The sequence below is a fragment of the Paenibacillus sp. EPM92 genome, assembly GCF_016586185.1.
GTDB classification, from domain to species: Bacteria; Bacillota; Bacilli; order Paenibacillales; family NBRC-103111; genus Paenibacillus_G; species Paenibacillus_G validus.
Window position 1 is genome coordinate 1 of sequence record NZ_BCPS01000080.1, and the last position, 92,223, is coordinate 92,223.

Below are 92,223 nucleotides of genomic sequence, written 5' to 3' on the forward strand. Positions count from 1 at the left end.
GGCCTCGGCCTGCGCGAGCTGCTCCAGCTCGCGCACGGCCGCCAGCCGCGTGTCAAGCTCGCGCATCCGCGCCTGCAGCGCCTCGCGCTGCGGAGCGAGCGCCGCCGCGAGCTCGGCCGTCAGCCGCTCGGCCGCGGCCAGCGCCAGCTTGCGGTAGGCCGCCTTTGCTTCAGCGGCAATCTGCTTCGAATACGTCAGCGTGTATTCGCCCCCGAACACCGCCGCTTCGTTCACCTGTGCGGCCAGCCAATCCGGCGTCAGGTCGAACGTCACCTCGTCCGCGACAAGCTGGACGCGCTCCTTCGGCAGCCCTTGCCCGTCCAGGTGCCGCTTCAACGTCAGCTGCACATGGCGTTCGATCTGCGTCTGCACCTGCGAGACGAAGTCCTGATGCAAGGCGGCCAGCCGTTGCTCCCGTTCGGCAGCCGTCTTCGCCGCCGAACCGAGCCAGCCGACCTTGAAGCCGGGCCGGCGGCTCTCCAAATACGCGTGAGCGAGGTCGCGCGTCGCCGCCGGGATGACGTTGGCGTTGTCAAGCAGCGCCGTCACATCCTTGCGGAGTAGAGTGAGCAGCGCATGGGGCAGCCCTTCCAACCGCTGCAGCTCGGCGGTGGCCTCACCGTATTCACGCTGCGCCGATTCCGCTTCTTCGTCTTCAGCCAAACGCGCATGCAGCGCTTCCTTGACCGGCTCGTTCGCCTCGGCCTGCTTGGCCGCATGAGCGAGCGCAAGCGCGCGGGCGGACTTCTCCAAGCTTTGCGCCACGAGTCCCTCACGCCGGCCGATCAATTCGCCGATAAGCCAGTCAAGCTTGCTCCATTCGCTGGCCGGATGATCGGGGACCTTGACGGACGTGTAAACGATCCCGTCCGGCCGTACGCCCCAGCTCGCGAACGCTTCCTGTACGCCGGCTTTATAGGTCTCAAGCTTCACTTCGTGCTCGCGATGTTTATCGATCATATTCACGATCAAATAGAGCGGCTTGCCCCATTCGGTCATTTTTTTCGTAAAAGCCAAATTGACTTCCGATTGCACATGATTGTAGTCCATCACATAGAAGACGACGTCGGCCAGATGAAGCGCCGATTCCGTCGACATTTGATGCGCGTCATCCGTCGAGTCGATCCCCGGCGTGTCGAGCAGCGCGGCATGATCCTTCAGGAACGGGATCGGGTACGTGATTTCTACCGTTTCAATCTGTTCCCCGTTGCGGCAATGAGCAGCCAGATCTTCCAGCGGCACCCGCTCGGACCGGGACGCATCGGCAGCTCCAGGCTCCGAATCCGTTCCCCCCCGGTACACGACTCGCGCTCCCGCCTCCCCGCTTGCGATGCTGACGATGTTTGCGCTCGTCGGGATGGGACTTGAAGGCAGCAGCGGATGCCCGCACAGCCTGTTGATCAAACTTGATTTTCCTGCGGAAAAATGCCCGCAGAACGCCAAATTCAGCCGTCCGCTCTCGGCTTTCGCCAGCAGCTGCTTCAGCTTGTTCGCGTGCTCGTAGTCGCCCGCTTGTTCCATAATAGCCTGTAACGCGTTAACCGCTTCAACGGGCGAAGCCATGACTGCCGGCTTATCGCCTCCCTGAATCGCGGCCAGGTCCGATGATGTTGTCAGTACGCTTTTCATCCGATTGTCTACCCTGCCCTCTCTCTGATCGAAACGATCCGTACGAAGAAAAAACGAAAAGAAAAAACGAAAAGAAAAAACCGAATCGCTTCGGTTTTAGTGTATCACATTTTCCGTCTCGGGAATAAATATTTCGAACACGTCGCGGTGTTGTAAAATCGTGATGTCCTTATCCTTCACTTTCATCACTACGACTTCCGGGCGCTGTTTCATACGGGTCAAGTAGTTTTCCGGCACGCTGCCGGATTCGGACACGATAATGCCGTCTACCTGCAGCTCTTCATTTTCTTGAAGCGGTGTCTGGAGCACCTTTTCGTAAATATCTGAAAATACCTCAAAGTCGTTCGTATACACCGAAATGCATTTCATTGTAATCCTATCCTTTCTTCGCTTGAATCTCGCGTTTGGTTTCTCGTTTAGTTTCTCGTTTGGGTCCCTTTGGTATAGGTTTCCTGTTTGTGCCCGTTTTCATACGTTTCTTTCCTTCACGGCATACTTCGACGAGCGGACAAATCTCGCATTTCGGCGTCTGAGCCTTACAGTGGTAACGACCGAAAAAAATGAGCCGGTGGTGCGTCTGCGTCCATTCCTCGCGCGGAACGATCTTCATCAGCTTCTTCTCGACTTCTAGCACTGAGTCGTTCGCGCCCGCCAGTCCAAGCCGCTTCGAGACTCGTTCGACATGCGTGTCCACCGCGATGGCGGGAACGCCGAAAGCGTTCGAAACGACGACGTTAGCCGTCTTGCGTCCAACCCCGGGCAGCTCCACCAGCTGCTCGTGCTCATGCGGCACTTCCCCGCCGTGCTTGTCCAACAATATGGCGCACAACGCTTGAATGTTCTTCGCTTTGTTGCGGAACAACCCGATCCGGCGAATGTCCTGTTCCAATTCCTCCAGCGGCACGGCCAAATAATCTTCCGGTTTCTTATACTTCTGAAATAACGTCGCGGTCACTTTGTTAACCGTCTCGTCGGTGCACTGCGCTGAAAGCAGGACGGCAATCGTCAACTCGAACGGATTGGAATGAGTAAGCTCGCAGTGGGCGTCGGGAAACATTTCTGCCATCGTGTCCAGGATCGCTCGCACTTGTGTTCGATTCAATGGCATCCCGCCCCCTCCTTCGAAGCTGCTGTCTATTTAGTTTACCGAATCATGGAACCCGAATCAATGAAATCTGATAAGAAAATAAGAATTTTTTACGAAATTCGTGTTAATCAGCGAAAAACCGCCTAACCAGCAGGAAATCCTACTAGCTAGACGGTTCCAATGCGTAAAAAGTTTCAATAAAGTGCGGTTAAGGCTTCTCAATTTCAACAATTTTATCGTCGATCACGAATACGTTCACTTCTTCGCTGTCGGCGAATGCGCCTGGCGTTACGGTTTGGGCGCCTTTATGCAGATAAGCGCGGGCAAACAAGTTATAACGATCTTTGCTGCCGTTTCCGATCGGTTTGAATACGACCTGATTCAAGACGCTGTCGAAGGAGGCGAAGGTTCGTTTCGCTGCGGCTGCAACGCGCAGGATCGTCTTCTCGCTTGCATCTTTCACGATCTCGACACGATCGTTTGCTTTCAACGAGGTCAAGGTCGCCGTGACGGTGCCGTCCGCTTGTTTGACCGTAAAGTTTTGTCCGAGCGGCAGCACGTGTACGCCGCCCTGGAAGTCTTGAACCGTTACCGTGCCGATGGACGCATCAACCGCGTTCACTTTCCCGCGAATCGTATTCAATATCGTAAGCTGATCCAGCTTGGCGCCGGTGAAGCTCACCTTCACATACTCATCGGTCAGAATATCTTCGAACGCGGCCGCAGGTTTATACGGGTTGACGATTTTATCGAGACTGTCCACCGTGAACGTCACCAGACCGCCGCCGTTCTCATCTTTTACGCTAACCTGTTTCGTGTTCGCATTCGTCACTTGCGTTTTGTACAGACTCGATTTCTTCACGGCGAATGAACCGATCATATCCTGCGTGAACAGAAGCGTTGCGCGTACGGGATCGCCTACCTTCAGATCGGCCAGCGTGCCGTTTGCTTTATCCTGCATTTCGACGGTAGCCCCCGGCGCTTTAAAGACCAGACTCTTGCCGCCCGCCGTACGGATCGTCACTTCGAAGGTCGCCGTATTCACTTGCGTGACCGTCGCATCCAGCGTTTGAGTCATTTCGAGGGCTACGATACGTTTTTTCGATACCTTCAAGTTGACTTTCTTGTTACGGTCCGTGTTCGTTGCGCCCGACTGGGTTCCAATAAACGTCGTTTGGAACTGCGAGACCGGCAGCGTCGAACCGGCATACTTGATCGTCGTTTCATCGGTGATCTGGAATGCATCGACCTCATCGTTGCCTTTGGTCACCGTCAGCACTTTAGACGTCGGTTCGTAATTGATAATGCCGGCGAACTCAATCGTTTCAACTTCGCGGCTTGTCACCGACACCTTCACGACCTTGTCGTTCAGCAAATCAAGCGTAAGCTCGTCGCCTTTCTCCAAATCGAACAAGCTTGCGGCCGATAACCCGTTGATGGACACGATCGCGTTGTCGTTGACGAAATAAGAAGCGAGCGAGCTTCCTCCCGATTTCGTGATCGTAATGATTCGCGAATCTTTGCTGACATCGGCCGTGAGCGTCCCTTGTACCGTCGTCACCACGTCCGCCTGTTTCTTCACGGAAACGGACACAAGCTTATTCGCTTTCACCTCATACCCGACCGAATCGCCCACATGAAGCCTCGATAAGTCGGCCGGCGTTCCGTCCTGCAGCGTCACGAGAACGGGATCGACCAGGGAATACGTTTCGCTTTGGCCGCTCGTTTTCTCCAGCAGACTGATCACGTTCTGCGTCTTGTCGACGCTGAGCACCGTGCCTTCCGCCGTCTTGCTCAGCGGCACCTGCTTCACGACAATATGCGTAATTTTCGTTTCCTTCAGCAGCGTATTGCGCTTCAACTCGATGACACTGCCGAACGGAATGGAGCCAATGCTTTGGCCGCGACCGTCCTTATCCGTAACGGATACATTGGACGAAAGCTCGAACAGCTTCTTCTGATTGCCCTGCTGAACCGATACGATCATCTGATCCAGGAATACGTCGTTCAGGGTCGCTTCGACGATTTCCATTTTTTCCGATTCGTCCGTCAGTTCCACATACAAGGCGTTATTCAAGTTTTGCACCAGATACACTTGATTCGTCAGCTTGATTTGCGAAAGCGGTATGCGGCTGTCGTCTTTCGCATTGTAAATCACCGTATCGGCCGAAAGGTTGTATGTAATCGTTTCGTTTTTATCGTTCAGGACACTGATTTTCTTATCCGTCAGCTCCATCACGTATCCGATCGTAACACGCTCGGAACGCGTCGTCAGCTCTTTGTCCGCCCGGCTCAAGAACGTGGCCATCTGCGCCCGCGTTACTTTCCCGCCCGGTTTAAAGCCCCCGTCCTCGAAGCCTTGCACGATGCCGAGCAGCACAGCCGCATTCACGTAACCTTTAGCCCATGCCGAGAAATCGGCTGCGTCCGTGAACGGCACGGTCGAACTCGCGTGCTGCTTCGCCAAATCCGTTTTGCCGATTGCGCGGATAACCAGCTTGGCCACCCATTCGCGGGACGCATCGCGGGAACCCCAGACCGACTTGGCAGGCGTGCTCTCAAGTTCTTCCGCCGGCAAAATCAAGCCTTTATCGAAAGCGTACGCGACGTAAGGTTTGGCGTAGTCGCTGACGAGCACCGGAAGCACGGTTTCCGCTTTGTTCGCCAGCGCTTCGTCCTCAAGCCCCATCATGCGGATGGCCATGATGATGACGTCCTGCTGGGAAACCGTATTCTCAGGCCGGTATTCCGCTTTCTCGTACCCTTGTATGATACCGAGCGACGCCAGCTTGGTCACGTGTTTGATCGCCCAGTGACTGGCTTCGACGTCGGAGAAGCGCAGCACGAGGCCGCTGCTGCTCGACGTCGTTGTCGGAACCGGATCCGCCGCGAAAGCGGATCCGCTGAAAGCCAGCGTCAGCGCCAGTACGGCAGCCGTCAGCTTGCGGGTTTGTTTCTTTTTCTTTCTGTTCATGTAAGGGCGAACTCCTCTCGGTCTCTTCGGATGTCAGTTATCGGATGACTCTTACGGCTATCGTTTGATAGGATGCGGAAGCTCCATATGCCCCATCAAGCTTTCGACTTGTTTGCCGTCGAGCAAAATTTCAATCGTCTTCACTTCGCTGAATTGAAATAACGTTTTCTTCAAAGCGTCCAGCAGCATTTCTTCGCCCGGCGAGCCAAGACGCGCCGCGTCCGGCAGGGAGAGGTCGACGGTGACTTGACCGTCTTTCAGCACGGCCGACTTGAACGAGATCTCTTTGCACAAGGAGATCGTTGTATCGTCCGGCGTTTTTTTCAACTGATTCAACGCGGCCAAATATTGATCGGCCTCGTTCTTGAACTCGATCTTGGCTTGCTGCTCTACGAGCTTCGTGAACTCGGCGTCGCTGTAATACGTTTTAATGACCTTCGATATCTTGGACTGCTCGGACGCTGCGGCAGGCGCTTGTGAGTTCGAACCGCCGCCGGACGTTTGGCCTTGTTCCGTTTGGTGGGCGGGCTGCTTAGCCGTTTGGTTCGATTGTGTTCCGTTTAACGGTTTGGCTTGTCCGCACCCCGACAGCACGACCGCGAGAATGGCTGCGGCAGCTAAGGTATGACGCCAATGGTTTTGCATGGAAAACACTCCTTATTCCAGGTGAAGCTGCTTCTTGATGCCTCGTACGATGGCTGCAGCTACCTGGTTTTGAAAAGCATCTTGAAACATCAGTTCTTCTTCGGTCTTGTTGCTCATAAATCCGATTTCCAGCAGCACCGACGGCATGGTCGTTTCGCGGACGACGTGCAAATCCCCGAACTTCACCTTGCGGTCCGGGAAGCCTGTGGCGTTCAGCAGTTCCTGATGCATAATCTTTGCAAAAGGCAGGCTTTGCTCCGTGTTATAGAACGTTTCCGTTCCGCCGATTGATTCTTTGCTGCCGGAGTTGGCATGGATCGATACGAACAGGTCGGCGTCCGCATTGTTCGCCATCGCGACACGGTCCTGCAATTTCACGAACGTATCGTCCGAGCGCGTCATGGCGACCTGAATGTTCGGCTCCTTCTCGAGCAGCGCGGCCACCTTCTTGCCGACCGCAAGGACGAACGTCTTCTCTTGACGTCCCGTCGCTTTAGAGCTCGTGCCCGGATCTCCGTCTCCATGACCCGGATCTACATAGACGAGAAACTTCGAACGCCGCTCCGGGAATTGAATTGAGAACTGACCCGGCTTATCGGAAGGCGTATAGCTGAATGGAACCTTCTTAGCCAAATCTACTACTATTCTAACGATAGAATCTTCTTTTGAAAATAGAGAGTAACGAATTTTTGATACCTTATCGTTCGCAAGCGCCAAGATTCCTTCGGATTGGCCGTTCATTACAGCCGTTAATGCGGTATCGAGCTCTACGCCGGGCACGTCGATCACAAGACGGTCCGGATTTGATAAACGGAAAATTTTCGGGTTTAACACGCTCTCGCTTGACGTGTGTACGACAAGCTCGTCGTTGTTCAGGGCAATCGCATAAACCGCATTCGGCAAAGTCGCGGCGTTACCCGCCCCGACCGGCAGCTCGCCTGCCTTCACCGGCTGTCCGTCCGGTACGGGCAGCACCGCCGTTTGATCTTTGCCTGCTCCGCCGCTCGCCGGGAGCTCTTGCTGCGATCCGCTTCCCCCGCCGTTCGGTTTCGGGTCGTCTTTCGCCGCTGGCGGCTGTCCCGAATTCGGGCTGCCCGGCTTTGAGGCAACGCCTCCGGCGTTAACGTCCGGTTGACCGGCTTCAACAGGCTTGGCGCCGCTGTCTTCTTGCTTGTACATAAAGACCGAGCGCGTCAGCTCGTCCCACGTCACTTTCGTATTCAATTGTTCGACCACAAAACGAAGCGGCAGCATCGTATTCCCGCCAATAATGACCGGCGGCGCTTCCAACTGATGCGTTTTTCCGTTCACCACGGCGGATGTTTTGTCGATAAACAGCTGGATACTCGTTTGTCCTTGATCGACGCTGACCTTCCGCTGCTTGGCATCCCAAGACACCTTGGAACCTAGAGATTCTGCGATAATCCGGACCGGCACGATCGTATTGCCGTTGACGATGCGGGGGGATACTTCGGGGACCAACTGCTTTCCGTTCATAAACAATTGAATCGACGGCGATTCGGCAAAAACGGCCGGAATCAGCAATAACGACAGCAGCAGCAGCGTAAACCAAGACGTTAGAAACTTCATCGTACACCTCGAACCTCAAAAATTTGACAATTTCTATTACTCTATTAGACTATGATTCGCCAAAAAAGTTGCAGGTTCGGTCATTTTTTTTGATTTCGCCGGAAATCATGCGAAAAAGGGGCAATCTCATCGGATTGCCCCTTGTTATTGTCTAAAATCTATGCGGTTTGCTGTGCAGCTTCAATCTTCTTGAGCAGTTCGCGGAACTGATCCCCGGACAACACTTCCTCAGCGGTCAAAATGTCCAGCGATTCCATGAACACCTGGCGATGACGCTCCAGCAATTCGCGCGTCGACTGCGTCAGCTCGTCCAAAATCGCCGCATTCTCCCTCATCAGCTCCTGCTTCGTCACCATATTGCGGTCGATGATCCCGAGCTTCGTCAAACCGGAATCCATCATCGTGCGAACCATCTGCAGCGCCTGCTCGAAATCGTTGCGCGAGCCGGTGCTGCGGCTACCGTAGAACATCTCTTCGGCCACGGAACCGCCAAGCGCGATCATGATCTGCTCTTCAATTTGCTGTTTCGTGTACAAATACTGGTCGGCCTGCGGATTGTGCCGTACGAATCCGAGCGCCTTGCCGCGCGGACTAAGAGACACTTGAGATACCGATCCCGGGCGAACGCATTCGGCCACGATGGCGTGTCCAAGCTCGTGCAGCGCGACCCGGTCCCGTTCCTCCTTCGTCGATTCGCGGTCCGTCTTCTCGCCCAGCATGACTTTATCGACGGCGAGCGACAAATGCCGGGCTTTGATCGTCTCGGATTGTTCGCGCATCGCATAAATCGCGGCTTCGTTCATGACACTCTCAAGCTGCGCGCCGGAGAACTGGAACGTCTCTTTCGCGACCGCCTCCAAATCGACATCCTCGGCGATCGGTTTATTTTTCGCGTGAATCTTCAGTATATGCAGACGCCCCTTCTTATCGGGCAAATCGACCTCAATATGCCGGTCAAATCGGCCGGGACGCAGCAAAGCGCTGTCGAGCATTTCCTTGCGGTTCGTCGCGGCCATAATCAGCACGCGCGGACTTTCAGTCGTATGAATACCGTCCATTTCGGTAAGAAGCTGGTTCAAGGTCTGGTCATATTCGCGTTGTTGACCGCCTTCCCGCTTCCCCCCGATGACGTCAATCTCATCGATAAAGACAATCGCGCTTTCTTTATTTTCCTTTACGGCGCGAGCGCGGGCTTCTTTAAATAAATCGCGAATTCGGCTTGCCCCGACACCGACATACATTTCAACAAACTCACTGCCGGAAGCCGCCATAAACACAGAATTCGTATAGTGCGCGGCCGCTTTCGCCATCAACGTCTTCCCCGTTCCCGGAGGTCCTGTCAGTAATATGCCCTTCAACGGCCGTATGCCGAGCTTCTTAATATCTTCATGCCGAATAATAAAATCAAGCGCTTCTTTCAGTTCCCGCTTCGCCCGCTCTTGTCCGCCAATGTCGTCGAACGTCATAAATACCGGAGATTTCGCTCTTGCCTTCCGGTCCGAGCTGAGCCCCATGCCGCTGCGGGCACGGCTCATATACAGGAAGGTACCCAAAATGACAGACATAAATACAATCGGGATGATGTTCACACCCAGGAAATATAAGAAAAAGATCACGACCGGCACGGCGCCGATCAAAATTTCTTTACCGTACTTACTCACTTGGCCACACCCCCATTTTCGCAGGCGTTCTAGGCAGCATGATATATTTGCTCGATTCACCGTCCGTTAACGTAATATAAACATACCGATCGTCCATTTCAGTCGTCGCGCGGATCCCGTTCGGGTCAGCTTCCGTATGCGCCTGCAGCGTCTTCGGAATTTGCGCGTATTGCTTCGTTTCCATCGCTTGCGCGACCTCGAACAACACCGAAGACCACCAGGCATCAAGCCGCGGCGAAGAACCGTTTTGCACCTTGATCTGAAGCTCGCGGTCGCCGATGACCGGCTTTCCTTCCGTTTGAATGGTGCTGTACACTTCCCGCAAGCTCTTGCCCGCGGCCAGTTTCACGTCAATGGCAGCCTTGTCCGCAGTCAAATGTGTAGATACGAGCTCAACGCCCTCAATCCCGTTGACGATCTTCTGCAGCGGATTTTCCATCGCATAGCTTTGATAGGCGAAATACCCTCCAAACAATAACGTAGAGGAGATTACAACGCTCAATATGACAGGTAAGAGACGTAACTTCATAAGCTGACGTCCCCCTTTCTTTGAATATATTTAATTGGGTGCCGCACAATTCGTATATCAACATTTCTGTATTGAAAGTATATCATATAATATATACGAGTTGTGTATACAAAGTGTGGCAATTCCAAAGCAACGCAAAACCGCCTCGGCTCGTGCATATGCACGAACCGAGGCGGCTGAGACCGGACTTTATTGGATGGACAAACGCCATGTATCGATCCAGGCGCCATCCTGAAACTGATAATAATCGTAAAAATGCTGTTCGCGATCTTGCCCTTCCGGTGTCAGCTTGTAGAACACTTCCCATACCGGCTTGTCGTTCATGATGCCGGGTGTCGCCCTGAGAATAGTCGCCGAAGGGTGCTTGGCCGTTACTTTAGCCGCAGCCTCGGACATCGGGATGCCGCTGGCAGCCATCTCCGTACGTATCTCGTTCTCGCCCACCCATACGTATACCGGCTGACCGAGCTTATTTTCCCCTGTAATGACCGTATACGACTTATCGCTTATAAACCTCTCGACCTTAACTGCTTTCGTCAGTACGGTCTTCTCATAAGCGCTGATTACAGCTGCGCGCTGTACGGTCCACTCATCGGCCGACACCGCGCGGTACAGCCAATTGAAACCGACCGCGGCGACAATCAATATAGCGGCCGCGGATAGCGACCATTTCCATCGTTTACGCACGGACGGCGCTCCTTTCTGGCGTTCGTTACACGCTCGTCAAACGTTCGAAACTGCGCTGCGCCTCAGCTTTGATTTTCTCTTCGTCCAACGTAAGACATTCCCCCTTGCGCACGACCCAGCGACCGTTAATGCAAACATCGGTCACATCGCGCGAGCTTGCAGCGTACACCACATGAGAGATGACGTTCGTGCGCGGATAATAGTGCGCTTGGTCCAGATCCAGCGCGATAAAGTCAGCCTTCATCCCCGCGCTTAACGCGCCCACGTCGTTCAGCCAAATCGATCTCGCCCCGTCCAGCGTCCCCATTCTTAACGCTTCCGCAGCGGAAACCGCAACCGGATCACCGGATACCCCTTTATGAATTAACGCTGCAAGACGCACTTCTTCGAGCATGTCCAGATTGTTGTTGCTCGCCGCGCCGTCCGTTCCGAGCGATACCAGTACGCCCGCTTTCATTAAATCCGGCACACGCGCTACCCCGCTCGCCAGCTTAAGATTGCTGCCGGGGTTGTGAGAGACCCGGACGTCGTATCGCTTCAGAACGGCGATCTCCTCATCGGTCAAATGAACGCCGTGCGCAACGAGCGTCGGCCGCGAGAACACGCCAAGCTTCTCCAAGTGAGCAACCGGCCTAGCTCCGTACTGGTCCACATTGTCCTGCACTTCCCGGGCCGTTTCGGACATATGCGTATGAATCGGCAAATCAAGATCGTGCGCCGCCTGCACAATTCGCTCAATATAGTCGGGCGGGCATGTATACGGACCGTGAGGCGACATCATCGCCGTAATGCGTCCTTCGGCTTGTCCGTGCCAATCTTTGGCGAATTGGACGGCTTCAGCTAATTTAGCGTCCTGCACATCGCGCGGACATAAACCGATCACCCCGCGCGTCAGGCAAGCGCGAATTCCGCTTTCCGCGGACGCCTGAGCCACTTCGTTCATATGATCGTACATGTCGACGAAGGTCGTCGTCCCGCCTTTAAGCATCTCCAGTATCGAAAGCAGCGTCCCCGCGCGAACGTCCGCCGCAGTGAACCTGGCTTCCATCGGCCACATTTTTTCCTGAAGCCATACCTGCAGCGCCATATCGTCACCATAGCCGCGAAGCAGGGACATCGCCGCATGACCGTGCGTGTTGACGAATCCGGGCATAAACAGCTTGCGGCTGCCGTCGACCGTTTCGTCGAACGAATCGCTTGGATCCGGCGTGCCTTCCCCAATATGTACAATTCGCTCTCCTTCTACAATCATAAATCCGCGAACGAGCGGCTGCCGTTCATCCATTGTAATAAAAAGTCCGTTCGTAATTACCGTTCTCTTCATCGTTTCCGTTCCTTTCCTCTTCGCTACATTCCCGTTACCAATGTACAATTTCAACGACGCAAAATCAAGCAGCAAGCGGTGCGAGAGCCTTTCGCACCTTCACATGGAAGGATGCACATCATCATAGACGATTCTGGAGAAACTAGGATTGCATTCCGACATTCGAGTGTGTTATTTTTAATTTTGTGTTAATTTACCCCTTATTTCTACATAAACCGTAGTTACAGTATTTATATATTGTAAATTTACGATAAATTTAGGAGGCGAAAGCCATGTTGTTTACAAAAAAGAACGATACCGATTTTTTACTGCTGCTCATTAAGGCTTCTGAAAACACGCTGCAGGCCGCTCAAGTTTTCCGAACCGCCATGATGGGATCGGAGCCGCCGGCGAACTTCTACCCCCAGCTGCGGGATTTGGAGCATGCCGGAGATCAAATCACGCATCAAATTTTCAAGGGCTTGAATAAAGTGTTCATTACGCCTTTGGACCGGGAAGACATTATGGAGCTCGCTTCCAAGGTCGACGACGTGCTCGACGGAATTGAAGCATCGATCGCACGTTTTGACTATATGAACATTACGTTTACCGATAAATATATGAAGGAATTTTCTGCGGTGCTCGTAGCCAGCTGTCAGCATATCCTCGATGCCTTCAAGCTGCTGTCCAAGAAAAAGTATATGCAGCTGACGGAGCATACCGTGCAAATCAACAGCTTGGAAAATGAAGGAGACCGTTTAATGCGCGAGGGCATCCGTGAAATTTTCACCAATCCGAAAGATCCTTACCACGATTTTAAATTGAAAGAAATGTACGAACGCCTTGAGCAAACGACCGATGCCTGTGAAGATGTCGCCAACATCTTGGAGAGCGTTGTGCTGAGATACTCTTAACCTTGCCGGCCAGTCCGGACCGGTTAGTGGTAATATGCACAATGACTTAGGAGGAAATTATGTTAACCATATTGATTGTAGTCGTTGCTTTGGCGCTTCTGTTCGATTTTATCAACGGATTTCACGATACGGCCAATGCTATCGCTACTTCTATTTCAACCAAAGCGCTGTCACCGAGATTCGCCATCATCTACGCGGCCGTTTTGAACTTTCTCGGCGCAATCTACTCGTCAGAAGTCGCTAAAACGGTGGGCGGTAAAGTCGCGAATCCGGCTACCATTGAGAACGGTATTTATATCGTCATCGCCGCCTTGATTACGGCTATACTTTGGAACTTGCTCACCTGGTATTACGGCATTCCGTCCTCTTCTTCCCACACACTTATCGGCTCGCTTGCCGGCGCGGTCATTGCAGGCGCAGGGATGGACGCTTTAAACTGGTCCGGGTTTCGTGAAATCATTCTGATTCTTGTCTTATCGCCAATTGTCGCGTTCGCTACCGGTATCGTGATTATGTGGATTATCCGGTTCTTTATTATGTCGACCGGTAACCAATCGCGTTCCAAGCTCAATCGCACGTTCCGCATTTTCCAAATTTTCTCGGCCGGACTGCTTTCCTTTTCCCACGGCGGGAACGACGCTCAGAAAGCGATGGGGATCATCGTATTCGCCTTGGTTGCGATGAACCAGCAAGACACGCTGGACGTTCCGCTCTGGGTTAAATTAGCCGCTGCAACCGCTATGGGCCTCGGAACCTCAATCGGCGGATGGCGCATTATCAAGACGATGAGCCGTAAGCTGCTGAAGATCGAGCCGATCAACGGCTTCGCTTCCGACTTGAACTCATCGATCGTCATTCAAACGTCGACCCATCTCGGGATGCCGTTATCGACAACCCACGTCATTTCCTCCTCGATCATCGGAACAGGTTCCGTGATGAGATTCCATGATGTCAAATGGGCAACGGTAACACGAATGATCTTAACCTGGATCATCACAATTCCGATCAGTATGGTGATTGCGTTCCTCATCTACAAAATCATTTACGCGTTCGTATAATAATAGGACAAGCCCGTGCCGGTTCGGCACGGGCTTGTTGTTATTCATTTATCGGATAAATTAATCCAAATAATAAGCGAGGCTTTGCAGGTCCGTCGTGAAATCCGCATGGTGTACCCGTACATCGCTCGGTACTTTAATAATGAGCGGCGCAAAGTTCAAGATCGCTTCGACGCCCGCTTCGGTGAACTGGTTGGCGACCTGCTGCGCTTCCGGCGCAGGAACGGTAATAATCCCGATCCTGATCTGCAGCTCGCGAATCGTCGTCCCGAGCTCTTCCATCGGCTTTACTTTTAAGTTATTGATCGATTCGCCGATTTTGTTCGGTTGCGCGTCAAAGACAGCGACAATTTTCATGTTGTCTTTTAAATAAGCGTTGTAATTGCATAACGCGCGGCCCAAATTGCCCGCTCCGACCAGCGCGACGGGAATCACTTTATCAAGCTTCAAAATTTGTCTGATTTTCTCGATTAAATAATCGACATCATACCCGATGCCCTTCTTGCCGAATTCACCAAAATAAGCGAGATCTTTACGGATTTGGGCCGGATTCAGATCAAGTTTTTGTCCAAGATCCTGTGAAGATACGGTTGAAATATTTTTCTTGCTCAGCTCATTCAAGAATCGCAAGTAAATCGGCAGCCGTCGGACGACCGCCTCGGAAATTTTCATCGTTTTCATGCTTCGTTCTCCTCCATCCACCGCTTAATACGTGGAACCAACTGATTCGCAGTCATATGCTCGATCTTAGGTCCCGGCAGCGAATACAAGAAGTATTTCCCATAGTTCGTATCGATGACCCGGGTATCGTAAATAATGACGATCCCTTTGTCCGATGCGGTACGAACCAATCTTCCGAATCCCTGCTTGAAGCGAATAACCGCCTGTGGTACCGACAGCTTCATGAACGGATTCATATTCTTGGCCTTAAGCTTTTCCGTCTTCGCTTCCACAAGCGGATGCGTCGGCGGCTGGAACGGCAGCCGGACGATGGCCAGACAGGTGAGCGCGTCGCCCGGAATGTCGACGCCTTCCCAGAAGCTGCTCGTGCCCAGAAGCACGCAAGCAGGACTGCTCTGGAACATGCGCGTCAGCTTGCTTCGATTGCCGCTGTCCACGCCTTGTCCGAGCACGTTCACGCCGAACGGCGCCAGCATTTCCTTCAAACCGGCATGAACCGTCTTCAGCATGCGATTGGAAGTGAAAAGAACCAGCATGCGCCCTTTCGTTTCCAGCGCGACTTCGGCCAGCGACGGAATCAGGCGGTCGATAAACTCTTTGTCGCCCCCGCTTCCGCCGCGCAGCCCTGGAAAGTCCCGGGGGATAGCGACAAGCGCCTGCTCCCGGTAATTGAACGGCGAGGGAAGCTGCACCGTTCTCAATTGTCCGGATGGCTGCGATTCGTTCAGCCCCAGCTGTTCGCAGGTGTAAGCGAACGATTTGCCTACCGAGAGTGTGGCCGAGGTCAGTATTACGCTATCTTTCGGCTCGAAGAAATGCTGCTGCAGCAGCGAGCTGACATCGACCGGCACGCAGTGCAGCTGAAGCGAGCGATTTTTGTTGTACAACCCGCCCTCTAACCAATACACATAGTTGTCGTCCGGCATCGTCATAAAGAAATGGAGCGCATCTTTATAACGATGAAGTTCTTTCACGGTGCCGCTTAAGTCGGTTACGACGCTCTGCACTTCGAATTCGTCCTGCACCTCTTTCAGCTCGCTGACGACCTTATCCAGCTTCTTAAGCGCTTCAAGCGCGTGCAGCTGAAAATTCTCTTCAAGCACCGCGAGCTTATCCCACCCGAGGGGCAGCGCGTCCTTCCTCACCCGAAGCACGAGGCCGCCGCCTTCCTGCTGAGCCGCCGACTCCCCGCTGCGCGATGTCAGCAACTGATACAGCAGTTCCGTCAGCTGCTCCCACTCTTCTTTCATCTCCATCACTTTCTCGACCGCGCGGTCGATCTCAGCGCTCCAGCCAGCCACGCGCGGATCTTCGTCCGCCTTCTGCAAACGGAAGCGGAGGCTTGACAATTGCCCGGAACGGCCGTCCTTATACAGCCAATGAAGCGTGTTCATTAACCCGTGATAGTGAAGCTCGATCCCCAGATGCTTGCTCGCCACTTCTTCAAAATGATGAGCCTCATCGATAACAAGATGCTTATAAGCAGGCAGCAGGCGGTTGTCCGCTTTCATATCCGTAAATAAGAGCGAATGATTCGTGATGATGACGTCGGCCGTGTTCGCCTCGTGGCGGGCTCGATGGTAAAAGCATTTTTTAAACCAGGGGCAGGCGCGATTCAGGCAAGAATCGGTGTCGCTTTCCACCGTATGCCAAAACGGCTTTCCTTTGTTGGCAAAGAAAAGCTCCTCGTCGTCGCCGTGTTTCGTTTCCCCGAGCCACACGAGCATCTGCCCGGCGGTAATCCGGTCTTCCTTGCCGTTCTCGAAATCGAGCGTGTTGATTTTGTGCTCGAACTTGCGCAGGCATAAATAGTGGCTTCGCCCTTTCAACAGCGCGGCCCGGAACCCGATCGGGAACAGCTCGTGCAGCAGCGGAATGTCGCGTTCCCGCAGCTGCTCCTGCAAATTGATCGTATGCGTGCTGACGAGCACCTTCTTATCGTGCTTGAGTCCGTAGTACAGCGAAGGAATCAAATAAGCCAGCGATTTGCCGGTACCCGTGCCCGCCTCCACCATCAGATGATGTCCCGCTTCAAAAGCGCTCTCCACCTCGCTGAGCATCGTCACCTGGGCTTCCCGCTCTTCATAAGCGTCAAACCGCCGTTTAAGCACATCCTTCAGCTGCTCGTAAAAGGCGGAGAAAGGCTCCTTCAACGTCTTCGCCTCATCCTCTTCGCGAATCGATTCCTCTTCGCCCCAATCGCCGACGCCCAAAGCGAATTGGCGGAAATACCGGTCCGCATCCGGATCGAGCGGCTGGTGCAGCTCCCGGTATTGCAGCATCTCATGCACGATCCAGCCGAAGTCGTTGGTGGATTCGGCAAAGATCATATCCAGCCGTTGCAGCGTCAACAAAGGAAGCCCCTGCAGCCGCTCCATGCAGCGAATCCAGATAAGCGCCGTTACTTCGGCGTCGCTGTCCGCTTGATGCGGCCGCTCGTGTTCGATGCCGAAAGCGTGAGCCACCATCGACAGCTGCAGGGTCGACAGCCCCGGGTACAGGACGCGCAGCGCATCGAGCGTGTCGAGCACGCGTCCGTCGAACGAGAAATAACCCGTTTCATCGAGCGCCCTCTGCAAGAACCCCAAATCAAACCCGATATTATGGCCGACAAGCGCCGTATCTTGCAGCAGCGGCACCATCTCGGCCATAACCGTGTCGATTGACGGCGCATCCTTCACCATAGCGTCATCAATGCCCGTAAGCGTTGTAATAGAAGAAGGTATACTCATACCCGGATTGACGAGGGAAGTATACCTATCCGTTATTTGCATATCCTCTATAATCATGAGTCCGACTTGGATAATCCGATCGGTTGCCAGACTCCCCGTCGTTTCAAAATCCAAAACCGCAAATTTCATCGGTGCCTTTCTCAATCCCTTCCTCCACTGTTCTCAATAAGCATACCACACAACGTGGAAAAAGGAATAGCAAACTTATTTCCGCAGCACAATCGGATGTGCGTTCTAAAGCGGCTGGCCCGACCTGCGGGACTGCGAGAACGTGAAGTGAAGCCCGCCCTGTTTCTCCCGGCACACGCCCAGGTCGATCAATGGCTCGACACTGGAAGGGTCAGTGCGGTAAGCTAAATTGAACAGCTCGCAAGCTTTTTCCAGATTGTTCTGCTTCACCTGAATACACCCCATCGCGTTTAACGAGATGGCTTTCAGCTTCAGGTTTTCCGTTAACTGCGACAAAAATTGGAAATGGGAATAGCTGTCTTCCGTATGTCCTTGATGAAAATACGACATGGCGAGGTAGATCCGGGCTAGCGTGAAGTCAGGCTGATTGTGCAGCAGCTCGGCAAACTGATCGATCGCTTCGCTATACATGTGCAGCTTGTAAAAGCCTTGCCCGCGCACGAATAGATCTGATCGTTTCGCCGCAAATTCCGGATCGAGCGGATCGGCGCTGTCCAGCAGGGAAACCATGCCGGTCGCCTGCATCATTTGACCCAGCTTCTCTTCGAACAACAGCCATTCTTCAATACAGCTGTCACTCATTGCCTTCAAAGCCCGCAGCTTTTCCTTCAAATGCTTCCGCTTCACAGCGGTTGAGGACGGGTATTCCGACATCACTTCATCCAGCATTTCATTCATCGATGCAAACAGATGCTTGAACATACGCACATCCCACCTTTACGCCGCTTGGTAACATGGTATCTTCATTGTGCGTCTCCCCGTCCCGTTTCATTCGGCTTAGAGCACGGTGGAATGAATTTCTTCCTTCAATACGCTGACGACCTCGTTGCCTTCGCCCATAATGGCGATGCTCGGGGTATGCTTGCGCGCTTCTTCGTCCGTCATCATGGCATAAGATAAAATAATGACTTTATCCCCCGGCTGCACCAAGCGAGCCGCGGCGCCGTTCAGACAAATAACGCCCGAACCTCTCGAGCCTGGAATAATGTACGTTTCAAACCGGGCGCCGTTATTATTATTCACGATTTGCACTTTCTCGTTCGGGAGCATATCGAGCAAATCCAGCAGGTCTTGATCGATCGTAATGCTCCCGACATAGTTCAGATTCGCTTCCGTCACGGTAGCGCGGTGTATTTTCGCTTTGAGCATCGTGCGAAACACGGCGTTCGCCTCCTTATAGTTGGGTGTCCGCCGGCCTCTCGGGCCGGGACATGGGATAGGTGTAGGTTAAGGAATTCGGACGATACAATTATCGATCAAACGTGTCTTACCGAATTTGACCGCCAGCGCCACAATGATGCGTTCACCTTGTGTGAACGATTCGAGCGGTTCAAGCGAAGGGAACGCGAGAACCTCGGCATAATCGATTTCGGCTAACGGTGACCGGCGGATATGCGTTCGCACGTTCTCGATAAGCTGCTGCGGCGTTAAGCCGACGCCGCTCTCGGCAAGCGCCGTCTCCGCTTCGCGCAGCGCGGCCGACAATACGGTCGCCTGCTTCCGCTCCTCTTCGTTCAAGTAAACGTTCCGCGAGCTCTTGGCCAAGCCGTCCGCTTCGCGAATCGTCGGACACGGGACGATCTCCACCGGCAGGTTGAGGTCGAGCACCATTTGCTCGATGACGGCGACCTGCTGCGCATCCTTCATCCCGAAAAATGCGGCATCCGGCTGTACGATATGGAAGAGCTTGGCGACAACCGTCGCCACCCCGTCAAAGTGACCCGGCCGCGAAGCTCCGCAAAGCCGTGTGGTGACCTCGCGCACCGACACCATCGTCTTGATCGGCTGCGGGTACATTTCGGCGACTTGAGGCAGGAAAACGATATCCGTTCCAGCCTGCTCGGCAACGGCCAAGTCCCGCTCTTCGTCGCGGGGATAACGTTCGAAATCTTCGTTCGGACCGAACTGCAGCGGGTTCACGAAGATGCTCAGCACCACGATATCGCAGGAGCGCCGCGCCGCTTCGAGAAGCGAAGCATGTCCTTCGTGCAAAAAGCCCATCGTCGGCACGAAGCCGACGCGAAGGGACGGCTGCTCCGCTCTCCGCGAGCGGATGCTCTGCCGTAAGTCTGTTATATGCTGGATGACTTGCATCGTTATCGGATTCTCCCTCCGCCGTACAGATGGCTCGCTTCCTCTTCCGTCATGCGGAACGAGTGTCCTTCAGCAGGAAACTGTCTGGCCTTCACTTCATGCACGTACTGCTGCAACGCACCTCGTATTGTCTCACCGACGTTCGCGTAAGCCTTGACAAACCGCTTCGGCTGAACGTCCGCTCCGTAACCGAGCACATCGTGAAAGACCAGCACTTGCCCGTCACAGGACGCGCCCGCCCCGATCCCGATCGTCGGTATGGTCAACCGCTCGGTGAGCTGCTCCGCCAACTGGTCGGTCACCAGCTCCAGCACAATGGAGAACGCGCCCGCTTCTTCCAGTGCCCGGGCATCCTCCAGCAGCTTCTGAGCCTGCTCGCTCGTCTTTCCCTGCACCTTGTAACCGCCGATTTGATGAATCGATTGCGGCGTTAAGCCGACATGTGCCATGACCGGAATGCCCGCCTGCACAAGCGCCTTCACGACAGGCGCAATTTCCGCCCCGCCCTCCACCTTGACGGCTTTCGCAAGCCCTTCCTGCATGATGCGGGCGGCGTTGCGCAGCGTCTGGTCCATACTGCCGTGATACGTCATGAACGGCATATCCGTGACGACGAAACTGGATTGAACGGCTCTCGTCACGGCCTTCGTATGATAAATCATGTCATCCAGCGTGACCGGAACGGTCGATTCGTAACCGAGCACAACATTGCCGAGCGAATCGCCAACCAGAATGACATCGACGCCGGCTTGGTCGGCCAGCATCGCGGATGGGTAATCATACGCGGTAATCACACTAATCGGCGTTTTCTCTTGTTTCATTTTCCGCAGCTTGGCGGTAGTAATCGGTTTGCGCGTTTCCATGGGCAGCACCTGCTTTCTTCCGATTTTCGTCCGATGAACATAGTATTGCGATTCTTTGCCGGATTGTTGCGGAAGAACAAAAAAACCTTCCAGCTTGCCCGGGAAACGGGAGCTCAAAGGTTCACATGTCTAATTTCATATGATCCTTCTGTCTCGGTCCAATAGGCTCAGAGCAGAATCCGACATATTGCAAAAAAGTATGAAATTTTCGGTACATCATTCCATCATACCGTGAACACGGAACAAAGTGCAGTTCCTGCGAGGATACCGCCTTCGTTACTGCTCATTATACCAAACTTAACATGAAAAGTCATCTAAATTCAACGTCGCCCGAAAACATTTTGCGCACGCTGCCATCGTTTAGCCGGACGAGCAACGCCCCTTGCTCGTCGATCGCCTCGGCAAACCCTTCAACCGTCTCCTGCGGCATTCGGCACACGATCTCCCGGCCGAGCGAAACCGTCAACGCTTCCCACAGCAGCTTAATGGGCGCGAAGCCTTCCGAACGATACAGCGCGTACAAGCGCTCCCATTCCGCCAGGAGCTCCACGAACAGCAGCGAACGGTCGATTCGACGACCGGCCGCGATCGCGAGCGATGTGGCAATTGCACGAATGTCGGGAGGATAGTCGTCCTCCGTCAAGTTGACGCTAATGCCGATGCCGGCGACAACGTGCTGCAGGGTGCCGTTCTCCACGTTCGCTTCCAGCAAAATCCCTGCGACCTTGCGGCCGTCGATCAACAAATCGTTCGGCCACTTAATCCCCGCATCGAGTCCGGTCACCTGCCGGACGGCACGGCATAACGACACGGCGGTCAACAGGGTAAGCTGCGGCGTTTGGGAAAGCGGCAACCAGTCCGGACGTAAAATAAGGCTGAACCACAGCCCCTTCCCTTTCGGAGAATGCCAGCGTCTGCCCATGCGGCCGCGGCCGGCCGTTTGCAATTCGGCAAGCACGACGGCTCCCTCCGGCGCTCCGGCTGCCGTAAGCTGCTGGGCGACGATTTGGGTCGAGTCGACTTCATCGCGAAGATGAAGCTGCCTGCCGAACCGCTCCGTACGCAGGCCGGCCAGCAAGGAAGGCAAATCAAACTTCTCCGGCGCCGACAGAAGCCTGTAGCCTTTGCGCGGAATCGCTTCGAATTGAAACCCCTGCTGCTTCAGCCGCTCAATCTGCTTCCAGACGGCCGTGCGGCTAATGTTCAGCTTACCGCTAAGCTCCTCGCCCGAGATATAATCGCGGTCCGACTGCTTGAACAGCTCCAATAACCGATCTGTCATCGTATTCCCTTCTCCTGCATTTCGCCGTATAGTTCCCTTGCCGCTTGGATTAACGCTTCCTTCCGATTCGGCAGCGAGCCTAAAGCCGCCTGCCGGAGCAGCGCTTGCAGCAGCTTGCCCGTCCAGGGACCGGCTTTGCCCTGCAGCGCCTCCAGCACCTCTTGCCCAGTTACCGCCAAATCCCGCAGCCGCGCAACGGGCATTTCTGCAAGCCACGCTTCGCCATGCCGAATCCACTCCGTGAATATGGGGTGCGTCACCGTATCCGTACCGGCAGCGTGGCGTATATTCCGGTCCAACTTATAAATAGTTCTTAACGTTTGCAATCCGTCGATCCCATATCGAAGCGCCGCTTCCACCCATAGCTCTCTGGCCTCATGACTCGGTTCTCCAGCATCCCTCACCGTGTATGCAGCCAGTTCATGCATAAGCCAGGCATTCGCCTCCACGATACGGCCGACCTCTTCGATTTGTTTCTTGGCGAACGTCAGCTTCCGCATATCCGTGTCATAGTCGCCTTGACCGGCGCCCAGTTTCAAGTACAGGTAAGCCAGACGATCCTCAAGCCGCGTAAGCTTCCTCAGATCGAGTTCTCCGACGCTATCGATCTCATCCAGTCTTGCCCAGCAAAGCTTTTCTTTGGTATGCGCAAGCAAACGGCAATCCTTCAGCAAGAGCATGGCTCCGCTCGGGTCGCTTCCGGTCAGCATCCGTTCCAATTCGGCTCGAATGCGTTCCATGGCGATATGCCTAAGCAGCGGCGCAGCCCCCAGCAAAGCCAACCAGGTGCCGGACTCCGGCTTCAGGCCGAACTCCGCGGCGAACCGAATACAGCGAAGCATCCGCAGCGCGTCCTCGGAGAACCTTTCTTGCGCCGAACCGACGCAGCGCAGGATGCCTCGCTCCAAATCCGCTTGTCCGCCGAACGGGTCGATCAGACGCCCGTTCAAATCCATCGCCATGGCGTTCATCGTAAAATCGCGCCGCTGCAAATCTTCGTGCAGGCTGTCGATATATTCGACCGAATGCGGGCGACGATAATCGGAATAATCCCCTTCTTTACGGAACGTCGTGACCTCGAACGGCTGCCGATGGACGACAACCGTAACCGTTCCGTGCTGAAGTCCGGTCGGCACGGTGCGCTGGAAAAGCGCCTCCACCTGCTCCGGCCGCGCCGATGTAGCGATGTCGTAATCTTTAACCGGTCGGCCGAGCAGCTCGTCCCGCACACAGCCGCCGACGAAGTAAGCTTCGAAGCCGGCTTCATTCAGCCGGGCCACGATTCCGAGCGCATGTTGTTTTAACGCCTGCCCCTCCGTCTCTTTCATGCCGCACTCATCCCTCTTAGCATTGTAGCGGCTTCTCCTGAAGCTCGCTCGGTACCGGTTTGCCCAGAACCCGGTAATACAGCGCTTCATACTGTCTCGAAATCACATCATTACAGAACGTATAACGCGCCCGGTGCAAGCAAGCCTCCCTCATCGTACGGTAAGCCGACTCATTCTTCAGCAGGTTGATTGCAAGCTGTGACATCTGCTCTACATCGCCGATTTCGGCGAGATACCCCGTTTCCCCATGCGTAATAAGCTCTGGGATGCCGCCTGCATTGGAAGCAATCGTCGGCACGCCGCACGCCATCGCTTCGAGCGCCACCAGGCCGAAGCTCTCCTTCTCCGAAGGCAGAAGCATCAAATCGGCCAATGACAGCAGCTGCGCGACATCATCCTGTTTGCCGCAAAACGTTACGCGATCCAGCAAGCCGAGCTCCTTCACTTTGCATAACACCTTGGACAGCTCCGGACCTTCTCCGACGAACAACAGCCGCGCAGGCATTTCCTGGCGAACCCGGTCGAAAATTTCAACCACATCGGTCACCCGTTTAACCGGGCGGAAGTTGGAAATATGTATCAATATTTTTTCGTCCGGATGCGCAAACTCCTTGCGTAAGCTCGTCACCTCGCGCGGATAATACACCCGTTTGTCGACAAAGTTGTAAGCGAGCTCAATCGGCTTCTCGATCCCAAGCAGCTGTCTCGTCTCTTGAATCAAATCTTGGGAAACGGCCGTCACCGCATCGCTTTCATTGATCGCATACCGGATCAGGTCGCTGAGCGATTCATCTTGGGCGAGCACGGTAATATCCGTGCCGTGGAGCGTGGTCACGACCTTCAGCTCCGGCCCTACCATTTGCTTCGCCAATAAAGCGCAAACCGCATGCGGAATCGCATAATGGACATGCAGCAGGTCCAAATCCTCCAGCTTCACGACTTGCGCCAGCTTACTGGCGAGCGATAAGTCGTAAGGCGGGTATTTAAACACGTAGTAATCATTAACCTCGACTTCATGATAAAAAATGTTCTTATCGAATTTACCAAGCCTAAACGGCATGCTGTGGGTAATAAAGTGCACTTCATGCCCTTTTTCCGCAAGCAGCTTGCCGAGCTCTGTCGCGACCACCCCGGAACCTCCGAGCGTAGGGTAACAGGTAATCCCGATCTTCAACCGCTCCATGGGCGCTGCCTCCTTCTGCTAACGCTGCGATTCGCTTGACGTCGTTGGTTATAGTAGCTCCGTCATATAAGGCAGTTTGCTCATAAAGCCTTCGGCATACAACACCGAGCGTTTCTGTCCCAGCAGCAAATCGCGCGCTTCCACGCGTTCCATATAACCTTGATTCAACGGAGTGCTTACATAATCGCCGCCCGGCGCCGCCGTGAACTGCGTGCGGTAAGCTTGTAAAGCCAATCGTTTCGTATCGTAATAAGCGGTTACATCGACCATTACGTCAGGATCGATCGTATCGTTAATGAAATAGAAATAAGTCTCTGCAACTTGATGCGCCGGGAGCTCCGGCATGTAACGGCGAAGCTTGGCATTGAATACCGCCTCCTGCACCAGCTTGCTACAGGCGATATGATCCGGATGCCTGTCCTCCCAGTAAGGCGCAAATACGACGCGCGGCTTGCGCAGCCGTATTTCGGCCACGATCCGATCGATGAAGTCCGAACTTAAAGTAAGACCCCGATCCGGAAGCTTCAGATTGCTGCGGGCGGATAGACCCATAATGCGCGACGCCTCCTCGGCTTCGGCCTGCCGCGTATCGACTGTGCCGTTCGACGACATTTCGGCGAGCGTCAAGTCGCATATTCCGATCCGGTAACCGGCTGCCGCATGCTTGGCGATCGTGCCGCCCATGCCGATTTCCGCATCGTCGGGATGCGCCCCGAATATTAAGAAATCGAGCGTATCCGTCATTCTTCAATACCCGGCTTATATTTATGTACGAGCTCACGCCAGGCGAAATCGCCGCGGTCAAGCGCTTTAACCAATATTTCGCCCGTGGCGATATTGGTTGCGCACGGAATGCCCTGCACGTCGCACAAACGGAGCAGCGCGATAATATCCGGCTCGTGCGGCTGAGCCATTAACGGATCTCGCAGAAAGATGATCAAGTCCATTTCGTTGGTGGCAACCATGGCGCCGATCTGCTGATCTCCCCCAAGCGGACCGGACATGAAACGGTTGATTTGCAGCTTCGTCTTCTCCATAATGCGCGTGCCGGTCGTGCCGGTCGCAAACAGCTTATGATGCTGAAATACATGTTCATAGGCGGTCACGAAATTGACCATTTCGTCTTTTTTGCGGTCATGCGCAATAAGCGCGATATTCATTGTCATACGGATTTAGCTCCCCCTTAGGCTGTTGCAAACGGTGTTTTCGCGGTTCAAAAACGATTGGCATCGGGGCGAAACCGCAAAGATCGGCCTTGTCCCCGACTTCCGTCAATCAATGAAATGCTCGAAGCCGTAAACCATGCCTGCATATGTCATCACTTTCTTCACCGCAACGTTCACACCGGGCATATAACCCGCCCGGTCGTACGAATCGTGCCGGATTTTCAGGGTTTGGCCGAAAGCGCCGAATACCACTTCCTGCTGCGCAAAAATCCCTGGAAGCCTCACGCTATGTATCCGAAATCCGTCGTAGTAGCCGCCTCTCGCCCCTTCGATCGTTTCTTCCTCTTTCGGGTTGCCTTGTCTCAACTCGCCCCGCACTTGCGCAATCATCTCCGCGGTCTTGACGGACGTGCCTGAAGGAGCGTCAAGCTTCTGATCCCCATGGTATTCGATAATTTCTACATGTGGCATATATTTGGCCGCTTGCGCCGCGAATTTCATCATCAGAATCGCGCCAATCGAGAAGTTCGGCGCAATCAGCCCTCCGATCCCGGCAGCTTTACACTGCTTGTCCAGCGCTTCGATGTCTTCCGGGGTGAAGCCTGTCGTGCCCATGACCGGACGAACCTTGTGTTTAATGGCAAGCGCCGTATTAACGACGGCCGATTGCGGCGTCGTGAAGTCGACCATGACATCCGGGTTCGTTTCCACAAGCGTTAATTCCAAGTCGTTCGTCACCATGATGCCGCACGGATCGAGCCCGACAAGCCGGCCCGCATCCGTGTTCTTCGTCGATCGGTCCATCGCCGCTACGAGCTCGAGTTCCGGATCGGCAAGAACCATTTTTACAACCTCTCGTCCCATACGGCCGCTTGCGCCGGCAACCGCTACTTTAATCTTCGTTTGTCCCATAATCTCTTGAGTCCTCTCCTTCTGCACTCCCTAGGATGAAGTACGCCTCATATATTGTTTCCATTTGTGTTCATATTCCGAGAGCAGCCGGTTCCCGATCGAGTGCCCGGGATCAAGCTTCAGCAGCTCTTTCACGGCCCCGATCGCCAAGCTGTATTCGTCAAGCCGCGCATAAGCGATCCCTAGCAGCAGGTAAGCTTCTAACGACAGCGGGTCATTCTCTACCGCTTGTTTCACTAAAGCAACGGCCAGCCAGAGCCGCTCATCCGATTCTTCGAACAATTTTTCCGCCTCAACCAACAACGCTTTTGCGCGCAGATGCTGCAAATGAAACGTATAGTGCTCATCCGTCGGCTCGAGCTTCACCGCTTGTTCCGCATGCCGGATCGCCTTCGACAATTTATTGCTGCGCGCGTAGGTAATCGACAGCTTGTAATGGTAAGAAGCGTTATTGGGATTCAAGGCGATGGCCCGTTCGAACCAACCGATAGCCTGTTCGAAATCGTGATTTAAGATCGATTCGTACGCTTTTTAATCGCAAGTTCGCCATCCATTCCCCCATCTCCTTCCTACGTGCATACGGAGCCGGCGCATGGTACGACCGTACGGAAAAAAGGGTGATGGTACAGCATATGTAAGACGTTACGAATCGGTGTCCACTTTAGTCCAACGGTCGGCGTCCCTCGTACGGAATTTATGCATGACTTGATCATGCGCCTTCGTTAGATCGATGCCAAGCGAATTGGCAAAGCAAATCGTTATGAAAAGAATGTCGCCGAGCTCCAGCTCGATTGAATTGTCCGCTTCCGTCGGCTTTTTCGGTTTCTCGCCGAACCGGTGGTTCACTTCCCGCGCCAGCTCGCCGACTTCTTCCGACATCCTTGCCAGCATCGTCATCGGACGGAAGTAACCTTCCTTAAATTGAGATATGTATGCATCCACCTCGTCCTGGAGGTCTTTAAGCGAGCGTTCCTTGTCCATGGTTCGATCCGTCACCAGCCTTACTCAGGGTTCTGATGCTTGCATCACCGCAGAACATCAATACCATGTTAACGCAAATGGAGGTTCCGTGACAAATTTTTTTTGTCGCGAAGCATACCGTCATGAACGGCGAGCCATATTAGGGAGGAACAGGAGGTGTTTCCGCCATACTCTCCCCCCTATGGACGCCGCTTCGAAACCTTTTGCCTATCGCCATGGGGACTGCCGTTTATGCATTCGGTCTCCACTATTTCGTCATTTCCAACGAGTTCATGGAAGGCGGCATCACCGGTATCGCCCTATTGCTGAACTATATATTCGGCTTCCCCCCTTCCCTGACAACCCTTGTTATCAATATCCCGTTATTTGTTCTGGGCTGGCGTGTCCTGGGCAAATCATCGATGTTCTATACGATTGCCGGTACGCTGCTGCTTTCATTTTTTCTTTGGTTAATGGAGCATTTCATTCGCGTGGGATGGATTGAACCGTTCCGGACGGAACATGATTTTTTTCTCGTATCCGCCTATGCCGGACTTACGTTAGGCATCGGACTCGGACTAGTGTTTCGGTACGGGGGAACGACCGGCGGCTCCGATATTGTGGCGCGCATCGCTCATAAGCTGAAAGGGTGGAGCGTCGGACGCATTATTTTATTCTCCGACGCGATCGTGCTTGCGCTTTCGTTGTTTTTTTTGCCGAAGGAAAAAATTATGTATACGCTTGTAGCCGTGTTCATTACGACCAAAATGATCGATATCTTCATCGAAGGTGCCTACGCGGCCAGGGCATTCACGATAATCAGCGAGCGCGCCGACCGGTTGGCTGACGAAATTACGAACAGCTTGGACCGCGGGGTTACGCTGTTTCCGGCGATCGGCGCCTTCTCCAAGCAAAGCAAGAACGTCGTCTACTGCGTCGTTGCCCGCAGTGAAATGAGAAGGCTTAAAGACCTCGTCCGAGCCGTCGATCCCCGTGCGTTTATTATCATCACAGAGGTGCACGACGTCGTCGGCGAAGGCTTTAAGCCTCTTTCCTAGCATCACAAGCTTATATGTAGCCGTCTTCGTTGCGGCGTACCGTAACAATCCCGTCGTCCTTCTTCGATAAACGCCAACCGGCGAAGCCCAGGGCGGCCAAGATGACCGAACCGAAGGCAAGCGTCCATAGAATCGGATTTTGTGGTTCCGGATACGGCAAGTAAGCAGTCGCTTCGCGCTTCATAAACAATTTGTCCAACATTTGCCGCATTGGCGGGACCGCGTTTAACACGTTACGGAACGGCATGCCTTGACTCATCGATTGCGATTTCACAAAAGCGACAAGCGAATCCATTCGCTCGACATCTTCGGCGGGCCGGCTGATCAGCAAGCTCGGGTGAATGATGCTGTAATGCTGCTCGAAGTGTGCGCTGGCATGCTGCAGGGACGTTTTATCGCTAGCTTTGGCCGTCTGTTCGATCACATTCACGTCATCCTGCAGCTGCTTGTAATATTGCAGCCAAAGCGGTTGGCTCGCGTGCGTAAGGGAATCGGTCGCCAAGCGAACTTTGGCCGCGGATATTTTCCCTGCATCCGGGTTAAATTTAACCGCTTGAAAGACGCGTTTAGCTTCGGTGATCGTATCAGTCAGCGCGTTCAGACCTTCCACCGACGTGATGCCCTCGAACCGTATTTGCGTGACCTGGTCGCTAATCTGCTGCAGCACCGCGCGGCTTCCCGGAATATCGCCCTGCTGGACCTTCTGGTACATCGTTTCCGCCGTTTCATTCAACAGCTTCACCTTCTGGAGCTGCTCTGGCGTCGGCTTAACGGCTGCCGCAGCATCCTGCTTGGCGGATAATGCGCAGCCCGCCAATAGCGGCAAAAACAATATGAGCGCCATACTTACCCCGATCCACTTCATTTTCCCGAATCCGATCATCGGACATCCCCTCCTAAGTACAATTTATGGAGGGGTTGTCTCATTTAGACCGATTTGTGCTGTAAAATCCGTCCGTGCTTCCTATAGCGGATCAGCCAGATGATGATCGCGATTGCAATGCCGATGAAGCTAAGTCCCATTGTAAACAGTCGAATGGCGCCAAGATCATCCAGCAAGGTTTCCGGCAGCCACGGAAATACCCCGGCGCCGTAATCCATCGCATCGTTCCAAAGCGTCCAGGCGGCGACGATCAACACCGCCCCAGGCGTATACCGGTAAAATCTCGCATAGAGTAACGCTTCGGCGGCCATCCCCAGATGAGAAATCGTCAGCATCCAATCCTGCCAAACGATGCCGTCCCCTTGATAAGCGCCCGCCCAAATCATCGCTACGGCCCATACGCCGTATTTGAACGAAGTAATGAGCGCGAACGCTTCTATACATCCGCGCAGCCATCCGACCCGTTCGGGCGGCACCGCTATACCGGTCTGCTTATCGACATTCCACAGCAGGAACCCAATAAAACAAGTAAAGAACAGGCTGGCCGTAGGACTATCCGGCACGAAGGGCAAGTACGCGTTGCCGAAATTTTCGGATGTAAAGAGGAGCTGCTTCCAATACCATTCATACCCGTAGACCGTGCCGAGGAGATTGATCACAAACAAGCTCCAAAGCATCAGCCTACTGCCCAAGAACGGCGTTGAAACATAGTACGACAAACGCCAATTGGTCAACGATAACCCTCCCAGCTTACTAAAAAACCTGACCGCTGCAAGCGATCAGGTTTTGTTCATGGTTATTTCTTCTGTTTGGCCAACCAATCGGCCAATTTGTCCATATCGTCTGCGGAAAGGCCTTTGGCGATGTTGGCGTCGTATTGCGCCGTCATATTGCCCTGGCCATTCTTGATGATACCGATGATTTCATCTTTACTATGCTTGTCGCCGATGCCGCGAAGGGCAGGAATTCCAGCGGAAGGCATTCCTTTCAACTCGCCGCCATGGCATTGCAAGCAAGTTGACTTCTGATAAATCGCTGCTGCCGGGTCATCCGGAGCGACGATTGCCGCAGCCTGCGCAGCGGGCTTCTTCGCCCCTCCGCCGCCAGCACCGCCGGCACCCTTGGACGCATGCATCTCTTCCTCGCGCTTAATGTGCTCCGGAACGAGATTTTTCTCTTTCAGCTCATGCTGATAGTGCTGCCAGGAATAAACCGTCAAGTAGGTGCATGCAATCAAGCTTACGAACATCAACGTCGAGGCGATTGGACGTTTGTAGAAACGTCTTTCTTTACCGGTATCGAGGAATGGTGCGAGCAACAAAGCACCGAACAAGATACCCGGAACGCCGACCGTACCGAGTACGACGTAATCGCCGGACGTGTATGGATATTTCAACAATTGGTACATAAACAGGAAGTACCAGTCCGGCATCGGAATGATTTGCGTGTTGGTCGGATCCGCCGGATAACCAAGCGGCGCCGCTTCGGACATAACCAATACCAGAATGCCGAGCAAGACGACAACCCCTACCATCCACTCTTTCAACAGGAAGTTAGGAATGAACACTTCCGATTTACCGGGATAAGCGGAGAAGTCTTGCGGAATCAAGCGCGTATCTTTCGCCCGTACGCGAGAGTCTCCCACGTAAACGATTTTTTCGTCAGATTTAGGTCCGTGAGCCACGTATCGCCCCTCCTTCTATTTTTTTCATGAACCGTAAACGGTGATCGTTCCTCCCCATCTTAGAGCGGCCCGGAAATCCCTTGCTTACGGATCATCAAGAAGTGTCCGGCGAGCAGACCAAGCAGGGCAGCCGGCAGGAAGAACACGTGTAAGGCGAAGAATCTCGTCAACGTTTGAGCTCCTACGATCTCGCCGCCTTGCAAGAACGACTTGGCGTAAGGTCCAATATACGGAGCGGATTCCACAATCTTCAACGTAACGCTTGTCGCGAAATAGGCTTTGTTATCCCAAGGAAGGAGATAGCCTGTCAACCCGAGACCCAACATAACGAAGAAAATCAACATACCTACAACCCAGTTCATCTCGCGAGGAGCTTTATACGAACCAGTGAAAAAGACGCGGAGCGTATGTAAGAACATCATCACGATAACCAAGCTCGCACCCCAGTGGTGCATCCCGCGAACGATAACGCCGAACGCCACTTTATGCTGCAGATAGTCAACGCTTGCATAGGCGTTGATAATATCCGGCACGTAATACATCGTTAAGAACATACCGGACAAAATTTGTATAACTGTGATAAAGAACGTCAATCCGCCGAAACAATAAACGAAAGCAGAGAAGTGATGAGCCGGGTTAACGTGCTCAGGCACCTCGTGATCCGCTACGTCCCGCCACAGCGGCGTGATATCCAGGCGTTCATCGATCCAGTTATAGACACTTTTAAACATCTGATGTTACGCCTCCTTATTACACCCGTTTGTTCGGACCAAGCTGACCGAGGTACACAAAGCCTTGCTCCACTTTCACTTCATACTCATCCAGCGGCGCCGATGCGACAGCCAGCTGTTTGCCGTCCGGCGTGTAGTGCGCACCGTGACAAGGACAATAATATTGATCCTTGTATTCCGGATTCGCATTCCAGTTTACGGTGCAACCTAAATGTTTACAGGTCGGATTCAACGCAAAAACTTTGCCGTCCTTGCCTTTCGATATCCACGCTTCCAGCTCGGGGTCGCTTTCAAACCAACCGTCGACCTGATGCACCGCGAATTTGAAAGATTTCGGCTCGTTCGTAATCTTGGATTCTTCCACAACCTTCACCCAATCGGCTTTCTTCTTAGGTTGAAGGACCGGATCCACCGCAAACCGAACCATCGGTACCAGCATCCCGGCACCCATGAAAGCTCCTGCGCCGCCAAGGGTGTAGGAAAGAAACTGGCGTCTGGACATTTCCCGACGTTTCACCGGTTTCTCGCCATGATGCTGCGAATCGTGATTCGTGTGATCGTTCATTCTCGTTCTACCCCCTTTTGCAACATATATCAGTCGTTCGACATAACTTTACACCATATACTAGGACATAACTAATAATAGCTTACGTCACTGGGTGCGTCAAGAATGGAGACATGACTATGCGCCTTGGAAAACGAGGCGGATCAAGCAGTTTTAACATAATTGTCACAACTGCTGCCGGCCGCCTCCAGCGTGCTCTTACATAGAATTTACACCCTTGGCGCAGAACATACATCGTTTACACCGATTGCCTGTCCCGCCAAAGCTCCGTCAGCTTGTCAGCGACCGAACGCCTCGCTTCTGCGCCTAACGCCGTCAGTTCTTCCTTCGTCATGGCTATGATCAGATCCGCCCCTTCCGCACCCACCGGCAGTCCGGCTTCCGCATGCCGCGATGCGGACACAAGCACGACATATCGGAACCCCGCGTCCTTTAGCCTTGCGCAGACGTCCTCAATCAGCTTTCGTGCCGAAGCAGCCGCTTGTCCCGTACCGATATAATGCATCGCCGGAAACGTCACGATCCGTCCTTTGAAAGGAATTTCGATCAGGTCCAGCACATCGCGCAAATCTTCCAGCGCCGCCGCGGCTTCCCAGGGAGATTCGGAACCGTCAAGTCCCGTAACAGGCAGCACGCACGTGTCCAGATAGGGCTGAAGCTCCGACCAGTTTCCCGATTCGATTTCACTGAATTTCATCCGTTTCACCTTCTTTCCCGTTCCTTACTTTAACACAAAAAAAAGACATATGAAGGGGTTTCATATGCCTTTCGATAAAATGTCACGATTTGCCTTCTCTAGCAAGCCTGTATGAAGAGATCATATGCCCTGGGAGCGCAGCGTGTTTAGTTCGGTCGTTAGGGCAATAAAGGATTGTTCGTCACCCGCAGCCAAGGCCTGATCGATTTCGTTGTACAGCTTCTTTTCTCGATAGTCGCGTATAGCTTCATCAAGCATCATTTCAGCAAACAAACTTAGCATCATGTCGTTTGTCACGTTCATTTTGCCCATGAGTACCTACCTCCAAACCGGGTCATAATGAAATTTCATCTTTTTCCGAAAGCGGACGGGCCGCCTGCATTCCATTCAGGCGGACAACGGATTACGCCTGCAGGTTGCGATATTCCTCGCGCTTGAGGCAGTAGCTTTCCATCGTTCGTTTCATCCTGGCCAAGTCCGGTTCTGCAAGCTCGCGGACAACTTTGGCCGGCGAACCGAGGGATAGCGTGTACGAGGGGATCGATTTGTTTTCCGTAATTAGCGCCCCCGCTCCTATTAAAGCATATTCACCGATCGAGGCACCGTTAAGTACAATAGCCCCCATCCCGATTAATGTGCCTTTGCCTATCCGGCAGCCGTGGATAATGGCGCCGTGTCCGACGGACACCTCCTCCTCGACAATAAGCGGTTCATCCTTGTTCACATGGCCGATACAGCCGTCCTGAATATTGCTCCGCTTGCCGATCCGTATGGGGGCCAAATCGCCCCGGAGCACCGTGTTGTACCAGATGCTCGCCCCTTCTTCAATCACCACATCGCCGATTACCTGAACGCCTGCGGCCAAAAACACGCTCTCGTGCACTTGCGGAAAAATCCCGTTGTAACTATGCAGCATTCCAACCACTCCATTTCATATATAAATTGGAGTGATTGTAGCAAGCCGATACCCGCTTGTCAAACATCCAGCACGAGGGGGTTCTCATCCGGCACATACGTGCCTTCAATGATACGGGATCCGACTTTGGATATTTGGATCACCGTGCCCTTATGCTCGTCTTCCCCGATCCGTAGAAGCCCGAGATGCATCATCATCTGCAAGATACGCTGTTCCAGAATAGCGTCCGCTGAATCGTAGTAAAACGGCCGGATCAACGGACCCAGCGTCTCTTTCAGCGACGACAGCGTCACCCACGAGCCTCCTAGCCGGTTCAGCCACTGGACGATGGACTGCAGCTGGGGAATAGGCCCTTTATAGAGCCTTAACCAGAATCGGTACACGTGAACCGGATCTTCCTTCCGATTCTCGATTACGGCCGCTTTCCCGCGCTCGGTCAACGCCAGCACCTGATGATGCTCGGTGATGAGATCGCTGAAATAGCAGTAATCGTAAATAAACGAGAAGCGGTTCGGATAATCCCGAAACATGCGTCCGTACCCGAAACGCCATGCCGTTTTGCCGACAGGCTCCTCCCGCACGGCCAAACGCTCGAGAATCTGCTGCAAATTGCGCTTGTACATAACCAGCTCCGAGGTTAACATCACCTCTTGACCTTGCAAATAATGCAGGAAATGCCAAATGTCGTCCAAAATCAGCTTCTGTTCGTCACGATAGACGGACGGCTCATCCGTCAGCAGCATCCTCTCCTCGAACCGCTTCGAGAGCGCGGTAATAAATCTTCTCTTCAAATCCGCAGGAATCTGAAACAAATAGCGGGTTTGCTGCGAGTGCCCGTTGAACAACCAGCCGCGATGCTTAAACCTTGTAATCATCTCTCGCGGATTCCAATCGGTGTCGGCCTCATCTTTAACAAATTTGCTTTGCTGCACCCTCGCGAGCAATTCTTCCAAGCTGAATGAGCCTCGTTGATCGAACAGCAGCGAGTTCAGGAACCGGATGTCCTCGATGGTCAATTCATCAACGTACCGCTCGAACACGTCGCTTCGTCCCACTCGGGATAAAATCGACTGGATCAGCTCATGTTTGGAATGGTCGTTACATTCGCAATCATACGTGCCGGCTATGCGGCTCAGATCATGAATGTCCGCGTAACTCAACATGTCGGCTAAATTCATGCTTGAATTCCCCCTAAACCCTCCTCCTGCACCTGCTGGAGTCGTTTCAACCTTACTATCCATTATGGGAATTTGTGCCGTTTTTAAACGTAGAAAAACAAACAAAGCTTTCACCTGCTTCATAAAGAAGCTGGTGAAAGCTTGAGTAGTCGTTATTTACGCGGGTTTACGGGCTAGTTTTAAGCGATGCGAGGTGTGCCGTACAATTAAGAAGACGGAGCCGCCATCCGTCGTCAATCCGTTCCATGACCGTCAACGACGTATTCATGAGATGGCTTTCAAGCGTCAGTCGCCCGATCGATTCGATCACCGGTACGATATAACCGCCATGGCTGACGATTAAGATCCGTTTCCCGCCATGATCGCGTTCCAAATCGCTCAAGAACGACTGCCACCGCATCAGTAAAAGCTCGTCGCTTTCCAATCCAAGATCAAGCTGACGCCATTGTTCGCCCCAACGCGCCATTCGCTCATCCAGCGTCGTTCCTTCGAGCTGCCCGAAAGCCCGCTCTCGCAGCCGCACATCGACGCCCAGCACCGGAGTACCTGTCGCTTGCGCAATTCGTTCCGCCGTTTCTCTTGCTCTCATTAAATCGCTGGTTACGATGCCATCCCAGGGCTCGCCTCTCAGCCGTTCGCCCAGCAGCCCGGCTTGAACCCGTCCGACCTCCGCCAGCGGCGTGTCCATCTGCCCCTGCATCCGTCCCGCCAAGTTCCATTCCGTCGTTCCGTGACGAATAAATCCGATGGTCGTCATGAATTACACTCCTTCTTTCAGTAACGGGTCCGGGATAACCAGTTCATAATGAGCAGCGTGCACGTCAACCCGAGCAACGACAGAAAGAGCATATAATCCTGAAACGTATGAATCGGTCCGACCTGGTACATGAACGGTTTGTTGAACCCCTTCAGGCTGGCTACCGCCGTCGGCATCGCGTGGACATTCAACGACTCCGCTTGGCTGGATGCGACTACGACCGGATCGCCGATGCGTCCGAACACGGACGACTCCGGAGCGGCTGCTGTATCGTAGTGATGCTGCTCGTTGTTCAGGGATATCCAGAACGTAAACATAAACACGGTCACGCAAACGATAATGGCTGCCGTCAAATTCCGGCGAAGCTTCGCGGAAAAGTGATACAACCGTTCATTAACCGGAGTGCGCCAGCCTTCCTCTTCGAAAATCCGGCTCATAACGGCTGACGAGACGGTGCGTTCGCTCGCTCCGGCGGATTCCTCCACCGCAACGGATCGGATCAGCATCGTGCTTTCCTTCCATATGATATACTCTTCAGAGCAGCATTCGCAGTGCCTCATATGCGCATCCGCCGCCAGCCGTTTCGGATCGTCCTCGTGCAAATCCCAATACACGCCGAACAGCTCTTGAATGTCTTCGCATTTCATCGTCGATTCATCCCCTCATACTCCTCAAAGAGCGGTTCAAGAAAGTATGGCTCCAACTGGAGCTTGACGCTAGCTCTCGCCCTAAACAACAAAGACTTGACCGAACTGACCGTCTGCCCCAAAATATTCGCGATCTCCTGATAATCGAGCTGATCGTATTCCCGCAATATAAGGGCCGATCTTTGCTTCTCAGGTAAATTGTTGATCGCATCTCGAACCATCGTTACTTTTTCGTTCCGCAGCACCGTTTGCTCGGGCAGCGCTTCAGCCGCCGTCTGGGGAACGTAGCCGCTTTGCTCGAGCGAAACCTTGATGTTTTTATGTTTACGCAGCTCGCTTAGAACCGTATTGCGTGCAATGGTATACAACCAGGTGGAGAAGGTCGCCTCGACTTCCCGAAACGAATGCAGGCTGCGATAAGCCTTGTAGAACGTTTCGTTGCAAAGATCCTCTGCCAATGATTCCAATTGCGCGCTTTTCAGCATGTGAAAGATGAATGCCAATATTTTACGTTCATAGCGGCGCATCAATTCGTTATATAGTTCGACGTTTCCGTCTTTAATTTCTCGGATCAACTGGGAATCGGTCATGCCCTCGGCGACCCTCCTTGTGATTCCCCGCCTGCTCCCTTCGTCGCCACATGTTTGTACCGTCCGGGGAGCCAAAAAGTTGCGGTGATTCTTAAAAAAATTTAGAATTTGTACTTCTATTCCGTATTCATTCGAGATCGGCAGTTAAAAATCCTGCTTTATCGACAGAAACAAGTATTTCTCATAAAAAAAGACCGCCTGAATATCAGGCGGTTGCACACAGTGCCATTATTCGGATAGGAGTGGAGAGAAACCATACTGTACTTTTATTATATGTATCCGTTTTCATTTTGTCAACGTTTTTTTGAAAACGTTTCCTTCCCAGGTGTAACGGGTTGTTCCGGCCAGCCGGACCTCCGGGTTCCATGGCAAAAGCCAAGAAAAAAGACTACACGTGAACCGCGTAGTCTTTCTTCAACAGCTCGAGCGCCTTGTCCATATCGGCTTCCTCGCGGAAGGATAATCGCAGTACGCCCGGCACGTCTTCCCGGCTTTCAATGATTTGAATATTGCTCAGGTTTACCCGATGACTGCCGAGCTGCGTTGTGATTTGACCGATCACGCCCGGATGGTCGGGGACGTCGACATAAATCTCGTAGAAGGAATGAATAACGCCTTTACGCCGCTCCGGAAGCCCGTTACGGAATGCCCCCGCACGCTGGAACTCCCGTTCGATTCCCGGCCCGTCCTCCTGCTCGATGAGCCGTATGAACCCAGCGATCTCCTTGTTCCAATCCTTCAGCAGCTGCAGCACGACTCCTTTATTATTGAGCAAAATGTCGCGCCAAATGATCGGATCGCTCGAAGCGATCCGCGTAATGTCGCGAAATCCGCCTGCCGCCAAAATTTGGTACAGCTCGTTCGATTCATTGTAACGCGCAATCTGATTGACCAGCGCCACCGCTATAATATGCGGCAGATGGCTGATCGCGCCGACGATCTCGTCATGCAGCACCGGATCCACCTTAACCAAATGCGCGCGCGTATGCTGCAGCAGCTCGGCCAGCCGATCGTAGGCGGCTTCCGGTGTAGAAGGATCCGGCGTCAGCACGTAGAATGCGTTCTCGAACAAGCGGGAGCTCGCCGCCTCTACGCCGGACTTTTCTTTACCTGCCATCGGGTGGCCGCCGATAAAGTGGGCGCCGCTGAATTGCAGCGCGGCCGCGCATGACGCAACCGACGCTTTGGTGCTGCCGACGTCGGTGATGATGCAGCCCGGCTTCAGCGGAAGCTTCGCAAGCCGGTGCAAATATTCTTCCAGCTTGCCGACGGGGACGCACAAAAAGATGAAATCGGCGTCCAACGCCGCCTCTTCCAGCGAGGTCGTCGCATAATCGACAACCTCGCGTTTTAAATATTTCTCGATAGAGCCAGGGTTGTTGGAATGACCCACGACTTGCAGTCCGGGCTTCCCTTTGAAGGAAAGCGCCAAAGAGCCGCCGATCAAGCCTACCCCGAATATGGCGATTCTCGTCATGAAACCGCCACTTCACGGAGCGCCAGCTTAAGCGCGTCTACAAACTTGTCGTTCTGTTCTTCGCTGCCTACCGTTACCCGGATCATGGTCGGATAACCCCAGCTCGGGTCATGGCGGACAATGATACCTTGGCGCAGAAGGCTTTGGAATACGTCATTCCCCGGACGCTTGACATCAACCATAATGAAGTTGCCGTTCGCGTCGAAATACGGCAGGCCCATTTCATCGAAGGCAGCGGTCAGCTGCGCAATGCCCTTGGCGTTTGCGTCACGGCAAAATTCGATGAACGCTTTATCTTTCACCGCAGCCAGCGCCGCTTTCTGCGCGTAACTCGTCGTATTGAACGGCTCGCGCACTTGATTGACGGAACGGATGACGTCCGGGTGACCGACGCCATATCCGATCCGCAGCGAAGCCAGGCCGAATATTTTGGAGAACGTGCGCAGCACGACGATGTTTTTATACTTATTCAGCAGCGCGATGCTGTCCGGAAATTGTCCGTTTACCGTGTATTCGACGTATGCTTCATCGAGCACAACCATCACATGATCCGGAACGGCATCCAAGAACGAAACGATTTCTTGCTCGTTCAGTATCGTCCCTGTCGGATTGTTCGGATTACAAATCCAGACGATCTTCGTACGCTCGTTCACCTTCGCCAGCATCGCTCCGAGGTCGTGCTTCCCGTCCGCATCGACGGAAACCTCGATCACGGTCGCCCCCTCCACCTCGGCATTATGCTTGTACTGCGGGAATGTAGGGAAAGCGGCAATGGTCTCGTCCTGCGGCGTCAGGAACGCACGGGCGATCATCAGAATAACTTCGTCCGAGCCTGCGCCGAAAATAATTTGGTTCGGCTGCACGCCGAGCTCGGCCGCTACCGCTTGAGTCAACTCGACGGCTCCGCCGTCGGGATAAATGCTCGTTTGTTCGACGGCGGCAATAATCGCTTCCTTCGCTTTCGGCGAGCAGCCGAACGGATTTTCGTTGGACGCGAGCTTAATGACCTCGGTCAGACCGAGCTCCCGCTTCACTTCGTCAATCGGTTTGCCCGGTTGATAGACGGGAAGATGCATAATATTTTGTTTAGGCTTCACTTCGTAAGTCACCTCATCGATCATAATCCGAACTGGGACCAGTTCCCTATCAATTCTCTCATAACTGCGGCTAAATGTTAAGCATTATATAAAGGCTCACCGGCATTGCCGTTTACGAAGCAGGCCCATCGGGTTTCGTTTATTCGATCAAGGCTTTGACGAAATTGCGAATTTGCAAGAGTCCTTCCGATTTGGCGTTCGGATCGGTAAGCTGAGGCAGCGCCTCTTCGATCTGCCGGACCAACGCGCTGCCGACGACGATACCGTCGCAAACCCCTGAGAAACGCTTAAACTGCTCGTTGTTCGAAATGCCGAAGCCGATGGCGACCGGCAAATCGGTCGAAGCCTTCACCGTGCTCAGGAACTCGTCGATCCCCGTATGGAACTCCGTGCGCGTGCCCGTCACCCCAAGCGACGATACGCAGTAGACGAAGCCGCTTGCGCGGGAAACGATTCGCTGTACGCGTTCTTTGGACGTCGGGGCGACAAGCGGTATCAAGTGGATGCCATACTGCGCGGCCATCGCACGCACCTCCTCGTCCTCCTCCATCGGCAGGTCGGGGATGATCAAACCGCTGATATCGCTCTCCTGCAGCAGCGGGAATATGCGTTCGAGCCCGGTTTGCAATACCGGATTAAAATAGGTGAACAAGATGAACGGCAGCTCGCAGCCTTCGCTGCGCGCCTGTTTCGCCACCTGAATGCAGTCGAGAATGGAGATGCGGCCGCCTTGCAGCGCGCGCAGCGAGGAGCGTTGAATGACAGGTCCGTCCGCTAGCGGATCGGAATACGGAACGCCCAGCTCCACCATGGCCGCTCCCGCTTCCTCCAATGTTTTGACGATATCGACGGACGTCCGCAAATCCGGATCGCCGACCGAGATGAACGGAATAAACCCGGACTGCTTCTTCTCACGCAATTCGGCAAACTTCTGGTCAATGCGATTCATGCGCGTTCCCTCCCAAATAGGACATGATCGCCTCAACGTCCTTGTCACCGCGTCCGGACAAGCTTACGACAATGATCTGATCTTTGCCGAGCTGCAGTGCGCGTTTGATCGTCTCGGCAATGGCGTGCGCGCTCTCAAGCGCCGGGATGATGCCTTCCGTACGGCTGAGCAGCTGCAAGGCGTCCAGCGCTTCCTGATCGGAAATCGGTACGTACTCGGCGCGCCCGGTATCCTTCAAGTGCGAATGCTCCGGACCGATGCCCGGATAATCGAGACCCGCGGAGATCGAATGCGCTTCCTGCACCTGACCATACTCGTCCTGCAGCAAATAACTGTACGAGCCTTGGAAGACCCCCTTCGTCCCGCGCGTCATCGTTGCGGCATGCTTCTCCGTCTCCACCCCGTGCCCGGCGGCTTCCACGCCGACCAAACGCACGTTCTCATCTCCGATGAACGGATAGAACATACCGATTGCGTTGCTGCCTCCGCCTACCGCGGCAATGACCATATCTGGCAGACGTCCTTCCAGCTCAAGAATTTGTTTGCGCGATTCGTCTCCGATGATCCGTTGGAAATCGCGCACCATAAGCGGATAAGGATGAGGTCCAGTGGCCGAGCCCAAAATGTAGTACGTATCGTCAACGTGGCTTACCCAGTAACGCAGTGTTTCGTTGCAAGCGTCCTTCAGGGTGCGCGTCCCCGAAGTGACGGGCACGACTTCAGTGCCCAGCAGGTTCATCCGGAACACGTTGAGCTGCTGACGCTTAATGTCCTCTTCGCCCATGAACACCTTGCATTCGAAGCCGAATAAGGCGGCAACCGTTGCCGTCGCGACGCCGTGCTGGCCTGCGCCCGTCTCGGCGATAATTTTCGTTTTGCCCATCCATTTGGCGAGCAGCCCTTGTCCTAGGGCGTTGTTGATTTTGTGCGCGCCCGTATGGTTCAAATCTTCGCGCTTCAAATAAATTTTGGCGCCGCCAAGCTGCTCGGACAAGCGTCCGGCATAATAAAGCGACGTCGGACGGCCGGAATAACGATGCAGCCAGTAGTGAAGCTCTTCTTTGAACTTGTCTTCCTTCGTATACGTTTTGAAGGCTTGCTCCAGCTCGATCAACGCATTCATCAGCGTTTCCGGGACGTAGCGTCCCCCGAATTTACCGAAGCGGCCATGCTCATCAGGACCGTTAAACAATCGATTTCACCCTTTCGACGAACGTCTTTATTTTCATCAGATCTTTGGCCCCGTCGGTTTCCACCCCGCTGGAAACGTCAACCCCGTCGGGATGGTAAGCGTCCAGCAGGCTGCCCACGTTATCCGGCCGCAAGCCTCCGGCCACGAGCAGCGGAATTCCCGCTTCGCGGCTCCACGCCAGATAGGACGGAATGACATGCCAGGCGAACGTCTTGCCCGAACCGCCGCCGTATAAGGGATCGAGCGTATCGAGCAAAATCCCGTCTATCGTCCCGAGATAAGGGTTAAAGCGATCGGCTATCGCCGAAACATCTGGCCCTGCCCCGGACGGTCCGTCCCCCGCTGCCGCGGCTTCATGCGGCAAAGAGAAGGCCTTTATCACTTCCACGCCGGGGTAGCGCTCCTTCACCGTGCGGCAGTAGTCGGGCGTTTCTTGCCCGTGCAGCTGCAGCACGTCAAGCGGCGCCTCCCGGAGTACGGCATCCAATTCCTCCAGCGCCGGATTGACGAACACGCCGGCCGCTTTCACGCGCCTCTCCGGGCTGGCTTCCCGCATCGCGGCGATCATCGCGCCCGCCTGCGCCGCGCTCACCTGCCGTTTGCTTCGGGCAAACACGAAGCCGACGTAGTCGACGGGGAGCCTGGCCACCTCGGCAGCCAAATCCGGCGTTTGCAGCCCGCATATTTTCACCAAGGCCATCTTCCGCTCACTCCTTGGACAACGCAGCGCCGCTCAGCGGGCCCATCAAGCCGTGCACCGCTTCCGTTACGTCGGGCTGACGCATGAAATATTCACCGACCAGCACCGCATGGGCGCCTGCCGATTGCAGCCGGCCGATTTCGGCCGCCTGCATAATGCCGCTTTCGCTGACGACCGTCACACCGCTCGGAATATAGCGAACGAGCTCTTCAGTCGTCACAAGGTCGGTGACGAACGTTTGCAAGTTCCGGTTGTTGATGCCGACCATCGATGGCCCAAGCGTCAGCACGCGATCCAGCTCCTCGCGGTCGTGCACCTCAATCAAGACATCCAGTCCGATCGAACGGGCAATCGCCTGGAAGTCGCGCAATTGCTCCGTCGTCAGAATGGCCGCAATCAATAAGATCGCGTCCGCTCCGATGCAGCGGGCTTCGTAAATTTGCAGCGGATCGATCGTAAAATCCTTGCGCAGCAGCGGTACGTTCACCGCCTGCCGAACGCGGCTCAAATAATCGTTTGCGCCTTGAAAGTACGGCGCGTCGGTCAATACGGAGATGCAATCCGCTCCCGCCGCTTCATAGGCTTGCGCCAAACCGACAGGATCGAAGTCCTCGCGGATCAACCCCTTGGAAGGCGAGGCCTTCTTCACTTCCGCGATAAGCCCCATCGGGCGTCTCCGGCCCGTACTTAACGCGCGCTCGAACCCGGCGCACGGCGCCAGACCGGCGATCTGCTTCTCCATTTCGGCGATCGTTACCGATTCCTTTAATAAAGCGACCTCTTCGCGTTTCGTCGCAACGATTCGATCAAGAAACATGGCTCACGTCTCCCGTAAATTGAACTAGTTGGTCCAGCTTCAGCTTGGCCGCGCCGCTGTCTATCGCCGCTGCAGCCAGCTCTACCCCATGGCGGAGCGAGTCGGCTTTGCCGGTTACATAGAAGCAAGCTCCGGCATTAGCCAGCACGATATCCCGGCATGCGCCCCGGCTGCCGGATACGATATCGCGGATAATGCCCGCATTCGTCTTCGCGTCTCCGCCGACAACATCTTTCATCTTATAACGAGACAGCCCCAGCTCTTCAGGCGTCACTTCAAACGTGCGAATGTCGCCGTCTTTCAACTCGGTCACCTGTGTCGCGTCGGAGACGCTGATTTCATCGAGACCGTCCAGGCTGGCGACGACCAAAGCGCGCTTCACGCCAAGCGCCTGCATGACGTGGGCAATCGTTTCCGTCTTGCCGCGGTCGAATATCCCAAGCACCTGCCGGTCCGCCCCGGCCGGGTTCGTCAGGGGCCCGAGCAGATTGAAGACGGTACGGAAGCCCAGCTCCCGGCGCGGTCCGGCAACATGCTTCATCGATTGGTGATAAAGCTGCGCGAACATAAAGCAAATACCGACGCGCTCCAGGCACAAAGCCGCCTGCTCCTGATTCAATTGAATGTTGACGCCGAGCGCCTCCAGCACGTCCGCGCTGCCGCTCTTGCTGGACATCGCACGATTGCCGTGTTTCGCTACGCGGATGCCGCCGGCCGCCGCTACGATCGCCGCTGTCGTCGAGATGTTGAACGTATCGGCACCGTCCCCGCCTGTCCCGCACGTATCGAGCAGATTCGTCTGCCCGGTTTGCACGCGGTTCGATTTGGCGCGCATCGTCTCGGCAAAGCCGGCAATTTCCTCGATCGTTTCGCCTTTTATCCGCAGTGCGGTCAGCAGCGCCCCGATCTGTGTCGCCGTGGCTTCGCCTTCCATGATGACGTCCATCACATCGCGCGCTTCCGCTCTCGTCAAATGCTGCAAGCCGATCATCTTTTGGATCGCTTGCTGCACCGTCAATGTCGCCGTTTCCATCCTCGTATCCGCTCCTCTCAGCTTCGCTCGCCTTACTCGTAATAATCGTGATTGATCCATGCAAACTCGCGCGCTTCCGGCGCAAATACCGCTTCCGCCACACGAATCGATTTCAGCATGCCCATCGCTTTATTGACCGTCTCCTGGTATTCGCTCTCCGGTACGGAATCCCACACGATTCCCGCACCCGTCTGTACGTAAGCTTTGCCGTTCTTGAAAATAATCGTGCGAATCGTAATGCACGTATCCAAATTGCCGGAAAAGCCAAGATACCCGATCGCTCCGGCGTAAGCTCCGCGGGCTTCATTCTCCAGCTCGGCGATGATTTCCATCGCGCGCAGCTTCGGCGCGCCGGAGACGGTACCGGCCGGCAGGCAGGAGATGAACGCGTCGTAGAAATCTTTATCCTTGGCCATTTTCCCGGTAACGTTCGAAACGATATGCATAACGTGCGAGTAACGCTCAATTTGCATGAAGGTATCGCATGTGACCGAACCGAACTCGGACACGCGTCCGATGTCGTTCCGACCGAGATCGACCAGCATCAAGTGCTCCGCGCGTTCCTTCTCGTCGGCAAGCAGCTCTTGTTCGAGCGCCAGGTCCTGCTCCGGCGTCTTGCCGCGCGGCCGCGTGCCGGCAATCGGCCGCGTCTCCACCTTGTCATCTTCGACGCGGACGAGAAGCTCGGGGGAGGTGCCGACGATCACCTCGTCGTCCATTTTCAACACGTACATGTAGGGCGACGGATTCATCGTCCGCAGAATGCGATACACTTGAAGAGGCGATACTTTCGTTTCGATTTCGAACCGCTGGGACAGCACCACCTGGAAAATGTCGCCGGCGCGAATGTATTCTTTCGCCTGGTTCACGTTCGAGATGAACTGTTCCTTCGTCAAGTTCGACTTGATTTCGCCAAGCTCGACTTCGTCGGGAATCGCCCGGTGCGACATCGAGAGCGCCGGCAGCGGCCGGCGAAGCCGCTCGATCGTTGCTTCGATTTTCGCGCAGGTCGCTTCATACGCGGCCATAATATCGGCATCGGTGCCATGCTGCGGCACGTGAACGTTGGCGATAACCTTCAGCTGTTGTTTGAAGTGATCGAATACGATAACCTGATCGCAGAACATGAATTCGATGTCGTTCATCTGCATATCGTCGTGACGATGCTTCGGCAGCTTCTCATAATACTGCAGCAGATCGTAACCGAAGAAGCCGACTGCACCGCCGGTGAAGCGCGGCAAATCCGGCAGCGAAGGGCTGCGGAAGCCGCGAAGATAGCCTTTCAGCACTTCGAGCGGCTTCTCCTGCACGGTTTTCGTCCCTTCCGGCCCTTCGATCACCGTTTCGCCGTGCTTCGCACGAATCATCATGAACGGATCCGTTCCGATGAACGAATAACGCGCCCACTTCACACCGCCCTCCACGCTTTCCAGAAGGAACGAACGCCGTTCTTCGTAAAAGTGCTGGAACACGCGGATCGGCGTCTCCGTGTCGGCCATTAACGTGCGGGCCACAGGGATCAAGTTATACTCTTTCGCGAGACGGATGACCTCTTTGGCTTCCGGTGTGTACATCGCTTCATCTCTCCTCTACTCGTCTTCCACTCATCTTGGACAAAACTTGTGCCGTTAGATGCAAAATAAAAAGCCTCTACGCGAACGTAGAGGCGGTATTCAGCAGGTTTCGATGCATAAAAAGCGAACCACGGTACGCGAACGAAAACAAGCAAGGAAAGAGCCTAATGAAAACTCATCAGGTCTGTCTGCAACTGGGCGCTCCGCTTCGGTCGCATGATTCATTACGCTAGGACTCGACTCATCTCTGCTAAACTCGGCTATACTCTACTCGGCTCGTCTGCACCCGGCGACTCTCGCCGGCTGATTACTTTCAACTATACTACCTCAATTATGATTTTGTCAATTTGGATAAGTCCGGACGCAAACGCATCGCATTTTTCAAATAAACGTGTTTCACTTCATCCTGTTTCTTGTCCGTGTTGATCATCACCATCAAGCGGATACATTTGGGCAGGGCGCCCTCCACCGGAATTTCCACCGAGCACATCAACGGAACAAGCTCCCAGCCTTCCATTTGACGTATCGTGCGCGCCGGGAACGTAGCTGTCAAGTCTTGCGTAACGGTGACGAACACGCTGGCAATCTCATCCGGAACGATGCCGTTCTCGAGGATGATTTGATTCAGCAACTCGTTCGTTGCCGACAAAATTTCTTTCTCATCGTTATGCTCCACCGTAATCGCACCGCGAACTCCCCGTACAAACATGCCGTCAAGCCTCCTGTTTTAGGCGATCCACGATGTCTCGAACGAGATCCGCAGATACGTTTTTGTTAATTTCCACTTTGCCGATTTCGGTTGGGACAATATAGACCATCTTGCCTTCGTTAAACTTTTTATCGTGCATCATTGCGCGCATAATGGCATCCGTATCGAAATGCGCCGGAATCCGCGTCGGCAAGCCGAATTTGCGGAAAATGCGCTCGGTCGTCGTATACACGGACTCGGGGTTGCCGAGCCGCACGGATAACATGGCCGCGCCGACCATCCCGATCGAGATCGCCTCCCCGTGTAGCAGCTCATTGTATCCGGCTACCGCTTCCAGCGCATGTCCGATCGTATGGCCAAGGTTCAAAATCGCCCGCAGGTCGTTCTCCCGCTCGTCCTGGGACACGACCGCGGCTTTGACGCTGCATCCCTTGTACAAGCCGTATTGCAGCGCTTCCGGGTCTAAGCCGACGAGACGATCGGCATTGTCCTCGCACCATGCGGTAAACTCGGCATCCCAGATCAAGCCGTGCTTGATCATCTCGGACAAACCCGAACGAACGTCGCGATCCGGAAGCGTTCCCAACGTTGTCGTATCGTATAATACGAGCTCCGGCTGGTGGAACGCACCGATAATATTTTTGGCGAGCGGATGGTTGACCGCCACTTTACCGCCGACGCTGCTGTCATGGGCCAGAATAGTCGTCGGGATTTGCACGAAGCGAATGCCGCGCATATAACTGGCCGCCACAAATCCGGCCAAATCGCCGACGACGCCTCCGCCCAGCGCGATGATCGTCGACTTGCGGTCCAAACCCGCCTGCAGACAAGTCGTCACAACGTCTTCGAGCACTCGCAGCGACTTCGACTTCTCGCCGGAAGCGACGGTATGAACAGCCGTTCGAAAGCCGTCCTGCTCCAGACGTTGTTGAACCGCAGCCAAATGATGCTTGGCTACATGAGAGTCCGTAACGACTAACAGCGGAGACGCTTTGGAAATCCCGTGTTTCGTTAAATAAACGGCAATATCTTGGAGCAGCCCTTGCCCGATATAGATCGGATACGATCTGTCTCCGAGGTCCACTGTAAGCTCTCTGATCATTCTCCGACTCACCTGCTTAGTAGCTCTTGATCTGCGCCAAGTAGCTGTTATAGTTGTTGCGGATTTCCTCCAGCGAATCACCGCCGAATTTCTCCATGAACGCGCTCGCCACTTCCCAGGCGACGACGTTCTCCAGAATCACGCCGGCCGCCGGCACCGCGCACGTATCCGAGCGCTCGACCTGCGCCGTGAACGCTTCTTTCGAATCGATGTCGACACTCTGCAGCGCCTTGTACAACGTGGAGATCGGCTTCATCACGGCGCGTACGACGATCGGTTCGCCGGTTGTCATCCCGCCTTCGAAACCTCCGGCGCGGTTGGTTGCGCGGTAAAAGCCGCGGCCTTCCTCGAACATGATTTCGTCATGCACCGTGGAACCCCGACGTTCGGCCGCTTTAAAGCCGATGCCGAATTCGACGCCTTTGAACGCTTGTATCGATAGCACAGCCTGCGCAATCCGGCCGTCCAGCTTGCGGTCCCATTGCACGTGGCTGCCGAGACCGGCAGGTACTCCCTCGATGATGCACTCGATCACACCGCCGAGCGTGTCCCCATCATTCTTGGCCGCATCGATCGCGGCGATCATCCGCGCTTCCGCTTCCTTGTCGGTGACGCGAACCGGCGACTCCTCGGTGATGCGGATCAGCTCGTCAATCGGCAGTTCCTGGCGTTTCACTTCGACTTCGCCGATGCGGATCACTTGTCCGGCTACCTTAATGCCGAACTCCTTCAGCAGCTCGCGGGCCATCCCGCCTACCGCCACGCGCATCGTCGTTTCGCGCGCGCTGGAGCGCTCCAGGATGTTGCGCAAATCGCGCTGGTTGTATTTCAGGCCGCCGTTCAAATCGGCGTGACCCGGGCGCGGGCGGTTCACGCGGCGTTTCGTTTCATCGTTGCCTTCGATCGGCTCTATGTTCATCACGGACGTCCAATGCTTCCAATCGTTGTTCTCGACGACAAGGGCAATCGGCGCTCCGGTCGTTTTGCCGTGGCGTACGCCGCCGACGATGTTCGCCGTATCCTTCTCGATTTGCATTCGGCGACCGCGGCCGTACCCCTTCTGCCTGCGGGCCAATTGGAAGTTGACCGCTTCAAAATCGATATTGATGTTGCTCGGAAATCCTTCAATGATAGCCGTCAGCTGCGGCCCATGCGTTTCTCCTGCTGTTAAATATCTCACGTGCTTTTCCCCTTTCGTTCCACGAAAAAGCGCTAAAGTGCGCATATCGGACGCTTTAGCGCTTTTATGTACTCCATTCCTTTGCCTAATTATAGTATAGGCTTGTCCCTTTGACAAGGAAATGCGGATACAAAAAATGCGCCGCCTGCGAGGAATCTCCCCCGGGCTAGCGCATGTTGCCGCCTGCTTGTCCTGCCTTCTCAGCCGTTAACCGATTTCTTGCGAAGCGGCCGGTCGCCTTCCTTGCTTTTCGGATCGTCGACCATACCCATAATTTGCGGCGAATCGATTCCGAGAATTTGCGCGCATTCCTGCATGGTAATAATCCCCCGCCTATAGGCGGTGATCACTTTTCGCTTGTCCATTCGAGCCCTCCTGCTGCCGCCAGGCAATCCGCCTCAGACGCATTATATTCCTAGTATGGGATCGAATGGAAAGCTTTATTCACGTACGGGTTACACTTTGCGATAAAAGAACGTTTCCGCCGACTCCATCCCGTATTGACCCGGGTTGAAAATTTGCTCCGTACTGCCGACGAACAAGATGCCCCCCGGTTTCAGCGCGTTCGCAAATTTCTGATACAACAAATGCTTCGCTTCTTCCGTGAAATAAATCATGACGTTGCGGCAGATGATCAAATCGAAATTCGTCTCGAACGGATCGGTCAGCAAATTCCCCTTTTGAAACCTAATGCCTCGTTTCAAGGAATCGACGATATGGAACGTCAGGTTGTCCTGTTTGTAATATTGCTGCAAATATTTCGCCGGCACGTCGCGAACCGAGCGGTCGGAATAAACCGCCTGCTTCGCTTTGTCCAGCGCGCCTTCGTCGATATCGGTGGCGATGACGGTGCTGTCCGACAAAGCGTTCTGCATATCCAGAATCATCGCCAGCGTATAAGGCTCCTCGCCGGTCGAGCAGGCGGCGCTCCAGCATTTCAGCCTGCGCGTTTTCTTCAGCATCTCCGGCAAGAAGCGCTGCTCGAGCACTTCCCAGCGGTTCGGATTGCGCCAAAACTCCGACACGTTGATCGTCATCCGATCCAAAAACTCGTAAAACAACGCCTTGTCCTTCGTCATAGCATCGAAGAAAGCCGCGAACGTAGGGTAGCCCTTTTTCATCCGCAGGGTAGTGAGACGGCGCTTCATCTGGGCTTCCTTATACTGCGCCAAGTCGATGGATGTATAATCCTTCACTTTTTTGATGAATAAAAGGAAATCTTGGTCTTCCATCCCGTCAACTCCACCTCGTGTTTAAATCCACTTCTGAACGGCTTTCGTATAAGCTACGATTTCATCCGGGCGGAAGAAGTTGCCGATCTCGCGCTCCGCGCTTTCCGGAGAGTCCGAGCCATGAATTAAGTTTAATCGCGTATGTACGGAATAATCGGCGCGAATCGTGCCCGGCGCCGCTTCCAGCGCATCGGTTTTGCCGATCAGGCTGCGGGACAACGCGATCGCGCGGTCGCCCTGCCATACCATCGCAAACACCGGCCCGGACGTGATGAATTGAATTAACGGTTCGTAAAAGTCTTTCCCGCGATGCTCCGCGTAATGCGTCGCCGCTTGCTCCGGGCTCACCTGCAGCAGCTTCGCGGCTATCAGTTGAAGCCCTTTTTGCTCAAAGCGCTTCACAATTTCCCCAATCAATCCGCGCTCGATTCCGTCCGGCTTGATCATCAAAAACGTTCTCTCCATCCTAACCCTCTCCTCTCGATTGTTAAGCTGCGTCCTACCTGAGCTTCGCCCTTCCTTCGGTCCTTTGCTTCAATAGGTGCGGTTTCCTACGAAATGCGCAATGCCGACTAAATCCTTCTTCGCCTGAATGTCGGGCAATTCCTGCAAAACCCCGATCGCTTTATCGATATATTTCGAAGCGAGCGCTTCCGCGCGTGAAATGCCTTCGCTCTGCCGAATCATATCGAGAAAACGGCTGACATCCGTCTGACCGTCGCAAGCTTGAATTCTCGCCAACTCCTGCAGAAGATCAGGCCGGAGCTCCGGATTTTGCAGCGCGAAAATGACCGGGATCGTAATGTTGCCCTGCTTAATGTCGCTGCCCGGCGGCTTGCCGAGTTCTTTCTCGGTGCCGCACAAATCGAGCAGATCGTCGCGCACCTGGTAGGCCATGCCGGTGAAATAGCCGAACTTGTACAACAGTTTCGCCGTACGATCGGGCGCTTCCGCAGCCATCGCGCCAAGCTGGCAGCTGATCGCCAGCAATAAGGCCGTCTTCCGCTTGATGCGCAGCAAATAGTCGCGTACCGTCTGCTCGGTGTGATAGAAAAACCGGATTTGTTCCATTTCGCCGATGCTCATCTCGACAAGCGCCTTGGACATAATCTGATGGATAGCCGGATTGGCCAGCTTCGTCACGATGCTGAGCGCTTTGGCGAATATATAGTCGCCGGTGTACATCGCAATCCGGTTGTCCCATTTGGAACGAACGGTCAATTGACCGCGCCGCGTGCTGGCGTCGTCGATCACATCGTCATGGACGAGCGAGGCCATATGAATCAGCTCAAGCGGGACTGCGACATGCTTGATCCGTTCCAGATCGTACGTGCCGAACTTGCCGCCGAGAAGCACGAAGACGGGCCGTATCCGCTTTCCGCCCGCTTTGAGCAAGTGCAGCGATGCGTCGCGCAGCAGCGGATGATCGACGTCGATACTTCGTTCCAGCTCTTTTTCAATAACGTTGATATCTTTTTTTAATTTAGCGTATAAATCCAACAGTTTCATTCCGTCACCCGTGCTACCGAAGTATCTTCCCATAATTGCAGCGGAACTTCGTGATCCAGAAATCCGAGCTCCGCCGCATATTGAAAGTAAAGCTGCAGCCCGGCCCACTGCTTGGGTCCGAACTCATAACTAAGATTGGAGAAATAGTGATGCCAGTACTCGGAAGTGCCCCCGATCGCAAGCTGGGCTTCCCGAACGAGCGGAGTTAAGTCGGCGAGCGACTTGCGCTTGCTTTCCAGGAATGCTTCATAGATGGAACGCACCAGTTCCGGCTGTTCTTCCACCGTCTTCTTACGGATGGCACACACGGCGAACGACATCCATTGTCCCGTAAGGCGAGTCCACTCGGCTCCCAGGTCGGTCACGTAATAGCCGCAGTCTTCCCAACTCGAACGAATCGCATGATCCCCGATCAAGAGGCCCGCGTCGGCCATGTTCATCATCGTTTCCAAGATCGGAGCCTCATACACGTACACGGGTTCCACTTGATAAAACTTCTTAAGGATGATTTTCAACAAATTCACCGAAGAAGCCGAGGTTGTGGGCAGCGCAACGGTCACGCCGTCCAGCTGTTCGAGCGGCTTGCGGTGGAACAGCAGGATCGAATGCACGTGGCTGTACGCGCTGACCGACATGTCCGGAAACAGCAAACAATCGGCTGCCTGCTGGCCGTAGGCGAACGACGAAATCGGGCCGATGTCGATCTCACCTCTAGCCATCGCCTGGTTCAGCTGCGTCGGCACCTGCTGCATCACTTCCACTTGATTCCCGAAAGCGTCCAAAGGAAAATAATGAAATAACGGCCAAACGTTCGTGAAATCAATTCGGCCGATCCGGATCGGCCTGCGGTTTATCGTCATGTGGCATACCCCATCTTTTGTACAATTGATGTTCGATCTCCATGCCGTCCAGCACTTTGCCTACAATAAAGTCGACCATATCGTCCATGCTCTGAGGGCCCTGATAAAAAGCGGGCATCGCCGGCAATATGCGTACCCCGAGGCGGGCCAGCTTCAGCATATTTTCCAAGTGAATGGCATGCAGCGGCGTTTCGCGAGGAACCAGAATCAGCTTTCGCCCTTCTTTCAACATGACGTCTGCCGTCCGTTCCAGCAGGTTGTCCGATGCTCCGCTTGCAATCCCTGCCAAGGTGCCCATCGAGCAGGGGACGACCACCATCCCTTTCGTCAGGAAGGAACCGCTGGCCGTCTTCCCGCCGATATCCTGGTTGGGCGCATATTCAAGCGTTCCGGGCAGCTCCGCGAATTGCCGGTTCAGCGTGTCCAGCCGTTTCGAAGCATCCCAGCCGAGTTCTTCCTTCAATACCCGCCAACCGGCATCGGTTACGATCAAATGCACCGTTTCCCCTTGCGAAAGCAGAAAACGGCATAACCGTACGCCGTAAATCGCACCGCTGGCGCCCGTGATGCCGATAACCCAAGGCTTGCTCATGCCGTATGCACCACCAAATCAATGAACGTAAAGGCGAACATAACCATGCTTAAAGCGCTGTTCATCGTGAAGAATGCCGTGTTCACGCGGGTTAAATCGTTCGGTTTGACAATGAAATGTTCATAGAACAATAACCCGAACGAAACCACGACGCCGAGTAAATAAACCCATGTCAGCTCGGTTAAGAAAAACAGGCTTAACAAGCCTACGGCGGTAATGACATGGAACAAGCGCGCCAAAACCAATGCTTTCGGTATGCCGAACCGGCTCGGAATCGAATGAAGTCCTTCTTTCCGGTCGAACTCCGTATCCTGGCAAGCGTAGATCACGTCAAATCCGGCCAGCCAAAACATGATGGCGATGTAGAAGACGATAGCCGTCAGCGTGATCTCACCGGTGACCGCCACCCAGCCCCCGAGCGGCGCCAGCGCAATCGCCATGCCCAGAAACAAGTGACAAGCCCACGTAAAGCGCTTCGTATACGAATAAAACACCAGGAAGAATACGGCAACCGGAAGCAGCTTCATACAAATCGGGTTTAACTGTGCGGCCGCTATGAACAACAGGACGAACGAGAGAATAATAAAAATGATGGCTTCTTTCGAAGAGATCAGTCCTGCCGGAATGGCCCGCATGGCCGTACGCGGGTTGCGTGCGTCAAACACTTTGTCGATCACTCGGTTTAATCCCATCGCAGCGCTTCGCGCTCCGACCATCGCCAGCAAAATCCAGCCGATTTGGCCCCACGACGGAAGCTGCTGAAATTTCACGACCGAGCCGAGCAGCGCGCCCATGAATGCAAAGGGCAGTGCGAACAGCGTATGCTCGATCTTGATCATATCCATAAATATTCGGGTCTTTCTCCACATGTTGTTCAATCTCCCTCGGATCGTGCTGCCCCATGCGGTTTCAGGCCGATATGCAGAGCCGCAATTCCCCCCGTAAGGGGATAGGCTTGAACGTCGGTTAACCCGGTTGAGCGGAAAATTTCCGCGAGCCGCTTATGATCCGGAAAGTGGATAAGCGATTCGGGCAGCCACTTGTATTGGTCGTAACGCTTGGCAATCAGCTTGCCGAGCAGGGGGAGAACCTGCTGAAAGTAAAAATAATAAATCGATTTAAACGGTTGCCATGTCGGCTTGGACAGCTCCAAAGAAACGACCATACCGCCCGGCTTGACGACCCGCCGCATCTCCTCGATCACTTTCACCAGATCAGGTACGTTGCGCAGCGCAAAGCCGATCGTCGCATAATCGAACGTATTGTCCTCGAAAGGCAGCTCCATGGCATTGCCCCGAACCAAGCGAATTTGCTTGTCCAAACCGATCCGCTTGATTTTGTCCGCGCCGACGTCGAGCATATTTTGACTGAAGTCGAGTCCGACTATCGAGCCGGTACCGCTCGCTTCCGCCAGACTGATCGTCCAGTCGCATGTCCCGCAGCATAAGTCGATCGCCGTGCTTCCCGGCTTTACGTTCATCTTGCGCATCGTAAAATTCCGCCAAGCCTTATGCCGGCGAAAGCTTAAGATGTCGTTCATCAAATCGTACTTGGGCGCAATGCTTTCAAATACGGAATGAACGAATTGTTCTTTCGTTTTGCCTTCCATCCTTGTCACCTCAAACTTCTTGTGTCGCCCTAGGCGCGTTCAAGAACGAACGGAATGTCTCGCCGATCGCTTGCAATTCCTTGCCCCACTTGTCGGGTTCTACCGTTTGCAGTTTGTCCTGCAGCTCCTTCATACAGCCTTCCAGCAGTTGATAGAGCTGTGGCGTCACCTTGTATTTGATCCAAATCGATCGCAGCTTCGCGGGATCCGGCTCGTCCGTCTGCAGCAATTTCTTCTCTTCCTTCGTCCCCCATTGCAGCACATGCCAAAAACCCCAGCTCTCCCGGTATTGCTGGGATGATTCGGAACGAATAATTTCCTGAAGCAGCACTTCGCAGCGCGTAAACAATCGCAGCAGATCGGCCCACATCGGATAGACGCCTTCGGCAAATAAAGCCTTGAACGATAAGAACAACTGGGTCTTCACATCGACCGATTGCTCGATGTAATCGTCGGCCGACAATTTAAACTGCTTCATAAGCAGGTAGGAATTCATCTTTAACCGGTTCGCTTCGCAGATCGCGCGCGAGATAATGCCGATTAAATCAATATGCCCCGCGTGAGAAAGCAAGTAATAAAAACGGCTGCTGAAATAGTCGCCGGCCAGCACCTTCAATTGACGCGACCTGGCCGACTTTATTTCTTTGTCGTCGTTGGTGATACTGACCGTATCGTGAGTGTCCAAGCCTAGCTGCACGAGACTTGTCACTAGCGTATAGAGCTCGCTGTAACCGGCAAGCGAGCTATGATTGTTCAAGAATGCGTACAACAGCCGCGCGCGCAATTCCGGAAAAACCGGCAAATCCGTATGCTGCCGGATCATGTCGTGCTCGATGTATGGTTTGGCGATTTCCGGTATCCGGTATGAATTCATATGTAAGCCTCCGAACCTTGCGTTAAATCCAGTTCCTTTAATCCAAATTATTATAGCATAAACGGAATCGTTTCGCATATTCACAACCGGCCGAAAAAATGACGGCTTCAGCTCTTCTGAAAAACGCGTTCCTGCCACTTCGGCGTATAGGTCATCCGGTAATGCGAATCGAGATAAGACTGAATCTCCTCGGCTCCCCTCGGGACGATTCTCGGCTCGCCTGCCAGCCATTTATCGCGGCGCGCGTCCGTGGCGACCAGCAGCTGCGGACTTCCCTGCGTTATCGATCCGTCGAGGACGCGGACAAGCACCTGATTGACGTTGTTCGAAGCCGAGAACATTGTTCTTGGAATTTCATATAAATCCTGCATCAAATCGGCGGAAGCCGTCGACTTCACGGCGAGCAGATCGATCGATACGATGCTGTGGCTCACTTCAACACGCCGAATACGCAAGTGCAGCGGCATCTTGGCGACGACATCTACGATATTCGACTCCGAGACGTTCACCGGTTTCTCCGTACGAAATACGCCAGCGCTTTCGTCCAGCTTCATGACGTATGATAAACCGACGGCAACAGCTGCAGCAACGATAGTCATCATAACAAAACGGGGGATCCATTTCATCACGGCTCGTTCCTCCTTAGGAAGGTAGACGACCGGCTGACGCTGCGCGCCTATAGGACGCTTACAACGGAGTCCAGCTGCCGCTTGACTCATGGCCTGTCTGTTATCATTGTACAACGAAAAAAAGCAGGCTATGCCTGCGCCTTCGAAGAAAAATTATTCCTGCGTGTCGATCGTGCCGTATTTCGTGAGAACGACCGCCTTGCCGCGGATCTTGACGGCTGACGTATGATCGGTAAATTGGGCGATCATCACCTCGCCTTTGTCCAGCTTTTCCGTATGATGAAACCGGGTATCCTGCCCGCGTGTCAACCCGATCACCTGCACACCGTTCTCTTTCGCTTTCACGATGAAATAGTCGTTTTGGTTCGTTTCCATCCCGCACGCTCCTTCAGCCCCACTATAGATAAGTTTAATCATGCAAAAAAAAGCGGCGCTGTCAACCGCCGTTGTCCGCGGCCCGCTATGAGAACCGCCCGATCAGGCGGCTGCGGACTCGCTCACGTACGCTTTGGCTTTACGGTTGTAAGATCGCTTGATTCGCTCCGGCACGAGCTTAATCGCGAGCTTGATGAAGAAGTCGGCCAGCTTCACGGTGCCGTAAGCAAACGCCATCCCGGCGAGAACGTCAAGCACCCAATGAATTTGCAGGTACATCGTCGAGAAGATGATGGCGGAGCAGTACGTCACCATCATATATTTGAAGATGCGATCCTTCTCCCGAAGCGCAAGCAGGAGCATCGCAAACGAGATCGATGTGTGCATGCTCGGAAAGCAGTTCATAACATTGACCAGCAGATCGTTTTCGGTTGCGAACTGGCGGCCCAGCAAATCCGGTTGTCCCTTCACCCACCATACCTCGCGAAGCAAGATCAGGTTGTAGAACGGCAGGATCAGCGGGAACTGCAGCAGATGGCCCGATAATGCGTACGACATCATCTTCTTCACGCTCTTGGTCCAGTAGCTGCGAACGATGCAGATCCATAGCGACAGCACAAACCCGTAATTATAAACCCATACCATCGCCCGATCCAACAACGGATGGGTGAACGTGCGGGCCCAGCCTCCGCTGTTCAGCGGTATCGCGTTCATCTCGTCGTCCCAATTCCAGGGATGACGGTTATTCTCGAACATCCAGTTGGCGATTTTCCACCACAATCCGTTTCCGGAGCCGTAAAAGTAATATAAGATGCCAAGCAGCGGAATGCCGATCACGAAAAATCGTTTCCAATCGACATCGATTTGGTCTTTGCGCACCCCCATCAAACAAATGAGAAGCAGGATCCAGCATTCCGTGGTCCAATTGCCGACGACACCGATCCGCCAGACAAGAAAGATGGAAGCTAATATCCCGTACATCGTCCAATCGTTGGACCGGAGCCATCTTGTCCATAGATTCGTCTCTTTCAACTCTATAACCCCTTTTCCGTGAACAAATCCAGATCAGTATAGCAAATCTGCTGCGGGAATGCGTCATCAAATTATTGCATCATAAAAAACAGTTAAAGAAGACCGCCAGCCCCGGCGTATGCGCTCATACGTCAAAGCTGGCGGTCTTCTTTCGCTTGCTTTATCGGAGTAGCGGGATTCGAACCCACGGCCTCACCCACCCCAAGGGTGCGCGCTACCGGACTGCGCCATACCCCGTTCTACACACAGCACGCACGTTCCACTCGTGCATCACGATTATACTATGACCATAGCCATTCTTGCAACACTTTACCATCGATTCAGGCGGTCCCGTTGTTCGCCGATTTTCAGCAAAAAGGCGCTCGAATCGATTCGATTCAAACGCCTCGGGCATTGTGTTACGATGATGACTGAGGGTCGTCTTATGTAGAAGACGCAAGCTTTCGTCCGGAACTCTTATTGAATACCGTCACGAAGCGCCTTGCCTGGCTTGAATGCCGGGATTTTGCTCGAAGGAATATCGATTTCTTCACCGGTTTGCGGGTTGCGGCCTTTACGGGCGGAACGCTCACGAACTTCGAAGTTGCCGAAACCTACGAGCTGTACTTTGTCACCGTTTTGCAGCGCTTCGGAGATAGCTTCGAATACCGCTTCAACAGCTTTGGTAGCGTCCTTCTTGGACAACTCGCTGGATTCAGACACTTTATTGATCAAATCGGATTTATTCATGCGATTCACCTCCCCCCAAAAATAAGCGATCATCCTTTATTTCCTTTGTTAACCGTTTACCCGAAAAATATACATCAGATGTTAGTTTCTCCCTAACAAATCAACCTTATAGTAATACAGGAGTAGCGCTTTTTCAAGTAAAATTGCAAAAAATGCACCGTGAGGGTGCATTTTCGCTAGTTTTTTATGCATTTTCGTTACAAAATGATGGCGATCAAGCCGCCGGAACCTTCATTGATGATGCGCCCAAGCGTTTCTTGCAGCTTGTAGCGGGCATTATCCGGCATCATCGCCAATTTGCCCTGAATTCCTTCGCGTACGATGGAATGCAGCGAACGACCGAAGATGTCCGACTCCCAAATTTTAAGCGGATTGTCTTCGAAATCCTGCATCAAATAACGAACAAGCTCCTCGCTTTGCTTCTCCGTGCCGATAATCGGGGAGAACTCGGACTCCACGTCGACCCGAATCATATGAATCGAAGGCGCCGTCGCTTTCAGGCGAACGCCGAAGCGCGAGCCTTGACGGATCAGCTCCGGCTCGTCGAGCGCCATCTCGGCTAGCGTCGGCGGCGCTATACCGTATCCGGTCGTCTTGACCATCTCAAGCGCTTCGGCAAAGTGATCGTACTCGCGTTTCGCATGCGTGAACTCCTGCATCAGCTGCAGCAGGTGGTCTTTGCCGCGAATTTCGACGCCAACCACCTCCTGCAAAATTCGATCGTACAGCTCATCCGGCGCATAGAGATCGATCTCCGCCACGCCCTGACCCATATTCATGCCGGCTAACGCCGCTTTATCGATAAATTCGTACGCTTCGAAGTGGCCGACTACCCGGTCGACATCGCGTAATCGGCGAATGTCCTGCACCGTGTCGCGAACGGAATTTTCGAAGTTGGAACGGAGCCAGTGATTTTCCTCCAGCACCATGACCCAGCTCGGCAGATTCACGTTCACCTCATGAACCGGGAACTCGTATAACACCTCGCGCAGCACGGATGTAAAGTCGTCCTCTTGCATACTTGCGACGCTGACCGTTACGACGGGAACGTCGTGCTTGGCCTGCAGATCGCTGCGGAGCTGCAAAGCGCTGTCGCTTTGCGGTTTCGTCGAGTTTACAATGACGATGAACGGCTTGCCGACTTCCTTCAGTTCGTTGATGATGCGGTCTTCCGCGTCGATGTACGACGAGCGCGGTATTTCCGCGATTGTACCGTCGGTGGTAATCACTACGCCTAACGTGGCGTGCTCTTGGATAACTTTGCGCGTACCGATTTCCGCAGCTTCCTGGAACGGAATCGCTTCATCGAACCAAGGCGTGTTGATCATGCGCGGTCCGCTCTCATCCTCATACCCTTTGGCGCCCTCAACGACATATCCGACGCAGTCAACCAAGCGCACGTTGACGTTCAGCCCCTCCGCGACGTGAAGCTGCACCGCATTATTCGGTACGAATTTCGGCTCCGTCGTCATAATGGTACGTCCCGCTGCGCTTTGCGGCAGCTCGTCGGTCGCCCGAATACGGTCGGCTTCGTTCTGTATGTTCGGAAGCACGATCGATTCCATAAAGCGTTTAATGAACGTTGATTTTCCCGTACGGACCGCTCCAACGACCCCCAGGTAAATATCCCCGCCAGTACGCTCTGCAATGTCCTTAAAGATATCCACTTTTTCCAATGAGAATCCCTCCTACAGGTTGTTTAAGACGAAACTCGTACACGATTCGGACTAGTACAACTATATGTTTGGCAGCTAAAAATATGATGACAGGCTCTATAAAATATTTCGATCACTCCCTGCTGTCCTTTAAATTCGCCCGCATATGCGGCTTATGGTTCATCCCTGACAAATATATGTTCAGTTTCAGACCGTTATTCTAGCTCCACGAAAAAGAAAAACCCCTATCACCCGAATGTCAGGTTAATAGAGGTTTGCGATTTACGGCGCCGTAATCGGCGTCGGTTGTCCGTTTATCCAGCGGTAGGCGAGCGATCGTGCCGGCACGAAGTAAGATTCCTGAACGAGCAGGGCCCTGAGGTCTTCCTCCTTGGTCAGCTTCGTCTGCAGCTGCTTTTTGTCGATTAGACGCATGATTTCCGGGGCATAGTCGATCGTCACCGTACCGGAATCGTGCAGCAAGTACGAAAGTCGCACATTCGGCGAATAGACGCTGTGCACATCGGCAGGCTTACGATTCAACTTAGCGAAATCGATCGAATGGAAGCCCGAGGCCGCCGCATCGCCAAGAGGCAGTTCGCCCCCGTTTTTCGCTTTGTAATCGTCGACAGCCTTTTGCAGCTCGACCGTTTGCTGGAACGATATCAAGTCCATCATTTTCACAGTAGGTTTCGTTTCCACATCGACGAGCACGTACAAGGCGGTCCCCCCGTTCTCGAACGCATTCGCCGGAACCGAGCTTAAGTACGGACCTTTCAGCTTCTTGAAGTCGATCGGATATTTCTCATACAGCGGCGTCGTTTCTTCGCTGTTTTTGATCGGAAGCACGCCGGTCTTCGCTTTATATTGATCGATGGCATTTTGCACGACGAGCACGTACTCCCCGCTGGCCAATTGATTTTCTTTCCGCAATTCGTTCGGGTACATACAGCCGCTGATCCATAGCAGCAAGAACAGCAAGCCGCCGGCCCGCATCCAACCTTTCATCACCAGTCCTCCTCTTGTTGCTGATCCAGCAGCTTGCGGACCGCACTCTTCAACGGATCTTCCGGCACGGTCACGATCACCGGCGCTTGTCCATTCGCTTTCGCTTGGCAGGCGAGGCGGTATCCTTGCTCCTGAAGGCCGCCGAGTTTGTTGCGCTCGTTTGCATTCATCGGCTGCAGCCCGGTTTGCGCATCCGGATCAATGCAGACCTTGCACATCAAACAGGCCGCTTTGCCTGAGCAGCGTGTCCGTATGTGGACTTTCGCTCGCCGGGCCGCTTCGAGCAGCGTTGTGCCGGCCCTGGCAGGCGTCGACTTGCCGTCCGGCATAAACTTGATTTCAACGCTCACGGGTCCAGCCTCCTTCCCACTATCAAGATTCAAGCAGCGCAAATAGACGCCGGCGAAGCCGCTCGTCAAACCGATTGCGGTTCATCAAATCCGCCAACCCTGCAAGCTGCGCCTCGCGGCCCTCCCTGCGGCATGCCGCCGCAATCGCTTCATAGCGATCCGGACGTTCGCGGAGCACGTTGAATATAAGTTCGTGCACGAGGGGCATTAACCGCACGATGCGTCCGTTCCCAAGCGTATAGGTCCGTTCGAAGCGAGACGCCAAGTATTGCGCCTCGACCCGGTATTCGCTATCGTACGCGCGCACTTCAAACCCGCCGACAAGCTCGACATGAACGCCGTCCATGTCGTAGTGACTTAAGACGGAACGATAGATCGCCGTTTCGCTTTCTGCCTGTTCGTCCTTCGCATAAGCCGTCAACGCGCTGTGAACACCGCACGCGTCGTTGCGATCGACGTATATGTCGAGGTCGCGCGGTTGCGCCGAGAGCGCAACACCCTGCAGCAGCAGCCCTGTACTGCCTCCAACGAGCCAAAGCGCGTCAAGCGGCCGAAGCGCGGCTTCCAGCGCTTCCAGCGCCGGTATCATCGGCCTGGCCATTACTTTCGGTTGTTCCCCATTTGATTTCAACGTCTCATCATCTTCCTGCTTAAAAATAAGGTTTGTGCGTGACGACAACCGTTCCGGCCTGCTTCAACTTTGCCTGGCAGCCGAGCCGGTACCCTTCCTCGAACTCCTCTGGCTCGAGATTATCAAGTTCTTCATCTGTCGGTGCGTTCAGCTGGTCCAGCCCCTCGCTTACGAGACAACGGCAGCGCGAGCATGTTCCGCGCACGCAAGAGAAGCCCCAATCGACTTCGTGCTTCAGGGCCATATCCAGTATCGTATAGCCAAGCTCAGGCTCAACCGTTTTTTTCACGCGACGTCCGTTCAGCGTAATCATCCCGTTCTCCTCCTATAACATCGATGCCATCATATAAACGAGGATCGGAATAAACAGCAAAAAGGAGATTACGGAAAGGATCACCCGCAATGCCCCGGTCGTTCGGGTGCGCGCATACGTAATCAGCAGCGAAGCGACGATCATCAACCCGATGGCGATGAACGAAGCCCACATTTTGTCCAAAGAAGACATAACGTCAATTCTACCTCCAACCCAACAGCAGTAATATAGTTTCATCATATCATAAAAAAGGCACGAGCGCTCCGCATTCGCCGCTCATGCCATGAATCTGTAAAATATTCCGCTATTTTTTCATGATCATTTTCATCAGCTGTTCCATGTTGCTCTCGTTCATTTTGCTGCTTTTGATCGCCTGGATCAATTCATTCATCGTTTGTTCGGACACCGGCACGTTCACCAAATTGGAAACTTGCTGGATCAACTGCTTCAGCTGGGCATCGCTTTGCATCGTAGACGGCTTCACGCCGCTTGCCAGCTTGTAAATATCTTTCTCCGAAACGTTTTTGCCGGTTTTTTTCTTCACAACGCCGAGCACTTCTTTCGACATGTTTTTATTGGCCACGGTACAACCTCCTCAGACTGGAATAACGCCTTAGCCCTTATACACGCTAAAGAGAAAGTCTGAGTTATTATATGTTGGCGCGCTTCGGTCGGTGTAGGCGGAAGTCCTACCTGAACCAGGGCGTTTGCGAAGAATCGGCCACTTCTTCGATTTCGTGCGTCCGTCCGCGCCCCATCAAATCCTCGACGGCGGCACGCGGTTCCTTGCCGTCGAACAATACGTGATGCAGCTCCGTCGTGATCGGCATCGCAATGCCAAACCGCTCCGACAATCGGTAAGCCGCCTGTGTCGTCTTGACGCCTTCCACGACCATCCCCATGCTCTGCAGCACTTCGTCCAGGCTTAAGCCCTGAGCGAGCAGCGAGCCGGCGCGCCAGTTGCGGCTGTGCTTGCTGGTGCAGGTTACGACCAGGTCGCCGATGCCGGCAAGCCCTGCGAACGTAAGCGGATTCGCTCCCATAGCGGTGCCAAGCCGGGCAATTTCCGCAAGACCGCGTGTCATCAGCGCAGCCTTGGCGTTGTCGCCGAAGCCGAGACCGTCGGACAACCCGGCCCCGAGAGCGATAATGTTTTTTAGAGCGCCGCCAACTTCGACTCCGACGACATCCGGATTCGTATAGACGCGGAAATAAGAATTAATGAGAACGTCCTGCGCCTGTACCGCCGCTTCCTTATCGATCGATGCGACAACCACCGTCGTCGGACATTGCTTGATGACTTCTTCGGCATGGCTCGGGCCGGACAGAACTACGATCCGGTTCGCATCGTAGTGCGGAAGCTCGTCGGCGAGTACCTCGCTCATCCGCTTCAACGAGCCGGCTTCGAACCCTTTCGTCGCATGGACGAGCAGCGTATCCGGGTGGAGAAACGGATTCAACTGCTTGGCGATTTCTCTCATCGCCGACGAGGGCGAAACGATGATAACCGCTTCCGCACCGGTCACCGCCTCTTCCATGGATTCGGTTGCGCAAATGTTCGGCGACAAAGCCGCATCGCTCAGAAAGCGGCGGTTCCGATGGTTCGTATTGATCTCGCGCACTTGTTCCGTGTTCCGAGACCATAACACGACGTCACGTCCGTTCTCCGCCAGTACGGAAGCGATCGCGGTTCCCCAGCTGCCGGCTACCAGAACGGCCGTTTTCGATGCTTGAGCCATCATTTATGCACCTCCGGTGTTGAGATTAGAGCTGTCTTCGGCCGCCGAGCTTGTTTTCTTGACCTTTTAACAGCTTCACAATATTGCTGCGGTGCCGGAACCAAGCAAACGCAAATAACAGCAGACTGAGCGCCAAAATTTCAACCGGTTTTCCCATCACGGCTAATAAAATCGGTAATAGTGCGGTAAACAGAAGCGAACCGAGTGAAACGTAACGCGTGATTGCGATAGCCGCTATCGCGGCAATGCCGGCGTACAGCGACGGCAGGAACGCAAGCGTTGCCATAACGCCGATCGTCGTTGCAATTCCTTTGCCGCCGCGGAAGCCGAAAAATACCGGCCAATTGTGACCGACGATGACGCTCATACCCGCAAGCACTTGCACAAGCGGATCTCCGCCGCCAAGCGCGTATCCGATCCAAACGGCGGCGATTCCCTTCAGCATATCGAGCAGCAGCACCGCGATGCCCGGACCTTTGCCGAGAACCCGCAGCGTATTCGTCGCCCCGGCGTTCCCGCTGCCGTGCTGCCGGATATCGATGCCCTTCAACCATTTGCCTGCCAAGAAGCTAAAGCTGATCGACCCGAGCAAATAACCGATCACTATCGAAACCCATCCCCACACTGGAGTCACACCCGTCAATCCTCCTCTGACTTGCGTCTGCTGAAGATGCGCAGAGGCGTGCCCTCAAAGCCGAACGCGGCACGGATCTTATTCTCCAGGTAACGCTCGTAAGAGAAATGCATCAGCTCCGGATCGTTGACGAACAAAATGATTGTCGGAGGCTTGACGGACACCTGCGTCGCATAGTTGATGCGCAAACGTCTGCCCTTATCCGTCGGAGGCGAGTTGATGGCCACCGCATCCGATATAACGTCGTTTAACACATGGGTCGGGATGCGCAGAGCGTGCTGCTCGGCGACCTGATCAACGACCGGAAGCAGCTTGTGCAGCTTTTGCTTCGTTTTGGCGGACAAATAAACGACCGGCGCATAGGTCATAAAGAGGAAATGATCGCGAATTTTTTGCGTGAATTGGTGCATCGTCTTATCGTCCTTCTCCACGACATCCCATTTGTTCACGACGAAAATCGCCGCTTTGCCCGCTTCATGCGCATAACCGGCAATATGCTTATCCTGTTCGATAATTCCTTCTTCGCCATTGAACACGACAAGCACGACATCGGCTCTTTCGATCGCCTTCATCGCCCGCATGACGCTGTATTTCTCCGTCGTTTCGTACACCTTGCCGCGCTTGCGCATACCGGCCGTGTCGATAATGACGTACTTTTGACCGTCTTTCTCGAACGGGGTGTCGATCGCGTCACGGGTCGTACCGGCGACATCGCTGACGATAACCCGTTCTTCGCCAAGAATCGCATTCACGAGCGACGATTTACCGACATTCGGGCGGCCGATCAGCGCAACCTTAATGACGTCTTCCCCGTATTCCTCGTCTTGCGAATCCGGAAAGTGTTTGGTCACAGCCTCCAGCAAGTCGCCGATCCCGGTGCCGTGAGAGCCGGAGATCCCGATGATTTCACCGAAGCCGAGGCTGTAAAACTCATAAATATCGTCGACGCGCTGCAAATTGTCCACTTTGTTGACGGCGACGACAACGGGTTTCTTCGCCCGGTACAACAGTTCGGCCACCTCGCTGTCAGCCGCTGTCATACCCGTTTTGGCGTCTACCATAAAGACGATGACGTCCGCTTCCTCGATCGCCAGCTCCGCTTGCATCCGGACGGACCGCAGAATCTCGTCCTCGCCTTCGATCTCGATCCCCCCGGTATCAATGATGCTGAACTCTTTATCTAACCATTCCCCGCGTCCGTACAAACGGTCGCGTGTGACACCCGGCTTATCTTCTACGATAGCTATTTTGTCTCCGATAATCCGATTGAAGATCGTCGATTTGCCGACATTCGGTCGGCCGACGATCGCAACGACTGGCCTTGCCATGAACTTCATTCCCTTCGTAACCACACACTGAATATGTCTAAAGCGATGCAAATCTGCCGTTTTCGCGCACGCAATTGAGCATTTTGGGCTTTGATATTATATCAAAATATAGGATACAAGTAAAACATGGAAAGGACGGGCTATTCCTTCCCTCCGCTATGCTTGACGATAATCATCGTGCCGTTCTGTAGATCGTGCGCCGATGCATCCAATATTTTTTCCAGCTTAAATGCCGTTTGCTGCTGATCCTGTTCATTCTCGGCTACGAAAATCGGAGCGCCCCCGCCGACTTTCTCCTTATGCAGCGTGACAACCGCCATGATTTGCCCCATCACACCCCCGCCTTTCCGTTATGTTCCTGCACATCCGCTTCGCTCGGCATGCGAACCGCGCTTTCCAGAATCGGAGAGCGCAATGCGACGCGGCGGGCTTTCTCGGCATCTTGCTCCTGCGGCAATATGAGCACCGCCAGCCTGCCGTCCTTCATGTCCAGCTTGGCGAGAGGCACCAAAGAAGGTTCGCCTTCGTCTCGATATACGCCCATAATCGTGGAGACGTCATGCAATATCGCCTGCCTTTGCCCCGGATTGGCGAGCGTCACTCGCGCATTTTTGTTTTTCGGCGTAAATACGAGTCCAAGCGCGCGTTCGCGTATGACGTTCTGGGTGGCTTGGAGCCCAACGTTCATGATGTAGATGTCGTCGACGAATAAATTCGGGCCGTCCAAACGCACATGACCTAGCGACACATCCGCGATGTGTGCAAGATTTTTACCCGTCTTGAAATATTGGGTGATCGTCATGGCGGCTGCACCCGCGACAAATCCCCAATACCAGGGCACGATGATGCTGAAGAACGCGGTCGTAAACGCCGTGAAGATCACTAAATAGTTGCGCCCCTCGAACACCATTGCGATCCCTTCAATATAAGTGGATCCGCGGGGGACAAGCTCCATGCTGTCGATTTTGCTGAGGGTTTGCCGTTCCATGTTGCGGACGTCGCGGAATTGCTGTGCCGCCATGGCCAGGAACGTGACGGCCGTGTAGTTTTTTTCAAGCAGCGAGGGAACGGCCACAGCTCCCAGCCCGGCGGCAATGACGCCAAGCGAGAGGTGAATGATTTTGCCGTGCGGGTAAGTCGGATATTGCCGGTAATCGGTTCGCAGCATCGTCAACCGGGCCGCTATGCCGAATACCACCCCCATCACGATCCCCACCGTAAACTTCTGGTCTGCAATCCATGTCCACATGTCGCTGCCTCCTGCGCTCTAGCGATGATGTTGGTGTCGGCTCCCCCGTCTCAAGGCCGTCTGTCATTCCCGGCTAAGGCTTGCGGGTTCGCAACGTATCCGTGACGAGCCGCAACGTTTTTTTGCCTGCGGCGAGCAGCGACTCTAGGCCCAGGGAATAACCGCGGGCCGCAAACGCCGTTAACCACCAAAAGTCTAACAATGACGGCGTTCCGAACACCAGCTCTCCCTGATCCCGATGTGCGTACAAGTACATGCCTTCGCCGATCAGCAGCGCGGCTGCGAGCGCCGCCAGCTGCAAGGCCGCCGACCGAAGCAAAACCGCGTCGATGATCCCGATGAACAGCGCCATCGTCGCCTGGACGTTCCAGACAATCAGCGAAGGCATTAAGTGAAGCGTCTCCCTAAGAAAAAAGTAAACGGAGCCCATCAACAGGGCCACCGAAAACACGTGGAGCTTCAGCATCATTCCCTTCGTACGCAGCACCGTCACCACCCCTGTCAAGATCAGGACGCCGATCGCGCCATTCACGGTGACAGGGCCCCAAGCGAAGCTTACCCTGGAAGCCAGGATCCATGAAACAAAAAAAAGAAGTAGACTCGTAGGAGTAATACCTCTCAATATGATGTCCTTCCAGCCACTGGCGAATAAAATCAAAGAAACGACAACGAGCAATAAGGACAAATAACCCGCATTCATTCGCGTTCACCCGCAGAAAAAGCTTATTCCTCTCTTTTTCCTTAGTATGGCTGGTTGTATGAAATTTTATCAATGCTGGAAGTAGCCTTGCCGTGAAGCGTACTGGCGAATATCGATGTCTCTCGCTTGACACCATACGGCGTTTTCGCCCGTTATGACGACCGGCACGCGATGCAGCGCCGTTACAGTTCCGGCCCCAAGCGCCGTCATCAATAACCGCAGGTCGTCATGAAGCGTCTCGATGTGTCGGATCAAGGCTTCGGTGCCCTGCGTACGAAGCGTCCTGAGCAGAGCACCCGCCATCCCTACGCCGGAAGCCCCCAATACAAGCGCTTTGCAGACGTCAAGCGCGTTAGAGATGCCTCCGGTTGCGATCACATCCACGCGGTCTGTCCCTGTTCGGCGCGCCGCCTCCAGCACTTCTAGAAGGGCTATGCTCGTTTTCATACCCCAGTCGTTCAGCCAGTCAAGTGCCGAATCCCGCCGGGCGTTCTCAATCGCAGCAAAATTTGTGCCGCCCGTTCCTCCAATGTCAATCATCTGAACGCCGGCTGCGATTAACGCTTCCGCACTTTCCCGTGCCATGCCAAAGCCGACTTCCTTCACCATAACGGGAACGCCGACTTCGCTCACGATCCGACTGATCCGCTCCAGCATACCGGTAAATACGCGGTCCCCCTCCGGCATAATCAGCTCCTGCATGACATTCAGATGAATTTGCAGCCCATCCGCCCGCAGCATGTCGACCGCCTGCAGCGCTTGCTCGAGCGTCGCCTCGCTGCCCAAATTGCCAAACACGATACCATTGGGGTTCATCTCTCGTACAATGCGGTAACTGGCAGCGACCTCCGGGTTTTTGATCGCTGCCATTTGCGAGCCGACGGCCATGGCAAGTCCCTGTTCCCTGGCCGCAATAGCGAGCTCGCGGTTGATTTCTTCCGTTTCCCGTGCTCCGCCGGTCATCGCATTAATAATAATCGGCGAACTCAAGGTGAGTTCGCCGATCCGTGTTTGCAATGCGATGCGTTCAAGCGAAGTATCCGGGAGACAATTGTGGATCAGCTTGATGTCGTCAAAGCCGTTCAATCCGCTTTGACCAAGCTGCAAAGCATGATGGACATGCTCCATTTTCCGCGGTATGCGCACCCTAGACTCCTCTTTTCCATCAATCGCTAGCTTATTTAAATTTGCTCAGTTTGTCGCCGAAACGCTCGCCGAGCGTCAAGTTCAAACCGTTCATTTCTTCATGGGAGACCGATTCTCTTTCGCGTTTCGGTCCGCGCTCGCCGCGTTCGCGCTCCGGTTTCGCCTCACGGGCCGGCGCCTCTTCCGTTTCCTTGATGCTTAAGGAGATGCGCTTATCGTCCGGGTTCATGTCAAGCACCTTAACCTGAACCTGCTGGCCTTCTTTCAATACTTCATGAGGAGTCCCGATATGACGGTGCGAGATTTGAGAAATGTGAACCAAACCTTCAACGCCTGGTGCCACTTCGATGAATGCGCCGAATTGTACGAGTCGTTTCACGGTACCGGTCACGATGTCGCCGATCTTGATGGTGTTCTTCACTTGCTGCCAAGGGCCAGGCTGCGTGGCCTTGATACTGAGGGAAATCCGCTCGTTCTCAGGATCGACCTTCAGCACCTGTACTTTGACCTGATCGCCTTCTTTCACAACTTCGGAAGGTGTCTCGACGTGATGCCAAGCCATTTCGGAAATATGAACCAGGCCGTCAACGCCGCCGATATCCACGAATGCGCCAAACTGCGTCAAGCGTTGTACGGTTCCGTTCAATTCTTGTCCGACCGTAAGCTTAGACAGCGTTTCTTTCTTCACCGCTTCGAATTCTTCATCCAACACGTCTTTTTGCGAAAGGATGACCTTGTTTTTCTCACGGTCCATCTCTTTGACGCGCAGGCGCAAAGAACGTCCTTTGTAGTCGCTGAAGTCTTCGACGAAGTTGCGCTCCACCATGGATGCCGGTACGAAGCCGCGCAAGCCGACGTCTACGACCAGACCGCCCTTGACCACTTCCGCGACCTTCGCTTCAAGGATCGTTTTGTTCTCCATGTCGGCAGCAAGCTTCTCCCAAGCTTTCTCCCCTTCGATCGCGCGTTTGGACAGCACAAGCGTTTCCTTATTATCGTTAATCGTGATGACTTTCAATTCAATTTCCTGACCCACTTCAACGACTTGCGTCGCGTCGTCCACTTGTACGGACGACAATTCGCGTACGGGAACGATGCCGTCGTACTTATAGCCGACATCTACAACCGCTTGCTCGGAATCGACTTTAATGACTTTGCCTGTGACGATATCGCCCTTCTTCAGAATGTTGACGTTCGCCATCGATTCCTCTTGGGATACCTCGGCAGCTTGCACTTCTTGATCAACTTTGGTTTCTTCAGACATGATCAAATACCCTCCTTAACAACCTAACGACATGTAATGGTTTATTTTTAGAAAAAATTACTTCTTTTATCATTTCTTAAGTATGCCACGAATTCTCATTTCGATTCGTGACGACGAACCATCTCGCGAATGACCGTCATAATTTTGTCGGTTGCTTGCTCCAAACCTTCGGAACCCGCATCCGCAAACTCGCTGATATCGACCGCTGGGCCGTACACCACTTTCATCGGACGAAATAACGAATAATTGCCGATAATGGCCGCCGGAATAACGGTAGCGCCCGATTTAAGCGCCAGGCTTGCCGCTCCCTTCTTGCCCATGCCTCCCGCATTGCTTCGAGTCCCTTCCGGGAATACGCCGATAATCTCGCCATTCTTCAACAATTGCAGCGACAATCGGATCGAATCCTTACTGACTCCGCCACGCTTAACCGGAAACGCTCCGATGCGCGGCAGCACCTGCTTGAGCACGGGAAGCTCGAACAGTTCGGCTTTCGCCATGTAGTGCACCTTACGTTCAAGCAGGCTCCCAAGAACGGGGGGGTCCCAATTGCTCGTATGATTGGCGCACAATACGACGGCGCCTTCCTTCGGAATGTTCTCTCTCCCTTCCGCCTTCAAACGGAACATGACCGAGAACATCAAGCGAAACACACCGCGTAAAAAACGATACAGCATCCTACTTCCCTCCACCGATACGGCTCTTGCACAGCTCCAAAATGCGATCCACCACTTCCGGAATCGTCATCTCGGTAGTATCGATCAACACGGCATCCGGCGCCCTCTTCAAGGGCGAAACTTCGCGCTGCTCGTCCATTCGATCCCTTTCGGCAATATCCTGCATCAGCTGCTCCAGCGAAACGTCCGGCTGCGTATCGGCGATTTCTCTCAATCGACGCTCCGCTCGAATCCGCACGCTTGCCGTCAAAAACACTTTTACTTCCGCATTCGGCAGTACATGGCTTCCGATGTCCCGGCCGTCCATGACGACTCCCTTGCCCGCCGCCATTTCCTTCTGCTTACGTGTCAGCACCTCTCGGATTTCCCCAATGGAGGAAACTCTCGAAACATTGCCCGTCACTTCTGCGGATCGAATGAGGCCCGTTACATCCCGTCCGTCTACAAAGACGGTCTGGCCGTTCTCACCCGGAGTCAAGCGGATATCGGTTCGCTTCGTAAGGGCGATCATCTCCGCCGTTTGTTCGTCACCCAGGCCTTCATCTAGAATCTTCCATGTCACAGCGCGGTACATCGCACCGGTATCGACATAAACAAAACCTAGGTTACCCGCCACCAGCCTTGCAATGGTGCTTTTGCCAGCGCCGGCCGGACCGTCGATTGCGATGTTAAACTTCTCCAAGTTGCGGCCTCCTAACCCGTTAAAGCGGACGAGCGATCTGAAAAAAAAACAGGCCGAAGCCTCGAACGTAGAAAATTATACCATAGTTTTCTTCAGAAATGCAAAACAGGGCCTCCATGCCTACCCCTTATCGAATTATTTCGTCCGGGAAGATACGTACGGATTCCCCTCCAGCCGTTCCACTTTCACGAGCAAATGCCGAAAGTACGGGATTTGCAGAATGGCCTGAGCACATATGGTAGCGGAGAGCAGCACGATCAGCACGATCGCCAAAACTCTCTCCACCCGTTTTGAGAACAACAAGAAAAGGTCTTCGTACCTACGGCTTGCAAGTTTATCATGCTTTCGGCTCATTCGAATCACTCCGCCTCTGGGATGCGGCTAGTTTCCCCGGCGTTTGGAAAATTATGCATTTATTTTTTGCGGCAATCGAGCTGCCGCTCAAAGCAATAACGAATGACTTTCTGACGATCGCGGTCCGAAATCTCCGAGTATCGCATCATGACTTGCTGCCTGCCGGTTTCGAGCTTTTTCACGCGAACAATCTCGCTTTTGAATGGGACGTGTTCAGTTTGACCGTTCTTGAACGGCACCAGCAGCCAGCAGCTCACCATCTGTCCCGACCCGACCGGAATATAACCGTCGCACAAGAATGAAATCCCGCCGCCGCCGACATCGTCCGTCATCGAGACGAATTGAAACTGATCGGAGTACTTAACAGCGATCTCAAGCTCGGCCGGCACGCGCAGAAAGTTGCGGCGCTGCACCTTCGTGATCGATTCCGGCTCGGGCTTCTTAATGTGCACAAGACGTATGACGTCATCGGTGAAACCGAGCACCGATGAGTTGAAATAATTTTTCACCCCGCCGTCCGTCAAGTAATAAATCGACATCTCGTCTCCTGAATACAACCGCTTCAACCGTCCTGACTGCTCGCTGATCGGCACTTCCATGCTAATATAGGCGTCCGTGATGTCGGCGATTCTGGATTTATATTCCTGCTTCGCCTCTTCTTCGTCGATGGAATTGACTTGTATATATAAAGTCTGATTGACTTTCGGAAGCAACGTTGCACACCTCCTGAAGGATGATTGGCAGTTCTTTGGAACTAGTACCACCTTACTATTATATCACGCCAGGAAAATATGGGAAGCATGAATATTCAGGGACTTCACCCTGGCGGCAGCGCTCGTGGCGCTTGGCTTGCATAAAGAAAACCCGGATTGGATTCCGGGTTTTCTGTCCTGTTATTGCCGGGCTACCTGCGCTTCTTCAGTGCGAATTTGATCGATCTTCTCTTCGACGCCCGAGTCCGCATTTATGTAGATCCGGTATAAGCCTCCGTTGACCCGACCGATGAATTGGTAGCATAGCACTTCTTCGTCGAGATCGTTACGAATGAGCGCCTGGCGGACGCTTTCCGCCTTAAAGCTCGGACTTAACGTCTTCCTCGCTTCCTCTGGAGTCAGTTTCGGGGCGGCGAGCTGGCGTTCTTTCTTTCCAAACACGTAATCGGTCGCCTCAAGTCCCGTCACATCTCCATTGTCGAGCGCCACTTTAACGGCAACCTTCTCCAGATAATTGATAACGTCACCGTTGCGCGAAGCGAAGGTGATGTTGGCCACATTGCCGTACTCGTCATAACTGACCGCGGTCATATTCCCATAGCCGTGCTCGTCCAGAAATTGCGCCGCGATATCGCGGGCTTGCCGAAGGTCCAGGCTCTTGGTCGCCACGTCGCGCGAAGCGTTATACCATAGCAGCTGCCCTCCGATTTTGGAATAGTCCATGTGTACGCCGTCGTTTGTGCCCGGCTTGGCTACAGAGGCGCTGAACGATTCGTATTCGGTTCCTGTCCCGTTCTCCACCACCTGAACGGCGTTCGGGTCCTGCACGCCCACAAATTGTGCAGCCTTCTGTTTGATATCTTCAGCCGTCACGACCGAACCGGACAACATCTTCATATCCCGCTTCTGATACATGCTCATGACGGCGGGACTCCAATTGATCTCCGGGTACTCGCTCACTTTTTTGTCCATGGTGGCGAAACCGTCGATAATCGCATTATCTTGCGGTTCTTTCTCCGAGGCCAGCGCCAGCTCAACATCCATCCAGCGCAGGTTTTTCGCCATAACGGTCGACTGCACCTCGCGAAGATCCTTGGAGATTTGCGTCGCATGCTCGTAGAGCGTATTCAGCGTTTTCAGCTCGTCATCCGTCAAAGGCTGCTTGCTTAAGTCGCGAACCGCCGCACGATAGGAGAAATTGGACATCTTAGCCAGAAAATCCTCGGTTTTGTTGAAAGGAAGCAGGGTTAGCGGCAGCTGGCTGATCTCGTTTTGCGCCTGGCTCGTAATGCGCCATACGTTGATCAACCCTTTTTTATACGCGTCCTGAGAGGTGGAATTAACGGCCAACGTATTGCCGATCTCCGTATGCAGCTTATCCACATGGAACGAAAGATCGTGAAACGCACGCTGATATTGATTTTCCGCCTTGATCAGGACGGAGTTTTTCTCCTGATGCTCCAAGTACCCCCAGAAACCCGTTCCGATAAGAGCCACGAGCAAAATCGGAAACATCACGATGCTTAGCCTTTTGTACATGTGCGAACAATCTCCCTTCTTCAGCCAAACTTGGGCTTAGTTTTCGCCTGAAGGCAGTTGCTTTATGCAAGATGCGGTGCATGCAAAAAAACCGGCCATCGCGGCCGGCTTTTTCTACCGATTAAAAATCGTTCATTTCGATTTCGAAATCATGATCGTTGCTGCAAATGCACTGTTTGAAACCCGTATCGATTTTCCCTTTTTCTTTACGGCCTCTCAAAATAAATTTCTCGCCGCACAAATTGCAGCGAATAATGACTTTAACACGCGAATTTAGGGCGTTCATGGGGCGTCCTCCGGGTCTCTTTATATAATAGGCTGCTACCTATTATTGACAATCGACCTAAATTTTAACCCGCTCCTCACGCGTCGCCATCCGCAGCGGCGATTTGGCGTTGGCTCGTTTCACCTTCAACAAGCTGCGCAGCCATAAGAACGTCATTAACGGGATCATGAACCAGACCCAGTAATTTTTGGAGACGAATAACGTATAGTCAAACACGCCGTGCCAGAAGAACGGCAGCCAAAATGCCATCGCCAAATGCCTGCTCGTTCGGTCGGAAGAAAATTTGGCTCTGCCGAAATGATACCCCATCATCACGCCGAACATGGCGTGTCCCGATACCGGCAGGAAGGCGCGCATCAGAAGCGCCGTGAAGTCGTAATCATTCAAAAAAGCGTACAATACGTTCTCCAAGGTGGCAAACCCTAAAGATACGGCGACCGCATACACGATACCGTCATACGGCTCATCGAAATTCGTATGTTTATAAATAATAAAATAGACGATAAACCACTTGAAAAATTCCTCAGGCAGCGATGAGGTAAGGAACGAAAACACGAACGGATGATCGCCTAAGCCTTGCACCAGGGTGCGCTGCAGCACCATAACCGGAAAGACGAGCAGCACGCCGAAGAAAAACAGCTTCAGCACGAACGAGATCGGCTCCGGATCGTACCGGTCCTTCAAATAAAAATAGGACAGCAGGGCGACACCCGGCGCAACGGCTGCAATCAGAAGTGACAGTATGCTCAGGTGCGATCCCTCCTATCCTCGGTTTCCTTCATGAGTTCATTATAGTCATTTTCGTTGTATAATGCCATCACCTCTTAGCGGATCGAAAGCCTTTACGCACCCTCCGGTGCGACGGGGCCAGCCTTACCGGCCTCCGTTACGGCTTCAAACCTCGCCTCTCGCTGGTTAAAGCGAAGCGGTACCCGGGCAAGCGGGCCGTTGCGATGCTTAAGCAGCTCCAGCGCGCAATTTACGACGCAGCCGTCCGTTTCTTCCGGCTCGCCGTGCTTCAAGCCGAGGATGACATCCGCAGATGCTTCTACGCCTTCCGGCAGCTTCTCGGAGCCCAGGTTGGACGGAATCGCGGCCAGCACCGGCCCTCCCCACTCCCTGGACCATTGCTTCAGCACATAGGCCAGCATCGTTTGATGCTCCGCGACCGATTGCGGCTGCCGCTGCAAGCCGGTCGTAGGCACGCGGTTCAAGTGGTCGATGAAGACGACAGGCGTCCGGCCGGCGATGCTTGCGATCCTCTCGATCGTAGCGAACACCCGGTCCATCGATGTTTCCAGCGAACACTCGATCGTCCACATCCATTTGCTGATGAATGCGTACTTCTTGTTCGCACGGCTCACTTCGTCCGGCGAAGCTTTGCCGCTCAGCACGCGATGCGGCTCTGTACCGATAATCCGGGCGATGCTGCGGGCCCACAGCTCGAAAGCCGTCATGTCCCATGACACGTATACGACAGGGATTTGCGAGAAAGCGATCTCGTCGGCAATTTGCTTCATCAGCATCGTTTTGCCGGAAGACGCCCCTCCTGCGATAAAATACAGCCCGGCACGAAGTCCGCCGATCAAGGCTTCATCCAGATTCGCGATTCCCGTCGTAATACCGGACACTTGGCCGCGGTAACGTTTCATATATTCTTCCGTATAGGCGGTAATGTTCTTCACATCGGGCGCAATCGGCAGCAGCAGCGCTTCCTCCATCGTTTCGTTCAGCAACTGCATGAAGGTGTCGAGCGGATTTTGCACCCGTACAAAGAAATCGTTCACATCCCGAATGGACTCGGGCAAATTGACGATAAACGTTTGCTTGCTGATCCCTTGCAGCTGACCTTCGATTTTCGCGCTTTCCCTTCGCCCCAGCTCGTCGTTGCCCAAGCAAATAAAAACCCGCTTATCCCGCAGCTTCTCCAGATGAGCATCCTTGAAGCTCATCCATGCCGAAGCGCAGACGGCCGGCAGTCGGGACTGCGCCAAGCTCAGCACATCGAAGATGCCGCCGCATAATATGACATCTTCCGCCTGCTCGAGCACCGGTTCATTAAACAAATAATCTTCGATCCCGAGCAGCGTCTTATATTTGGGTTCGCGGTTATCGATCGTACGTCCGATCAAATCGACGGGAACGCCTTCTTTATTCACGATCGGGATAATGATCCGATTCTCAAAGTAATCGCCCAGTTTCCCGGATTGGACGTAAAATCCGATCTTGCCCGGCTCGAAGCCGATTCGGTACTGCTCGACGGTTTCATTCTCGATGCCTCTGCGCCGCAAATAATGGTTCGCATCATCGCGAAGCTGTTTTTGATAATGGGACACCAGCTCTTCCAAGTCGAAAGTTGGCTTCGCCGCGCTCATGTTCGTTCCGCTCACCTGTCTAGTTCCTCCCCGCAAAAAAAGCATTCCTCAAAAACAGATCGTTTTTGCGAATGCTTTACCATGTATCTTATGCATGGAAACGGTAATTCCCGATAAAGCTTTATTGAAATTTAGCGCAAAGCGTTCCGACGGCGTCCTCGGCGATAACCGTCTTGCCGTATTCTTCCAGCACCGCTTGCGTAACTGAAGTCGCTTCCCCGTATTCCGACAACACGGCCACGACGGACTGCAGCTTCTTCTCGTCCATCGGTTCTGCATCAAGCAGCAGGATCCACTTGTTCTTGTAAGCGTACAACGTTCCTCCGTCAGTCAGCATCGGTCCGATGACTTTGGCGAGCCTCAACAAATCTTCGAAGTCATGAAACGCATACGTTACTTGATCCGTCTCATCCAACGTTAATTCCAGCTCGTACACTTCTTCTTCAAGTTCGTCTTCCAGCGTATCGTCAGATGAATTGAAGTTCATTTTCCCCCGCGTTACGATGACCATCATTCCTTGCGCCGGCATAGCGAGAACTTCCACGGCAAGCGGCCCGGTTGCGTCAAATCCTAGCTCCATATAAGCTTGATCCATCATTTCGCTGAACAGCTCATGAACCTTCGGGATTTCTCGCCACATGTCATCCTTCTGAATGCCGCGCTCCGTTAAGTCATCGAATGTGAGGAATATCCGTATCTTGTCCTGACTTAAACGCTCCATTTTCATACTGGATTCCTCCCTTGCCGACTTTAATAACAGCTTATGAAGTTTAGTTTATAAAGGTGTGCCGTGGGTCGTACGACAACCGCATCTGAATTAGGGCAGGCCCGATTTCTGCGGTCCTTGGACATGGATAAGAAAAGCTTGTATTCCATGCTACGACTATTATATCACAAACCCGCAAGAAAAGAACGGTTACCCTCTGAAAAATAGGCAAAAACATAAAAAGACACGGAGCACGTCCCGCTTGGGAACGACTCCGCGTCGATTGCAATCGAAAATGTGTGAGTGATTACCGTATTAGTGCGCGCGCTGCTCGCTTTTCTGCGAATTGCCCGCCATAATTTCGTCTACCGCCGCTCTCAGCTTCGGATCCTGGTTGACGATATCTCCGACCTTGTTCAGGCCGTCGGCCTTGAACAAATCTTCATCGATCGCCGTCTCTTTTTTATTCGATTTTGCCGCACTCGCGGTAGTCGTCGAAGCTTGTTTGAAAGAAGGCTGCGCTTCTGCCGTATTCTTCTTGGAGTTGCCCGATTGATTGCCGGTCGCGTTCAAGAAGCTGCTGGCCAAATCGCTGCCAGTCCATGCCGACCACGCAAAAGGTTTCGTCTTGTTCGCCACATAAATCGCCGCAGCAGCCCCAACGAGCCCGCCGAACAAAAATGCTCCCAGTCTCATAGCCATCCCTCCATTGTTGTGGTGTACGATTATATTTTCCGCTAGGAGCAGGGTAACCATGCATGATAAAATCAGGAAGTCAGTTAACTATTACGAAGACGGGAGTTTGAAAACGACAATGACTCACAAGATCCGGTTCACCTTCTCAGCAGCGGTCGCGCTGAGCGCCCTGCTCGTCGTGTCCTGCTCGAATTCGCAGCCGGCAGCGGCGCCTGTGCAAACTCCAGCCCCGGCGGCTACGGACTCTAAGCGGAACGCTGATTTGACCGCGCCGACAACCCCGGCCGCTTCCGACACACCGAACGTCCCGGGCGGCAGCCGCTCCGGGGAGACTGCCGCAACGAGCAACCTCGACAAGCCGGACCCTGCCGCCCCTCAGCCCGCGGCTAAAACTTACAGAATGAACCCGAAAACGTACGATATCGTTCCGATAGACGCGGCCGCGCACACGAAACAAGTCGTGCTTCTTACGTTCGATGACGGGCCCAAAGATTTGGAGCTTAACCGCTCGCTGCTGGATACGCTCGACAAGCATAAAGCGAAAGCGATTTTTTTCCTGAACGGGTACCGGATTAAACAGCATCCGGATATTGTCAAGCTCCTTGACGAGCGCGGACAAACGATAGGCAATCACTCTTGGGATCATATCGACCTGAAGAAGGAAAGCAAAGAGAAGGTCGATCGGCAAATCGGAGATGTGCAGCAAGCGGTAAAAGCGATTACGGGGAAAGCCCCGGCTTTCTTCCGTCCGCCGTTCGGCTCGGGAAGCGAGGAAGTCAGGGCTAAAGCCAAAGAGGAGGGGCTGCTGTACATGACGTGGTCCAACGGCTCCAAGGACTGGGAAATGACGGTAAAAAATAACAGTCCCGAGCAGGTTGTCGCAAACGTTCTCGAGCAGCTTCGACCCGGCAGCAATATTTTGATGCACGAGCTGCCCTGGACCGCGGAAGCGCTGGATACGCTATTAACCCGCTTGGAAGAACGCGGATACACATTCGTCGATCCGCAGTCCATCGATACGGCTATGCATTGATCCGCTGCCAGCCCCACACCAGCAGTCCGGCGACAAGCAGTACAAAAATCCAGAGCAGCGACCGATAAAAGAAACGCAGCCATTTTTCTTTCTCTGTCGGATGGACCACTTTGCGCGGCGGCAAATAATGATCCTCGGGAACATCGGACCCCGCCCTTGTTCCCGATTCCGGCTGTGTATGAGGCCGGTCGGCTAGGATGCGTTTGACGCTCATTTATGACTCTCTCCTGTACCTTAGAATGCACCCCATCGTGAAATCGATGAGAAAATGGGCGACGATCGGCGTCCAAAGCGATCCGGTTTGGATATAAATCCAGCCAAGTCCGTAACTGATGCTGAAGACGAGACCCGTCATCAGCCAGTGCTGCAAGTATCGGACGTGTATGGCCGCGAACAGAATGCTTGTCCAGTAAGGACCCCAGGAAGCCTGAATGGCGCCGCGAAACAGCAGTTCTTCACAAAGCGATACGACGAGCGATATGAGGGCGATGTGCCACAACGGCCTGTTGCGGAACAGCATCTCGTTAATGCCCCCGTCGTCCGTAACTTCCGGCGGCACCCATTGTGACACGAACAAATCGACGGCGAGCACGGCCAAGGCGAATAACACGCCCCACACGGCGATGCTCACCCCCGGAGCGGTGGAGAACATCGATAGCAGGTCCGGCTTCTGAAAAAACATGACGATAGCCGCGATCAGCAAAACGATCAATTGGGTAATATACAAATTGATCAGCAGCAGACGGTCGTTCATCTCCTGGATGTTAACCCGGTGAAACTTTAGTTGCTTAAAGTTGAATTTTTTCATGATGATTCCCTTTTTCGACAAATTATCCTATACTATTCAGCAGAGGAAAAGATTAGAGGTGCATATGATATGGAAAAACGGTTGAACCGAACGGACTACTTATTCGCCATCACCTTCATCTTTATGCTGGTCGTGGCTCTCGGGGCGTTTTTTTACGGGATAAAAATGGGACAAGATCGCGCCACGACCCAATATGAACAATTCATCGCGAAGCAAAATGAAGAAAAAAACGGATTCACCGCGTACCATCAGCAATACTTGGTGTCCTTCTATCATACCATTTATCAGCCTTACAGGGAATTTCATAAAACGTGGTTTGAAAAAATGGATGATTTGCAGACCAATCAGTCCGCGGACGCGTCGCTGATCCTTAAAGATTTAGCTAAACAAGCGCAAGCCGCCTACGACGGGCTCGGCTCCAAGTCGTCACCGGACTCCTCTCCTCTGCTGAAGGAAGCGCATACCGATTACATGAAAAGCTTGAAGCTGTTCAGTGAAGCGCTGCGCAATTATACGTCCAAGGCCAACTCCGTGTCCGGGCCGGACCTGGTCGCCCAGCTGCAGGCCGACGCCTACCTCGGCGAAGCGAAAAACTTCGCGCTTAAAGCCGAGAAGGAATATTACGACGCGATCGTCAAGTGGAACGAAACCGTGAACCCGCAGTTTAAAGCGATTGACGTGACGAAGCCGTTGAACGTCAAAGAATGGGGAGCGTTATCGCTCAATGTGAAGAACGATTATTTGGCCGGCTTCATGATGAGCGGCAAACAATTTCGTGCGTTTACGCCTCAAGATTTGAGCGCAAGAATCGACGATATGATCGCTTCCGGGCAAGCCAATAAAATGAACTTGACTGAAGTCTCCCAAATCGTCGACATGCTGCTTGCCACAGACGCCGTTCGGGCCGGCGACTACCTCCGCTTACGCAACAAATATTACGGAAATGAAACGCTGCCGCAGCTTCCGTTCTTTACAACAAATTAAACGTGTCCGAACCATAAACAACCTGCTGCAAGCTTATGAGCAGGTTGTTTTTTTGTCGTATTCAATCGTATTGAAACCCTTTCAATGCAGCGAGCGCAGCCATTCCGCCTTCCACATTGATCATATGCTCGAATCCCCGCTCGCTCAAAAAATGACAAACGTTCGCACTGCGCACGCCATGCGCGCAAACGACGTAAATCGGACGATCCTTCGGCAAACTTTCCACCTGCTCCGGGATCGACATCATCGGCATCAATTGCAGCTCATCCCAATGATAAAACTCCCATTCCATCGGCTCGCGGACATCGATGGCAAGCGCACCTTCCAGCTCACCGCGCTCCAGCTTCCGTTTAAACGCGTCCGGACCAATTCTATCGAACGACATGTCAGCGCTCCTCCTCTGCTCTTTTGCTTAGGTACAGCTAACATTTTACTTCGGAATACGGATCGCGGCAACCGCAGCCCAGTTGCCGGCAATGGATGTGGACAACAATTTTTTCACAAAATTTTCGAAATTACAAATCGGTCTCCCTCCTATTGACAAGGCTAAAAATGACATGGTAAGGTAGGATTAACTTTAAGAGACATATTTCAACAAACGATGACGGAGCCAAGCATAAAGCGGAACGTACAGAGAGCCGGTGGTCGGTGCAAACCGGACGTTAACGATATGCGGAGCACTCCTGAGTTGCTGCCTCGAACGATCAGTAGTTGCAGCCGGTTAGAAGCCGTTACCATTCTCGGTCTGTTGCATGATAGACCTATGAAGGTCGCGCGTGTGAACGTGCGGCGAATTAGGGTGGTACCACGAGAATCAGCTCCTCGTCCCTTGTATACGCTAGACGTATCGGGATGAGGAGTTTTTGGTTTTTACAGAAAAGGAAAAACGGAGGGAAATGTAATGTTTAAAGTATTAGTCATGGATGGAATCAGCGACATGGGGATTCAACTGCTGTACGATGCGCCGGATGTGGAAGTAGATAAGAAGGTCGGGCTGTCCGAGGACGAGCTTGTCGCCATTATCCCGGATTACGATGCGATTCTCGTGCGCAGCGCCACGAAGGTGACCGAACGCATCATGAACGCAAGCAGCCGGTTGAAAGTCGTCGGCCGTGCCGGCGTCGGCGTCGACAACATCGACCTCGAAGCCGCTACGAAACGCGGGATTGTCGTCATCAACGCACCGGACGGCAACACGATCGCCACTTGCGAACTCACCTTCGCCATGATGATGTCGGTCGCCCGTTCCATTCCGCAAGCGTACAAGAAAACCGTCAGCGGCGAATGGGACCGCAAAACGTTCGTCGGCGTCGAGCTTCGCAATAAAGTGCTGGGCGTGCTCGGTATGGGCCGAATCGGAAGCGAAGTAGCGAAACGCGCGAAAGCATTCGGAATGGAAGTGCTCGGCTACGACCCGTTCCTGACCGAAGAGCGCGCGGAGAAAATCGGCGTGAAGCTCGGTTCGGTCAACGACATTTGCGCCAAAGCCGACTTCATCACGGTACACACGCCGTTGACGAACGAAACCCGCCACATGATCAGCCGCCCGCAATTTGAAATTATGAAAAAAGGCGCGCGCATCATCAACTGCGCACGCGGCGGCATCATCGACGAAATGGCGCTTATCGAAGCGATCGATACCGGCATCGTAGCCGGCGCCGCCTTCGACGTATTCGAATCGGAGCCGCCAGCCGCCGATCACCCGTTCCTGAATAATCCGAAAGTCATCGTAACTCCGCACCTTGGTGCCTCCACTGTAGAAGCACAAGAGAACGTGGCGATCGACGTATCCGAAGAAGTGCTGCACATCCTGCGTGACGAGCCGTTCAAAAACGCGGTGAACATGCCGCCGGTACCGGCAAACGTGCTGAACGCCCTGCAGCCTTACTTCAATCTGGGCGAGAAGCTCGGCGTGTTCCTCGGTCAGACGATCGACGGCGCCGTCAGCGAAATTACGGTCAACTTCGCGGGCGATTTAACGGACGTCGATACGTCCCCGCTCACCCGCTATATTGTAAAAGGCGTGCTCCAGAACCAGCTGGAAGGCGTCAATATCGTCAATGCGATGCATTTGGCCAAGACGCGCGACATCAGCATCGTCGTTCAAAAATCGTCCTCGTCCAAAACGTTTACGAATCTCTTGTCCGTCACGTTAAAAACGAAAAACGAACAACGCACGGTGGCCGGTACGCTCCTGTCCGGTTACGGCGAACGGATTGTGCAAATCGGCCAATACCCGGTCGATATCGCGCCGGAAGGCAACCTGCTGTTGATCTCCCATAACGACAAGCCGGGAATTATCGGTAAAGTCGGTACGCTGCTCGGCAACAACGACGTGAATATCGCTACCATGCAGGTCGGCCGTAAAGTGATCGGCGGATCGGCGATCATGGTCTTGACGACGGATAAGCAAACACCGCCGGACGTACTCGAACAGCTGGCGAAGCTCCCGGAATTAACCCATATTCACGAGCTTTCCCTGTAAGTCCCGATTGTTCCACGAACAACAAGAATATGTACGGTTTTTCAACAATAACAAAAACCCCTGCGGAAGCGAACCGGAGGGGTTTTTGTTATGTTTTACCGCTTTTGCAAGGTAAGATGATAGAAAATGTCGTTCCCTGGCCTGGCTGACTCTTCGCTTGTACCGTGCCCTGATGGGCTTCTACGATGTTTTTGACGATCGACAAGCCCAGACCCGTTCCCCCCGATGCGCCGCGTGTACGGGCTTTGTCCGCCTTGTAGAAGCGTTCGAAAATAAAAGGCAGATCCTCGGCCGGAATGCCGATGCCCTGGTCGGATACCTCGATGAGCACCGCTTCTTCCCCGCGCAGCTGTGTCTCCGAAGCGCGGATTTGAATCTCCGCCCGGGATGGCGTATGGCGCAGCGCGTTGTCGAGCAAGTTCGTCAGCACCTGCTCCAGGCGATCCTCGTCGGCTTGTGCCAGGGTCAGCGGCAGCTCGGGCAGCGCATACGTCATGGAGACGCCCTTTTCTTTGGACAAAGCGGCAAATTTGCGATGCACCCGCTTGATGAAGGCATGCACATCGAGCTCCCGGAGATGCAGCTCCATGTTGCCGGTTTCCATCTTCGCCAAGTCGAGCAAATCGCGTACGAGCCGACCCATCCGGAGCGATTCGTCATAGATCACCTGAGCGAGCTCCTGACGCTCCTCCGGCGTGGCCGCGATGTCGTCAAGCAGCGCTTCGCTGTAGCCCTGCAGCATCGACAACGGCGTCCGCAGCTCGTGCGACACGTTGGCCACGAAGTCCTTGCGCAGCTTGTCAAGCCGGTGCTCCTCCGTGACGTCGCGCATGACGGCCACGACGCCGCGCACGAGATCCTGCGAATACAGCGGCGCCATGACGACCGACCACACTTCGCTCTTCACGAGCAGCTTCGAAGTCATCTCACCAGGCTGCGCGATGACCCTCTTGAACAGCGGCTGCATCGGGCCCGGGATCCGGTTCCATTCGCCGCGGGGATACGACTGGGCTCCCGAGGTTTCCCCGCCGTCATCCAGCCAATCGATCTCGTTCCACTCCCGGATGATCCTCTCTCCCTGCGGATTCGTCAGGATGACGCGTCCCTCCGCATCGAAGGTGACGACGGCGTCGGCCATACTGCGCAGAACGCTTGCCAGATGCTCCTTCTCGTGGCTCAACGCTTTAATCGTATCCTGAAGCTGCTCGCCCATATGGTTGAAGGTCTTGCCCAGTTCGCCGATCTCGTCGGACGACGTGATCGGGACCCGGCTGCCGTATTCGCCCTCGGAGATCAGGTCGGCCGCTTTCTTCAAATTCAAGAGCGGCCGCGTAATGCGCGACAGAAGGAAGAAAGCGAAGAACGTCGTCATGAGAAAACCGGCGACCCCGACCACGACGAACAGCCTCTTCACATAGGCCTGGGTTTCTTCGGAAGACTGTGTCAGCTGGTACATGATCAGCGCGCCGGCCACGTTCGTTTGCGATTCATCCATGAACGGAACGGCGACCGCCGTATACGTGCTGCTCAGCGGAGTACGGGCCGCCACGTTTGATTTCCGGTTGTCGACCACTTCGCCGGCAAACACTTTTTGCAAATCGCTTTTGGTGAAAAAGTCGTCATACCGAACCAGCCTGTTGTTCGGCTGGCCGACCGGCGTCTCTTCCTGAAAATCTTTGGACACGACCAGCACGCTGGCCTCCTGCGCGTTCAGCAGCTCGTTCACGACTTGCAAATAGCGGCGTTCCTCTTTATGCAGCGATATTTCGCTCGCCACTTTAACGGCCAGCCGGTTTAACGTCTCCACCTGATCCTTCGACTTCGGGAACGACGTTTCAATAAATTTGAACAAAAAGACGCTGAGCGTCAACAGCACGACGACAACGAGTCCGATGATGGTCAACCACAGTTTGCCGACAACGCTTTTGAATATAAACACGTTACTTCGGCACCTCGAGCTTGTAGCCTACGCCCCAAACGGTCGTAATCATGGAGGCGGCCTCCGGCGACACTTTGTTCAGCTTCTCGCGAAGCCGCTTCACATGGGTATCGACCGTGCGCAAATCGCCGAAAAACTCGTAATTCCATACGTCCTTCAGCAATTCCTCGCGCGAGAACACTTTATCCGGCGAGACGGCAAGGTAATGAAGCAGCTCGTATTCCTTAGGCGTCAACGCCACCTCCTGCCCGCCTGCAGTAACCCGGTGCGCATCGTGCTCGATCACCAAATTCGGGAACACGATGTTGTTGCTGGAATTGACTTCCTTCGATAAATAGGCCGTTACCGACGAACGCCGCAAAATGGCCTTCACCCGGTAAATGACCTCCCGCGGACTGAACGGCTTGACGACGTAATCGTCCGCGCCCGATTCGAACCCCTGGACGCGGTTCGTCTCTTCGCCCTTCGCGGTTAACATAATGACCGGCGTCGATTTGACCTGCCGGAGACGGGCGCATACTTCGTTGCCGTCCATGCCGGGGAGCATCACGTCCAGCAGAATGAGATCGTAGTCGGATTCAACCGCTTTGCGCAGTGCCGTCTCCCCGTCCTCCGCCTCGTCGATGCGGTAGTTTTCTTTTTCCAAGTACATCCGCAGCAGCCGCCGAATCCGTTCTTCATCGTCAACGACCAGGATGTGCGTTTTCATATCCGTCATGGCCTATCTCCTCTTCAACTGGAATTAAAGGCAAACCCGTTTAAACGCCGGAATAGGAATGTAAACCGGCAATGACCAGATTGACGCCGATCAACGTAAACATGACGACGAGGAATCCGATCACCGAGAGCCAGGCCGAACGTTTCCCCTGCCAGCCTCGGGATAGCCGGAAGTGCAGGTAGGCTGCGTAGAACAGCCAGACGATGAGCGCCCACACTTCTTTCGGGTCCCAGCCCCAAAAGCGCCCCCATGCCTCATGCGCCCAAATCATGGCGAATATCAAGGCGCCCAGCGTAAAGATCGGATAACCGATGGCAATCGAGCGGTAGCCGATTTCATCGATATCGTCCGCATCGATCCCTTTCATCATCGGATGAAGCGCGGCGCCCAGCGGCTTACGAGCGATAAGCCGGAGCAGCCCGTACAGAATCGCTCCGCTTAGCAGCGACCAGATCACCGTGTTCAGCTTCCTGCCTGCGTTCGCGCCCTTCATCCAGGACGGCGCTTCGAACAGCGGCTCCGACATCCCGAAGAACGGTGTCATCTGCACCGTTTCGGCTTGATGAGGTCCGACCAGCGGCGGCAGCACGTACGTCGTTTCCTGTTTCACGGTTTGTTCCACGTTGTTTACGTCCGTCACGATGACGTTGCTGGAGAACACCGCCTTGTAGCCGGAGCCGTTAAAGCTGAAGATAGCCGCGACGAAGGCGATGACTACCACCAAGATGAACAGCGTGAATTCCACACCGCGCTGCTCACGCCTGTCCTTTCGCTCCGAGCTGCTGAAATTGACGTTCTGGACCAGATACATCAGTCCGGCGGCAAAACCGACGGCGAAGAACGCTTCGCCCAGCGCCGCCGTCGTCACGTGGATTTTCAGCCAGTAGCTTTGCAGCGCCGGAATAAGCGGCTGCACCTCGTGCGGAAATACCGACGCATAGGCGATGATAATGATGGCAACCGGCAGGGCGAACACGCCGAGTACCGTAGTCCGATAAATCAGGAATACGACAATGAACGCCAGTACGACCATCATGCCTAGAAACGTCATAAACTCATACATGTTGCTCGTCGGAATATGTCCGGCCTCGGCCCAACGGGTAAAGAAAAACGTGGCATGACACAGAAAACCGACGATTGTGAGCGTCAGTCCGATGCTGCCCCATTTCTTGACGTACGTTTCCGGGTCCGTCACTTGAACCGATTTTTTACCTGTAATGCCGATGACGAATCCCAGCAATGCAAGCGAATACACTATGAAAGCTATCAGCAATGATGCGCTGCTCACGCTTGTTCCACCCTTCTTTCGAGCGCATTCGGATCGACCTCGATCCCCGTTTTGGCGAGGACCTGCGAAACTTCCTTGCGCAACCCGTACCAGTTTTTATTCGTATGCGCGCCGAGCGCCAGCTTGCCGTCGTCAATGCGCAGCCAAACCCGGCGATGATTCCAATAAAAGCCCATAATCAAACCAATCATCGAAATGGCGGTGCCGATCCAAATGAACGGCATCGCCCGGTCAACCCGGATATTCAAGTAGCTGATGTACTCGGATATTTTAACGTTCTCCATCGAACCGACCGCAAGCTCCAGCTTCGCGCCGAGCGCTCCGTTAATTTCATCCTGCCGGAAATTGACTTTGTCGACTTGACGCGGGAAGTACATGTAAGGCTCCCCTTGCGGCTGCAGTCCAGGACCTGTTATCGTGAAGACGAAAGCCGGCATCAGCGGGTCTTTCGATTTCGTTATCGGCATGCCTTTGCTATCCAGCGCGAATTCCGGAAAATACGCTTTGAGCTTTAATTCGTACGGGCCGACCTTGTACTGTTCCTTCGGATTGTCCATCGAGAGTTCAAAGCTGCCATACGTTTCGCCGGTTTCTTTATTCTTCAACGATGGCTTGACCGAGATTAGCATCGGCGATGGCTTGAAGTCGAATTGATAAGCGAGCAGACCTTGATACTCAAGCGGCTTGTTCACGATGATGTCTTGCTTATGCACTTCCTTGAGCACCGGTTCCTTCGTCGGATCGTCGCAATCCGCCAGACAGGCGTATAACGTCGCTTTCGTTTCGTATACTTTCGGGACATCGAGTCCCTTGGAACGAAACTCGGCTGACATTTCCTCCGGCTTGTAATACTCCAGAGTAAACTTCTCGTTCTTCAAATAATAATTCGTCTCGGGAATTTTCACCAGCTTGCCTTCGGGAAACCCGATGTGCTGATCCATATGCCAGCCTGGAATGCTTCGCATCAGCACCGCACCAAGAAAGATAATAAGTCCGATATGATTGATGTAGGGCCCCCACCGGCTGAACCGGTATTTCTCCGCAAGCAGCGCCGTACCGTCGGTATACACGCGGTAACGGGCTTTCCGAAGCGCCTTGGTGGCCGTTTCCGTCCATACCTGCTCCGGCGCTGCTTCAGGCTGTCCGCCCGGTACCGCGCCAACAGGAATCGGGCCGGAATACGTCAATTTCTGACGGGTAATGAAGCTCAGATGCTTGCGGATTTGCTGCTTGCTTAACGCGCGATACAGCGGCAGCACACGATCGAGGCTGCACACGATAAGCGACGTGCCAATCATGAGAAGCAATGTGATGAACCACCACGACTCGAACGTATGCGATAACCCGAGTAAATAATAAATGTAGCCCAATGTCCCGTAGGTTTGCTCGTAATAAACGGACGGGTCGATGTTGAGGAACGTGTTTTCCTGCGGATAAATGGTACCGAGCGCAGAGCCCAGCAGCGTGATGACAATTAAATAAATGGCGATTTTAACCGAGGAAAAAAAGTTCCATACCCGGTCCAACAGCCCGGGATTCGCCCGCTGCGAGCGTCTGGCCATGCCGTCGTATTTCATCTCGAGCGGCTCGGCCCCTCCTTCGTCCTCCAGCGGCTTGCCGCACGATTCGCATAGCAGCGTGGCGACGGGATTTTGGTGTCCGCATTCGCATTTGGTGTTGTGAATCATGTGTCCTCCTCGATTTATTGGAATGGGAGGCCGCTGCGGTTAGGATGGGCCTGCGGCTTTTGTTGAAATCGATGTTCTTGGAATCATCAACCCAAGCAGGGTAGAACGTCGATTTCAAAGGCAGCACGTAAACTCTCCGGCCTCACCCTAACCTCCGCTAAACCCGTTCAAATAAATCGCTCGTTATGAATAGTAAAAATAATCGTGCTTGCTTCGCTCCGGATCCGGTTAGCGGTGTAGCCTTACCTAAGACGGAAGCAAGGAAGAGATCGTTTGATCGATAAAGGCTTCGTCCATTTGCCCAACCCGGATGACTCCGATTTTGCCGTCGGGCTTAATGAAGAACGTCGTCGGATATTGCGATACGCCGTAACGCTTTCGTGTTTCTTCATTTTTGTCGAGCAAGATCGGGAAGGTCACCTTATATTGGTTAACAAAGTTCTCGACGGCCACCCGCGGCTCATTCAGGTTCAGGCCGAGAATTTCCACATTTTTTCCGGCCCATTTCTCCTTCTGACGTTCAAGCGCCGGCATTTCGTCCCGGCACGGCTCGCAGAACGTCCCCCAAAAATTAACGACTACGACTTTTCCCTTGAGCTCCGCAAGCTCCTTCATATTCCCGTCCAGGCCGACCAGCTTAAAGTTCGGGGCCGAAGCGCCTTCCGTCGGCTTCTTGTCGCTGAAGAACAAATTGTTCGTCAACGTCCAACCGCCCACGAGAATGACAACGGCAAAAATGGCAATTTGTATCCAAGTTCTATGTTTCCCCATCATCCCACACCTTCAAACCCGACTGTTTGTCCGTTCCTAACTTTATTATAGCGAAAATTGTCAAGCGTCGGATTCACCTTTTTGAATATTATGTGACTTGCCTTTCCCCATTTCGAGCGCTGCGGTGCGCAATTCGTCCACTTCGTGCGGCGTTAAGCTCCGCGACTTGCCCCGGGGCACGCCGGTAAGCTGAAGCGGTCCGAACTGCACCCGTTTCAGCTTGACGACCGGATGATGAATGGCCTCGAACATGCGCCGCACCTGGCGGTTGCGGCCCTCGTAAATCGTAATCTTGACGACCGTTTCATTCTTCTCCGGATTCACGTCCTGATATTCCACTTCGGCCGGAGAAGTCATCCCGTCCTCTAACTTGATGCCGTCCCTCAGCTTGTCCAGCAATGAACCGTGCGGCACCCCTTTGACCGTCGCCAAGTACGTGCGGGGCACGTGATGCTTGGGGTGGGTCAACAGATGCGCAAACTCTCCGTCGTTCGTCAGCAAGAGCAATCCCTCGGTGTCGTAATCGAGCCGTCCGATCGGGTAAATCCGCTCCTTCAAATGTTTAAAGAAATCCGTCACCGTCTTCCGGCCTTCCGGATCCTCGGCACTCGTGATAACGCCCTTCGGTTTGTTGAACATCACGTAAACCTTGGACTGCTTGCGGATCGGCCTTCCGTCTACTTTAATCAAGTCTTGGCTCGCATCCACTTTGACCCCCAAGGTTGTTACCACTTGATCGTTCACCTGCACCCGGCCGGCGGTTATTAATTCCTCACATTTTCTTCTCGATGCGATGCCGGCTTCGGCAAGCACTTTTTGCAAACGTTCCATTTCTCTAGTCACCTCAAGCTAATGATACCTATCCTCGGGTGAAATCACAAGCTGAGACCAAGGAAAAGCAGCTCCGGGGCACGAGACGGAGTGCGGAAAGAGATCTTTCGGCCCAAAACCGTACGTTTCGGATAAACGCAAAACAAGCTTGTTCAGCACAAACCATTGCTCTTTCTCTTCGGGCGTCCGGATGCTGCGCGGTTCCGTATAGTCGCCTTCCAAGCAAATATGAATGTACAGCGGGTCCGTTTGGGCGGAAGAAGGGATGATGACGCCGTTCCTGGCGATAAACAGGTCATACCCTTTTCCGTTAATGGCGGGACAAGCGGAATGATGAATGATAATGCCGTAATACACCATACAGGTCACCTCTTCCGGGATCGCTGCCTTAGTATATGTACGGACAAAGGAGGGGGTGAAACGAAGGAAGCCATTACGCGGTAAACACCAAATAACAAATGACGATCGAGGCGATAAAGCCGACGGCGTCGGAGATCAGGCCGACCTTCAGGGCGTATCCCGCTTTACGGATGCCGATCGCGCCGAAATATACGGTAATGACGTACAGCGTCGTATCCGTACTGCCTTGAATCGTGGAGGCGATGCGCCCGACCATCGAATCCGGCCCGAACTGCGAGATGAGATCGGTCGTGAAAGCGAGCGATCCTGCGCCGGTAATCGGACGCAAGAAAGCAAGCGGGATGATTTCGCTCGGCACCCCGAATCGTTCACAAATCGGCTTCAGCCAGCCGATGAATAAATCCATCGCGCCGGACGCGCGAAATACGCTGATCGCCACCATCATGCCGACGAGGTGAGGAATGATACGGATCGCCGTATCGAAGCCGTCTTTCGCCCCGTCCACGAACGATTCGTAGACGGGGATTTTCCGGTAAGCGGCATATAAAGGGATAAACACGATGATAACGGGAATCGCCCAGGCGGATATTAAGTTGACCCATTCATACACGGCGCCTCATCCTTTCCTCAAATCGCTCGGCGAATTTCGACTTCTGTACCATCGGTCGACCACGATCGCCGCCAGCGTCGAAATGAAGGTGGCCATTAAGGTCGTGCCGACGATTTCCGCGGGATTGGCCGAGTTGTAGCTCATGCGAATGGCGATCAGCGTCGTCGGGATCAAGGTAATGCTCGCCGTGTTCAGCGCAAGCAAGGTACACATGGCGGG

At 53.9% G+C, this 92,223-nt stretch carries 102 protein-coding genes, 1 tRNA gene, 1 pseudogene and 1 other annotated feature; of the genes and pseudogenes, 7 read left to right on the forward strand and 97 right to left on the reverse strand.

The window, feature by feature from the left end; genetic code table 11:
- The 10 genes from JMF85_RS19400 to JMF85_RS19445 form a co-directional block, all read right to left on the reverse strand.
- On the reverse strand, window positions 1-1,629 hold a 1,629-nt coding region (locus JMF85_RS19400; protein ID WP_201318773.1), incomplete at its 3' end, for a dynamin family protein.
- A gap of 96 nt (window positions 1,630-1,725) precedes the next feature.
- Window positions 1,726-1,998 (reverse strand): hypothetical protein, encoded by a 273-nt coding sequence (locus JMF85_RS19405; protein WP_054797738.1) that lies wholly within the window; start codon window positions 1,996-1,998, stop codon window positions 1,726-1,728.
- 7 nt (window positions 1,999-2,005) lie between these two features.
- A complete protein-coding gene (gene nth / locus JMF85_RS19410) occupies window positions 2,006-2,737 on the reverse strand; it encodes an endonuclease III (RefSeq protein WP_373423893.1) in 732 nt (243 codons plus the stop codon).
- A gap of 187 nt (window positions 2,738-2,924) precedes the next feature.
- Window positions 2,925-5,690: an S-layer homology domain-containing protein gene (locus JMF85_RS19415; RefSeq protein ID WP_155614859.1), complete on the reverse strand. Its 2,766-nt coding sequence runs from the start codon at window positions 5,688-5,690 to the stop codon at window positions 2,925-2,927.
- Window positions 5,691-5,747: 57 nt separating this feature from the next.
- Window positions 5,748-6,335 (reverse strand): GerMN domain-containing protein, encoded by a 588-nt coding sequence (locus JMF85_RS19420; protein WP_141335495.1) that lies wholly within the window; start codon window positions 6,333-6,335, stop codon window positions 5,748-5,750.
- Between the two features lie 12 nt (window positions 6,336-6,347).
- The gene (locus tag JMF85_RS19425) at window positions 6,348-7,925 is read right to left on the reverse strand and encodes an N-acetylmuramoyl-L-alanine amidase family protein (protein ID WP_054797739.1); all 1,578 of its coding nucleotides are present in this window, start codon (window positions 7,923-7,925) and stop codon (window positions 6,348-6,350) included.
- Between the two features lie 158 nt (window positions 7,926-8,083).
- Entirely contained in the window at window positions 8,084-9,439 is a 1,356-nt protein-coding gene (locus JMF85_RS19430; protein WP_372814461.1) for an AAA family ATPase, read from the reverse strand.
- A 139-nt stretch (window positions 9,440-9,578) separates the two neighbouring features.
- Window positions 9,579-10,115 carry a hypothetical protein gene (locus tag JMF85_RS19435; protein WP_127607988.1) on the reverse strand — a complete coding sequence of 179 codons (537 nt, stop codon included), beginning with the start codon at window positions 10,113-10,115 and terminating at the stop codon, window positions 9,579-9,581.
- A 189-nt stretch (window positions 10,116-10,304) separates the two neighbouring features.
- The gene (locus JMF85_RS19440; RefSeq protein ID WP_054800084.1) at window positions 10,305-10,802 is read right to left on the reverse strand and encodes a cell wall elongation regulator TseB-like domain-containing protein; all 498 of its coding nucleotides are present in this window, start codon (window positions 10,800-10,802) and stop codon (window positions 10,305-10,307) included.
- Window positions 10,803-10,827: 25 nt separating this feature from the next.
- Window positions 10,828-12,126, reverse strand: a complete 1,299-nt coding sequence (locus JMF85_RS19445; protein WP_127607986.1) for an amidohydrolase — start codon at window positions 12,124-12,126, stop codon at window positions 10,828-10,830.
- Between the two features lie 272 nt (window positions 12,127-12,398).
- Between JMF85_RS19445 and JMF85_RS19450 the strand changes: the two genes are divergently transcribed.
- Entirely contained in the window at window positions 12,399-13,019 is a 621-nt protein-coding gene (locus tag JMF85_RS19450) for a DUF47 domain-containing protein (RefSeq protein ID WP_127607985.1), read from the forward strand.
- Window positions 13,020-13,078: 59 nt separating this feature from the next.
- Entirely contained in the window at window positions 13,079-14,077 is a 999-nt protein-coding gene (locus JMF85_RS19455) for an inorganic phosphate transporter (protein WP_054797743.1), read from the forward strand.
- A 60-nt stretch (window positions 14,078-14,137) separates the two neighbouring features.
- On the opposite strand, the gene JMF85_RS19460 is transcribed toward JMF85_RS19455, so the two are convergent.
- The 14 genes from JMF85_RS19460 to JMF85_RS19525 all read right to left on the reverse strand — a co-directional run bounded on the left by JMF85_RS19460 (window position 14,138) and on the right by JMF85_RS19525 (window position 27,488).
- Window positions 14,138-14,758 carry a redox-sensing transcriptional repressor Rex gene (locus JMF85_RS19460; protein WP_054797744.1) on the reverse strand — a complete coding sequence of 207 codons (621 nt, stop codon included), beginning with the start codon at window positions 14,756-14,758 and terminating at the stop codon, window positions 14,138-14,140.
- On the reverse strand, window positions 14,755-17,619 hold the full coding sequence (gene dinG / locus JMF85_RS19465) for an ATP-dependent DNA helicase DinG (RefSeq protein ID WP_127608000.1): 2,865 nt from the start codon (window positions 17,617-17,619) through the stop codon (window positions 14,755-14,757). Before dinG ends, JMF85_RS19460 begins: the two co-directional genes overlap by 4 nt.
- Before the next feature lie 105 nt (window positions 17,620-17,724).
- Window positions 17,725-18,381 carry a tetratricopeptide repeat protein gene (locus tag JMF85_RS19470; protein ID WP_155614856.1) on the reverse strand — a complete coding sequence of 219 codons (657 nt, stop codon included), beginning with the start codon at window positions 18,379-18,381 and terminating at the stop codon, window positions 17,725-17,727.
- Window positions 18,382-18,456: 75 nt separating this feature from the next.
- Window positions 18,457-18,840 (reverse strand): aspartate 1-decarboxylase, encoded by a 384-nt coding sequence (gene panD / locus JMF85_RS19475; protein ID WP_054797745.1) that lies wholly within the window; start codon window positions 18,838-18,840, stop codon window positions 18,457-18,459.
- A gap of 66 nt (window positions 18,841-18,906) precedes the next feature.
- Window positions 18,907-19,773, reverse strand: a complete 867-nt coding sequence (gene panC / locus JMF85_RS19480; RefSeq protein ID WP_054797746.1) for a pantoate--beta-alanine ligase — start codon at window positions 19,771-19,773, stop codon at window positions 18,907-18,909.
- Window positions 19,774-19,775: 2 nt separating this feature from the next.
- Window positions 19,776-20,636: a 3-methyl-2-oxobutanoate hydroxymethyltransferase gene (gene panB / locus JMF85_RS19485; protein ID WP_127607983.1), complete on the reverse strand. Its 861-nt coding sequence runs from the start codon at window positions 20,634-20,636 to the stop codon at window positions 19,776-19,778.
- 310 nt (window positions 20,637-20,946) lie between these two features.
- On the reverse strand, window positions 20,947-21,918 hold the full coding sequence (locus tag JMF85_RS19490) for a biotin--[acetyl-CoA-carboxylase] ligase (protein ID WP_054800082.1): 972 nt from the start codon (window positions 21,916-21,918) through the stop codon (window positions 20,947-20,949).
- The gene (locus tag JMF85_RS19495; RefSeq protein ID WP_201318774.1) at window positions 21,915-23,246 is read right to left on the reverse strand and encodes a CCA tRNA nucleotidyltransferase; all 1,332 of its coding nucleotides are present in this window, start codon (window positions 23,244-23,246) and stop codon (window positions 21,915-21,917) included. Before JMF85_RS19495 ends, JMF85_RS19490 begins: the two co-directional genes overlap by 4 nt.
- Before the next feature lie 16 nt (window positions 23,247-23,262).
- Window positions 23,263-24,429, reverse strand: coding sequence for an N-acetyl-alpha-D-glucosaminyl L-malate synthase BshA (gene bshA / locus JMF85_RS19500; protein ID WP_141335493.1), 1,167 nt, complete (start codon window positions 24,427-24,429; stop codon window positions 23,263-23,265).
- A 48-nt stretch (window positions 24,430-24,477) separates the two neighbouring features.
- Window positions 24,478-25,173, reverse strand: a complete 696-nt coding sequence (bshB1, locus tag JMF85_RS19505) for a bacillithiol biosynthesis deacetylase BshB1 (RefSeq protein ID WP_054797748.1) — start codon at window positions 25,171-25,173, stop codon at window positions 24,478-24,480.
- A complete protein-coding gene (locus tag JMF85_RS19510) occupies window positions 25,170-25,589 on the reverse strand; it encodes a methylglyoxal synthase (RefSeq protein ID WP_174817584.1) in 420 nt (139 codons plus the stop codon). Before JMF85_RS19510 ends, bshB1 begins: the two co-directional genes overlap by 4 nt.
- A gap of 111 nt (window positions 25,590-25,700) precedes the next feature.
- Entirely contained in the window at window positions 25,701-26,507 is an 807-nt protein-coding gene (gene dapB, locus JMF85_RS19515) for a 4-hydroxy-tetrahydrodipicolinate reductase (protein ID WP_155614855.1), read from the reverse strand.
- Between the two features lie 30 nt (window positions 26,508-26,537).
- Window positions 26,538-26,969, reverse strand: a complete 432-nt coding sequence (locus JMF85_RS19520) for a tetratricopeptide repeat protein (RefSeq protein ID WP_236595929.1) — start codon at window positions 26,967-26,969, stop codon at window positions 26,538-26,540.
- Between the two features lie 180 nt (window positions 26,970-27,149).
- Window positions 27,150-27,488 (reverse strand): nucleotide pyrophosphohydrolase, encoded by a 339-nt coding sequence (locus tag JMF85_RS19525; protein ID WP_054797749.1) that lies wholly within the window; start codon window positions 27,486-27,488, stop codon window positions 27,150-27,152.
- Between the two features lie 215 nt (window positions 27,489-27,703).
- Here JMF85_RS19525 and JMF85_RS19530 point away from each other — a divergent pair, with 215 nt between their 5' ends.
- Window positions 27,704-28,525 carry a YitT family protein gene (locus tag JMF85_RS19530; protein ID WP_155614873.1) on the forward strand — a complete coding sequence of 274 codons (822 nt, stop codon included), beginning with the start codon at window positions 27,704-27,706 and terminating at the stop codon, window positions 28,523-28,525.
- A gap of 10 nt (window positions 28,526-28,535) precedes the next feature.
- Here the strand turns inward: JMF85_RS19530 and JMF85_RS19535 are convergent, their stop codons facing one another.
- From JMF85_RS19535 to ypeB, 57 genes are all read right to left on the reverse strand, one after another.
- Window positions 28,536-29,408, reverse strand: a complete 873-nt coding sequence (locus JMF85_RS19535; RefSeq protein WP_201318775.1) for a sporulation protein YpjB — start codon at window positions 29,406-29,408, stop codon at window positions 28,536-28,538.
- A 44-nt stretch (window positions 29,409-29,452) separates the two neighbouring features.
- Window positions 29,453-30,142, reverse strand: a complete 690-nt coding sequence (locus JMF85_RS19540) for a DUF1405 domain-containing protein (protein ID WP_236595930.1) — start codon at window positions 30,140-30,142, stop codon at window positions 29,453-29,455.
- 62 nt (window positions 30,143-30,204) lie between these two features.
- The gene (locus JMF85_RS19545; RefSeq protein WP_127607973.1) at window positions 30,205-31,092 is read right to left on the reverse strand and encodes a c-type cytochrome; all 888 of its coding nucleotides are present in this window, start codon (window positions 31,090-31,092) and stop codon (window positions 30,205-30,207) included.
- A gap of 59 nt (window positions 31,093-31,151) precedes the next feature.
- On the reverse strand, window positions 31,152-31,823 hold the full coding sequence (gene qcrB / locus JMF85_RS19550) for a menaquinol-cytochrome c reductase cytochrome b subunit (RefSeq protein ID WP_127607972.1): 672 nt from the start codon (window positions 31,821-31,823) through the stop codon (window positions 31,152-31,154).
- Between the two features lie 19 nt (window positions 31,824-31,842).
- Complete coding sequence (locus JMF85_RS19555; protein ID WP_054797750.1) at window positions 31,843-32,388, reverse strand: QcrA and Rieske domain-containing protein; 546 nt, start codon at window positions 32,386-32,388, stop codon at window positions 31,843-31,845.
- A gap of 238 nt (window positions 32,389-32,626) precedes the next feature.
- Window positions 32,627-33,085, reverse strand: a complete 459-nt coding sequence (locus JMF85_RS19560; protein ID WP_054797755.1) for a DUF2487 family protein — start codon at window positions 33,083-33,085, stop codon at window positions 32,627-32,629.
- A 120-nt stretch (window positions 33,086-33,205) separates the two neighbouring features.
- Entirely contained in the window at window positions 33,206-33,397 is a 192-nt protein-coding gene (locus JMF85_RS19565) for an IDEAL domain-containing protein (RefSeq protein WP_054797751.1), read from the reverse strand.
- Window positions 33,398-33,488: 91 nt separating this feature from the next.
- Window positions 33,489-34,001, reverse strand: coding sequence for a gamma carbonic anhydrase family protein (locus JMF85_RS19570; protein ID WP_201318776.1), 513 nt, complete (start codon window positions 33,999-34,001; stop codon window positions 33,489-33,491).
- A 59-nt stretch (window positions 34,002-34,060) separates the two neighbouring features.
- Entirely contained in the window at window positions 34,061-35,179 is a 1,119-nt protein-coding gene (locus JMF85_RS19575; RefSeq protein ID WP_201318777.1) for a hypothetical protein, read from the reverse strand.
- 166 nt (window positions 35,180-35,345) lie between these two features.
- Window positions 35,346-35,936: a histidine phosphatase family protein gene (locus JMF85_RS19580; protein ID WP_201318778.1), complete on the reverse strand. Its 591-nt coding sequence runs from the start codon at window positions 35,934-35,936 to the stop codon at window positions 35,346-35,348.
- Between the two features lie 17 nt (window positions 35,937-35,953).
- Window positions 35,954-36,583, reverse strand: coding sequence for an anti-sigma factor (locus tag JMF85_RS19585; RefSeq protein WP_054797754.1), 630 nt, complete (start codon window positions 36,581-36,583; stop codon window positions 35,954-35,956).
- Window positions 36,580-37,173 (reverse strand): RNA polymerase sigma factor, encoded by a 594-nt coding sequence (locus JMF85_RS19590; RefSeq protein WP_127607969.1) that lies wholly within the window; start codon window positions 37,171-37,173, stop codon window positions 36,580-36,582. The genes JMF85_RS19585 and JMF85_RS19590 overlap by 4 nt, the downstream gene beginning before the upstream one ends.
- Before the next feature lie 388 nt (window positions 37,174-37,561).
- The gene (locus JMF85_RS19595) at window positions 37,562-38,650 is read right to left on the reverse strand and encodes a prephenate dehydrogenase (protein WP_054799571.1); all 1,089 of its coding nucleotides are present in this window, start codon (window positions 38,648-38,650) and stop codon (window positions 37,562-37,564) included.
- A complete protein-coding gene (gene hisC, locus JMF85_RS19600) occupies window positions 38,647-39,747 on the reverse strand; it encodes a histidinol-phosphate transaminase (RefSeq protein WP_054797288.1) in 1,101 nt (366 codons plus the stop codon). The genes JMF85_RS19595 and hisC overlap by 4 nt, the downstream gene beginning before the upstream one ends.
- 139 nt (window positions 39,748-39,886) lie before the next feature.
- Window positions 39,887-40,696, reverse strand: coding sequence for a tryptophan synthase subunit alpha (gene trpA, locus JMF85_RS19605; protein WP_127607968.1), 810 nt, complete (start codon window positions 40,694-40,696; stop codon window positions 39,887-39,889).
- Window positions 40,683-41,888, reverse strand: a complete 1,206-nt coding sequence (gene trpB, locus JMF85_RS19610) for a tryptophan synthase subunit beta (protein WP_201318779.1) — start codon at window positions 41,886-41,888, stop codon at window positions 40,683-40,685. Before trpB ends, trpA begins: the two co-directional genes overlap by 14 nt.
- Window positions 41,881-42,588 (reverse strand): phosphoribosylanthranilate isomerase, encoded by a 708-nt coding sequence (locus JMF85_RS19615; protein WP_141335479.1) that lies wholly within the window; start codon window positions 42,586-42,588, stop codon window positions 41,881-41,883. The genes trpB and JMF85_RS19615 overlap by 8 nt, the downstream gene beginning before the upstream one ends.
- Before the next feature lie 7 nt (window positions 42,589-42,595).
- Window positions 42,596-43,405, reverse strand: coding sequence for an indole-3-glycerol phosphate synthase TrpC (gene trpC, locus JMF85_RS19620; protein ID WP_127607966.1), 810 nt, complete (start codon window positions 43,403-43,405; stop codon window positions 42,596-42,598).
- Window positions 43,395-44,438 carry an anthranilate phosphoribosyltransferase gene (gene trpD / locus JMF85_RS19625; RefSeq protein ID WP_054797267.1) on the reverse strand — a complete coding sequence of 348 codons (1,044 nt, stop codon included), beginning with the start codon at window positions 44,436-44,438 and terminating at the stop codon, window positions 43,395-43,397. The genes trpC and trpD overlap by 11 nt, the downstream gene beginning before the upstream one ends.
- A 32-nt stretch (window positions 44,439-44,470) precedes the next feature.
- Window positions 44,471-46,012 carry an anthranilate synthase component I gene (trpE, locus tag JMF85_RS19630; RefSeq protein WP_127607965.1) on the reverse strand — a complete coding sequence of 514 codons (1,542 nt, stop codon included), beginning with the start codon at window positions 46,010-46,012 and terminating at the stop codon, window positions 44,471-44,473.
- 331 nt (window positions 46,013-46,343) lie between these two features.
- Window positions 46,344-46,721: a chorismate mutase gene (gene aroH, locus JMF85_RS19635; protein ID WP_127607964.1), complete on the reverse strand. Its 378-nt coding sequence runs from the start codon at window positions 46,719-46,721 to the stop codon at window positions 46,344-46,346.
- A gap of 4 nt (window positions 46,722-46,725) precedes the next feature.
- Window positions 46,726-47,823, reverse strand: coding sequence for a 3-dehydroquinate synthase (aroB, locus tag JMF85_RS19640; RefSeq protein WP_054797270.1), 1,098 nt, complete (start codon window positions 47,821-47,823; stop codon window positions 46,726-46,728).
- Between the two features lie 16 nt (window positions 47,824-47,839).
- Complete coding sequence (gene aroC, locus JMF85_RS19645; protein ID WP_054797289.1) at window positions 47,840-49,003, reverse strand: chorismate synthase; 1,164 nt, start codon at window positions 49,001-49,003, stop codon at window positions 47,840-47,842.
- 200 nt (window positions 49,004-49,203) lie between these two features.
- A complete protein-coding gene (locus tag JMF85_RS19650; protein ID WP_201318780.1) occupies window positions 49,204-49,368 on the reverse strand; it encodes a hypothetical protein in 165 nt (54 codons plus the stop codon).
- 90 nt (window positions 49,369-49,458) lie between these two features.
- Window positions 49,459-50,235, reverse strand: coding sequence for a CheR family methyltransferase (locus JMF85_RS19655; protein WP_127607962.1), 777 nt, complete (start codon window positions 50,233-50,235; stop codon window positions 49,459-49,461).
- A 21-nt stretch (window positions 50,236-50,256) separates the two neighbouring features.
- Window positions 50,257-50,700, reverse strand: coding sequence for a nucleoside-diphosphate kinase (gene ndk, locus JMF85_RS19660; RefSeq protein WP_054797271.1), 444 nt, complete (start codon window positions 50,698-50,700; stop codon window positions 50,257-50,259).
- Between the two features lie 69 nt (window positions 50,701-50,769).
- Window positions 50,770-51,744: a heptaprenyl diphosphate synthase component II gene (gene hepT, locus JMF85_RS19665; RefSeq protein ID WP_127607961.1), complete on the reverse strand. Its 975-nt coding sequence runs from the start codon at window positions 51,742-51,744 to the stop codon at window positions 50,770-50,772.
- Window positions 51,741-52,604: a menaquinone biosynthesis protein gene (locus JMF85_RS19670; RefSeq protein WP_127607960.1), complete on the reverse strand. Its 864-nt coding sequence runs from the start codon at window positions 52,602-52,604 to the stop codon at window positions 51,741-51,743. Before JMF85_RS19670 ends, hepT begins: the two co-directional genes overlap by 4 nt.
- The gene (locus JMF85_RS19675) at window positions 52,564-53,196 is read right to left on the reverse strand and encodes a UbiX family flavin prenyltransferase (RefSeq protein ID WP_054799574.1); all 633 of its coding nucleotides are present in this window, start codon (window positions 53,194-53,196) and stop codon (window positions 52,564-52,566) included. Before JMF85_RS19675 ends, JMF85_RS19670 begins: the two co-directional genes overlap by 41 nt.
- Complete coding sequence (locus JMF85_RS19680; protein ID WP_127607959.1) at window positions 53,193-54,065, reverse strand: UbiA-like polyprenyltransferase; 873 nt, start codon at window positions 54,063-54,065, stop codon at window positions 53,193-53,195. The genes JMF85_RS19675 and JMF85_RS19680 overlap by 4 nt, the downstream gene beginning before the upstream one ends.
- 5 nt (window positions 54,066-54,070) lie before the next feature.
- On the reverse strand, window positions 54,071-54,805 hold the full coding sequence (locus tag JMF85_RS19685) for a demethylmenaquinone methyltransferase (RefSeq protein ID WP_201318781.1): 735 nt from the start codon (window positions 54,803-54,805) through the stop codon (window positions 54,071-54,073).
- Between the two features lie 10 nt (window positions 54,806-54,815).
- Entirely contained in the window at window positions 54,816-55,679 is an 864-nt protein-coding gene (locus tag JMF85_RS19690) for a heptaprenyl diphosphate synthase component 1 (protein ID WP_127607957.1), read from the reverse strand.
- A 107-nt stretch (window positions 55,680-55,786) separates the two neighbouring features.
- Window positions 55,787-56,305: a hypothetical protein gene (locus JMF85_RS19695; protein WP_127607998.1), complete on the reverse strand. Its 519-nt coding sequence runs from the start codon at window positions 56,303-56,305 to the stop codon at window positions 55,787-55,789.
- A gap of 156 nt (window positions 56,306-56,461) precedes the next feature.
- On the reverse strand, window positions 56,462-56,683 hold the full coding sequence (gene mtrB / locus JMF85_RS19700) for a trp RNA-binding attenuation protein MtrB (protein WP_054799575.1): 222 nt from the start codon (window positions 56,681-56,683) through the stop codon (window positions 56,462-56,464).
- Window positions 56,684-56,785: 102 nt separating this feature from the next.
- The gene (locus JMF85_RS19705) at window positions 56,786-57,715 is read right to left on the reverse strand and encodes a phosphatase PAP2 family protein (protein ID WP_054799576.1); all 930 of its coding nucleotides are present in this window, start codon (window positions 57,713-57,715) and stop codon (window positions 56,786-56,788) included.
- Between the two features lie 163 nt (window positions 57,716-57,878).
- Window positions 57,879-57,952 (reverse strand) — tRNA-Pro (locus tag JMF85_RS19710).
- Between the two features lie 219 nt (window positions 57,953-58,171).
- Window positions 58,172-58,444, reverse strand: coding sequence for an HU family DNA-binding protein (locus tag JMF85_RS19715; RefSeq protein ID WP_054797290.1), 273 nt, complete (start codon window positions 58,442-58,444; stop codon window positions 58,172-58,174).
- Window positions 58,445-58,641: 197 nt separating this feature from the next.
- A complete protein-coding gene (gene spoIVA, locus JMF85_RS19720; RefSeq protein ID WP_054799577.1) occupies window positions 58,642-60,120 on the reverse strand; it encodes a stage IV sporulation protein A in 1,479 nt (492 codons plus the stop codon).
- Between the two features lie 261 nt (window positions 60,121-60,381).
- A complete protein-coding gene (locus JMF85_RS19725) occupies window positions 60,382-61,107 on the reverse strand; it encodes a hypothetical protein (protein WP_201318782.1) in 726 nt (241 codons plus the stop codon).
- Window positions 61,107-61,457, reverse strand: coding sequence for a 2Fe-2S iron-sulfur cluster-binding protein (locus JMF85_RS19730; protein ID WP_236595931.1), 351 nt, complete (start codon window positions 61,455-61,457; stop codon window positions 61,107-61,109). The genes JMF85_RS19725 and JMF85_RS19730 overlap by 1 nt, the downstream gene beginning before the upstream one ends.
- Before the next feature lie 22 nt (window positions 61,458-61,479).
- Window positions 61,480-62,088, reverse strand: coding sequence for a nucleotidyltransferase family protein (locus JMF85_RS19735; RefSeq protein WP_201318783.1), 609 nt, complete (start codon window positions 62,086-62,088; stop codon window positions 61,480-61,482).
- Between the two features lie 19 nt (window positions 62,089-62,107).
- Window positions 62,108-62,401 carry a 2Fe-2S iron-sulfur cluster-binding protein gene (locus tag JMF85_RS19740; protein WP_127607955.1) on the reverse strand — a complete coding sequence of 98 codons (294 nt, stop codon included), beginning with the start codon at window positions 62,399-62,401 and terminating at the stop codon, window positions 62,108-62,110.
- Window positions 62,402-62,413: 12 nt separating this feature from the next.
- On the reverse strand, window positions 62,414-62,593 hold the full coding sequence (locus JMF85_RS19745) for a DUF2768 family protein (RefSeq protein WP_127607954.1): 180 nt from the start codon (window positions 62,591-62,593) through the stop codon (window positions 62,414-62,416).
- Between the two features lie 112 nt (window positions 62,594-62,705).
- Complete coding sequence (locus JMF85_RS19750) at window positions 62,706-62,969, reverse strand: stage VI sporulation protein F (RefSeq protein ID WP_127607995.1); 264 nt, start codon at window positions 62,967-62,969, stop codon at window positions 62,706-62,708.
- 121 nt (window positions 62,970-63,090) lie between these two features.
- Window positions 63,091-64,140: an NAD(P)H-dependent glycerol-3-phosphate dehydrogenase gene (locus tag JMF85_RS19755; RefSeq protein ID WP_201318787.1), complete on the reverse strand. Its 1,050-nt coding sequence runs from the start codon at window positions 64,138-64,140 to the stop codon at window positions 63,091-63,093.
- A gap of 25 nt (window positions 64,141-64,165) precedes the next feature.
- Entirely contained in the window at window positions 64,166-64,774 is a 609-nt protein-coding gene (gene plsY / locus JMF85_RS19760) for a glycerol-3-phosphate 1-O-acyltransferase PlsY (RefSeq protein ID WP_372812979.1), read from the reverse strand.
- A 5-nt stretch (window positions 64,775-64,779) separates the two neighbouring features.
- Window positions 64,780-66,102, reverse strand: coding sequence for a ribosome biogenesis GTPase Der (gene der, locus JMF85_RS19765; protein ID WP_141335499.1), 1,323 nt, complete (start codon window positions 66,100-66,102; stop codon window positions 64,780-64,782).
- A gap of 140 nt (window positions 66,103-66,242) precedes the next feature.
- Entirely contained in the window at window positions 66,243-66,434 is a 192-nt protein-coding gene (locus JMF85_RS19770) for a capping complex subunit for YIEGIA (protein ID WP_127607952.1), read from the reverse strand.
- Window positions 66,434-67,351, reverse strand: a complete 918-nt coding sequence (locus tag JMF85_RS19775; RefSeq protein WP_155614846.1) for a YIEGIA family protein — start codon at window positions 67,349-67,351, stop codon at window positions 66,434-66,436. Before JMF85_RS19775 ends, JMF85_RS19770 begins: the two co-directional genes overlap by 1 nt.
- 73 nt (window positions 67,352-67,424) lie before the next feature.
- Window positions 67,425-68,051, reverse strand: a complete 627-nt coding sequence (locus JMF85_RS19780) for a YphA family membrane protein (protein WP_155614845.1) — start codon at window positions 68,049-68,051, stop codon at window positions 67,425-67,427.
- A 69-nt stretch (window positions 68,052-68,120) separates the two neighbouring features.
- Window positions 68,121-69,197 (reverse strand): type 2 isopentenyl-diphosphate Delta-isomerase, encoded by a 1,077-nt coding sequence (fni, locus tag JMF85_RS19785; protein ID WP_127607949.1) that lies wholly within the window; start codon window positions 69,195-69,197, stop codon window positions 68,121-68,123.
- A 31-nt stretch (window positions 69,198-69,228) separates the two neighbouring features.
- Window positions 69,229-70,461, reverse strand: a complete 1,233-nt coding sequence (gene rpsA / locus JMF85_RS19790) for a 30S ribosomal protein S1 (protein ID WP_054799580.1) — start codon at window positions 70,459-70,461, stop codon at window positions 69,229-69,231.
- Window positions 70,462-70,556: 95 nt separating this feature from the next.
- Complete coding sequence (locus tag JMF85_RS19795) at window positions 70,557-71,138, reverse strand: lysophospholipid acyltransferase family protein (protein WP_127607948.1); 582 nt, start codon at window positions 71,136-71,138, stop codon at window positions 70,557-70,559.
- 1 nt (window position 71,139) lies between these two features.
- Window positions 71,140-71,820 (reverse strand): (d)CMP kinase, encoded by a 681-nt coding sequence (gene cmk / locus JMF85_RS19800; RefSeq protein WP_054797278.1) that lies wholly within the window; start codon window positions 71,818-71,820, stop codon window positions 71,140-71,142.
- 135 nt (window positions 71,821-71,955) lie between these two features.
- On the reverse strand, window positions 71,956-72,174 hold the full coding sequence (locus JMF85_RS19805) for a hypothetical protein (RefSeq protein WP_054797279.1): 219 nt from the start codon (window positions 72,172-72,174) through the stop codon (window positions 71,956-71,958).
- 59 nt (window positions 72,175-72,233) lie between these two features.
- A complete protein-coding gene (locus tag JMF85_RS19810; RefSeq protein WP_155614844.1) occupies window positions 72,234-72,887 on the reverse strand; it encodes a flagellar brake protein in 654 nt (217 codons plus the stop codon).
- A 180-nt stretch (window positions 72,888-73,067) separates the two neighbouring features.
- Window positions 73,068-74,426 carry a germination protein YpeB gene (gene ypeB, locus JMF85_RS19815; protein ID WP_155614843.1) on the reverse strand — a complete coding sequence of 453 codons (1,359 nt, stop codon included), beginning with the start codon at window positions 74,424-74,426 and terminating at the stop codon, window positions 73,068-73,070.
- A 64-nt stretch (window positions 74,427-74,490) separates the two neighbouring features.
- On the opposite strand from ypeB, the gene JMF85_RS19820 reads away from it, so the two are divergent.
- Window positions 74,491-74,703, forward strand: a complete 213-nt coding sequence (locus JMF85_RS19820) for a hypothetical protein (RefSeq protein WP_155614842.1) — start codon at window positions 74,491-74,493, stop codon at window positions 74,701-74,703.
- Window positions 74,704-74,769: 66 nt separating this feature from the next.
- On the opposite strand, the gene prsW is transcribed toward JMF85_RS19820, so the two are convergent.
- The 4 genes from prsW to JMF85_RS19840 form a co-directional block, all read right to left on the reverse strand.
- Window positions 74,770-75,462 carry a glutamic-type intramembrane protease PrsW gene (gene prsW / locus JMF85_RS19825; protein WP_127607944.1) on the reverse strand — a complete coding sequence of 231 codons (693 nt, stop codon included), beginning with the start codon at window positions 75,460-75,462 and terminating at the stop codon, window positions 74,770-74,772.
- 92 nt (window positions 75,463-75,554) lie between these two features.
- Window positions 75,555-77,102 (reverse strand): DnaB-like helicase C-terminal domain-containing protein, encoded by a 1,548-nt coding sequence (locus JMF85_RS19830; RefSeq protein ID WP_236595932.1) that lies wholly within the window; start codon window positions 77,100-77,102, stop codon window positions 75,555-75,557.
- Window positions 77,103-77,208: 106 nt separating this feature from the next.
- A complete protein-coding gene (locus tag JMF85_RS19835; protein ID WP_054797281.1) occupies window positions 77,209-77,814 on the reverse strand; it encodes a genetic competence negative regulator in 606 nt (201 codons plus the stop codon).
- Between the two features lie 294 nt (window positions 77,815-78,108).
- Window positions 78,109-78,489: a hypothetical protein gene (locus JMF85_RS19840; protein ID WP_127607943.1), complete on the reverse strand. Its 381-nt coding sequence runs from the start codon at window positions 78,487-78,489 to the stop codon at window positions 78,109-78,111.
- A gap of 58 nt (window positions 78,490-78,547) precedes the next feature.
- Here JMF85_RS19840 and JMF85_RS19845 point away from each other — a divergent pair, with 58 nt between their 5' ends.
- Window positions 78,548-79,522 (forward strand): polysaccharide deacetylase family protein, encoded by a 975-nt coding sequence (locus tag JMF85_RS19845; RefSeq protein WP_236595933.1) that lies wholly within the window; start codon window positions 78,548-78,550, stop codon window positions 79,520-79,522.
- Here JMF85_RS19845 and JMF85_RS19850 read toward each other — a convergent pair.
- Both JMF85_RS19850 and JMF85_RS19855 read right to left on the reverse strand, forming a co-directional pair.
- On the reverse strand, window positions 79,512-79,736 hold the full coding sequence (locus JMF85_RS19850) for a hypothetical protein (RefSeq protein ID WP_127607942.1): 225 nt from the start codon (window positions 79,734-79,736) through the stop codon (window positions 79,512-79,514). The genes JMF85_RS19845 and JMF85_RS19850 overlap by 11 nt on opposite strands.
- Entirely contained in the window at window positions 79,737-80,330 is a 594-nt protein-coding gene (locus tag JMF85_RS19855; RefSeq protein ID WP_127607941.1) for a type II CAAX endopeptidase family protein, read from the reverse strand.
- A gap of 69 nt (window positions 80,331-80,399) precedes the next feature.
- On the opposite strand from JMF85_RS19855, the gene JMF85_RS19860 reads away from it, so the two are divergent.
- Complete coding sequence (locus JMF85_RS19860) at window positions 80,400-81,314, forward strand: hypothetical protein (protein ID WP_155614838.1); 915 nt, start codon at window positions 80,400-80,402, stop codon at window positions 81,312-81,314.
- Between the two features lie 61 nt (window positions 81,315-81,375).
- Here JMF85_RS19860 and JMF85_RS19865 read toward each other — a convergent pair whose 3' ends face one another.
- Window positions 81,376-81,699, reverse strand: a complete 324-nt coding sequence (locus tag JMF85_RS19865; RefSeq protein ID WP_155614837.1) for a rhodanese-like domain-containing protein — start codon at window positions 81,697-81,699, stop codon at window positions 81,376-81,378.
- Between the two features lie 207 nt (window positions 81,700-81,906).
- Window positions 81,907-82,147 (forward strand) — a binding site (T-box leader).
- A gap of 68 nt (window positions 82,148-82,215) precedes the next feature.
- On the opposite strand from JMF85_RS19865, the gene serA reads away from it, so the two are divergent.
- Window positions 82,216-83,799, forward strand: a complete 1,584-nt coding sequence (serA, locus tag JMF85_RS19870) for a phosphoglycerate dehydrogenase (RefSeq protein WP_141335465.1) — start codon at window positions 82,216-82,218, stop codon at window positions 83,797-83,799.
- An 88-nt stretch (window positions 83,800-83,887) separates the two neighbouring features.
- On the opposite strand, the gene JMF85_RS19875 is transcribed toward serA, so the two are convergent.
- The 9 genes and pseudogenes from JMF85_RS19875 to JMF85_RS19915 all read right to left on the reverse strand — a co-directional run.
- A complete protein-coding gene (locus tag JMF85_RS19875) occupies window positions 83,888-85,738 on the reverse strand; it encodes a HAMP domain-containing sensor histidine kinase (protein ID WP_127607938.1) in 1,851 nt (616 codons plus the stop codon).
- Between the two features lies 1 nt (window position 85,739).
- Window positions 85,740-86,456, reverse strand: a complete 717-nt coding sequence (locus tag JMF85_RS19880; RefSeq protein WP_054797284.1) for a response regulator transcription factor — start codon at window positions 86,454-86,456, stop codon at window positions 85,740-85,742.
- 40 nt (window positions 86,457-86,496) lie between these two features.
- Entirely contained in the window at window positions 86,497-87,744 is a 1,248-nt protein-coding gene (gene ccsA, locus JMF85_RS19885) for a cytochrome c biogenesis protein CcsA (RefSeq protein ID WP_127607937.1), read from the reverse strand.
- Entirely contained in the window at window positions 87,741-89,432 is a 1,692-nt protein-coding gene (resB, locus tag JMF85_RS19890) for a cytochrome c biogenesis protein ResB (protein WP_201318784.1), read from the reverse strand. Before resB ends, ccsA begins: the two co-directional genes overlap by 4 nt.
- 246 nt (window positions 89,433-89,678) lie before the next feature.
- Window positions 89,679-90,203 (reverse strand): redoxin domain-containing protein, encoded by a 525-nt coding sequence (locus JMF85_RS19895; RefSeq protein WP_141335497.1) that lies wholly within the window; start codon window positions 90,201-90,203, stop codon window positions 89,679-89,681.
- Window positions 90,204-90,263: 60 nt separating this feature from the next.
- Window positions 90,264-91,034 carry a pseudouridine synthase gene (locus tag JMF85_RS19900; RefSeq protein ID WP_127607934.1) on the reverse strand — a complete coding sequence of 257 codons (771 nt, stop codon included), beginning with the start codon at window positions 91,032-91,034 and terminating at the stop codon, window positions 90,264-90,266.
- An 18-nt stretch (window positions 91,035-91,052) separates the two neighbouring features.
- Window positions 91,053-91,394: an N-acetylmuramoyl-L-alanine amidase gene (locus JMF85_RS19905; protein ID WP_054797286.1), complete on the reverse strand. Its 342-nt coding sequence runs from the start codon at window positions 91,392-91,394 to the stop codon at window positions 91,053-91,055.
- Window positions 91,395-91,467: 73 nt separating this feature from the next.
- On the reverse strand, window positions 91,468-92,004 hold the full coding sequence (locus tag JMF85_RS19910) for a spore maturation protein (RefSeq protein WP_054797287.1): 537 nt from the start codon (window positions 92,002-92,004) through the stop codon (window positions 91,468-91,470).
- A gap of 6 nt (window positions 92,005-92,010) precedes the next feature.
- Window positions 92,011-92,223: pseudogene (locus tag JMF85_RS19915) on the reverse strand (nucleoside recognition domain-containing protein); the annotation flags it as partial.

Excerpts from the sequence above, each read along its gene's own strand:
- JMF85_RS19405 (WP_054797738.1), bottom strand. The coding sequence starts at position 1,998 with ATGAAATGCATTTCGGTGTATACGAACGACTTTGAGGTATTTTCAGAT.
- nth (WP_373423893.1), bottom strand. The coding sequence starts at position 2,737 with ATGCCATTGAATCGAACACAAGTGCGAGCGATCCTGGACACGATGGCA.
- JMF85_RS19415 (WP_155614859.1), bottom strand. The coding sequence starts at position 5,690 with ATGAACAGAAAGAAAAAGAAACAAACCCGCAAGCTGACGGCTGCCGTA.
- JMF85_RS19420 (WP_141335495.1), bottom strand. The coding sequence starts at position 6,335 with ATGCAAAACCATTGGCGTCATACCTTAGCTGCCGCAGCCATTCTCGCG.
- JMF85_RS19425 (WP_054797739.1), bottom strand. The coding sequence starts at position 7,925 with ATGAAGTTTCTAACGTCTTGGTTTACGCTGCTGCTGCTGTCGTTATTG.
- JMF85_RS19430 (WP_372814461.1), bottom strand. The coding sequence starts at position 9,439 with ATGGGGCTCAGCTCGGACCGGAAGGCAAGAGCGAAATCTCCGGTATTT.
- JMF85_RS19435 (WP_127607988.1), bottom strand. The coding sequence starts at position 10,115 with ATGAAGTTACGTCTCTTACCTGTCATATTGAGCGTTGTAATCTCCTCT.
- JMF85_RS19445 (WP_127607986.1), bottom strand. The coding sequence starts at position 12,126 with ATGAAGAGAACGGTAATTACGAACGGACTTTTTATTACAATGGATGAA.
- JMF85_RS19450 (WP_127607985.1), top strand. The coding sequence starts at position 12,399 with ATGTTGTTTACAAAAAAGAACGATACCGATTTTTTACTGCTGCTCATT.
- JMF85_RS19455 (WP_054797743.1), top strand. The coding sequence starts at position 13,079 with ATGTTAACCATATTGATTGTAGTCGTTGCTTTGGCGCTTCTGTTCGAT.
- JMF85_RS19460 (WP_054797744.1), bottom strand. The coding sequence starts at position 14,758 with ATGAAAACGATGAAAATTTCCGAGGCGGTCGTCCGACGGCTGCCGATT.
- dinG (WP_127608000.1), bottom strand. The coding sequence starts at position 17,619 with ATGAAATTTGCGGTTTTGGATTTTGAAACGACGGGGAGTCTGGCAACC.
- JMF85_RS19470 (WP_155614856.1), bottom strand. The coding sequence starts at position 18,381 with ATGTTCAAGCATCTGTTTGCATCGATGAATGAAATGCTGGATGAAGTG.
- panC (WP_054797746.1), bottom strand. The coding sequence starts at position 19,773 with ATGCAAGTCATCCAGCATATAACAGACTTACGGCAGAGCATCCGCTCG.
- panB (WP_127607983.1), bottom strand. The coding sequence starts at position 20,636 with ATGGAAACGCGCAAACCGATTACTACCGCCAAGCTGCGGAAAATGAAA.
- JMF85_RS19490 (WP_054800082.1), bottom strand. The coding sequence starts at position 21,918 with ATGACAGATCGGTTATTGGAGCTGTTCAAGCAGTCGGACCGCGATTAT.
- JMF85_RS19495 (WP_201318774.1), bottom strand. The coding sequence starts at position 23,246 with ATGAAAGAGACGGAGGGGCAGGCGTTAAAACAACATGCGCTCGGAATC.
- bshA (WP_141335493.1), bottom strand. The coding sequence starts at position 24,429 with ATGGAGCGGTTGAAGATCGGGATTACCTGTTACCCTACGCTCGGAGGT.
- bshB1 (WP_054797748.1), bottom strand. The coding sequence starts at position 25,173 with ATGACGGATACGCTCGATTTCTTAATATTCGGGGCGCATCCCGACGAT.
- JMF85_RS19510 (WP_174817584.1), bottom strand. The coding sequence starts at position 25,589 with ATGAATATCGCGCTTATTGCGCATGACCGCAAAAAAGACGAAATGGTC.
- dapB (WP_155614855.1), bottom strand. The coding sequence starts at position 26,507 with ATGGGACAAACGAAGATTAAAGTAGCGGTTGCCGGCGCAAGCGGCCGT.
- JMF85_RS19525 (WP_054797749.1), bottom strand. The coding sequence starts at position 27,488 with ATGGACAAGGAACGCTCGCTTAAAGACCTCCAGGACGAGGTGGATGCA.
- JMF85_RS19530 (WP_155614873.1), top strand. The coding sequence starts at position 27,704 with ATGGGGACTGCCGTTTATGCATTCGGTCTCCACTATTTCGTCATTTCC.
- JMF85_RS19535 (WP_201318775.1), bottom strand. The coding sequence starts at position 29,408 with ATGATCGGATTCGGGAAAATGAAGTGGATCGGGGTAAGTATGGCGCTC.
- qcrB (WP_127607972.1), bottom strand. The coding sequence starts at position 31,823 with ATGTTTAAAAGTGTCTATAACTGGATCGATGAACGCCTGGATATCACG.
- JMF85_RS19555 (WP_054797750.1), bottom strand. The coding sequence starts at position 32,388 with ATGAACGATCACACGAATCACGATTCGCAGCATCATGGCGAGAAACCG.
- JMF85_RS19560 (WP_054797755.1), bottom strand. The coding sequence starts at position 33,085 with ATGAAATTCAGTGAAATCGAATCGGGAAACTGGTCGGAGCTTCAGCCC.
- JMF85_RS19565 (WP_054797751.1), bottom strand. The coding sequence starts at position 33,397 with ATGGGCAAAATGAACGTGACAAACGACATGATGCTAAGTTTGTTTGCT.
- JMF85_RS19570 (WP_201318776.1), bottom strand. The coding sequence starts at position 34,001 with ATGCTGCATAGTTACAACGGGATTTTTCCGCAAGTGCACGAGAGCGTG.
- JMF85_RS19575 (WP_201318777.1), bottom strand. The coding sequence starts at position 35,179 with ATGAATTTAGCCGACATGTTGAGTTACGCGGACATTCATGATCTGAGC.
- JMF85_RS19580 (WP_201318778.1), bottom strand. The coding sequence starts at position 35,936 with ATGACGACCATCGGATTTATTCGTCACGGAACGACGGAATGGAACTTG.
- JMF85_RS19585 (WP_054797754.1), bottom strand. The coding sequence starts at position 36,583 with ATGAAATGCGAAGACATTCAAGAGCTGTTCGGCGTGTATTGGGATTTG.
- JMF85_RS19590 (WP_127607969.1), bottom strand. The coding sequence starts at position 37,173 with ATGACCGATTCCCAGTTGATCCGAGAAATTAAAGACGGAAACGTCGAA.
- JMF85_RS19595 (WP_054799571.1), bottom strand. The coding sequence starts at position 38,650 with ATGACGAGAATCGCCATATTCGGGGTAGGCTTGATCGGCGGCTCTTTG.
- trpA (WP_127607968.1), bottom strand. The coding sequence starts at position 40,696 with ATGAATCGCATTGACCAGAAGTTTGCCGAATTGCGTGAGAAGAAGCAG.
- JMF85_RS19615 (WP_141335479.1), bottom strand. The coding sequence starts at position 42,588 with ATGGCCTTGGTGAAAATATGCGGGCTGCAAACGCCGGATTTGGCTGCC.
- trpC (WP_127607966.1), bottom strand. The coding sequence starts at position 43,405 with ATGTTTCTTGATCGAATCGTTGCGACGAAACGCGAAGAGGTCGCTTTA.
- trpD (WP_054797267.1), bottom strand. The coding sequence starts at position 44,438 with ATGGAAACGGCGACATTGACGGTGCAGCAAGCGATCCAAAAGATGATC.
- trpE (WP_127607965.1), bottom strand. The coding sequence starts at position 46,012 with ATGTACACACCGGAAGCCAAAGAGGTCATCCGTCTCGCGAAAGAGTAT.
- aroH (WP_127607964.1), bottom strand. The coding sequence starts at position 46,721 with ATGTTTGTACGGGGAGTTCGCGGTGCGATTACGGTGGAGCATAACGAT.
- aroB (WP_054797270.1), bottom strand. The coding sequence starts at position 47,823 with ATGATCAGAGAGCTTACAGTGGACCTCGGAGACAGATCGTATCCGATC.
- JMF85_RS19650 (WP_201318780.1), bottom strand. The coding sequence starts at position 49,368 with ATGGACAAGCGAAAAGTGATCACCGCCTATAGGCGGGGGATTATTACC.
- JMF85_RS19655 (WP_127607962.1), bottom strand. The coding sequence starts at position 50,235 with ATGGAAGACCAAGATTTCCTTTTATTCATCAAAAAAGTGAAGGATTAT.
- ndk (WP_054797271.1), bottom strand. The coding sequence starts at position 50,700 with ATGGAGAGAACGTTTTTGATGATCAAGCCGGACGGAATCGAGCGCGGA.
- hepT (WP_127607961.1), bottom strand. The coding sequence starts at position 51,744 with ATGAAACTGTTGGATTTATACGCTAAATTAAAAAAAGATATCAACGTT.
- JMF85_RS19670 (WP_127607960.1), bottom strand. The coding sequence starts at position 52,604 with ATGACGATAAACCGCAGGCCGATCCGGATCGGCCGAATTGATTTCACG.
- JMF85_RS19675 (WP_054799574.1), bottom strand. The coding sequence starts at position 53,196 with ATGAGCAAGCCTTGGGTTATCGGCATCACGGGCGCCAGCGGTGCGATT.
- JMF85_RS19680 (WP_127607959.1), bottom strand. The coding sequence starts at position 54,065 with ATGTGGAGAAAGACCCGAATATTTATGGATATGATCAAGATCGAGCAT.
- JMF85_RS19685 (WP_201318781.1), bottom strand. The coding sequence starts at position 54,805 with ATGGAAGGCAAAACGAAAGAACAATTCGTTCATTCCGTATTTGAAAGC.
- JMF85_RS19690 (WP_127607957.1), bottom strand. The coding sequence starts at position 55,679 with ATGAATTCATACCGGATACCGGAAATCGCCAAACCATACATCGAGCAC.
- JMF85_RS19695 (WP_127607998.1), bottom strand. The coding sequence starts at position 56,305 with ATGAAATGGATCCCCCGTTTTGTTATGATGACTATCGTTGCTGCAGCT.
- mtrB (WP_054799575.1), bottom strand. The coding sequence starts at position 56,683 with ATGGAAACGAACCAAAACGACTATTTCATCGTGAAAGCGAAAGAGAAC.
- JMF85_RS19715 (WP_054797290.1), bottom strand. The coding sequence starts at position 58,444 with ATGAATAAATCCGATTTGATCAATAAAGTGTCTGAATCCAGCGAGTTG.
- JMF85_RS19725 (WP_201318782.1), bottom strand. The coding sequence starts at position 61,107 with ATGAAAGGTTGGATGCGGGCCGGCGGCTTGCTGTTCTTGCTGCTATGG.
- JMF85_RS19740 (WP_127607955.1), bottom strand. The coding sequence starts at position 62,401 with ATGATTACGCTGAACGGACGTCGCGTGAAAAAAACGGTTGAGCCTGAG.
- JMF85_RS19745 (WP_127607954.1), bottom strand. The coding sequence starts at position 62,593 with ATGTCTTCTTTGGACAAAATGTGGGCTTCGTTCATCGCCATCGGGTTG.
- JMF85_RS19750 (WP_127607995.1), bottom strand. The coding sequence starts at position 62,969 with ATGTCGAAAGAAGTGCTCGGCGTTGTGAAGAAAAAAACCGGCAAAAAC.
- JMF85_RS19755 (WP_201318787.1), bottom strand. The coding sequence starts at position 64,140 with ATGGCTCAAGCATCGAAAACGGCCGTTCTGGTAGCCGGCAGCTGGGGA.
- der (WP_141335499.1), bottom strand. The coding sequence starts at position 66,102 with ATGGCAAGGCCAGTCGTTGCGATCGTCGGCCGACCGAATGTCGGCAAA.
- JMF85_RS19770 (WP_127607952.1), bottom strand. The coding sequence starts at position 66,434 with ATGGGGCAAATCATGGCGGTTGTCACGCTGCATAAGGAGAAAGTCGGC.
- JMF85_RS19775 (WP_155614846.1), bottom strand. The coding sequence starts at position 67,351 with ATGTGGACATGGATTGCAGACCAGAAGTTTACGGTGGGGATCGTGATG.
- JMF85_RS19780 (WP_155614845.1), bottom strand. The coding sequence starts at position 68,051 with ATGAATGCGGGTTATTTGTCCTTATTGCTCGTTGTCGTTTCTTTGATT.
- rpsA (WP_054799580.1), bottom strand. The coding sequence starts at position 70,461 with ATGTCTGAAGAAACCAAAGTTGATCAAGAAGTGCAAGCTGCCGAGGTA.
- JMF85_RS19795 (WP_127607948.1), bottom strand. The coding sequence starts at position 71,138 with ATGCTGTATCGTTTTTTACGCGGTGTGTTTCGCTTGATGTTCTCGGTC.
- JMF85_RS19805 (WP_054797279.1), bottom strand. The coding sequence starts at position 72,174 with ATGAGCCGAAAGCATGATAAACTTGCAAGCCGTAGGTACGAAGACCTT.
- ypeB (WP_155614843.1), bottom strand. The coding sequence starts at position 74,426 with ATGTACAAAAGGCTAAGCATCGTGATGTTTCCGATTTTGCTCGTGGCT.
- JMF85_RS19820 (WP_155614842.1), top strand. The coding sequence starts at position 74,491 with ATGCAAGATGCGGTGCATGCAAAAAAACCGGCCATCGCGGCCGGCTTT.
- JMF85_RS19835 (WP_054797281.1), bottom strand. The coding sequence starts at position 77,814 with ATGAAAATGGAGCGTTTAAGTCAGGACAAGATACGGATATTCCTCACA.
- JMF85_RS19840 (WP_127607943.1), bottom strand. The coding sequence starts at position 78,489 with ATGAGACTGGGAGCATTTTTGTTCGGCGGGCTCGTTGGGGCTGCTGCG.
- JMF85_RS19845 (WP_236595933.1), top strand. The coding sequence starts at position 78,548 with ATGCATGATAAAATCAGGAAGTCAGTTAACTATTACGAAGACGGGAGT.
- JMF85_RS19850 (WP_127607942.1), bottom strand. The coding sequence starts at position 79,736 with ATGAGCGTCAAACGCATCCTAGCCGACCGGCCTCATACACAGCCGGAA.
- JMF85_RS19855 (WP_127607941.1), bottom strand. The coding sequence starts at position 80,330 with ATGAAAAAATTCAACTTTAAGCAACTAAAGTTTCACCGGGTTAACATC.
- JMF85_RS19860 (WP_155614838.1), top strand. The coding sequence starts at position 80,400 with ATGGAAAAACGGTTGAACCGAACGGACTACTTATTCGCCATCACCTTC.
- JMF85_RS19865 (WP_155614837.1), bottom strand. The coding sequence starts at position 81,699 with ATGTCGTTCGATAGAATTGGTCCGGACGCGTTTAAACGGAAGCTGGAG.
- serA (WP_141335465.1), top strand. The coding sequence starts at position 82,216 with ATGTTTAAAGTATTAGTCATGGATGGAATCAGCGACATGGGGATTCAA.
- JMF85_RS19880 (WP_054797284.1), bottom strand. The coding sequence starts at position 86,456 with ATGACGGATATGAAAACGCACATCCTGGTCGTTGACGATGAAGAACGG.
- resB (WP_201318784.1), bottom strand. The coding sequence starts at position 89,432 with ATGATTCACAACACCAAATGCGAATGCGGACACCAAAATCCCGTCGCC.
- JMF85_RS19895 (WP_141335497.1), bottom strand. The coding sequence starts at position 90,203 with ATGGGGAAACATAGAACTTGGATACAAATTGCCATTTTTGCCGTTGTC.
- JMF85_RS19900 (WP_127607934.1), bottom strand. The coding sequence starts at position 91,034 with ATGGAACGTTTGCAAAAAGTGCTTGCCGAAGCCGGCATCGCATCGAGA.
- JMF85_RS19905 (WP_054797286.1), bottom strand. The coding sequence starts at position 91,394 with ATGGTGTATTACGGCATTATCATTCATCATTCCGCTTGTCCCGCCATT.